This window comes from Halomonas sp. TG39a, assembly GCF_000744395.1.
Classification (GTDB): domain Bacteria; phylum Pseudomonadota; class Gammaproteobacteria; order Pseudomonadales; family Halomonadaceae; genus Vreelandella; species Vreelandella ventosae_B.
Genome location: NZ_JQLV01000001.1, coordinates 3336944 through 3452286, shown reverse-complemented (window position 1 = coordinate 3452286; position 115343 = coordinate 3336944). Strand labels below are relative to the sequence as shown.

Below are 115343 nucleotides of genomic sequence, written 5' to 3'. Positions count from 1 at the left end.
TACTGATGATTCTGCGTGTACCGGTCGCCTTAACCATGCTCATTGTAGGGGTGGTGGGATTTGCTCAAATCATCAGTTGGGACGCGGCTGTAGCACAGTTAAAAACCGTTCCGGTCGAAGTGCTTTCCAATTACAGCTTCAGCGCCGTGCCCATGTTTATTTTAATGGGCGTACTGGCTGCCCACTCGGGGATGGCGGGTAAGCTATTTGATTCCACGCGTATTATTTGCGGGGGCTGGAAGGGCGGCCTGGCGATTGCCGCGGTGGGCTCATGCGGCATTTTCTCCGCGATCTCCGGTTCATCGCTGGCGACGGCGAGCACCATGACCCGCGTGGCGTTACCAGAGATGGAGCGTTACGGCTATAACCGTGGCTTAGCCACCGGCGCGCTGGCTGCTGGCGGCACACTGGGTATTATGATTCCGCCCAGTATCGCACTGCTTATCTACGCCATTCTTACCGAACAGTCCGTTGGCGATATGTTTATGGCGGGGCTGATTCCTGGCTTGCTAGGGTTGGTAATGTACTCTCTGACCATTACGGTAGTGATGTACCTACGCCCCTCCCTGGCGGTAGCGGGCGAACCTACTGCCTGGAAAGAGAAGCTGCTCTCGTTGACCGGCTTAGTGCCGTTCTTTGGCGTTTTTCTGGTGATGATTTTAGGTATCTATTTTGGTGCCTTTACACCCACAGAGGGGGCAAGTGTCGGGGCATTCGCCACCCTGATTTACGCCCTGGTAAAAGGCATGCGTGGTGCCCAGCTATGGCACAGCGTACAGGAGACGTTGGCGCTGTCTGCGGTAGTCTTCTTTATGCTGGTAGGGGCAGAAACGCTGGGGTATTTCATCTCGGTGTCGCGCATTTCGTTCTCTATCACTGACCTGCTTTACGGCATGGATCTCACTCCTATTGTCGTGGTGCTGTGCATTCTGGCGCTCTACTTTGTGCTGGGAATGTTTATGGACTCCATCGCCATGCTGGTAATCACCGTACCGGTGGTTTATCCGATTATTCAGGCGATGGGTATCGACCCGGTATGGTTCGGTATTTTGACCGTACTGACCGTTGAGCTGGGACTGATGACCCCGCCGGTGGGGATGAACGTGTTTGTGATTAAAGCGATGGCGCCGCATGTCGGGCTGGGGGAGATTTTTAAAGGGGTAACTCCCTTTGTGGTGTCTGACTTAATACGTCTGGCGCTGTTAATTCTCTTTCCGGTGCTCTCGACTTTTTTCCTGTTATAAGTAGATAAGATGTCGACATTACCAATGCTGATTGTTGGAGCGGCTAGCGCTGCCGTCTAGGCAGCGGTTCAGGCCTTTGCCGCATGGCCACTATGGCGCGCTAAATCGCTCAAAGCTGCTGAGTTGATGGACGCGCGTCAGTACGAATGCATCAGTCTGGACAGAGGTCGTAAGTTATATTTTAAATCAATATTTTTTGGATGTTGGTTCTAGAGGGCGTTTGTCTGAACAAGAAAGGAACTGTTAAGATTGATATTGGTGATATTTTTAACATGAGGAAAATGATTTAGGTGCAATCGCCTTATTAGTAACTTTCTAAGTTTAAGTAGAAGAAGACTTGAAAAAATGATGCATTCGATTAATTTTAATATTAGCAGTAATTATGTCGCGTATTAAAATATAAGTCGTTAAGTAAAGAGAATTTTTATGGTTTTGTTAAAGTTTTTTATGTTGGTTGTAGTTGTTCTTTCTATTAGCTTTTTCTTAGAGTTTGCAAGGGTTGAGTATGGGGTGCCAGTTACTTTAATGGATTTAATTTTTTTAGTGGCCATTTTTTTGATGTGCTTTTATATTTTAAGAAGTTTTTTTCCGAAAAGTGATAAAGAAAATTATGCTGTGGGGATATCGACAAAAAAACTGCTGAAATACCTATTTTTTTTCTCGTTTATAGCTATCCCATTCGGTTTTTGGAGTGTTTGGGGGGGTATTTGGGCAGGAAAAGTGGGGCCTTTCGATTATTTTTCTGGGGGAAGTAGGGGCGCTGTTCATGGTTATACTCTCATATCTTTGGGACTTTTGTTTTTAATAATGTGGGCGTGTGTTTTTTTTAAAATAATAAGAAAATTGCTCATCAAAAAAGGAGTATAAAAAATCATCACGTTTAATGTTTATAACACTCCATTCTTTGTTAATTCACAACTATTTTCTTATGTCTTTAGGATTTTGGCTTCAGTGTTGGTTATCTCTCATCGCTGCTATGATTGCTTTTGTTGTTTCCTATATATGCAGTAAAACAGTTTCCTCCTATGACTGAGCATGTTGGCGAACCCGAAACTCCCGCGGCGGAAACGTGGTATTACGCTTAAAAAAGCGCGTGAAGTAAGCCGGTTCAGAAAACCCTAAGCTGTCGGAGATCTGGCCAATGGTCATATTGGTATAGGTGAGCTGGCGCTTGGCTTCCAGCAGCAAACGTTCATGCAGCAATTGCAGGGCGCTGCGCCCGGCGAGCTGTCGGCAGAGCAGGTTCAAGTGCGCGCTACTCACCCCGATCTGCTCGGCTAACTGCTCAATACTCGGCTGTTCGCGGTAGTGCGTCTCGATCAGCGCTTGATAGTGTTCTAAATGCTGCCGCCCTTTGTCGCTTTGGTGGGGGCCATAGCGTTTTGCCATGCTGCCTGTATAAGCATAAAGACGTGATAGCTCTACCACCAAGGCTTGGATAAGCGCTTCGAGCAGGCTGTTGCGTCCGGGGGCGGGTTGGCGGTACTCCTGGTCGATCTGAGCCACCAGCGTGGCAATTCGTTCAGCCTGATTTGCCTGGGATAGAGAGTAGAAGTCGGCTTTTTTTAGCGTACTGCTCTCACCCATTAGTGCATGTAAGTGGTCGGCCAGCGGCTTGGCCAGAGTAATAATGTGTCCTTCCACATCCGGTGAAAAGAGAAAGCCGTGAATAGCCATTGCGGGCACAACGATAGCGCTAGCGCTTTGCAGCCGGTGGCTTGTTCCCTCCAGCTCTAACTCAACGCTACCGTGAGAAATAAACAGAATATGCACGAGGTCGGCATGGCGGTGCGGCCGGATACGCCAGTCGTGCAGACGACTGCGCTCGGGGATGGACTCACAGTGGAGCAAGTCGGGCGTGGGCCAGTGCTGTGTCTCGCCATAGAGCTTAAATACCGGAACGGAGGTTGCCGACGAGGCTGTCATCACCTATATCTCCTCTACGACTAAGGTTGGGTAATAAAACGCTAAATGTCCAATAATTGATCTAGATCATGCCTTATTATGCGGCGTGTTTCATTGAAAAATACAAGTCATAAGTTTTAGATAATGACAATGATGAGGCATCCCCTATGAAGACACAGGTCGCGATTATTGGCGCAGGGCCTTCAGGCCTATTGCTGGGGCAGCTACTCCATCGCCAAGGCATTGATAATGTGATTGTTGAGCGGCGTAGCGGTGAGTATGTATTGAGTCGTATCCGCGCCGGTGTGCTTGAGCAAGGCATGGTGGATTTGCTGCGCGAAGCGGGTGTTGACCAGCGCATGGATGAAGAGGGCCTACCCCATGACGGTTTTGAGCTTGTTTTCGACAACCGTCGTGTGCGGGTCGCACTGGATGAGCTGACCGGTGGCAGCAAAGTGATGGTATACGGCCAAACCGAGGTGACGCGGGATCTGATGGAGGCCCGCGCTGCCGCTGGCGCGACAACGCTCTACGAGGCAGAAAACGTTCAGCCCCACGACCTGGATAGTGACCACCCCTATCTAACCTTTGAGCACATCGGCGAAACGGTCAGGCTGGAGTGTGACTACATCGCTGGGTGCGATGGCTATCATGGTGTCTCCCGCCAATCGATCCCTCAAGAGCGCATTAAAGAGTTTGAAAAGGTTTACCCGTTTGGCTGGTTGGGGGTGCTCTCGGACACGCCCCCGGTCTCTGATGAGTTGATTTACGCAAGCCACGAGCGTGGTTTCAGTCTGTGTAGCATGCGCTCCGCCACCCGCAGCCGTTACTACCTTCAAGTACCCTTGGATGAAAAGGTAGAAGATTGGTCGGACGAGCGTTTTTGGGAAGAGCTCAAACGCCGCCTGCCAGACGAGGTGGCCGCCAAGCTTGTCACCGGGCCTTCCATCGAGAAGAGCATCGCACCGCTGCGCAGCTATGTGGTCGAACCAATGCAGTACGGGCGGCTGTTCCTGGTCGGCGATGCGGCGCATATTGTACCGCCCACCGGTGCCAAAGGGCTTAACCTGGCCGCCAGCGATGTGAACACGCTCTATCGGCTAATGGTGAAGGTTTACCAAGAAGGCCGCACGGATTTGATCGAGCGCTATTCGCAAACGTGCCTGAAGCGTATCTGGAAGGCGGAGCGCTTCTCCTGGTGGATGACCTCCATGCTGCACAATTTCTCTGATGAGGAAGATTTCAACAGCCGCATGCAGTTGGCCGAGCTGGACTACGTAACCAGCTCAAAAGCGGGGCTGACGACCATTGCGGAAAACTATGTGGGTTTGCCCTACGAACCGTTGGAATAGCCTCTACCCTTTGTCCATTTATCCTCCTTGCCCAGGCTGACGCTTGGGCTTTTTTTATTGTTTGCCATGCCTGAGCAGGCTCTCGTGAAGTTCTGTCAGGGAGTAAGTGGGTAGATCCAAATGCAGATTGGGTATTTTTATTTGAAATTTCATGTGATATTGATAGTAGATGGTCGCTTGTGTCATACCGGTTGAGCGGAAACCGCCGCTTTATCTCTGTGTTTTACCGCAACCATGCTGTTGGACAAATAAAAATTAAACCCCTGCTCAGGTTGATAATATGAAATTCAAATCCCTCCGTACATTTGTCACGTTGCTGGCTGGCATCTCAACAATATTGGCGGTGTTTTCTTTGTCTGCCTACTTCGTAATGGCAAATACAAGGTCGCAGGAAGCCACTCAGGTGGGAGCACAGCACATACTGCTGGACGAGACTGAAGGCCGTTTACATGCCATTGCGTCCTATCAAGCCGAGAGCATACAGGTTCAATTTACTCAGGCACTTGAGATGGCCAAGGGGTTGGCAGCTGTCAATTCCATGCAGGGTGACGTGGCTTATAAAGGTGGGCCCACTCTTGATTTTAATCGCCAGGAGATAATCGGTGCCATTCGAAAGTACCTGGAAGTCAATCAGGATGTTTCTGTCGCTTATGTTGCCTGGGAGCCTAATGCCTTCGATCAGGATGACGTTTACTCGGGCAGTGGCCTGCCGGGACATAGCCCGCAGGGGCGCTTCATGCCCCTGTGGTATCGAGGAGAGAACGGAGATCTCGACATCATGGCTCAGGAAGCAGCCATCATGGAGAGCGAGGTTATTCAGCCCAATGGGGTGCGCGAGGGCGAGTATTACCTCTGCCCACGAGAAACGTTGAGGCCATGTATTACAGACCCTGACGTTTATCAGGTGGGGGAGGAGGAAGTGATGTTGACTTCTTTCGTCGCCCCGATCGTTGTCGACGGCGGGTTTCGCGGTATTGCCGGCGTTGATCTGACGGTAGATTTTATCCAGTCCATGCTTTTGGAGGAAAATAGAGAACTCTATGAGGGATCGGGAGACATGGCCTTGGTGGCGCCGAGAGGGGGGCTGGTAGCGTATACGCATGAGGGAGCCACGCTGGGGGTGCCTTTTAATGAGGCTTTTGATGCCACCTTGCAGCAGCGCATACAGCAGGCTCAAGGAGGCCAGCCTATGTATATCCATGATGCCGAGCGGGGCGTAATCGAATTGTACTGGCCGTTCACTATTGGAGGGGGCGGCGACAACACTTGGGTGCTGATGATCCGACAGCCTGAAGATGCGGTGCTTGCTGGTATGCATGGACTGCAGCGGCAAACAGAGGAACAGCTTGATAGAGACATTCTAGGCATGACGCTGATCGGGCTTTTCATTGCAGGCCTGGGGTTATTGGCAGCATGGTTGGTGGGGGAGAGTATTGCTCGTCCGTTGCGTCGGTTGGCTGAGCGCATGCATGACATCGCTGTCGGCAATGGCGACTTGACCCGCCGCCTGCCCGCCAATGGCCGCGATGAAAGTGCCAGGTTGGCGATCCAGTTCAATGCCTTTGTAGATAAAATAAACGATGTACTGCTCGATGTGCGTGACAGCAGCGACTCAGTGCGTGCCGCGGCGAGTGAAATTGCCGTGGGAAGTCAGGATCTGTCGGCCCGAACTGAGGTGGCGGCTTCCCACCTGCAGGAGACGTCGGCTTCCATGGAGCAGCTGACCCATTCCGTTGAGCATACCGCTGCAGCGTCTCGGCAGGCAGAGGAGCTCTCCCACTCTGCTTCGCAAGTCGCCTCCCAGGGCGGTAACGTGGTGTCGCAAGCTGTGCGAACCATGAATGACATTGATAGCGCGTCGCAGCGGATTGCAGAGATCGTCTCAGTGATGGATAGCATTGCCTTTCAAACCAACCTACTGGCGCTCAACGCCTCGGTTGAGGCGGCTAGCGCTGGAGAGCATGGTCGAGGCTTCGCGGTAGTCGCAGACGAAGTGCGTCAATTGGCTGGTCGCAGCGCCGCCGCTGCTCGGCAGATTAAGGAACTGATTGAGGATGCCAACGCCAAGACCCAGGCGGGTTCAGAGCTCGTGCGCGCAGCCGGTGCTACCATGAGCGAAATCGTTGCCAGTGTATCGAGGGTCTCCGATGTGCTTGGCGAAATTAGTGCGGCAACCAGCGAGCAGAGCCAGGGTATCGGTCAAGTCAATCAAGCAGTGGCTGGGCTCGACCAAATGACCCAGCAGAACGCCGCACTGGTCGAAGAGTCCGCAACGGCGGCTGATAGGCTCGAGAGTCAGTCACTGCGTCTGGCTGAGACGGTAGGTTCGTTCGTGTTGCTCGAACGGCAGCAGCGATTGGTGACGCTGGATCCTGTGCAGTAAGCCATCTCTCGCGGTGAGTTCTCATTGTGACTAATGAGGCTGTTGCATTGCTTGAATTTTCATGTGATATTGAATGTATTAGGTGATGAGAAGCACCTAACAACAACGATAAAGAGAGACAAGACCCATGACGACGAAGAAAAAAGTGTCAAGCATTCGGCGCTTGGCGGGTGCCATTGGGCTAGCAGGCATGCTGATTAGTCCGCTCGTATCTGCCAGCGATATCACCCTTAGTTATGCGTTCATTTCGCCTGCCAGCACCTTCCCAGGTGTGCAGATGGAGCGTTGGGCGGAAGAGCTCCATCGCCGCACTGATGGACGAGTGACCGTCAACACCTTCCCCGGCGGTACGCTTCTGACGGCAAACAATATGTATGACGGCGTGCTGAGCGGCGTTGCGGATATCGGACTCTCGATCACTTCCTATGAGCCGGGCCGTTTCCCGCTGCTCAATCTGGCCGGTAGCCTGACTGGGATGGACGTCAATTCGACCGTCGCAAGCCAGTCACTCTATGACTTGATTCAAGAGTTTCCCCCCGAGCAACTGGGCCTTGAGAATTTTAAGGTCATCACCGCGTTTACTTCTGAGCCCGGTTATTTACAGACCAAGCAGCCAGTTACTTCACTGGAAGAACTGGAAGGCCAGGAGATTCGTGTGCCTGGTGACAGTACCGAGGTGATGGCAGCGCTGGGCGGGGTGCCTATAGCGCTCTCCCAGGCGGATACGGGCGAGGCACTGCAGGCGGGAGTCGTTGATGGCTACGTGAGTTCCCGGGAAGTGCTGATGGATCTGGGCTATGCGCGCACCGTTAAGTCCATCACTGACTATCCATTGACCAATGCGGTGCTGGTGGCGGTTATGAATCGTCAGCGCTGGGAGTCGCTGCCCGAAGACGTTCAGCAGATTATCGATGAGTTGGGTGCTGAAATGGCCTTTTTCGCCGGTGACTATCTCGATTCTCACGTTGAGGAGTCTATGAAGTGGGCGCATGAGCAAGAGGGGGTGGAGGTCGTAGCGCTGAGCGACGAGGAAGCAGCGCGTTGGACCGAACGCCTGATGCCGCTTAATGAGGGGCGTCTGGCCCGCGCTGCCGAGCTAGGTCTTCCCGCCTACGAGTTTAATGAACGAATGCATGAGCTTTTCGAGCATTACCAACAGCCGTAATAGCTGTTGGTAATTAGGGAATTGGGTCGGGCAGGTATTCGGCATTAAAGAGAGAGCATCCATGAATAGATTCACACTCCTAATCAGTCGGCTGTTGCTTGTACTCGCTGGTATGAGTTTGCTGGCGATGATGTTCTTGGTGGTGTCCAACATCATTATGCGCCAGGTGGCGTCTTCGTTCGGTGGAACTACCGAGGTGGTAGGTTGGCTGACGGCGGTGATGGTGTCATCTTCTTTGGCCTATGCCCAGTTGTCCAAGGCGCACATTGAGTTAGATATGCTGGTAGCTCGCCTGCCTCAGAGGCTCCAGCGTCTCATTCAACTGCTGGTCGCGGTGGCGAGCCTGCTTTTCTTTACCATGGTGGCTTTCAAGCTTTGGGAGTATGGCACTTTTGCCATGCAGCGAGGCACGCTATCGCAATCCCTTCGCCTGACCATTTATCCAATTATCTATCTGGTCGCCTTCGACTTCTCCGCATTCTGCCTCGTGTTGTTGATGGATGTGCGGGATTGCTTGACGCAGGGGAGAGAGACATGAGCTTCACACTGGTGGCCATGATTGGCGTATTGGCGCTCTTTCTGCTGATTATCCTGAAGGTGCCGATCAGTTTTGCCATGTTCATTGTCGGCTTCTTTGGGATGCTGCATATCACCAGCCCCATGGCGGCCTATAACATCATCAGCTCTGGTATTTGGGAGCAGCTCTCCTCCTACTCTTTGAGTGTCATACCGCTGTTCGTCTTTATGGGCGAGCTGCTATTCCGATCTGGGATTACCGAGAAGCTGTTTGCGGCTGCCTATGCCTGGACGGGGCACCGCCGGGGCTCCATGGCCACGACAACGATATTAAGCAGTGCTGGTTTCGCCGCCGTTTGCGGCTCCAATACGGCGACAGCCGCCACGGTAGGGACTATTGCTCTACCGGAAATGAAGAAATTCGGTTATCACAAGGCGCTGAGTGCTGGCAGTGTGGCGGCTGGGGGCACCCTAGGGGTCATCATTCCACCCAGCGCGGTACTGATCGTGATCGCTTTGCAGGCCGAGCTCGCCATCCGTGATCTCTTTATCGCCAGCATCCTGCCCGGCTTGATCCTGATGACGCTGTTCGTGCTGACCATTGCCTACCTTTGCTGGCGAAACCCGGCCATGGCGCCAGCTGGCGAACGCTCCTCCTGGGGAGTGCGCCTGGCCTCTCTCAAAGGGGTGGTGGAGATATTCGTCCTCTTTATCCTGGTGCTGGGCGGCCTGTTCGCCGGTTGGTTCACCTCTACCGAGGCGGCGGCGGTTGGTTGTGTTGGGGCCATCACCCTTATCGCTCTGCGTAGAAAGCTATCATGGGAGATGCTTCGGGAATCATTAAGCAACACTCTTAGAACGTCCGCGATGATTCTGATGCTGGTGGCGGGCGCGGTGGTATTTGGCCGCTTCCTGACAGTGACACGACTGCCTTACATAGTCGGCGAGTGGGCCGCTGCGCTGCCCTTACCTGCGGTGCTGGTCATGGCTTGCGTGCTGCTTATCTATGTCATCGGCGGGGCGCTGATGGATGCCATGGGCTTTTTAATTATCTCGATCCCCATTTTCTTTCCGGTAGCGCTGGTGCTGGGCTATGACCCGATCTGGTTCGGTATCATGGTCTGCATCGTTACCAGCATGGGAGCGATCACGCCGCCGGTGGGGGTTAACGCTTTCATCGTCAAGAGCCTCGACCCTGAGCTTAGTTTTGGCGATATCTTTCTTGGCGTAGGCTACTTCATGACGCCTTACTTATTGTGTATCGCGTTGCTACTGCTAGTGCCCGACATCGTGCTATTCGTCCTTTAGTTTGAAGAAAATCTAAGTAATAAAGCACCATCAAATACTTGAAATTTCATGTGATAAGTGGATAAAAATGCCATGCCATCTCTCATCCAGCATCTCGGCTTAGGCACAGGCTCCAAGCGAGTCGTGGTTAAGGACAGCATCGATATCGCCGGCTACCCGACCCGTGCAGGTTCTGCGGCGCTGGCCGATGCGCCGGCGGCAGAGAGGCATGCCGAGATCGTCGAGCGCACGCTGGCGGCCGGTTATCGCATCGTCGGCAAAGCCAATCTGCATGAACTGGCGTTTGGCATGACCGGGCTCAATGCCTTGACGGGCACCCCTGAGAACCCGCGCTTTCCGGCGTTGATTCCCGGCGGGTCGTCCAGCGGTTCGGCAGCGGCGGTGGCAGCGGGGCTGGCGGAGATAGGCATCGGTACCGATACCGGCGGCTCGATTCGGGTGCCCGCGGCCTGCTGCGGGGTGGTCGGCTTGAAGCCTACGTTCGGTCGGCTTAGTCGGCGCGGCGTTATGCCCGCCTACAGCAGCCTGGACTGCGTAGGGCCGCTGAGTGCCAATCTCGAGGATTTGATCGACTTCATGTCAGCCGTGGATGCGGAGTTTACGGTCGTAAGCGGCGCAGCGATGCCACGCCTAGGCAGGCTAGACGTCGAGGCCGATGGCGCAATTCTCGGCACGCTGGAAGCGTATCTCGAAGGTACTGGGCTGGCCACTGAAAAGTGCGCCTTGCCAATGATGAGTGAGGCTTTTGATGCCGCCATGGCGCTGATCAACCGTGAAACCTATAGCGCTTGTGGTGCCTGGCTCGATAGCGGCCGCTTAGGGAGTGACGTGGAGCGCCGCCTGCGCGCGGCCGCCAAGATTTCCGACGCCGAGCTGCACGAGGCCGAAGCGGTGCGCCAGGCATTCACTGCCGAGGTGGATCGGCTGCTCGAGACGTGCGATGTGCTGGTGTTGCCGACGTTGCCGCACTTTCCACTGAGCCGCGCGGCAGCCGAGGAGGGACAGCAGGATCTGACCATCTCCTCCCTTGTACGACCTTTTAATCTTTCGGGACACCCGGCCTTGAGCTTGCCACTGCCTCCGAGCCGGGGCCAGCCAGTGAGCCTGCAACTCATTGGCAGGCGAGGCGACGACGCCGGTGTCTGCCGAGCCGCGCGCTATCTGGTCGAGGCTCTGCATGACAAGACCATACAAAAATAGGAGATATTTATGCACAGCCAGGTCGATAAATCCCAATGGGGCGGAGAGGAGCGCTTCGATGCGTTGCTCGATAGTATCTGTCAACGGCGTGATGAGTTCGAAGCGCAGCGACACCTCTCGGCAGATATTGTCGAGGAGTTCAAGGCGATCGGCGTCTATCGCGCCATGGTGCCAGCCAGATACGGCGGTGATGAGAAGTCTCCTGCCGAGTTCCTGAAAATGGTCGAGGCTATCTCGGCGGCCGATGGCTCCGCCGGCTGGGTGGCCAGCTTCGGCATGAACCCCGCTTATCTGGCGGCGCTGCCTGAAGCGACTATTACGCAAATCTGGAAAGACTCTCCCGATGTCGTGTTCGCGGGAGGCATCTTTCCGCCCCATCCCGCCGAGCGCGTCGATCGTGGCTTTCGCATCAATGGCCGCTGGAAATTCGCCAGCGGCTGCATGGGCGCCTCGCTGTGTGGCGTCGGTATCCAGCCGGATGAGCCTGGCGCCTTGCCGCGCATGGCGGTGTTGCCACGTGAGCAGGTTCGCATCGACCCCACCTGGGACATGGTCGGCATGGTCGCCACCGGCAGCCACGACCTGGTGGTGGAGGATGCCTATGTCGCTGAGGAGTGGACGTTTGTGCGTGGTGCCAAGGCCAACGTCGATGCGCCCTTCTTCCGCTACCCAGCACTGTCTTTCGCTGCCCAGGTGCTGGCGGTGACTACCCTGGGGCTGGCTCGGGAAGCACTGGATGTTATGCGTGCCATGGCGGGAGGGCGCAAGTCGGTCACCGGCGCGCCCAATCTGGGCGAGCGCGAGTACGCCCAGATTGCCCTGGCGAAGGCCGAGGCCAAGGTTCGCGCTGCCCGTGCTTTCTTTTATGAGTGCACCGACTCCGCCTGGAATGCTGTCGAGGCGGGAGGGGAACCGAGCCGCGATCAGACTAATCTGCTGCGCCTCTCCACCACCCATCTGACCCAGGAGTGCGCCGCGGCCATTCGCAACGTTTACCAAATCAGCGGCATGACAGGCGCCGAAAACCGACATCCCCTATCACGCATTCTGCGCGACTCTATGTTGTGCACTCAACACGCCTTTATGGGCGAAATCACCTGGAAGAACGCCGGCGCCATCTTCTTTAACCACGACCCTCTGCCGGGCTACTTGTGAACTGGCGACACCATCTAACAAACGGAGACCATCACTATGCATCGCGTACTTTTTTGCTGCGGCATTAACCAGAGCTTCATGAACGCTACCGCGGAGGAGGCCAAGCAGGTGTGGGAGGCCACCCGCGAAATGCTGCAGGGCATTGACGGCCTGCCCGGCCTCACGATCCTGGGCATCATGGATGACGACTGTATTCAGGTAGGCCCCTCCATCGCTGCTCCCTGGACTTTCTACATTATGGCGGATGTAGAGAACTACGCTTCTGTCGCCGAAGCTTGCAACTTCTTTCGCACCACACCGGTAGGGGATGGCACCTACAAGCTCTGGAAATACTGTCGTGTCGAGGCGCGAGTTGGGCGTGAGCTCGTCGTGCCCGAGTGATGAATAAGTCATCAATAATCCATTAAGAACAAGGAAGACAACAGAGATTTAGAGGTCATCATGAATATCGAAAACAAAATCGACATCACCCCTCACGAGCTCGTATTCAGGGATCATATTCAGACCCCCATGTACGAGGATCCTCAGTTATTCAAGGAGGAGATGCAGAAGATCTTTAGGAAAACCTGGGTCTGGGTCGCTCACGAAAGCGAGTTTCCCGACAAGGGCTCGTTCAAGCTCTCCCAGGTGGGCCTTGAGCCGGTGATCGTGGTACGCGACAGGAAGGGGGTGATCCACGTCATGGTGAACCGCTGCCGCCATCGCGCCGCCACCGTGTGTGAAGTGCAAAAGGGCAAAACTTCCTCGTTTCAATGCCCTTACCACGGCTGGGGCTACGGACTCGATGGCTCGCTGCGGGCGCTGCCCTACCCCGAGCAATATGGTGACGACTTCGACAAGGCGCAGCATGGCCTGCTCAAGCTGCGTACCGAGTCCTATGCAGGCATGGTTTTCGCCACCTTCAACGAAGAGGCCGAACCGCTGGTCGATTTTCTCGGCCCGGTCACTAAGTGGATCGACCTGTTTATGAAGCAGGGAGCGGGGTATCCCGTCAAGGTGTTGGGCGAACACCAGTTCAGCGTACCGATGAACTGGAAAGTCCAGCTTGAGAACACCACCGACGCTTACCACTTTCCCGTCGTCCATAAATCCTTTCTGCAGTCGTTGGATGGCGAGACCGAGGCGGCCTTCTCCTTCCTGGAACAGGGCAAAGGCTACGTCGAGGATCTCGGCAACGGACACTCGGTGATGGTCATGATTCCCGAGCTGGTGGATCTTGACGACAACCTTGAAGCACCCATCCCGGAGCGCTTTGAAGAACTTGCTCAACAGCTGCGCGGCGAAGGCTATCCCGAGGATCAAGTAAAACGGATCGTGCGGGCCGTGGGTGGCGCGGGCTTCAACCTCAACCTGTTTCCCAATGTGTCGTTCTCGCTGGCTTTCTTCCGAGTATTGACGCCGGTGAGCGTCGAGCAAACCGACATTCGTCATATTGCTATCGGTATGGAGGGTGGCCCCGAGGCAGCCAACCAGGTACGCCTACGGCTGCACGAGCACTTTCAGGGGCCGATGGGTTTCGGCTCGCCCGATGATGCCGAGGTCTGGGAGCGGATCCAGCGCGGCGTCAAAGGGGGCGCGGAGCTACCCATTCTGCTCAATCGTGGCCTTAACGACGAGCAGCCGGGTGAAGTGGGGCCACGCGGTCATGTGAGTGCTGAAACCGGGATGCGGGCGGCGTACGACATGTGGAAAAGGATGATGCAGGCATGAACGAGATGATCAAAAAGGAAAAAGAACTTCTCCTGCGCGATGCGGAAGCTTTCATCTGGGCCGAGGCAGACATGCTGGATCGCCAGGAGTACGACGCCTGGCTCGCCCTGTGGAGCGACGAAGGCTTCTATACATTACCCATTGGTGATGGCGATGACTTCGACAACGCGCTCAACCTCTGCCACGACGATGCCAAGATGCGCCGTGATCGCATCACGCGCTTTCAGCAAGGCTTTTCGATTTCATCGGCCCCCCCTGCGCAGACGGTGAGAACGGTGTCGCGCTTTGTCATTGATAAGGTCGAAGGGGATGGCGTGACTGTTCGCTGCGCCGAGCACCTGATCGAAGACAAGTTCGGGCGGCAGCGGATCTGGGCCGCGAACTTGACCTACACCCTCGTCGTCACGCCCAGCGGCTTCATGATCCGCCATAAGGTGGTACGTCTGCTCAACTCCGATGGAATGCTGAACTCGTTCAGCTATTTGTTCTGATGAATATGCCTGCACCCGACAAAATCCAAACGGCCGTGGTGACTGGCGGAGCGCGTGGCTTCGGCGCCGAAGCCGTGCGTGCCCTGCATCGAGCCGGTTTCCGAGTAGTGATCTCGGACATTGAACCCGAACCGGCCGCAGCGCTGGCCGCAGAACTCGATCTGGCGGGGGACACCGCCGTGTCCGCCACCCTCGACGTAACCAACCATGACGACTTCCAGAGCGTGCTCGGTAAGTGCATTGAGCGGTGGGGATCGGTCGAGGTACTGGTCAATAACGCCGCGCGCACTGCCGTCCAGGGCGTGCTGGATATCGACCCCGCAGATTTCAATGCCGTGTTGGCCACCAACGCCGGTGGCACCTTCGCGGGCAGTCAGGTATTCGGCCGCCACTTCAAGGCGCGTGGCTATGGCCGAATCGTCAATCTCGCTTCCCTGGCGGGGCAGAATGGTGGCACTGCAACGGGGGCCCACTATGCCGCCTCCAAGGGCGCCATCCTGACGCTGACGAAAATTTTCGCACGGGATCTGGCCCCCTTTGGGGTGACCTGCAATGCCATCGCGCCTGGGCCCATGGATACCCCCATGGTGCGTTCCGTGCTGGGCAATGACGCCGAGAAAGCCATTGCCAATATCCCGGTAGGCCACCTGGGTGACCCGTACTTCGTTGCCGATCTAGTGGCACTGCTGGCGAGCCCACGGGCAGCGTTCGTCAACGGCGCCTGCTGGGACGTCAACGGTGGAATCTACATGAGGTGATGCCGATATGACTGCCGATAATCAAACCTACCCATTAGTCATTGATCAGCGAATCGATGAGCCAGGCGGTATCGCCCGGCTGCGGCTGCGCTCGCCCGACGGAAGCCCCCTGCCGCCTTTCACTGCCGGGGCACATCTGGACGTGCATATATGTGATGGCGAGATCGACCTGTGGCGTCAGTACTCGCTCTGCTCAGACCCGGCGTGCAATGCGTTCTACGAGATCGGTGTACTGCGCGACCCCAATAGCCGAGGAGGATCAGAGACCCTACACAGAATCGCCAGGGAGGGGGGAACGCTCGAGATCGAAGGGCCGCGAAACCACTTTCCGCTCCACGAAGAGGCACCGCAGAGCCTGCTGTTCGGCGGCGGCATCGGCGTGACGCCGATGATAGCCATGGCGCGGCGCCTGCAAGCGCTGGGCAAGGAGTTCACGCTGCACTACTGCACGCGCTCACGCAGCTTAACGGCCTTCCAGAGCGAGGTGGAGGCGGCTGGTCTGTCCGACGTTGTCGTCTATCACTATGACGACGACGTCGGGACAACACTGGATCTGCATGCCGAGCTCGCCGGGGCCAGGGAGGAACCACACATTTACGTATGTGGCCCACAGGGGTTCATGGATTGGGTGATATCACATGCCCAGGCGTTTGGTATCAGCGATGACCGCATTCATCGCGAATTCTTCTCCGCGAGCGTCGATGTGTCTGGTGACGTATTCGAGGTGGTCGCCGAGAAGTCTGGCGTCAGCGTTTCCGTGAGCGCTGGGGATACCATCGCGAAAGCACTCTCAAGAGCTGGCGTAAAAGTGGAGGTGAAATGTGAGGAGGGCGTGTGCGGTACCTGTGTGGCCGACGTCCTCGAAGGCGAGATAGATCATCGCGATCACTTTCTGACCGAAGACGAAAAACAGGAAGGCGACATGATGTGCGTCTGTTGCTCCCGGGCCAAGGGTAAGCGGCTCGTTCTAGATCTCTAACGATAAGAAAAGGACAAAACAATGCCAACAGTTCACGTCTACATGATGGAGGGCCGCAGGCAGGCCCAAAAAGAGTCACTGATCCGCAAGGTCACCGATGCCGTCGTGTCGTCGGTCGATGCGCCCGAAGCGAATGTCCGGGTCATCATCAGTGAGATACCCAAGAGCGACTACGGTATCGCCGGTACGACCGGTGAGAAATTAGGGCGCTGAAAACGACCCCGTTTTGGGGATGGAGATTCGCTTATGAGCTTCGATACGAGAGATTTCCGTAGCGCGCTGGGCAAGTTCGCCACCGGCGTAACGGTGGTCACCACGCGCAGCGGTGAAGAGAACCACGGCGTCACCGCCAGCAGCTTCAATTCGGTGTCGATGGATCCGCCGCTGATCCTGTGGAGCATCGACAAGGGGGCCTACAGCCTGAGTGCTTACCGCCATGCCGAGCACTTCGTGGTCAACGTGCTCAGCAATGAGCAGGTCGATATCTCCAATTGCTTTGCACGGCGGGGGGAGGACAAGTTCGCTGGCATTGCCATTGAGGAGGGCCTTGGCGGTGTTGCCAAAGTGAAGGGGGCCGCGGCGCATTTCGAATGCCGCACGTGGAATGTCTACGAGGGCGGTGATCACCTGATCATCGTTGGCGAAGTGGTGCGCTACGCCTATCGCAACGAGGGCAGTGCCCTGGTGTTCCACAACGGGCGCTATGCCGTACCCGAGCCTCATCCCATGGTGTTGAACGTTGACGAGCAAACGGCACTGGATGGTCGCTTGGGCAAGCACTTGCTTTACCTGATGCGTCAGGCGCTAGCCGCCTATCGAAGCGATTTCTATCCGCGGCTCGGCAGCCTCGGAGTCAACGACAACGAGTGGCGAATTCTTACCCTGCTGGCGGATCGTGGCCCGTTGTCTGCGGAGGCCCTGGCCCAGCGTGTGGCTCAACCCCAGGCAGACCTTGAGGATACCCTTGCTGGGCTCCGTGAACGCGCACTGGTGGGTCTAGACGACAATGGTCGCGTTCAGCTCAGCGAGCAAGGGCAGGTATTGGCACGGCGTCTGCTGTCCATGGCTGACGACTACGAACAGCGCCTGTTTGAGAACCTGGAGCCGTCCGAAGTCGGGGCGATCAAGTCAGGGTTGGGGCGCGTGATCGAGCGTCTTGGTGCTTCGCTTTAAAAAGCTAAGTAAGTGCTGAAGATGGTCTTAAGTGCCCTACGCCTCTGTGAGCAAAAGGGCAAACCTAACGTCGGTGTTGTCCCTCCGGCAAACAAGAAAAGGAGTGAAAAATGTCAGAAGTCACAAATAGCGAACTGAAAGCGTTGGTGACACGCATCGAAACGTTGGAGGCCGAGGCCGAAATACGCCGTCTTCAGGCACGCTACATGTTTCTGTGCGACACGCCAATTCCCGAATATGGTGTGACGAGCGATGAAGAGCGTATCGATTTGATCATGGAGCTATATACGGAAGACGCCGTCTGGGAAGGCGTGGGCGAGTACTACGACAACCAGTTCGGCCGCGCCGAAGGGGCGGCGGCCATCCGGCGCCATTTCCAAGGGTTCTGGAAGAAGGATCAGGATCCCAAGCTACTGCTCAACGTCCACTACCTGACCTCGGAGCAGATCAACGTTAATGGCGACATTGCGGAGGGGCAGTGGGTGCACTGCCAGCCCTGGATCTTCTCCAATGGCAAGGCGCTGCTGCGTTCGTCGCGACTCAACAACGCCTTCCGCAAGGAGCCTGATGGTAAGTGGAAAATCACCAGAACGCGTACGGAGAATGTCTTCGTTGCTCCTCTACAGGAGGGGTGGGCAACGGATTACCCCTCGCAATCGGTATTGCTCAAACCCTGAGGGAGAAAAAGTATGCCACACGCTTTTCTCTATACGGCCAACCCTGCACGGGTTGTGTTTGGCCCGGGTAGCCAGGCCAGGATTGCCGACGAGGTGCGCCAATTGGGGCGCACCAGAGCCCTGGTATTATCGACGCCCTCCCGCCGAGAGGATGCTGAACATCTCAACGTGCAGCTTGGTGAGCTGGGTGCCGGCGTCTTCAGCGAGGCGGCCATGCACACGCCTGTGAAGGTAACCGAACAGGCCATGACGGCTTTTGATAAAGCAGGCGCCGACTGCATCGTCGCACTGGGTGGCGGCTCGACCATCGGACTGGGCAAGGCGATCGCCTATCGCAACGATGCGCCGCAGGTGGTGGTAGCGACAACGTATGCGGGTTCCGAGGTCACGCCGATTTTAGGGCAAACTGAAAACGGCCTAAAAACCACCGTCAAGGATCCCTCCATTCTTCCCGAAGTGGTGATTTACGACCCAGAACTCACCATTGGGCTACCGGTGGCAGTGAGTGTAACCAGCGCTCTTAACGCCATGGCGCATGCCGTGGAAGGCCTCTATGCCAAGGATCGTAACCCCATCAGCAGCCTTATGGCCCTTGAGGGTATTCGCAGTCTCAAGCAGGCGTTACCGGCCATCGTTGAACATCCGCACAATCTACAGGCGCGCAGTGACGCGCTCTATGGTGCTTGGCTGTGCGGCACTGTGTTGGGCAGCGTAGGCATGGCTTTACACCACAAGCTCTGCCACACCCTGGGAGGCAGCTTCGACCTGCCTCATGCCGATACCCACGCCATCCTGCTGCCGCATACCGCGGCTTACAACGCTCGATCAGCCGCGGAGGCTCTGGCCCCTGCAGCGGCGCTCTTCGGCGGTGAGCTGGGTGGTGGCCTCTACGACTTTGCGGTCTCGCTCGGCGCCCCTCTTGCCCTCAAAACTTTAGGGCTGAGCGAGTCGGCGCTGGACAGCGTTGCCGATCAGGCGGTGCTGAACCCGTACTGGAACCCACGGCCGGTGGAGCGCGACGCCATCCGCGAGCTGCTCCAGCGTGCCTGGAACGGTGACCGCCCAGACTAATCCATCATGGCCCTGGCGACAGGGCCCTCACCCAGGAATTAACCATGTCCCAGATTGATTACTTCACTGAAGAGCGCTCCGTTGAGTCGGTCAATAGGCGTATGGGGGGGGATATCGACCCCCGGCTACGTGATGTCATCGGCTCGCTGGTCAAGCACTTGCATGGTTTCGTCAAGGAGGTCGAGCTCACCCAGGCTGAATGGGAGTTGGCAATCGATTTCCTGACCAGTACGGGACAACTGTGCGATGACAAGCGGCAGGAGTTCATCTTGCTCTCCGATACTCTCGGGGTCTCCATGCTCGTGGATGCCATTCAGCATCGACGGCCGGCGGGCGCGACCAAGAATACGGTGTTTGGTCCCTTTCATGTGGATGGGGCGCCGACGCTGCCCATGGGCGCTTCCATCTCGTTAGATGGCAAAGGCGAGCCGTGCCGTTATCAGGGCCGAGTGCTTGATCTGGAGGGCCATCCCATCGAAGGCGTAAGCATTGATGTGTGGTCAGACAACAGTGACGGATTTTACGACATTCAGCAGCCCAATCAGCAGCCAGAGTGGAACAATCGCGGCGTTTTCGTTACGGCAGCCGATGGTCACTACGAATTTATTGGCATTAAGCCAGTTTCTTATCCGATCCCAGATGACGGCCCGGTAGGCAAAATGCTGGAAAGTCTCGGGCGTCATCCGTGGCGGCCAGCACATATGCACTTTTTGCTTACTCATCCTGACTATGAACGGATTGTCACCCACACCTTCGTAGCCGGTGACACTTACCTGACATCAGATGCGGTCTTCGGCGTTAAAGACTCCCTTATTGTGGATTATGTTCCGGTTAATACCGGAAAGGTGAAGTGGCAGACAAGTTTTGACTTTGTCATGGCACCGAAATAAGGGCTCCCTTGTTAGTTACGATAGTGGCTTTTTTATTGCTGGATTTTGCTTAGGCATGTTTGCTTTTCCAGCCATGAATAATGCTGACAAGTTAGTTGGTCGATATCTTTGGTTTTTTATAAGATATTGTTTTTAAAAAACTTATTGATGCCGATTTGGGATAACGGTCAAGGAGAGATGGGCATAGTATGTAGGTTGTAACTCTGTTAATTCCAATAAGCATAATGAAAAGGGCTGAAACAATGAGCGTTATTTCCTCCCCGACTGTTAGTTCGACAGAACTACGAAACGGTGCCTTAGGTGTTGGTTTTATTATTTTCTTCGTGGTATCCGCTGCCAGTCCCTTCAGTGTTCTGGCTGGTGGCTTTCCGATTGGCATGATGCTGGGAAATGGTGCGGGAACACCTGCACTAATTGGTTGCGCACTGTTGATTATTTTGATGTTTTCGGTGGGCTACACCACTATCGCCCGCTATGTGACGAACGCCGGGGGCTTCTATGCTTTCTCAGCGCGAGGGCTGGGCGGAGTGGCTGGCGGTGCAGCCGGTGGACTGGCTCTATTTGCGTATAACATCCTGCAAATAGGGTTGTACGGGATGTTTGGTGGTGTTGCGGCAGGCACCATGAGTCAAGTTTTTGGCCTGGATCACCCATGGTGGATCTACTCGCTGCTGGCGATGGGAAGTATCGCATTGCTAGGGTATCGAAAAATTGATCTTTCTGCCCGCGTGCTTTGCTTCGTTGTCACGGCAGAGTATCTGGTTATCCTAATATTGGACATTGCTATCCTGTCGAGTGGCGGGGACAGCGGCGTGAACCTCGACGCGTTCAATGCTGAGCATGTCTTCAGCGGTGCCCCGGCCATAGGCCTACTGTTCTGCTTTGCGGCTTTCATTGGTTTTGAAGCGACGACCATCTATGGGGAGGAGGCCAAAAAACCCAAGCGAGATATTCCTCTAGCAACTTATGCATCCATACTTCTAATTGGCTGCTTTTATGCCCTGTCCACATGGTCGATGGTGGTGGGTACAGGAGCGGATAAAATTGTTGCCGTGCTTCAAGGCCTCGACGACCCAACCACATTGATTTATGGCCTGTCCGATCATTATGTTGGCCCTGAGTTGACACGCGTTATTCGCGTGATGTTTCTGGTCAGTATCTATGCTGGTTTGCTCGCCTTTCATAACTCCGCCGCTCGCTATTTCTTCGCCATAGGCCGTGATGGTCTGCTGCCAAGCGTATTGGGAACGACCCACCCGGTTCATCAGAGCCCTCACATCGGATCGCTACTCCAAACGTTGATAGCGGCCAGTGCGGTGTCGATTTTTGCAGCTTTCGGTGGCGATCCCATTCTGCAGCTCTTCGCTTGGTTCTCCAGTTTGGCGACCCTTTCCTTAATCCTATTGATGGCCATTACCTCTTTGGCGGTGCTGTTCTTTTTTATCCGTCACCCCGAGTTAAAAGAGGCCATGTGGCGAACACGCCTGTTCCCGGCACTATCCTGTGTGGCCCTGCTATTCATACTCGTGATTGCGGTGATGCATTTTGACGTCCTGACGGGCTCAAGCAAGGTTCTTTCGTATGGTCTCTGCATGCTCATTCCCCTGTTTCTCATGGTCGGCGTCACTCGGGCATTACGCCTGCGTCGATCTTCGCCCGAAAGATATCAATTGCTTGGTTTTCATAAGCTTTAAGTTCACTAAAGCGTTCATCAAAACGTTCATTACAACACTAAATATGTGGATGAGAGTTAAAAGGAATCGTTATGGAAAATTACCACCTGGTTATAAATGGCGAAGATGTGGCCGGGGAAAACGACAGCTTCATGGTTGTTAACCCTGCCAGCGAGATCGCGTTTGCGCAGTGCTCGACTGCTTCAGCCGATCAGTTGGATCAAGCCGTCAAGGCTGCTCGGGAGGCTTTCACTCAATGGGGTATCAGCTCCCATGAGCAACGTTGTGAGCTTTTGCATCGTATTGCCAATGATATGGAGCGAGAGGCAGATGAGCTGGCGAGGCTGATTGTCCAGGAGCAAGGAAAACCGCTGGCGTTGGCTTACGCCGAAGTGGGAGGTGGAGTGGCCTGGACACGTTATGCTGCCAACCAGGAAATCCCGGTCAAGCTGATCGAAGAGACACCCACTCAACGCATTGAAATGCATCACAAACCCTTGGGGGTGGTGGCCTCTATCACCCCTTGGAACTGGCCCTTCATGATTGCTGTATGGCATATCATGCCCGCTTTGCGTGCCGGAAACTGTGTCATCAGTAAGCCCTCCAGTCTCACGCCCCTGAGTACGATTCGCTTGATACAGATAATTGCCCGTCATGTGCCCAAGGGGGTCGCCAATGTCGTTATTGGGGAGCATGGCTTTGGACACGCTATTACCTCTCACCCGGGTATCAACAAGATCGTCTTCACCGGCTCCACTGAAACTGGCCAGCGCGTCATGCAAGCCGCTGCCGGCAACCTTAAGCGGCTGACTCTGGAGCTCGGTGGCAACGATGCCGCTATCGTCTTGCCCGGCACGCCGGTCGAGGCAGTCGCCGAGGATATCTTTCAGGCGGCCTTCCTCAACATGGGGCAGACCTGTGCCGCGCTCAAGCGACTCTACGTGCACGAATCACAGTGTCAGGCACTCGCCGAGGCCTTGACGGTTATTGCTCAGAGACAAGTCATCGGTAACGGCCTTGAGGACGGTGTGACCTTTGGGCCGATACAGAACCTGGCGCAACTGACGTTGGTGGGCGAGCTTGTTGATGATGCTCGTGCCCAGGGTGCACGGGTGGTGTGCGGAGGCGAACGTCTAAGCCAACCAGGTTTCTTTTATCCCCCCACTATTGTCACGGGGGCCACAGATGGTCACCGTCTGGTAGACGAAGAGCAGTTCGGCCCGGTGCTGCCGTTGATCGCTTACCACGACGTAGAAGACGCATTGCGCCGAGCCAACGCCAGCACCATGGGCCTGGGTGGCTCGGTGTGGGGCCCTGATACGGCCGAGGCCCAGGCTATCGCAGCGCGCCTGGAAAGCGGCGTGGCCTGGGTCAACTGCCATGCCCAGATTCAACCTAACACCCCCTTTGGAGGCTGCAAGATGTCCGGTTTTGGCGTCGAGTTTGGCCTGGAAGGGCTGCTGGAGTTCACCACCCAGCAGTTGCTGTTCGTTCGTAAGCCCACCGCTCAGCCGTGAGGATGACCACCATGTCGACCCATACCGTGCTCAAGCACATCGAAACCCCAGAAGCAGCCCAGGGCGAAGCCATGTACGCAAAATACAAGACAACGGAAAAGAAATTCTGGCACCCAATGAGCGCCTCGGCGCCAGCCAACCGTGCTAACACCCTGATCATCGCCCGCGGTGACGGTAATTACATCACCGACATCGACGGCAACCGCCTGCTCGATGGCGTCGGCGGCCTGTGGAACGTCAATGTCGGCCACAACCGCCCCGAAGTGAAAGACGCCATTGCCGCGCAGCTCGACGAGCTGGCCTATTACCAGACCTTTGACGGCATCGCTCACCCGCGCGTGTTCGATCTGGCCGAGCGGCTGACCTCAATGTTCGCTCAGGAGAAAATGGCCCGCGTGCTGTTCAACTCCGGCGGCTCCGATGCGGTGGAAACCGCACTGAAAATGGCGCGCCAATACTGGATCGCGGCCGGTCAGCCCGGGCGTACCCGCTTCCTCTCGCTACGCAATGGCTACCATGGTGTGCACATTGGCGGCACCTCGATTGGCGGCAACGGCGTCTATCACTACAACCATGGTCAACTGCTTGCCGGTTGCCACCTGCTCGACACCCCCTGGCTGTATCGCAACCCCTGGGATTGCCGCGATCCAGAGGAGCTGGTCGAGCATTGCATTCGTCAACTCGAGGAGCAGATCGACTTCCTCGGTGCTGGCTCAATCGCTGCCTTTGTTGCCGAGCCGGTGCAGGGCGCTGGCGGCGTGATCGTGCCGCCGTCCGCGTATTGGCCGCGCCTGCGTGAAGTTTGCGACCGGCACGACATCCTGCTGATCGCCGATGAAGTGGTTACCGGCTTCGGTCGCAGCGGCTGCATGCTCGGCAGCCGTGGCTGGGGCGTGGCGCCAGACATTCTGTGTCTGGCCAAGGGGATTTCTGCTGGCTATATCCCGCTGGGTGCCACGGTATTCAATCAGCGCATCGTCGATGCCATCGAAAACGCCCCCAGCTTCGCCAACGTGATCATGCACGGCTACACCTACAGCGGCCATCCGGTTGCTTGTGCTGCAGCACTGGCAGTGTTGGACATTGTTGAGAAGGAAGACCTGCCAGGCAACGCGGCAAAGGTGGGCGCGCACCTGATCGAGGGCTTGAAGCCTCTGAGCGAGCGTTTCGACGTGGTTGGCGAAGTGCGTGGCAAGGGCCTGATGGTCGCACTTGACCTGGTCGCCGACAAACGCACCCGTCAGCCGCTGAATCCTGCCGAGGGGCATGCCACTCGTATTGCTGAGGAGGCCCGCCAGCAAGGAGTACTTGTGCGCCCGGTGGGCAGCAAGATCATCCTCTCCCCGCCGTTGACCTTGACGAACGATGAGGCCGATATGATCGTTCAGGCGCTTGAGACGGCCCTTTCGCGCCAGGGCTAGGTGCTTTAAACGAGCGCGTTCCATCTTCATAAGGATGACGCATGCTCTAATCGAACAGCTCGTGAGTTCACAACAAGCGAGCCAATAAGAAAAAGATTATCAAGGTGCAGATATGAACTCCTTTAAGACAACCTGGGTTACAAGTAGTGCTTTGGCGCTGGCAATCGCCATTGGTCAGGTAGGTCAGGCTCAAGCCTACGAACTGTTTACGAGTACTGATGGGGAAGTGAATGCCGATCTGTTAGCCGTCCATGGCTGGATGAACAGCCGCAAGAACTACGACGGCAGGGAAGATGGCTCGAATTGGCGCGAGGGTTTCATTAAGTACGGTTTCAGCGGTTATCAGGGGTTGGCAGGATCTGGCACCTTGTATGGTGGCCTCAACTGGGTCAGCTCCGCCACTTGGGGGGATGGTGATGCCGGTGGTAACAGTGACGGCACAGAGCGCAGAACGTCGCTTGAGGATGCCTATCTGGGGTGGCGCTCTGCGGATATTTTCCCCGCTCTTGGGCAGGATGGGCTGGATTTCTCGTTTGGCCGACAGGTCGTCCAACTCGGCAAGGGGTTCATCATTAATGACGATGGTTTGAATCTAGGCAGGGGACCGGCCGACGGTGCACTCAATCGAGGCGGCGCCTATTATTTGGCGGCCAGACATGCCTTTGATCGCACCGCAGTGGTGCGCATCGGAGGTGAACAGGGCCTGCACGGGACGGCTGCCTGGCTAAAGTCCGATAATCTTGCTCAAGCAGAAACTGAGCTCGCCGCTACCACCATCGACTACGCCAGTGATGCCGGTAATGTCGGCCTGACCTGGGTACATGGTCTTGATGTCAACCGCGAGTGGGCCAGCGATTTTCTTCAGCAGCGTGATGGAATGGATGTCTACAGCGTACGGGGTGGCAGTGATGCCGGTATTGAGAACGCCAACGTCGAGTTCGAATATGCCTGGCAGGACAAAGATTCTGGCACAGAAAATGCTTGGTATATCGAGGCTGGCTACACTTTCATGGAAGCCCCTTGGACCCCGAGCCTAACGTACCGCTATACACGCTACTCGAGGGACTGGGACTCGCTGTTCACGGGCTTGAACAGTCCTGCTCTGGGTACTTGGTTCCAAGGCGAAGTCGCGGCCAACTATGCGGGGCCCTATGCGCGCAATAACGATGTCCACCATCTCGCCTTGAGAGCTAGCCCTATGGAGAATCTTACTCTTGGTGCACTGTTCTTTGACTTTAGCACCTTGGGAGGGCGCAATACGTTGAACCTGGATGGCCGAGAACTGGATCTGTATGCGGAGTGGGCCGTGAACGACAACATTGTCATCACTCCCTTGCTGGGCTTTTACAAGCCAGAGAGAAGTGAGAACGATGGAGGGACCCAAGTGGATGGCAATGGGACCAATGTGTACGCGCAGCTCGTCTTGGCGGCGTTCTTTTGACTATTTGACCCATGGGGGTGGTCGGCGCTGTGAAGTGAACCATGCTGCTGAGCGATGGGCGATGCAGTATTTTCAGAGGGCCGATTATGCGATACGAAGTTCGTTCTTTTCATGACTCTCAACAGCATGCTGCTGCTATCCAGGGATGGCAGCAGGTTTATGACCAACTGGGCTCAGGGCGCCTTTCGAGTGAGCTTTTTCAGGTCTCAGGAGAGCGTTTTCAAGTTTTTCATGAAGTGCTGGATAAGCGAGTCGTCCAGCATGGAAACGCACCTAAACAACGCTTCTGCATGGCCTTTGCTACCGGAAAGTCACCCATTATCCAGAGGGGCAAAGTAGGATCTAATAGCGTTCTACTACTCCGCGACGGAGAAGAGTTCCTGCTACATGCTCCGGAACGAACGGCGTTCTTGTCGTTGAGTGTCGATCTCGAAAGATTAACCCGATTGGCGGACATTGAGCTGGGATCAGCTCGGTTTTCCCAGTTCGTCTCGCTGCCGGGCATGCATGTCCCGATGCGGCTGCTGAAAGAAATAAAAGCTCAGGTGTGTCGGAGTTTCGATGGCTCCATCAGGCAGGGGGAGCACGAAGCTCCCGCCCTTGAGAAGGACGTCGAAGATACCTTGATGTCTGTGCTGCTCGATATTTTCTTGCAGTCGCATGCCGAGGAGAAACGCAGCGAGCTTGCTGTGAGTGCCTATATCGTCAAGAAAAGCCAGGAGTTAGCCCTGGCCGATCCGGGCGGCCCGCTTAGTGTGCTTGATCTCTGTGAGGGCTTACGCGTCAGTCGTAGGACATTACAAAATAGTTTTCAGCGAGTCGTGGGGATGCGCCCGATCGAGTTTTTAAGATGTATTAGGTTGAATGCCGTACGACGAAAGTTAGCAAATTCTACCTTAATGGAAAGTACGGTGGGTGATGTCGCGTATGAAATGGGATTTCGTCATTTGAGCCATTTTTCGGCAAGTTACTACAAATTGTTTGGTGAGTACCCTTCTGAGACACAGCGACTTGAGTGAGGTAGTGAAGCATTCGTTGAGCGCTTTCGTTATAGAGAATACATGCTAGAATATTCTACTATTTTCGTAGCGCTGGGAGCGCCTCCCATTATGGTCGACAAGGATGAACTTGCCTCCTCCTTCTTCCCTCTTTCTGATGAGTATCGGGCACAAGACTTTCCCCTCTACTGGGTAGCTCGATTGAATGCTAAATACAGTGCCGATGTGGATTCTCTACTCAAGCCTCATGGGTTGAGTTCTTCCAAATGGCGGGTGCTCATGATCCTGCGTGAGCAAGGCCGCCTGAGTATGTCGGATATTGCCACTCATGCGGCGGCGAAGCTCTCCACCATCACTAAAATCGTCTATAAAATGCAAGAGATAGGATTGCTCAAAACCTCTCCTTCTCCCCAGGATGGCCGTGTCACTGAGGTGGAGTTGACTGAGAGTGGTGAAGCCAAGTTGACTGTGGTCAGAGAGCTTATGGGACGTGTGGTAGAAAAGGCTTTTACCGACTTGCATAAGGATGAAATCATTTATATTAACCGATGCCTAAGCAAGATGTTCCGCAACTTAAACTCGTTGTAATACTTCCAGATGGCAGCGGAATATTGATGATTAAAGAAGACTACCTCACGGAGAAGACACTGGCATCCGGCGACTGATCCAAGGTGCGCTATGATCGATTCTCTTTCTCTGTTCAAGAGAGCTTTAGTAACTGTATATAGTTGACGACCGCATCAGTTGAATGGCGGGGCTGACCACCATCGCGGAAAACGAGGCTTGGTTGCCCTATGCGTCGCTGGAATAGGCCCTCACTTTTCTCAACTGGCCTCCTTATCCAAGCTGATATTTGGGTTTTTTTGCTTTCCTACCAAAGCTCTCTGCGCTTTCTCGCTCGGTAGTAAAGGTGTGATCCTCGTATCCCAGCACTATACCGCAGTCCAGAAAACTGCCGGCATGTGAGCACCCCTTAACAGAATCGTACGGTGCTTTTCCTTGCGACTACTCATACGTAGCTGACACTGGTGAAAGAGCCAGTTCATCTATTAGTCGTAAGCTATACGTCGTAACTAAGGCGGATATTCCGTATTCCTTGTGGCTATTACCATACCGCCACCGCAGTGATTATGGTGCCCATTGGAGGCTCGATCATTGCGCTAGTGAAGTCACTGGGTAACGGTGATGACACGCCCAAGTGTGCTACTGGGCATTGCCTATGCCATCACCATCGGCTCCATGGCCACATTGATCGGCCAGCCGCCGATGGCGCTAATGCGCGCCTACATGGAAGACACCCACGGGCTTAGCATCGGATTTTGCCACTGGATGCTGGTGGGTGTGCCTTTCTCATTCACCATGCTGATATTGGCTTGGCTGGTTCTCAACAAGCTGGTGTTCCGCTCGGAAGTTGAGAACATCCAGGGTGGCCGGGCTATGATCGAGACAGAGCTCAAGGGGATGGGCCGACTGTCGCCTGAAGAGTCGCGTGTATTGATGGTCTTTGCCGGGGCGGTGTTCTGCTGGGTTTTCGTGCCGTTAATCGCGAGAATTCCTGTAGTGCAGAGTGCGCTGCCTTGGTTGGGTAACATCAACGATACCAGTGTGGCGATTCTGATGTTTGTGATTCCCGCCTCTAAAGGAAAAGGGGCGTTGCTGGATTGGTCGGCTACCCGAGACGTGCCCTGGGGGGGCTGATTTTGTTTGGCGGTGGCCTAACACTCTCAGCCCAGTTCACCGCCTCTGGCTTGAGTGCCTGCCCTACGAGTCGCTTGAGTAGCGCTTAAGTGTTGCAACCTTTCCTCCCTTGCCCAAGCGGATACTTGGGCTTTTTTTTCGCCTTTTCGCGATGATTTGAATTTGACGCTGGTAAATATCTGGCCTATCTTGTTCGTATTACAAATTAGTATTCGTTATGCGAACAAAAAGAGGTTTCCATGTCCCAGCCCTGCATTATTTGTGTCGCCATTACCGGCAGCCTGCCACGCAAAGAGAACAATCCTGCCGTGCCCATCACGGTTGAAGAGCAGGTGGAAAGCACTCAGGCTGCGTTTGAGGCGGGAGCTAGCATTGCCCACTGCCATGTGCGCAACGATGACCAAACGCCTTCCTCTGACCCAGAGAAGTTTGGTCGCCTAATGGAAGGGCTTAAGAAGCACTGCCCTGGCATGATTATTCAGCTCTCTACCGGTGGGCGTTCCGGCGCTGGTGAGGCACGCGGTGGCATGCTGCCGCTGAAGCCTGATATGGCTAGTCTCTCGGTGGGCTCCAATAACTTCCCCAATCGTGTTTACGAGAATCCGCCGCAGTTGGTGGAGTGGCTTGCAGAGGAAATGCTCAAGTACGATATAAAACCCGAAATCGAGGCCTTCGATTTGTCGCATATCCATCAAGCGGTGGCACTTTCCAAGCAGGGCAAGCTTAAAACTCCGCTGTATGTTCAGTTCGTCATGGGCGTTAAAAACTCCATGCCAGCGGACAAGCCCACCTTTGATTTCTATATTGAGACGCTCAAGCGGCTGGCGCCGGAAGCCCAATGGTGTGGCGCAGGTATTGGTGCCAATCAATATCTGCTTAATGAATGGTCGATTGCGGCAGGCGGCCATACCCGCACTGGGTTAGAAGATAACGTGCGCTTGGACAGTAATACGCTGGCGCCTTCTAACGCAGCGTTGGTCGAGCGTACTGTCGCACTGTGTGAAAAGTACCAGCGCCCTGTGGCGACGTGGCAGCAGGCCCGTGAGATGCTTGGGTTATAGAGTGGATTTAAGCCTTGGTGGCCAGCCCTCAACCTGAATAAATTTACTTGCCGCCTAACGTACCGTCGCCCATGCTCTTAATTGAATGAAGTGGCGCTGGGTATTGGCTAAAACGCAACGTTAGGACATTGGGAAATGGCAAAGTTCTTTCAGGAATTCCGTGAGTTTGCGGTAAAAGGCAACGTCGTCGATATGGCGGTGGGGATTATTATCGGCGGGGCGTTTACGCTGATTGTGCAGAGCCTGGTGGCGGATGTAATGAATCCGCTGATTGGCTTGCTGGTTGGCGGGGTCGACTTTTCCAATCTGTTTGTGGTGTTGCGGCCAGGAAGTGTGGCTGGCCCCTATGCAACGCTGGCGGATGCCCAGGCGGCAGGGGCGGTAACGCTAAATGTGGGGCTGTTTATCAATGCGGTGGTCAGCTTTACGATCGTTGCCTTTGTGGTCTTCTTATTGGTACGCACCATTAACCGGTTAAAACGCGAAGAGGCGGTAGCGCCTGCAAGCCCAGCAGAGCAGCCATGCCCTTACTGCTTAATGGTGGTGCCGATCAAAGCCACCCGCTGTGGTCACTGCACAGCAACACTTCCTTCGCCAGCAGTGGCTGAAGCGGCGGATGAGGCCATCACCCCGCCGCACATGCCGCCAGCCAAACCTTGAACCACTAAAAAGGGCGCCTATAAAGGCGCCCTGAAAAGTAATACCAGAAGCGCCACTAGGCGCTTTTCTTAATGGTTTTGCTATCTTTTTGCTTACTTTCGGGCTTTTTGCTGTCGCTAGCATCGCTGGGTTGGGGCAACGAAGGTAGCGACTTGGCCAGCATTTCGACGCTGTGACGGTAGTAGAGTTGGCTCTTGTTATGCTCGCCAAGGCTTGCATAGAGACGGGCAAGTTCTGCACAGACTTCGCCATTGGGGCGCTGGCGCTGGCTGGCTTCGAAGTACTCCAGCGCTTTATCCCATTTGCCGGTACGCAGTGAAAGGCGGCCACAGGCGAGCAGTAGCTCGGGGTCGTTGGGGCGCTCTTGTAACCACTTTTCGGCTTTTACCAGTTGGCGACCCGCGTCCACGTTCAGCAGGCCGTAGCGTTTTACTAAACGTGCGTCCCAATGGTTATCCAGCGAATGGTTGAGCAGTCGCTCGGCGATCGGTTCTTCGTTGGCTTGAATCAGCGCCTCGGTATAGAGCACGATCAGCTCGGTATTACCGCGAAGGTAGTCGGGCATATCGGCCCAAAGACCGCGCACTCGCTCAATGTTAGTGGGGTTTTGCGCCTCGAATACGATGAGCTCGCGGTAGGCTTTAAACTCCAGCTGTTCACGCTCTTGCTGAGTGATGAGCTTCTGCGCCGCGAGGCGTGGAATCAAGCGCCGTAAACCTTCCCAATCATTGACGCTCAAGTGCACCTGTTTGAGTAGCTTGAGCACCTGCGGGTGGTTGGAGAGCTTCTTATCCAGGCGATTAAGAATCGCCAGCGCTTCTTCCGGCTGCTGACGCTCAATCATCATTTGCGCCTGCATCAAGCCAACGGCCGTATCGGCTCCATCGGTGGTTAGCTGCGCCTGGTTCAGATGCTCCTGGGATTTGGTGTGGTGGCCCTGATAATGGGCGGCCAGCGCTGCCGATAAGTAGTTGACCAGCGGTGTGCTGGAGTCATCAGCGGCGTTAAGCAGGCTCTTTTCCGCTTTTTTCCAGCGCCCTTCGGTCAGCGCTACCAGGCCACGCACGGTGCGCTGCATGGCGCGACGGTTGCGGGCGCGGCTGTTCCAACTACGAAAGCGCCCCATGGGACGAATAATGCCGCTGAGCAAACGCAGTACAAAGTGTAGAACGATAAAGGCGGCAAACAGCAGCACCAGACCAAACCAGAACGAGGTTTGGATGGAGGAGTCGCCCACGCGGATCAACCAGTAGCCGGGCACAGACATCATCAGGTGCCCAAATAGGGCCCCGACGGCGAGGCCTGCGACAATCAGGAGAACAAGCTTTCTCATGATTCACCTCCGCTTTGGCCACGCGTCTCGTAGCGGTTCTCGATAAAGCGTGCAAGTTCCTGCTGTGAAGCGCTGATGTCCGGCAGCTCTGGTTTTACCTCTGCTTCCTTGAGCTCTTGAAGGCGCGTAATAACGCTTTGGGTCTCTTCACGAGCGGTGTCGTAGTAGTCGTTCAGCAGCTGTAGCGCTTTGTCGATACTCGCGTCGTAAAGCTCTTTCTCTTCGTTGAGCAGAGCTAACTGCGTCTGCTCCAGTACCAGGCGCAGGCTCTGGCGCAGGTAGGACTCTTGCTCTGGGGTGATCAGCGCTTCCAGGGCTTCGTCGTGATGACGAACCACCACCAGGTCTTTGAGCTCTTCACCGAAGCGTGCCAGCTGGCGTTGGAAAGTGCCGGTGGGCGGCTCTTCGATGCTAGAAGTGACCGCCTGCGCTTCGATTTCTTGGGAAAGACGTAGGCTGGAAATGCGCTCCTGTTGGGCATTGAGTGCTAAGTAGAGGCCGGTGCGGTCAATCTGGGGTACGGCGTCAAGGGCGGCTAGCTCGTTGGCAATCGCTTCGCGTACAGGGGTCAACGCAGGATTATCAGCATCAACCAGACGGGCGTCGGCAGTACGCAGCAGTGCCGACGCGCCGTCTACGTCGCCTTCAAGCTGTAGGCGCTGATTGGCCAGACGCAGCAGGTAAGCCGCTTCAGCATGCAGCCACTCGCGTTCGTCGGTGTCCTGCTCTTGAGAGAGCTGATCCAGCACTTGCCCCAGGGTCTCATCGACATCGCTGCGGTAGCTATCAAATTCGTCGCGCAGTTCGCCCATGGTGTTTTGCAGGGCCTCATCGCGCTCGGCTTCGCCGCTATCCAGGCGTGACTCAAGGTCGCTGACCGCCTGTTGCGAGGCGCTACCTTCAGCCTGTTGCGCCAGTTCGTCGAGGCGCTGCTGCTGACTATCCAGGCGTTGCCAACCTTGCCAAGCGACGAACGCCAAGGCAACCGCCAGGATAATCACCAGGGCAATTGCGAGGCCGCCACTTTTGCCGCCACCACCGGTACTCTTGCCGTTGCCGCTATCTTTGTGACCGGTGGGCGGCGGTGTGCCAGCCGATGACTTGTCGCTGGACGGCTTGGACGAGGTGGCGTTTGAAGTGGATGAGCTTGAGGCTGACCCGCTTGAGGAAGAAGGGCTTGAAGAGGCGGCAGCGCTCGGTGAGCCTGCACTAGTTGCACTCTCTTTAGGTTTAGACGTGCTGGAGCTGCTAGACGGCGTATCTGCCGATTGAGCCGTAGGAGGACTGCTGGCAGCGGTTGAACTTGCAGCAGAAGAGCCCTTTCCACGCCGGCGCGACCGACTATTTTTAGCACCGCTTTGAGCGGGTGCTGTTGAGCTCGGCGTGCTGGGCTCAGTCGCGTCGGTCGTGGAAGCTGCTTTGTCGGTCGTTTTAGAGACGCCTTGGGAGGCATCGGCGGACGTCGGTTGTACGTCATCCTGATCGTTTACTTGTTTGCTCATCTGTCGCTAGCCCTTAGTAAGTTCCTTGATCGACATCGGCACCCTGTGGGTCGCAGGTCTCCAACGCCGCTATCAACGCAGCTGGCGTTGCTCCGGACGCCACCTTGAGGTCACAAAAACCTAGTATGCCAGCCAGTGTAGCCAAACGGCGACTGGAAACGATTAGCGGTTGGTTCAAGGCCGCCTGATTACACCATTTTGCCAGATGTTCCAGCAGTTCGCTGCTGGTGACGATCAACGCCCGATAATTAGCTGAAGAAAGGCGCGCTTGCAGGGCGGGTGTAAGTGGGTGAAACATGCGTCGATAGACGGCAACACGGGTCACCGTTGCCCCCCGCTCGGCAAGCGTATCTGCAAGCAGTGGGCGGCCACCTTCCCCCGCCACCAGTAGAATGCGCTGGTGCTTTAACTGCTGTAGCGAGGCAAGCGCAAGCAGCGCTTCACTGGTATCTTCGCCTGCGCTGGGCGAAGGGACATGCACGCGTACCCCCAACTGATCATAAAGCGTCGCCGCGGTGGCACTGCCAACGCTGTAGTAATCAATGCCAATGGGCAGTTGCGGCCAGAAGCGATCCAGCGCCTCGCTTAAACAAGTGGCGGCAAAGGGGCTGATGACGATTATCTTGTGGTACTGATCAATATCCAGCCAGATTTGCCGCATCGCGGGATCCTCTGGCAAGGCTTCAAGTTGCATCACGTTCAGCGATTCAACGCTCTCGCCCCGTTCGCGTAGCGCAGCGGCGAGCGCCTCTCCGCGCTCGCCGGGGCGACAGATCAGTACCGGTTGGCTCATATGGCGCGGCCGTAAACCTCAGCCAGAATATCGCCAGCGCCCTGGTCGAGCAGTTCTTCAGCAATGCGAATTCCCAGCGCTTCGGGCTCATGCATCGAGCCGCTGCCTTCAGCACGCAGCACTTCAGTGCCTTCAGGGTTGCCAACCAAGCCGCGTAGCCACAGGGTTTCATTGGCGGTGTCCAGCACCGCGTGGCCTGCAATGGGCACTTGGCAGCCGCCTTCTAAACGGGTATTCATGGCCCGTTCGGCGCGTACTCGGGTTGCGGTGTCTGCGTCGTCAAGCGGGGCTAGCAAGGCAATCAGCTCGGGATCATGCAGGCGGCACTCAATGCCTAGAGCACCTTGGCCGCAGGCGGGCAAGCACACTTCCGGCGGCAGTGCCTGGGCAATCCGCTCATCCAAGCCTAAACGCTTAAGGCCTGAGGTCGCCAGGATGATGGCGTCGAATTCGCCTGCATCTAATTTGCCTAGCCGGGTTTGTACGTTGCCGCGCAGATTAAGAATCTGTAGGTCGGGGCGGGCTTCACGCATCTGCAGCCCGCGGCGTAGGCTGGCGGTGCCAATACGCGCCCCTTCGGGAAGCTCATCAATGCTAGAGTAGTGGTTAGACACAAACGCATCGGTGGGGTCAGCGCCCTCTAAAATGACCGAAAGGCCCAACCCTTCAGGGAAGTGCATCGGCACATCCTTCATCGAGTGAACGGCAATATCGGCGCGACCATCCAGCATGGCGTCTTCCAGCTCTTTTACGAACAGGCCTTTGCCGCCAATTTTCGACAGCGGCGTATCGAGAATTTTGTCGCCCTTGGTAGACAGCGCCACAAGCTCGACCTCAAGGCCGTCGTGGGCCGCCATTAAGCGGTCGCGAACGTACTCAGCCTGCCACATGGCCAATTGGCTTTTACGCGTGGCAATGCGCAGTTTGGTGATTGATAGCACGTTATTCTCCCTATACCGCAGACACGGCGAGTCAAGCTATGATAAGTGTCATCATAAAGCACCGAACGCCACAGTAAAAATAACGGAACTAATTATGCTCACGTAACGTGTTTTATTCGTTCCCTAGGAAATCTTATGTCTTTAGTGTTACCCCACGGCCAGCTTGACCAGTTTTTCCTGCTCTCACGGGACCTGTTCTGCTGTATCGACTTTGAAGGCACGCTACTGCAAGTCAATCCAGCCTTCGAGACGCTGCTGGGGTACTCGCCCGAAAAATTAATTGGTCGCGCCTGTGGCGTCGTTGTGGATCCCCTTGATCATCCCGTCATCGAGGGGGCGTTACAGCGACTGAATCAAGGCCAAAAGATCGCTCCCTTCGAGGTGCGCGCCGTTTCAGTAACCGGCAAACAGCACTGGCTAGAAGTGACTGCTTCATTTGGCGAGGGGGTGATTTACGTAATCGCCCGGGTGATTACGCGCCGTAAGGCAGCCGATGAGCAGTTGCTGCGCAACCAACGGCTATTCAAAATTGCCGGTGAAACTGCGCTGATTGGTGGTTGGTATGTCGACATGGCGGATGGCAAGCCCATTTGGTCGGATGAACTCAGCCATATCCACGGTATGCCAGCTGGGTTTCAACCCAGCGTTGACGAGGCGTTCGCTTTCTATGCGCCTGAGTCGCAGGAACGCCTGCTGGCGGCATTCAATGCCTGCTGTGAACACGGCGTAAGTTTTGATAGTGAGTATGAGGTGATTACCCGCCAAGGTAAGCATCTTTGGGTGCGGGCGATTGGCAAAGCGGTACGCGATGACGAGGGCCGCATCATTCAGGTGCAGGGAGCGTCGCAGGATATTACCGAACAAAAGCAGCTGCGCGAAAACCTCACTCAGCTTGCGCACCGGCTTACCATGACCCTTGATAGCATTACCGACAGTTTTTTTACCCTGGATAACGATTGGCGTTTTAGCTACGTTAATCGCGAGGCTGAGCGTATTTTGAGGCGCCGCGAGGGTGAATTGCTAGGCCAGCATATTTGGCAGAGCTTTCCTGATGCCGTGGGTAGCCGCTTTGAAAAAGAGTATCAGCGCGCCGCGAGCGAACAGATAGCGGTACATTTTGAAGCATTCAATCCCCGGCTCAATAGTTGGCTTGAAGTGCACGTCTACCCTTCGCCCGAAGGGCTAGCGGTCTATTTCCGCGATATTAACGAGCGCAAAGCGACCGAGCATCAGCTAAAACTGCTGGAGCGTAGCGTTGAGTCAAGCACCAATGGCGTCATCATTGTCGATGCGCAGCGTGCTGATTGGCCTATTGTGTATGTCAATGCCGCTTTTGAGCGAATTACCGGCTATTCGCGTAGCCAGGCACTGGGGCGCAACTGTCGTTTTCTGCAGGGTGAAGAGACAGATCCCGCGACTATCAAGCAGCTAAAAGTGGGGGTTGTCGAACAGCGCGAAGTGCACGTGGTTATCCGCAACTATCGGCGTGATGGCACGGTTTTTTGGAACGACCTGTATATTTCACCTGTTCTCGATGAGAGCGGCCACGTGACCCACTTTATTGGCGTCCAGAACGATATCTCTGAACAGCGCGAATATCAGGCCCAGCTCGCCCATAACGCCCACCATGACGCCCTTACGGGATTGCCCAATCGCCTGCTGCTAGGTCAACGTTTAGAGCAAGGGTGCGTGGTGGCGCGCCGCTACCAGCGCTACATAGCCGTGCTGTTTATTGATTTGGACGATTTCAAACCGATCAACGATACGCTTGGCCATGAGGTGGGTGATTTTATTCTGGTCGAGGTTGCCAAGCGGCTGGAAAATGAACTGCGCCCCTGGGATACCGTTGCGCGATTTGGCAGCGACGAATTCGTCGTGCTACTGCCGGACCTGGCCCACCAAGATGATGTGATACAGGTGGTCGAGCGGGTTCTCCAGGGGCTTTCGCCACCTTACTGGTATCGTGGCAGCGAACTGCGCATCACCGCCAGTATCGGCATTGCCATCAACGATGGCAGCATGAAAAACCCTCGCCAGCTTATCCAGCAGGCCGATTTGGCGATGTACAAGGCCAAACGGAGGGGGCGGAATACCTACCATTGGTATACCGAAGACTTGAATCGCAAGGTTAGCGAACGGGTCAGCTTACGCAGCGCTCTACAGCAAGCCATTGAGCAGCAGCAGTTCGCGCTTCATTACCAGCCGCAAATCCACGCGCCAAGTGGGCGCGTGGTGGGGGTCGAAGCGCTGATCCGCTGGCAGCATCCTGAGCGTGGTAATATCCCGCCGTGTGATTTTATTAGCCTTGCCGAGGATACTGGCCAGATCATTCCCATCAGCGAGTGGGTGTTGGCCACCGCCTGTCGCGATGCTCAGCAGCTCAATGGACTGGGATTGGGTGAAATCACCATGGCGGTCAATATCTCGCCTATGCAGTTTCAACGCCCTGGTTTTTTAGCCTCAATTGAGCAGGTGCTGACTAGCAGTGGCCTAACGTCCTCGCTGTTAGAGCTGGAACTGACCGAGAGTGTTCTGATGGACAGCGCCGAGCAAGCGATCCAGGCGTTAAAGAGTTTGCGAGCGCTGGGAGTTCTGATTGCACTAGACGACTTTGGCACCGGCTTTTCTAGTTTGAGCTACTTAAAGCGCCTGCCGATTAATCGCATCAAGATTGACCGCTCCTTTGTGCGCGACGTAATCTCCGACCGCCGCGACGCTGCCATTATCGACGGCGTGGTCGCCATGGCAGGCAAAATGGGGCTGGAGGTGCTGGTCGAGGGCGTAGAAGAAGCCGAGCAGTTTAACTACCTTCAGCAGCGCGGCTGTGACTATTTCCAGGGCTACTACTTTGCCCGCCCCATGCCCCTCGACGCCCTGCGTGAATTTTTGCACAAACCGCCTGCCGTCATAACGTCGTGCTCTTAGCCCGCGCATAAATAAAAACGGCGTGCCGCTGACCGGGGCGACTCTGGTACACTTTCTGCTAACGACTCCATTGTTTTGTCAGCAGGATATATCTTCGATGAGCCAAGCCACGAATCAGTCTTGGGGCGGTCGCTTTAGCGAGCCCACCGATGCCTTTGTTGCACGCTTCACCGCGTCTGTTAATTTCGACCAGCGCCTGGCCCCCCAGGACATCCGGGGCTCCATCGCCCACGCCACTATGCTGGCCAGAGTGGGCGTGCTGACCGATGACGAACGTGATGCGATTATTAACGGTCTGAACGAGATTCAGGGCGAAATCGAGCGCGGCGAATTTAACTGGTCGGTGCCGCTGGAAGATGTGCACATGAACATCGAAGCGCGGCTGACCGAAAAGATCGGCATTACCGGTAAAAAACTCCACACCGGGCGTTCGCGTAACGATCAGGTAGCCACCGATATCCGTCTGTTTATGCGCGATGAAATCGACGTTATCGAAGTGGAATTGAAGCGCCTGCGTGAAGGCATGATCGAACTGGCTGACCGTGAAGCCGAGACGATTATGCCCGGTTTTACCCACCTGCAAACTGCCCAGCCGGTCACCTTTGGCCACCATATTCTAGCTTGGCAAGAGATGTTGGCTCGCGACCACGAGCGCCTGTTGGACTGCCGCAAGCGCGTCAACGTCATGCCGCTGGGCGCCGCCGCCCTGGCCGGCACTACCTATCCCATCGACCGCCACGTGACCGCAGAACTGTTAGGCTTTGACCGCCCCACGGAGAACTCCCTGGACGCGGTCTCCGATCGTGACTTCGCCATCGAATTCACCAGCTTTGCCAGCATCCTGTTGATGCACCTGTCGCGTATGAGCGAAGAGCTGGTGCTGTGGACCAGCGCCCAGTTCAACTTTATCGATCTGCCCGACCGCTTCTGCACCGGCTCATCCATCATGCCGCAGAAGAAAAACCCCGACGTACCGGAACTGGTGCGCGGCAAAACCGGTCGTGTTTATGGCCACCTGATGTCGTTGTTAACGCTGATGAAGTCGCAGCCGTTGGCCTACAACAAAGACAATCAGGAAGATAAAGAGCCGCTGTTCGATGCAGTGGATACCGTGCGCGACTGCCTAAAAGCCTTCGCCGATATGGTGCCCGCTATTGAGCCCAAAAAAGCCAGCATGTATGAAGCGGCGCGGCGTGGTTTCTCCACCGCGACGGACTTGGCCGACTACCTGGTGCGCAAAGGCGTGGCTTTCCGCGATGCCCACGAAATCGTCGGGCAGTCGGTGGCCTATGGCCTTAAAACCGAAAAAGACCTGTCCGAGATGAGCCTGGATGAGCTCAAACAGTTCTCCGATACCATTGAGCAGGATGTGTTCGAGGTGTTAACCCTGGAAGGCTCGGTCGCTGCCCGTAATCACATTGGTGGTACCGCGCCGAATCAGGTGCGGGCAGCCGCCCAGCGAGCGCGCGAGGCGCTGAGTGCGCTCAAGGCGGGCGCATGAAAACGCTGGCAATCATGGCCCTTTCGGCGCTGCTGTTAACTGCGGTTGTTGGCTGTGGGCAAAAAGGGCCGCTTTATCTGCCGGAAGATGCGCCCGCTGACGAGCAATCTGCCCAGGCGTCTGAATAGATAGCTGCAGGCCCAGGAGAAGGGGAGAGCACCATGGATTATTTTAACTACCGGGATGGCGTGCTATACGCCGAAGACGTGCCGCTGTCACGGATTGCCGACGAGTACGGCACGCCCTGCTACGTCTACTCAAAAGCCACCTTTGAGCGCCACTTTCGCGCCTATACTGAAGCGCTGGGTGGCCACCCGCACCTGATTTGTTACGCGGTGAAGGCCAACTCCAATCTGGCCGTGCTGGGCCTGTTGGCCACGCTTGGCGCCGGGTTCGATATTGTCTCCATCGGCGAGCTTGAGCGGGTGCTTAAAGCGGGCGGCGATCCGGCCAAGGTAGTGTTTTCCGGGGTTGCCAAGCAGCCCCATGAAATGGCCCGCGCGCTGGACGTGGGTATTAAGTGCTTTAACGTTGAGTCGCGCCCCGAGCTTGAGCGTTTGAATCGCGTTGCCGGTGAGCTGGGCAAAATGGCCCCGGTCTCGTTGCGGGTCAATCCGGATGTGGACGCGGGCACCCACCCGTATATCTCCACCGGCTTGAAGGACAACAAGTTCGGCATCCCGGTGGATGAAGCGCTGGCGGTTTACGAACTGGCCGCAAGCCTGCCAAATGTGCAGGTGAAAGGGCTTGATTGCCACATTGGTTCGCAGCTCACCGAAACGGCACCGTTTTTGGATGCGTTAGACCGCTTGTTGATGCTTATGGAGCGGCTGCGTGAGCGCGGTATCGAAATCGAGCACCTCGATTTAGGTGGCGGTTTGGGCGTGCCTTACCGCGATGAAAAGCCGCCACAGCCGTTTGATTACGCTAGCCAGCTGCTGGCGCGGCTTTCCCGCTGGGAGGGTGGCGAAGCGCTTACGCTGCTGTTTGAACCGGGCCGTTCGATCGCTGCCAATGCGGGCGTCATGCTTACTCGGGTAGAGTTTCTCAAGCCCGGCGAGACCAAGAACTTTGCCATTGTCGATGCGGCCATGAACGACTTGATTCGCCCTGCGCTGTACCAAGCCTGGCAGGCGATTGTGCCGGTGGATACTCGCCAAGTTCGGGATAGCGCCTTCTACGATGTGGTCGGTCCGGTTTGTGAAACCGGCGACTTTCTGGGTAAAGAGCGCGAACTGGCGATTGCCGAAGGCGATCTTCTGGCGGTGCGCTCGGCAGGTGCCTACGGTTTTGTTATGGCGTCAAACTACAACAGCCGCCCGCGTGCCGCCGAGTTAATGGTCGATGGCGACAGCTGCCACGTGGTGCGCGCGCGGGAAACCGTTGCTAGCCTATGGGCGGGTGAAGCGCTGCTGCCCGAAGGAGGGAGCTGATGCTGTTACACTTCACCAAAATGCATGGCCTGGGCAACGACTTTGTCATGGTGGACCTGGTTACTCAGCGCGCCCGGCTGGACGAAGCACAAATCCGCGCGCTGGCTGACCGGCGTTTCGGTATTGGCTTTGATCAGCTGTTGGTTGTCGAACCGCCTCGCGATCCCGAGATGGATTTTCGCTACCGCATTTACAATGCCGACGGCAGTGAAGTGGAAAACTGCGGCAACGGCGCGCGCTGTTTTGCCCGCTTCGTGCGTGATCAGCGGCTAACCCATAAGCATGAAATTCATGTGGAAACCGCCGGTGGCCCTTTGGTACTCACCGTTCAGCACGATGGTATGGTGCGGGTGGATATGGGCCGCCCGCGGTTTAGCCCTGTGGTGCTGCCGTTCGATGCGCCTGGGGATCAACCTCTGCATCAGCTAGCCGTGGGCGACGAAACGCTGCAGATCGGTGTGGTCTCCATGGGCAACCCTCATGCGGTGATTCAGGTCGACAATGTGGATGATGCCCCGGTCGAACGCCTCGGGCCATTAGTAGAGGCGCACCCGCGCTTTCCCAAGCGTGTTAACGTGGGCTTTATGCAGGTACTCTCGCCCAGTGAAATTCGCTTGCGCGTGTATGAACGTGGTAGCGGCGAAACGCTGGCTTGCGGTACCGGTGCCTGCGCCGCGGTGGCCAGCGGCATTCGCCAAGGACTGCTGAAAAGCCCGGTAAAAGTCCATTTGCCTGGTGGCGAGCTCAGCATTGAATGGCCTGACCCTGAAGGGGCGCTAACGATGGTGGGACCGGCTACGCGCGTTTTTGATGGCCGCGTAGCACTCAATTAATTCGAGGAGAACGGCGATGTCTCAAGCCCCCGAACCCCGCAAAACGCTCGATCCTGATCAAGTGGCGTTCTGGCTGGCGCGTCATCCCGATTTTTTCGTCGGCCGCGAAGGACTGCTCCAGCAACTGCAGGTGCCCCACCCGCATATCGACGGGGCGGTGTCATTGCTCGAGCGCTTGGTGCTAGACCTGCGCAAGCGCGCTGAAACCGCTGAAGGCCGCCTGGAGCACCTGCTGGAGACCGCCCGCCATAACGAGTCCCAGTACCGCCGGCTGCGCGAAACGCTAATCGCGCTGGTGGAAGCGCAAGACCGCGATGCGCTGGCGCAAGCATTGGCCACCCAGTTGAGCGAACGCTTTGAAACCCCTGCCATGGCGCTGTGGTGTCCGGCCACGTTAAGCGATAGTGAGCCGACGCCGCCCCAGCCGCCCCGGCATGTGCTGGATCAGTACGCCAGCACACGGCTGTCGGCGCTGTTAGATGGCCGCACCAGCCGCTGCGTGAAACTTAGCGTCAGCGACTGGAAGTGCCTGCTACCCCATGTCAAAGCGCCCCGCAAAGCGGGCTCCTGCGCTATTTCGCGCCTCTCGGCGGGCGACCCCTTAGGCTATTTGCTGCTAGCCAGCCCCAGCCCTGACGCTTACCGGGCCAGTATGGATACGCTATTTACCGAGTACTTGGGTGATATCGTCGCGCGCTTGCTGGTGCGCCTGGGCGATCATGGCTGAACCCTTCTTGGCGGAATCGGCCTTAGCCCAGCGCGTTGAGGCATTTTTGAGCGCCTTGGCGAGCCACGCAAGCCCGGCCACCGTTGAGGCTTACCGGCATGATTTGGCGGCGCTCTGTGCCTTTACCCAGCGCCGCGAGGTGACGGATCCGGCGGCGTTAGATACCGCGCTCCTGCGGGCGTTTTTGGGCTCGGAGCGCAGCCGTGGCTTGGCGCCTAGAAGCTTGGCCAGGCGTCGGGCGGCCCTCTCACGCTTTGCCGATTACTTGGTCAAGCAGGGTGTGCTGGTGGATAACCCGGTGGGTTTACTGCGCACCCCCAAGCAGCCCAGCCACCTGCCGCGCCCGGTGGATGTCGACGCCCTGGCGCGCTTTCTTGATACTCCCCATGACGGTTCACCCCTGGGCGTGCGGGATCAGGCGATTCTTGAACTGTTTTACTCCAGCGGCTTGCGCTTGGCGGAGCTGGCGGCGCTTGATTTGGGCGATTTACAAAACAGCCGGGTAAGGGTGATCGGCAAAGGCGGCAAGCCGCGTCAGGTGCCGGTAGGGCGCCGTGCCCAGCAAGCGCTGGCCGAGTGGCTGGGGTGTCGCTCCGCGCTCGCACCCATTAATGAGCAGGCGCTATTTGTAGGGCAGCGTGGTACGCGCTTGGGCCATCGCGCCATCCAAAAGCGCTTAGCCCAGCTGTCGCTTGCCCGGGGCCTGCCTGAACATTTGCATCCCCACCGTTTACGCCACTCCTTTGCCAGCCACCTGTTGGAATCAAGCCAGGATCTGCGCGCCGTGCAGGAGTTGCTGGGGCACGCCAATCTGTCGACCACGCAAATCTACACCCGGCTTGACTGGCAGCATCTGGCCACCAGCTACGATGCCGCGCACCCCCGGGCCAAGCGAAGCCCCGACGACCGTACGAAAAGCCCCAGGAGCACACCATGACGATGCTGAAGGCGATTACCTTTGATTTGGATGACACGCTTTGGGATAACCACGGGGTGATGGCGCGTACCGAAGAGGGGCACTATCGCTGGCTGTTAGAAGCCCTTGAAGCATGGCGAGCGGCACGCCAGGAGCCTACCTTTGGGTTGTCCTACGAGGGCGGCGGGCTAGATTACCTTCAGCGTCGCCAACAGTTAGCCAAACAAGTGCCAGAACGGCGCGGTGACTTCACCTGGCTGCGTTTGCGTGCCCTGGAGGCGCAGCTAGAAGCCGAAGGCCTGCCCCGCAGTGCAGCGATGATGTGGGCGGCAGCGGCGATGAATGAGTTTCACCGTCTGCGCGTGCAGGTAACCCCCCACCCGGAAGCGGCCGGTTTGCTGGCTGCCTTGGCGGAGCGCTATCAGTTGGCGGCGATCACCAACGGCAATATTCATCTTCAACGTCAGCCGCTGGCCAGCTACTTTCCAGTGGCCATTGCCGCGGGGGAGTTGCTGGCGCCCAAGCCGGACCCCACGCCGTTTCTCACCGCGCTCTCGCGCTTAAACGTGGCCCCTGAATGCGCCATGCACGTGGGTGACTCTTGGCAGGAGGACGTGTTGCCCGCCCAGCAGTTGGGCATGCACGCGGTATGGGTTTCCGCGACGGAGGATCATGCGCTACCACAGCGGGTGCACCGCATCGCGCATATTAAAGAGCTGCCCAGGGTGCTAGAGAAGTTAGAACTGCTTTATTCAGGCGGTGTATACAGCCACTGATTGAGCTTCTGTGACAGCGTATCGACACCGTCGCGCTTGAGTGAAGAGAACAGCTGAACGGAGACCAGATCTTCCCACTCCTTTAACCGCGAGCGTACTGTTTGCAACGCCGCGCTGGCAGGCCCTTTTTTCAGCTTGTCGGCTTTGGTGAGCAAAATATGCACCGGCATTCCGCGCTGGTCGGCATAGTCGAGCATCATTTGGTCGAACTCGGTGAGCGGGTGGCGCACGTCCATTAGCAGTACTAAGCCGCGCAGACTAAAACGATTGCGCAGGTACTCGGCAAGGTGCTTTTGCCACTCTAGTTTGACCGCCTCAGGTACCTTGGCGTAGCCGTAGCCCGGCAGGTCGACCAAACGCCGCGCCTCGTCGTTCATAACGCTGAAAAAGTTGATCAGTTGGGTGCGCCCTGGCGTGCGCGAGGTGCGCGCTAACGCATTTTGTTGCGTTAAGGCGTTGATAGCACTTGATTTGCCCGCGTTCGAGCGACCGGCAAAGGCTACTTCTGCGCCGGTATCATCCGGGCACAGGGCCAGGGTAGGGGCGCTGATAAGAAAACTTGCCGTCGGGTAGTTCAGCCGAGGGACTGGGCTATCATGGGGGGTAGTCATGGAGTTGATCCTGAAAAACGAACATAAAAAACGGCCTACTCTGCGCACTATCACCTCTTTATCGCCTCACCATCAGGTAAAGTAGAGCGCATGATAGCGACTCATGATAGAGAATTGAGAGCAGTACCGCGACGAATTACCCCTAAAGCAGTCCAGCACTTGCATTCCCGCCGCTGGGGTGATTCGTTATAATGCAAGCGGTTTATATCTGCGACCTGGGGCGCTAGTGTACCATTGAGATACGTTGTTGGTATTGGCGGAGCTAACCCTGGTAACTTGTGAAACCTGGGAAGCGCCCAGGGTGCGTACCAGTCAAACATAAAACGGCATAGTGGAATAGCAATGAGAAAGTTACTGGCAAGCCTAGCAATTACCATGGGCGCCGTTGGCACCGCCCACGCTCAAACGGACTACCAAGCCGATGCAGACGCATCCGCTGGCCAGGAAATGGCCCAAACCTGCGCCGCCTGCCATGGGCAGCAGGGCATTAGTCCATCGGGCGCTTTTCCTAACCTAGCGGGCCAGCAGATGTCCTATCTGGCGAAACAGATTATGGATATCCGCGACGGCAACCGGGTGGTTGCTCAAATGGCTGGCCAGGTGGATGACTATTCTGACCAAGACGCCTGGGATGTGGCGGCCCACTTTGCCCGCCAGGACGCCAACCTGGGGCAAACCAGCGACGAAGACGCTGAATTACTGGCTCGCGGTGAAGAGCTGTACCGCGCTGGCGATATGTCTAAAGGCATCCCCGCCTGTGCTGCCTGCCACACGCCAACGGGCGTTGGTATCGGTAGCGCCGTATACCCGGGCCTTTCTGGTCAGCACGCCGAGTACACGGTTTCAACGCTGCAGGATTTCGCGGCAGGCGAGCGTAATAACAGCCCCAACAACATTATGGGCGACATCGCTTCAAAAATGAGCGACAACGATATGGAAGCAGTGGCTAACTATGTGTTGGGTTTAAACTAAGTGTTGGGCTTGAACTAACATTTTAACCCCTAGCGTTTAAAACCACACATAGACAGCCTAAATACTTCCTTATGCCGTTTGCGGGTTCTCACTAGGCAACGTTCTTGGCAACGTTTGCTAGCTGAGGGAACCCGCTAATGTATCCACGGTCTCACTTTTCGCTTACCCATGGAGAAGCTTTTACAATGTCTAAAACGCGAGCGATGTTTAAAACGGTAATGGTCGCACTGGCCGGTTTGGGGCTTTCTGCGGCAGTGAGTGCCCAGGAAGTGGTGGAAGGTCAGCACTATGAGGTGCTTGAATCGCCAGTAGAAACACAGGTTGACGACGGGCAAATTGAAGTCACAGAAATATTTTGGTTTGGCTGCCCGCACTGCTACCGCCTGCAAACGCCGATTAACGAGTGGTACGAGACCCTGGACGATGACGTTAGTGTCGTCAAAATGCCTGCCACCATGGGCGGGGATTGGAATACCCACGCTACAGCATTCTATGCAGCTGAGTCGCTGGGCATCGAAGAGGAGTTACACGCTGACTTCTTTAACGCCATCCATCAGGAAAATCAGTCGCTCACAGAGCCCGATGAGATTGCAGCTTTCTTTGCCAACTACGGCGTCAGCGAAGAAGAAGCTAAGCAAGCGCTGACTGACTTTAGTGTGCGCAGCGAAGTGAATGATGCCAATAACCGTATGCGCAAAATGAAGTTAATGGGTGTGCCTGCCCTGGTGATTGATGGTCGTTTTCTGGTGACGCCGAGCTCAGCGGGTAGCCTTGAAAACATGCCGAAAATCGCTGAAGCGTTGGTTGAGCAGGTGCGTGAAGAGCGCGCAGAATAATCGTGTTACGCGAAGCCAGAGAGCGTGATGAGGCAGCGTTAAGCGGCACTTGCACGAGGTTGTTGGAAGATGGGCATCTGCGTTTGCTAACCTTTAATTTGCAGGTTGGCATCCAGACCTCGGCGTACCATCACTACCTCACTCGTAGCTGGCAGCACCTACTGCCTCACCCACGTCGCCAGAAGCGGCTGGATGTAATGGGTGAAGTGCTAAGCCAGTTTGACGTGGTGGGGCTGCAAGAGGTCGATGGTGGCAGTTTTCGCTCAAGCCGCGTCAACCAAGTGGAGTATCTCGCTGCCAAAGCGGGATTTCCCCACCACGTTCAGCAGCTCAACCGCAATCTGGGGCGTATTGCTCAACACAGTAACGGTTTGCTCTCGCGTTTGGTGCCTAGCCAAGTAGAAGAGCACCGTCTGCCAGGTGCCATGCCAGGCCGCGGCGCGATTCACGCACGCTTTGGTGAAGGGCCGGATGCGCTGCATATATTTGTTGCCCATTTAGCGCTTAGTCATCGTGGTCGGGTGCGTCAGCTCAACTATTTAAGCGAGATTATTCAGCCGCTGCGCCATGTGGTGGTCATGGGGGATCTCAACTGCACCCCTGACCAGTTGCATGCCCATGAGCGTTTCAGTGCGTCGCTACCGCTGCATCCGGTTAAACCCCTACTCAGCTACCCCTCCTGGCAGCCGCGCCATGCACTGGATCATATCCTGTTGTCGCAATCATTGGAGGTCGCCGAAGTGCGGGTGTTAGACCACCTGTTTTCGGATCACCTGCCCATCGCCGTTGATCTACCCCTCCCAGAAGCCTGTTTGGCGGCTATTCGTTCAAGCGTTTAAGAATTAGCTTGTCTTGCCGTGAGAGGGCGCTGCATTGTCCGCGTATATGCGCTATTGTCTGGGGCGCTGATTCCCCCTTAGCCGTTTTACGCGAGACACTTCCATGTCGGATACAACACAACTACCCGCCTTTATAGGTGCGCTGGACCGCGCTTCAGAGTGGTTCGGGCGTACCCTTGCGTGGCTGATCATCATTATGATGTTGATTCAGTTCGCGATTGTACTGCTTCGTTATGCCTTCAGTGTGAACAGCATTTTTATGCAAGAGCTCGTGATGTATATGCACGCCAGCGTGTTTATGCTGGCGGCCGCCTATACCTTTCGCCACGACGGCCATGTGCGGGTGGATATCTTCTACCGAGGCATGACCCCGCGCCGCCAAGCGTTAATCAATGTGGTGGGTATTATCACGCTATTGATTCCAGTGATGCTCTTTATCATTGCTTCCAGCCTGGGCTACGTTGTCAACTCCTGGCGTATTCTGGAAACCTCCCCTGATTACGGCGGTATTCCGGCCGTCTATGCACTGAAAACCTTAATACCGCTGTTTGCCGTGCTGATGATCGTGCAAGGCGTGATTGAGCTTGTGCGCAATGGCTACGTGATGGCCGGGCGGATAGTGCCTTCTGCTGCCGGTGGCAATCATCTTGAGGAGCGTGTTTGATGCTGGAATTTATGCCGATTATTTTATTTGCCGTTATCTGTATTGTGTTGATGTTCGGCTTTCCCGTGGCGCTCTCGCTGGCGGGCACGGCGCTGCTGTTTGCTGGAATGGGGCTGGGTCTGGAAGCCATCGGTATCGACGCCAACTTTGATAGTGGCTATCTCGCCGCCTTGCCCAATCGGCTCTACGGCATAATGACCAACCAAACGCTGTTGGCGGTACCGCTGTTTGTGTTGATGGGCGTGTTGCTGGAAAAATCCAAAGTGGCTGAGACGCTGCTGGACGCCATGGCCCTGCTGTTTGGCGCTATGCGCGGTGGGTTGGGTATTTCGGTGACGCTGGTGGGTATGTTGATGGCGGCCTCAACCGGTATTGTGGGGGCCACCGTGGTCACCATGGGGCTGATGTCGCTGCCGACGATGCTCAAGCGTGGCTATAGCACATCGTTGGCCACCGGCACCATTTGCGCTACCGGCACCCTAGGCCAAATCATTCCCCCTTCCATTGCCCTGGTACTGCTGGGTGACGTGCTGTCATCGGCGTATCAGCAAGCGCAGCTGGATATGGGCATTTTTAGCCCTAAAACGGTTTCCGTGGGCGACCTGTTTATGGGCGCGCTAGTGCCTGGCTTGCTGCTGGTAGTGATGTATATGATTTACGTCGCCTTGGTGGCGTGGTTGCGCCCGCATATGGCGCCTGCTGCCGACCGTGAAGAGTTAATGGCCGAGCTTGGCCATACCTCAGGGATTGGCATGCTGCTGCTCAAAGGGCTCGTGCCCCCTGTGGTGTTGATTGTAGCGGTATTAGGCTCAATCTTAAGCGGTTTTGCCACGCCCACAGAGGCCTCTGCGGTAGGTGCCTTCGGTGCTCTGGTGTTGGCGCTGGCTTATCGTCAGCTCGACATGAAGACGCTGAAAGACGTGCTGCGCTCGACCACGCACGTGACCACCATGGTGTTTTTGATCCTGATTGGCGCGGCGCTGTTTTCGCTGGTGTTTCGTGCTTATGGCGGCGAACATATGGTCACCGAACTGTTCGAGGGTATGCCCGGCGGCGTGGTTGGCGCGACGCTCATTGTCATGCTGGTGATTTTCCTGCTCGGCTTTATTCTCGACTTTATCGAAATCACCTTTGTGGTGGTGCCGATTGTCGGCCCGATTCTGCTCGCCATGGGGCTCGACCCGATTTGGCTGGGCATTATGATCGCGATCAACCTACAAACCTCGTTCTTAACGCCACCGTTTGGCTTCGCGCTGTTCTACTTGCGCGGTGTGGCGCCGCCTTCTGTGTCCACGTCGGCGATTTACCGTGGGGTTATTCCGTTTATCCTGATGCAGCTGGGTATGTTGCTCATGCTGACGTTTTTCCCACAGTTGGCCACATGGCTGCCCGCGCAGTTTGGCTAATAAAGGGTTAGTTGAAAAACATCGCTGCTATCAACGTTAAGAAGTGGCAACCTAACTAAAAAGCAGTCAAGAGCCATTCATGGCCTGCAGCAAACCGCCTAGTGTTCTACGCTAGGCGGAGTATTCCCTACTCAATAATAGTAATAATAGAAAGTAAGAGGATTATGGTATGAAAGCCAAGACACTCCCCGTTGCCATCGCTATGGTGACCGCTCTCTCCGCCAGTTTGCTGGTGGTATCAAGCTTTGATAACCACGCCCAGGCTCAAGAGGAGGAGTTCCGTTGGAAAATGGTGACCTCCTGGCCGAAGAATTTCCCAGGGGTTGGCCAAGGCCCCGAGCGCCTGTCGCAGTTGGTCGATGAAATGTCAGATGGCCGCCTCACCATTGAGGTCTTTGGGGCTGGCCAATTGGTACCAGGGTTTGAGGTATTTGACGCCGTTTCCGATGGCACCGCTGAACTCGGCCACTCTGCCTCCTACTACTGGAAGGGCAAAGCCCCCGCTGCACAGTTCTTCGCCGCCGTGCCGTTTGGGATGAATGCTCAAGAGATGAATGCCTGGCTAAGCTATGGCGGCGGTATGGAGCTGTGGAACGAGCTTTACGATGACTTCGGCGTTGACGTAATGGTCGCCGGTGCCTCAGGCGTGCAGATGGGCGGTTGGTACAACAAAGAGATCAACTCCGTTGACGATCTGAACGGCCTGAAAATGCGCATGCCGGGCCTGGGCGGCGAAGTAATGAGCCGCATGGGTGTCGCCATTGTGAATATGCCCGGCGGTGAGATCTTTACCTCGCTGCAATCGGGCGCGATTGACGCAACCGAGTGGATTGGCCCCTATAATGACCTAGCATTCGGCCTGCATCAAGCCGCTGATTATTACTACTATCCTGGCTGGCACGAACCGACGGTCATGTTCGAGGCGATCGTTAACGAAGAAGCCTTCGCAGAGCTGCCCGCGGATCTGCAGGCGATCCTGCGTACTGCTATTAGCGACATTAACCAGAGCGTACTGGATGAGTACACCGCACGTAACAACGATGCGTTGGAAACTCTGGTCAACGAGCACGATGTTGAGCTACGCCGCATCCCCGACGACGTACTGGCCCAGGCCCGTGAGCACTCCCAGGATGTAGTCGCCGAGTTGGCGGAATCGAGCGAATTAGCCACGCGTATCTATGACTCCTATCAAGCGTTCCAGGAAAAAGTCGAGGATTACCACGCCATCTCCGAGCAGGCGTACTACAACGCCCGCAACCCGGAAGGTGACACTGCTCAATAGTTTGTCATGCTTGACGCACACGAACGCAATGGCCGCCTGCGGGCGGCTTTTGTGTGTCTGGTGTGTACGTTTTCAGCAGCATAAGGCGCTCAGCTTGGGTATCCTAGGCACACAGTAGCGTTTGTTGCCGATTTTGCCGTGAAGGAGCCCCATGTCTACCCATCCCCGTCTTCGCAATGTGCTTACCATCGCAGGTTCCGACCCTTCTGGCGGTGCTGGTCTGCAGGGCGATTTGAAAACCTTCTCAGCCCTTGGCGTTTTTGGCACCAACGTGATTACCGCGGTGATTGCCCAAAACACCTGCGGGGTGGCCTCGGTGTATCCTGTCGCTCCCCAGGCTATTCGCGAGCAGCTGGAACACCTGCTGGATGATGTAGCGATAGAGGCGGTCAAAATTGGCATGGTGGCCAGCCGCGAGGTTGCTGAGGTGATCGCCGACGTGCTGCGCCAGCGCAGGCCACGCTGGATTGTGCTCGACCCTGTGATGGTCGCTAAGAGCGGCGATATTCTGGTTGACGATGACGGCATTCGCGCCGTACGCGATATTCTCGTGCCGCTGGCCGATGTGATTACCCCTAATCTGCCGGAAGCCGCGGTGCTGCTCGACATGCCGTCGCCCACCAGTTTAGACGCCATGGAGGCGATGCTGCCGGGCTTAACGCAGTTGGGCGCTCCCTATGTGGTGTTGAAAGGCGGCCATTTGCGTGGGGCGACCTGCCCGGATTTGCTGGCAACCCCCAATGGCCATGAGTGGTTGCCCGCCTCGCGTATCGATACCGACAATTTGCACGGTACCGGCTGTGCGCTCTCTTCGGCGATTGCCGCCTGCCTAGCGAAGCTACCCGTAAATGCCGACACGGATGCCCCGGTAGCCGCCATCAGCGATGCCAAGCAGTGGCTGCATGCAGCGCTGGAGGCGAGCGTGCGCTTAAACGTGGGTAAAGGGCGCGGCCCGGTGCACCATTTTCACGCCTGGTGGTGATTGGGTGTAGTGCTTTAATCGATTTTGGTCATCGGTCGCTTGCGAGAAAGCGCATTGCACACCATGCTAAGGAGTGTTTGCTTAACGGCTTGTAAGGCTGGGCTGCTCAGCCGAGGAGCGTTTCGCCATGCCTCGTACGATCTTGTTTGCCACCGATCTTTCTGCTGACAATCGCGCTGCGTTTGCCCGGGCGTTACGCTTGGCCTACGCCCGAGGTGTTCAGCTGGACATACTGCACGTGTTGGATGCTTACCTGCCGCGGCGTGTTCTGCGTGATGTCGAAAGCGCGGTGGTAGAAGACATCACCACCATGTTGACGGATCTACGCGAAGACTACGCCCTAGAGGCGCCTAAAACGCTGATTCAGACCGTGACAGGCTCACCTCACGTTGAAATTGTCCGCGAAGCCCACGAGCGCAACGCCGAGCTGATTGTGCTGGGCATGCATCGCAAGCGTGGGCAAAAAGACCTGCTGGCGGGTACCACCGTCATGCGTGTGCTACGCAGTGCGCCTTGCCCGGTGGTGGTCTCTTCTCACCAGCCCACTCAGCCCTGGCAGCACATCCTGGTACCTATCGATTTTTCGCTGACGGCGCGACACACCCTGAAAGAGGCGCTGATTCGCTTTCCCGAAGCCACGCTCACCCTACTACACGCCTGGACACTGCCCGGCGAACGCGAATTGGGATCGCAGGCCTATTACGCCCACTGGCGGGAGCATGAGGTGCTGCGGCTGCGCGAGCAGTTGAATAACGAAATTGATAGCCTGATGGGAGAGCTTGAAGGCGTTCCCGATGTTGAATTAGTGCTAGAGCAAGGCGCGCCCTGCGACGTACTGCAGGCGTATCTGAAGCGCCACTCGCCTGATCTGGTGATGATCGGCAGCCGTGGACAACCCCATCACACCAGCCAGCTAACCGAGATGCTGCTATGTGAACCTCACTGCGATCTGATGCTCTGTCGAGCCTGGTAAGCGAGTGCTATTAGAAAAAGTGCTGTGCTGATAATAATAAATATTGTACGGAACCTTTATTTGGCGTATCGGTATGTATAGATATCTGCCATAAGGAGGTTCTATGTACACATGCTTATTGGGTGCTAGGCGCACCGTCCAGTTGTCATTGCTGTTAGCTGGCCTATTGCTCATGCCTTGGGTGATGGCCAGCAGCGTGACCGAAAAAGGCGAAGCATTTGAGCGCACAGTCGAGGAGCACGGCCAACGCTATCGCCTTATTGGGAGCGGCGTGTTTCGTTACATGATCTGGACGGCCTACGCCGGCGCCTATTATCAGCTTGAGGGAGAAACCCAGCCGCAACCGTTGGGCGACGTACCACGGCGCCTGGAGCTCGCTTATTTTCATGCCATCGACGCCCCCGACTTCGCTGAAGCCACCACAGAAACGCTGCAAAAGAGTCTTACCGCCTACGAGTTTTCCCAGTTGGAAGCAGACATTAACGCCTTTAATCAAAGCTATCAGGATGTCGAGCCGCAGGATCGCTATGTGCTGAGTTGGGACGGTGACACACTGCGCCTGGCACTCAACGGCGACACGCTATTTGAGGGTGGTAACGCAGATCTGGCCAGCGCCATGTTCGGCATTTGGCTAGGCGAGCGGCCGCTGGGTGAAGATTTTCGCGATGCGCTATTAGGGGGAAGTTAACTCAGGAAAAATTAACAGACGGTGGTTACAATGACCGTTTGTTAGTTCGGGAGAGGCTGAGTGAAGGCACTAATTCAGCGTGTGAGGCGCGCTAGCGTAGAGGTGGAAGGCGAGGTGATTGGCAGTATTGATCACGGGCTGCTGGCGCTGGTGGGCGTGGAGAAGCATGATAACGCCGCTGGTGTAGAAAAGCTGCTGCATAAACTGCTCCACTACCGGGTCTTCAGCGACGCCGAGGGCAAAATGAATCGCAACCTTCAGCAGGTGAACGGCGGTTTGCTGCTCGTTTCCCAGTTCACCCTGGCGGCAGATACCCACAAAGGGCTGCGCCCCAGTTTCTCCAGCGCTGCGCCACCAGCCAAAGGCGAAGAGCTGTTTGACTTGCTGGTTAGCCAAGCGAAAACTGCCTGGCCGCATGTTGCTACCGGAGAATTTGGCGCCGATATGCAGGTAGCGCTAATCAACGATGGCCCGGTAACGTTCTTGCTGGAAAGCTAGCCCTGTTTTCGAGAATGAGCTTTCGAGGACTAGCTTTCTACACCTTCACTGGCGAGCAGTTCTGCTTCCATTGCCTCTAGTGACTCTTCGGCGCTCAGCCACTGCCGTTCCGACTCATCTAAACGCGCTTTAATTTCCGCTTGTTGGCTAAGCGTCTTGGTCAGTTCGGCTTTGCGGGCGCTGTCGGTGTAGAGCTCTGGGTCTGCCAACACTTGCTCTACCTTATCGAGTTCCTGCTGGGCCTTTTCCATGGCTTTTTCGGCTTGATCACGCTGTTTTTTCAGCGGGCGCAGCTTTTCGCGCAGCTCGGCGGCTGCTTTGCGTGACGCTTTGCGTGCTTCACGGCTGTCGCCGCTGGGTTGCTGGTTCTGGCGCTCGGCTTTTTCGCCACGGGAATCCCGGCGACTCTCTTCCAAGCGCGCTTTGAGCCAAACCCGGTAGTCTTCCAAATCGCCATCGAAGGGCTCGACGCGGTTATCCGCCACTTTCCAGAACTCGTCGACTGTGGCGCGCAGCAGGTGACGGTCGTGGGAGACCAGAATAACCGTACCCTCGAAACTGGCCAGCGCTTGGGTCAGCGCTTCGCGCATCTCTAAGTCCAGGTGGTTGGTGGGCTCATCGAGCAGCAGCAGGTTGGGTTTCTGCCAAGCGACGAGCGCCAGCGCCAGCCGCGCTTTCTCTCCCCCGGAGTAGTTGGCAACTTTGCCGAAGGCGTCGTCGCCCTTAAAGCCAAAGCCGCCCAGGAAGTTGCGGATATCTTGGTCGCTGGCGGTGGGCGAAAGGCGTTGCACGTGCACAAAAGGCGTCGAGGTGACATCCAGCCCTTCAAGCTGATGCTGAGCGAAGTAACCAATCGCCAAGTGCTCACCGGGTACGCGCTTGCCATTAAGCAGCGCCAGTTCCCCGGTGAGCGACTTAATCAGCGTCGATTTACCCGCCCCGTTGGGGCCTAACAGGCCAATGCGACTGCCGGGTAGTAACGTAACGTTGACCTTATCCAACTGCACATTGTCATCACCCCCATTTTCGCCCGGATAGCCTAGCTGCGCCTGATCCAGCACCAGCAGTGGGTGCGAGGTTTTGTCGGCGGCGGGTAGCGTAAAGTGAAAAGGGGAGTCCACGTGGGCGACGGCGATATCTTCCATCCGTTCAAGCATTTTGACCCGGCTTTGCGCCTGCTTCGCCTTGGTTGCCTGGGCACGGAAGCGGGCGATAAAACGCTCGATCTCTTCCCGGCGCGCTTGCTGTTTGGCGGCTTCCGCTTGCTGCAGGGCCAGCTTTTCAGCGCGGGTGCGCTCAAACTGGGAGTAATTACCGCGGTAAAGCTCCAGGGTTTGGTGATGCATATGCACGATGTGGTCGCACACCGCATCCAGGAAGTCGCGGTCGTGGGAAATCAGCAGCAGGGTGCCCGGGTAGCGGGTCAGCCACTGCTCCAGCCACAGTAAGGCGTCCAGATCCAGGTGGTTGGTGGGCTCATCCAACAGCAGTAGATCAGAAGGCATAAACAGCGTGCGGGCCAGATTAACCCGCATCCGCCAGCCGCCGGAAAACGCCGAGAGTGGTCGAGTAAGGTCAGACTGAACGAAGCCCAGCCCCACCAGTAGCTGCGCCGCACGTGATTCTGCGCGGTAGCCATCCAGGGTTTCAATTAAACCGTGCAGTTCGGCTTCTCGGTGGGCTTCACCGGCTTCCCTGGCAACCAACAAGTCGGCTTCAGCCTTGCGTAGCGCCAAGTCGCCATCGAGTACATACTCAATAATCGGGCGGTCGAGGGCGTCAACTTCCTGGGCCATATGCGCAATGCGCTGGCCGCCGCTCATCTCGACATCCCCCTGGTCGGGGGCAAGCTCGCCGAGCAAGAGTTTGAATAGGCTCGATTTACCGGCGCCGTTTGCCCCGATAATCCCGGCCTTTACCCCGTTATTAAGGGTAACGTCCGCGTTGTCGAGTAGCGTTTGCGTGCCGCGTTGCAGGGCGACTTGGCGCAGTGCGATCATGCCTTCTCCCGAAGAAAGTGGGTCATTTGATGCGAAACTCTATTGCGCTTGATTCTACCCGATTGCAGCGCCTACAGCAGACACCGTTATGGGATTTTGCCCTGGCGCTCTATACCAAGCCCGGCGTTGAGGCCGCCTGCCTAACGCTGCAAGACGATGCCGGGCTTGACGTTTGCGAGGTGCTGCTGCATTGCTGGCTCTATTCGTGCGGTTTAGAAGCCATGCCTGCTGCACTCGAACGTGAGCGAGAGCAGCGCCGCTTGTGGCAGTGCCAAGTGACGGAGGTTTTGCGTGGATTACGCCGCGATTTAAAAGCTATGGCGGCGACAAGTGAGTCCGTAACAGCGCTGCGCGAAACCATCAAACAGGCAGAGTTGATGGCTGAGCGTGAGAACCTTCAACGTTGGCAAACGTGGGTTTGTGAGGCGCCAAGCGATGAAAAACGTGTGAGAAATATTGCCGAAATGCCGCCAGATGCGGCGAATTGGCTACGAAAACAGCTGCTCTATAGCCAAAGTGATCATGCCTCCGGCGGCAGTATAAAGACCCAAAATGCATGGCTTTATTCGCTACAAACGCTTACTTACCAGCTTGACCCTCACCAAGGAGCGCGCTAGCCTGAATTTAAGCTGTTTTTGAAATACCTAGCGTTATTCGCCTGCTAGCATGCAGTATGAACACCATCACTGCCTGTTAGTGGATATCGGAATATGGGTTAGTTAACCCCGGTTGGCGAACAACAGCGTCGTGTTGAGAAGCGCGAGGCTACCCTACTTTTAAAGCATTGAATTTTAACCGTAGGGTTTTAAAAACTAGGTTGTTGCGCATTCGTACAGCGCGCTTACCACTGCAAGGGGAACACCGCATGAAGGCAAGCAAATCCGTTTCTACTCGTTCTGTAACCTCTAAATTAATGACAACGGCCAGTGTGGGTGCACTGCTGTTCGGTCTCAGCGCCGCTGCTCAAGCAGACAACTGGCGCTACGCTCACGAAGAGTATGAAGGCGACGTTCAAGACGTCTTCGCCTATGCTTTCAAAGAGTATATTGAAGACAACTCAGACCACACCGTACAAGTTTACCGCTTTGGTGAGCTGGGTGAGTCTGACGACATTATGGAGCAGACTCAGAACGGCATTCTGCAGTTCGTTAACCAGTCGCCTGGCTTCACTGGTGCGCTGATCCCTGAAGCGCAAATCTTCTTCATTCCCTACCTACTGCCTACCGACGAAGAAACCGTACTGACCTTCTTTGACGAAAGTAAGGCGATCAACGAAATGTTTCCTGAGCTTTACGCCGAGCAAGGCCTAGAGCTATTGAAGATGTATCCAGAAGGCGAAATGGTCGTGACCACCGACGAGCCGATCAGCTCGCCGGAAGATATGGATAATAAGAAAATCCGTACCATGACCAACCCGCTGTTGTCGGAAACTTATGAAGCCTTTGGTGCGACGCCGACGCCGCTGCCTTGGGGCGAAGTTTACGGTGGCCTGCAGACCGGCATCATTGACGGGCAAGAGAATCCGATTTTCTGGATCGAGTCCGGCGGTCTGTATGAGGTGTCTCCGCACCTGACGTTTACCGGCCACGGCTGGTTCACCACCGCGATGATGGCCAACCAGGACTTCTACGAAGGCCTGTCTGAAGAAGATCAAACGTTGGTGAATGAAGCCTCACAAGCGGCTTACGACCATACCATCGAGCATATCCAAGGCTTGGCCGAAGAGTCGTTAGAGAAGATTCAGGAAGCATCTGATGAAGTGACCGTGACACGTCTCGACGAAGAGCAAATTCAAGCCTTCCGTGACCGCGCCCCGCAAGTCGAAGAAGCCTTCCTGGAAATGACCGGTGAAGGTGGTGAAGAGCTACTTGAGCAGTTTAAAGCTGACCTTGAAGCCGTAACCAACGAGTAATCACCCTCCAAGCCACACTGGCGCACGAGTGATTATCAAGGGGCAGCAAAGGCTGCCCCTTTTTATTTTGTGTTGGTAAGGCGTAGGCCCTTCGGGGCTGTTTTAACGTCGTTACTGTTGGGTTACGTACATCTAGCGTTGAATCACCGGCAGCTGCATGCCGTTACGCTAGATTTCACTCCTCGCCAGTGGTACGAAGTAGATGTGGGCTAGACAGGTGTGCATTAGATAGGCCTGGAATAACGCTGTGTTTATTGTGCCAACGGCACTTAACGGGTGCCGTTAGAGCCGTTCAAAAGGAGTCCGGCCATGACCGATGATGAGATGGAAAAGAGTTACCGCTCCGGTTTGCCGGGGGTACTGGGCGTGATCGACACTGCAATTAGCAAAATAGAAGCCGTGATTCTCGCGATGGGTGTTTTGCTAATGGCGCTGAATACGGTCACCAATGTGGTAGCTCGTTTTGTATTTGGCAACAGCATTATGTTTTCCGGTGAGTTAAACCGCATTTTGATTATTATGATCACCTTTGCGGGGGTTGGCTATGCCGCCCGCCATGGCCGCCATATACGCATGTCGGCTATTTATGATGCGTTGCCGGTAGGCGGGCGCAAAGTGCTGATGATCTGCATTGCGCTGTTTACCTCGCTGGTGATGTTTTTCCTCCTCTACTATTCAGTTGTTTATATCCTTGATCTGCAGAGCAAAGGCCGCGTGTTGCCCTCCTTGGGCTTACCGGTGTGGATCATCTACCTATGGGTGCCGATGGGCTTTTTCATCACCGGTATTCAATACTTGCTAACCGCCGTTAAAAACTTAACGTCCCGCGATGTCTATCTCTCGACGGGCGTGGTGGATGGTTATAAAGATACGGAAACTGAAGTTTAACGCGGGGCACTGCACCCTAGGGGAACAGCTATGACGACAATAATGGTCACCACCATGATTGCCCTGCTGCTGCTGGGCTTTCCAATGATGATTCCGCTGATTACCGCTGCGGTAATCGGCTTCTATATGATGTTTAACGGCTTCGGCCAGATGGATACGCTGATCCAGCAGATGATGGCGGGCATACGGCCAGCTTCGCTCATTGCCGTACCCATGTTTATTCTTGCTGCTGATATTATGACGCGTGGTCAGTCCGCTAACCGCTTGATCGATATGGTTATGGCGTTTATCGGTCATATTAAAGGCGGCTTAGCGGTAAGCACGGCAGCTTCGTGCACACTATTTGGTGCTGTATCCGGTTCTACCCAGGCGACCGTGGTGGCCGTTGGTTCGCCGCTGCGGCCCAAGATGCTTAAAGCGGGCTACTCGGACTCTTTCACGCTGGCGTTGATCATCAATGCCAGCGATATTGCGTTCTTGATCCCCCCCAGTATCGGCATGATTATTTACGGGGTGATCTCGGGTACTTCCATCGGTGAGCTATTTATTGCCGGGATTGGGCCAGGGTTAATGATCCTGCTTATGTTCTCGACTTACTGCATTATCTACGCCATCGTTAAAGATGTACCTACTGAAGCAAAATCGAGCTGGAAAGAGCGCGCAGTAGCGGTTCAGCAGGCGCTTTGGCCGCTTGGTTTTCCGGTGATTATTGTCGGTGGTATTTACGGCGGTATCTTCAGTCCGACTGAAGCAGCAGCGGCTTGTGTGCTGTATGCCATTTTGCTTGAGTTCGTGGTTTTCCGCTCACTTAAGATGAATGACATTTATGCCATCGCCAAATCTACCGGTTTAATTACCGCCGTGGTGTTTATCCTGGTGGCGGTGGGTAATGGCTTCTCGTGGATCATTTCGTTTGCACAAATACCACAAATGATTCTGGAGGCGGTGGGGGTTAATGAAGCAGGTCCCACGGGCGTGCTGATTGCTATCTGTATCGCCTTCTTCGTTGCCTGTATGTTTGTCGATCCGATTGTGGTCATTCTGGTATTGACGCCTATCTTTACCCCTGCCATTGAGGCCACTGGGCTCGACCCGGTACTGGTGGGTATTTTGATCACCTTGCAGGTGGCGATAGGCTCGGCAACCCCGCCCTTCGGGTGCGATATTTTCACGGCGATTGCGATTTTCAAGCGCCCCTATTGGGATGTGATCAAAGGCACTCCGCCGTTTATTTTCATGCTGATTTTAGCCGCCGCTCTGCTGATCATGTTCCCGCAAATTGCGCTGTTCCTGCGCGATGTTGCCTTCCGCTAAACAGCCACAAGGAGTACGCGAATGTTTAATCGCATTTTAGTCCCGGTGGATGGTTCTAAAGGCGCCTTAAGGGCGCTGGAAAAAGCGGTGGGCTTGCATATGCTGACCGGCGCTGAGCTTTATCTGCTGTGCGTGTTTAAACACCACAGTTTGCTGGAAGCCTCACTCTCGATGGTGCGGCCCAACCAGCTGGATATCCCGGATGATGCGCTAAAAGAGTACGCCACCGAGATCGCCGTGCATGCCAAATCCCACGCTATTGAGCTGGGCGCGGACAGCGCGCTCGTACGCGCTTTTGTAAAAGGCGGCCGACCATCGCGTATCATCGTCCGCTTCGCCCGTAAGCGAGAGTGCGACCTTATTGTGATTGGTGCTCAGGGTACCAATGGTGAGAAGAACCCGTTGCTGGGAAGCGTTTCTCAGCGTGTGGCGGGAGCCGCCCACTGCCCCACGCTGGTCGTCTAAATCCGCTAAACCTCTCGCTCATGTTGTGGTCTTACTAACACCCACCGTCCCGAAGATGCAGCTCGGGGCGGTGGGTGTTAGTCTTTGCATAACACTATTGGCGCTCGACGCCGCTATATACAAGATAAAAGGATCTTTCATGAAACGACTGCTCTCTACCACGGCTCTGACAGGTTTGCTTTTGGTCGCCCCGTTTGCCGCAGCAGCGCCAGAAACCGATGAACAGCGCTTGGCTTATAGCTTGGGTGTCACCCTGGGTGAAAGTATGCAGGCAGACATCGAAGACCTAGACCTGGATGCGTTCACAGATGGCATGCGCGATGTGTTTGAAGGCAATGACTTAGCGCTCAGTGAAGAAGAGATGACCGAGGCGTTGATGGCGTTCCAAGAGCAGTCAATGCAAGCGCGTGAAGCCGAAGCTGAAGAGATGGCACAAATGAGTCTCGAAGAGGGCGAAGCCTTCCTGGCTGAAAACGCTGAGCGCGATGAAGTGACCGTGACCGACTCTGGCCTTCAGTATGAAGTGCTTGAATCTGGCGATGGTGCCACGCCTGGCCCTGAAGATACCGTCGAAGTGAACTATGAAGGCATGCTGCTGGACGGCACCGTTTTCGATAGCTCTTTTGAGCGCGGTGAATCCGTCAGCTTCCAGACCAATCAGGTGATCGAAGGCTGGCAGGAAGCGCTGCAGATGATGAGCGTTGGCGATAGCTGGATGCTCTATATCCCCGCGGATATTGCTTACGGCGAGAATGGCCAAGGGCCGATTGGGCCTAACGAAGTACTGACCTTCCGCGTTGAACTGTTAGGCGTCGAATAAGCGATGCGCTCAGCCCCCCACTTCACTGTGCACCCCATCGCTTACGCGCTGCTTTGCGTTGGTGTATGTGTCCCGCTGATGGCTCAAGCGGAGACGACCGACGAGCCTGAGGATTTACCTGCCTTAAGTGCTGCCAGTGAGCAGGCCAGCGTGGTGGGGGTATCGTCGGGCGGTTATATGGCGACCCAGCTTGCGGTGGCCTGGCCCGAGCGGTTTAGTGGCTTGGGCGTTCTAGCGGCGGGGCCTTGGAGCTGTGCGCAGGGTTCGCTGAGTTTGGCGCTTAATCAGTGCATGATGACCCGCCGGGGGGAACCTTCATTAGATGAGCTGGAGGCTCGTTACCAGCGCTATAGGGAGCTTGAACAGATAGGTAGTAAACAAGCGCTTAGCCAGCTCAGGGCCTATTTGTGGCACGGCGAAGAGGATGAAGTAGTGAAGCCACTGCTCGGCGACCTGCTTGCAGAGCAGTGGCAGCAGTGGCTAGCCTCGCCTGATCAACTGCGCGTTGCGCGCAGTGAAAATGCAGGGCATGGCTGGCCGGTACGGTTACCCAGTGAAGCTGCCCCAGGCCCTCAGGAGTGGGGCGATTGTCGTCAGGGTGGCGGTAGTTTCCTATTATCCTGCGACGACGATATTGCCGGAGAAATGCTGGATTGGCTCTACCCCGAACGCGATGTCTCGGCCGCTGGCGAGCCTGGTAGTGAGCAAGAGGGTGAGCAAGATGGCGAACTAATCGCATTTGATCAGTCAGAGTTTGCGGTAAAAGGCCTAGCCGATACGGGCTATGTGTTTATACCCAAAGGTTGCGAAGCGGGCGAGTGCCCGGTCACGTTGGCACTGCACGGTTGCCAAATGACCGCAGAGGCCATTGGCGATACGTTTATACGCTACACCGGGTTAAATGCCTGGGCGTCGGCGCATCAGCAAATCGTGCTCTATCCTCAGGCAGAAAGCAGTATGGCGAACCCGCAGGGCTGCTGGGACTGGTGGGGGTTTGCTGAAAGTACCTGGCAGTTAAGCCCGCAGCACGATACCCGTAGCGGCACTCAAATTAGCGCGTTAATGGCCATGTTGGATCGTTTACAATCCGCACCTGAATCCGATTAAGAAGCGCCGATTAACTGCCTAGTTCGCTCTCTAATGCGGAAACTAAACCATGCGGGGTCGGTGAGTAGAGCACTCGCTGAAGAATATCGCCCTCGTGATTAACCAAAAAGAGCGAGGCGCTGTGATCAATGGTGTAGTCCATTGCTGAATCTGGCGCTTCGACTTTTCGCCATATCACCCCATAGCGTGAGGCGACATCCTCAAGCTGTTCCTGGCTGCCCACCGCGCCGATAAACGCCTCGCCGAAAAAGCCCATGTACTCCTGCATGCGCGCGATGGTGTCGCGTTCGGGATCAACGGTGATCATCACCGGCACCACACGTTCGCGCTGCTCCTCAGAGAGTTGGGCCAGGGCTTGGCGCTTTACCGATTGGGTCATCGGGCAAATATCGGGGCAATACGTATAGCCGAACGAAACAATCGCAACTTGATCGTCGTCCAGTTGGGTCAACGAAAAATCACCCTGGGTAGAGGGCAGTTCGATTGGGCCGCCTACAGGCTCCCCCTCTTTGGGGGCGAAAGCATACTGATAGAGGCCAATCCCGCTGGCCACCAGCAAAAGCGCCACCAACCCCGCGCCTAGCCATAACGGTTTTCTTGCCATGTGAGTTAACTCCGAATCACGTCAAAATCGAACCAGCTGCCTACCTTGCCTTCTGCGGTTTCCAGTATGACACGTGCCCGCCAGGGCATAACGCTTTGCGTACAAATTCCCACTTGGCCTTGACCTTGAAAGTGGCCGGGCGCACCGGCGCTAAGGGCAAAACGGTGTAGCCCCAAATCCATATCTCGACCAATAAAATCTACCTCGACCTGCGTGGCCGTTACACCCTCGACTTCTACTTCCAGTGGTAATATCTCCAGTGCATCAATCCGTCCAATGGACGCAATGTGAAGCGTGATACGGCCTATATCGCCCAGGGTGGCGGAGCAGGGCGCGGCATGCAAGTCGCAGTTTGAAGTGGGTGGAAACCATGTCACATCACTGTCGCGGTGCAGCCAATGGGCAAAGGCATACCACGCGCAGGCCGCCAGCGCCAAGCCAGTGACCAGTATCAGTACCCTTAAGACGGGGAAGCCCGCCGGGTGTGCAGGTTTTGATATCATCTTCATGGCAGAATAATCGCTACGCGAGCCGTGAGGCGGGAAGTTTGATCATGGTAACAGTAATCGCGCCGATATCGCTGTGCTGGGATGTCGCAGGCAAAAGGGACATAAATGGAGAGTATCACTGGCGCTTTAGGCCCACTATTTCTGTTGATCTTACTGGGCGCCGTGCTGGGCTATTGGCGTTGGCCTAGCGACACTTTTTGGCCGCAGATGGAGCGGCTGATCTACTTTGTGCTGTTTCCCGCCATGCTGGTGGGCACCTTGGCGACTGCCGATGTGAGCCAAGTTCCGGTCGGCCGCCTTGCAATGGTGTTACTCGGCGCGATGGTGCTGTTTGGCCTGCTGCTCTGGCGTTTACGCGGCTGGCTAAAGCTAACACCTGCGGCGTTTACGTCGGTATTTCAAGGCGCGGTACGTTTTAATACCTATGTAGGCGTTGCTGGCGCCGCCGCGCTACACGGCAGCCTAGGAGCGACCACCGCAGCCGTCGCCGTGGCACTAATGGTGCCAGTGGTTAACGTGATGTGTGTGGCCAGCTTTGTCGCGGCTGGCACTCTAGGCGGTGCTAGCGTAGGTAAAAGTGCCATGGCGTTGATTAAAAATCCGCTGATTCTGGCCTGCTTGGCGGGTATTGGCCTGAACCTGTCGGGCGTTGGTTTGCCTGGCTGGAGTCAAGATACGGTTGAGCTACTGGGGCGTGCGGCGCTGCCATTGGGTTTGGTGGCCGTCGGGGTGGCGCTGCGTCCTGCGGCGCTGCTGCGTATTGATCGCGGAGTGCTGGCCACCAATGGCGTTAAACTGCTGCTCATGCCCGCGCTGGTATTGGCATTAACCTGGATACTACAGCTGGATCCGGTAAGCCGCGACGTAGCGCTACTGTTTGCAGCACTCCCTACGGCTACCTCTGCGTATATCTTAGCCCGTCAGTTGGGGGGCGATGCCGAGCTCATGGCCGCGATCATTACCGGCCAAACCCTGTTGGCCATGCTTACCCTGCCGTTTTGGCTGCAGTTGGTTAGCTGACGGCGAGGCTGGAATGCTAAATAAAAAATATTCGTATTTGTGTTGACGAGGTAAATGAGAACTATTACAGTGTAATTGTCAGCGTTTGATGAGACGCTGGCAACCACGACAGCTGCTTGGATAACATTCATCGCCAGTTTTCTGTCATGGTTTCTCCCTCTCATTGCTAGTCACGGTCTTTTTGCCGCTCCTCTGGAGCGGCTTTCTTTTTTTATGCGTGCCAATTTTTTATTTATCTCCTGTGTAGGCGATTGTGATCTTTGCCTTCGACAAGCGGTAATAAAAAATATTCGTATTTGTATTGACGGGGTAAATGAGAACTATTACAATGTGGTTGTCAGCGTTTAATGAGACGCTGGCAACCACGACAGAAACCGCCAGTTTCCTGTCATGGTTTCTCCCTCTCATTGCTAGTCACGGTCTTTTTTGCCGCTCCATTGGAGCGGCTTTCTTTTTTTAGCCCCTGCTACCCTCTCGCTTCCTATACTGCCTTTCGACTCCCGCTCCTCGCTTTCCGTCTCTTGTTTTAAAAACATGAATTTAAAAACGATGATTGCTGGCACGATGAGCCGGCTGACATAGCGTTATTGCTGTGGTGCGTTTTGGCGTCTACGTTTTATAAGTAGCCCCTAAAAGCGTTACTTGACATGGATACTAACGGAGGAGTTTGCCATGAACGATACACAAGACTTATTCCCTACTCGCTTGGAACGAAAGTTGGGAATGTTTGAACGCATCGATCCAGTGGTATACGGCGATGAGTCACAGCTTGCGAATGGCCCCTTAAGCAAATCAGAAATTGATGAGTACGAAAGAAAAGGATTTCTGTCGTTTGAAGGATTTTTTGACGCTGATGACATGCAGGTTTTTCTTAAAGAACTGCGCGAGTATGAAGACGATGCTGATCTGAAACTTTCAGAAGGCACTATTCTTGAACCTGGGCGTGAAGAGATTCGTACTATTTTCGGCATCCACGATGTTTCAAAACGCTTTCAGCGCTTGACCCAGGATCCCAAGCTATTGGCGATTGTTAAGCAACTGCTGGGCAGCGATGTATATATTCATCAGTCACGGATTAACTATAAACCAGGTTTTAAAGGCAAAGGGTTTGAGTGGCACTCCGACTTTGAAACATGGCATAGCGAAGACGGCATGCCACGTATGCGTGGGTTAAGTTGCTCCATCGTACTCACTGACAACGGTGAATTTAACGGCCCATTAATGTTGATCCCTGGCTCGCATCATTATTTTGTTCCGTGTGTCGGACGAACGCCGGAAAATAACTATAAAGAGTCGCTGAAAAGCCAAGAGGTGGGCGTGCCCCCAGCCAGTAGCCTTCGCGAGATAATGCTAGAAAACGATATCGAAGCTCCCAAGGGGCCTGCCGGTTCGCTGGTGATCTTTGAATGCAATACCATGCACGGCTCGAACATAAATATGTCTTGCTGGCCGAGAAGTAATCTGTTCTTTGTTTACAACAGTGTTGAAAACACGCTGCACGACCCTTACTGCGGTAACCGGCCCAGGCCGGAATTTCTAGCTAATCGTTCGGATTGGGAGCCGCTAAAACCGCTCAACGAGTAAAGCCCATGCGCATCGCCGTGTTTAGTGCTAAACCCTACGACCGCACTTTTCTTACACGCGCCAACTCGGGGCAACGCCACCACTTAAGCTTTTTTGAGGCGCGTTTAACTGAAGACACGGCGACCTTAGCCAACGGTTTTGACGCGATTTGCGCCTTCGTGAATGACTGCCTTGATGCCGCCGTGTTAGAGCAACTGCATAACGGTGGCACAAGATTAGTGGCGCTGCGTTCGGCGGGCTTCAACCATGTTGATTTGGCTGCCGCCGAACGGTTAGGCATCACAGTGGTACGGGTGCCTGCCTACTCCCCCCACGCAGTGGCAGAACACGCGGTCGCCCTAGTGCTGAGCCTTAATCGCATGACTTATCGCGCTTACAACCGTGTGCGGGAGGGTAATTTTGCCCTGGATGGCCTGCTGGGGTTCGACCTGCACGGTAAAACGGTAGGCATTATTGGAACTGGGCATATTGGGCTGATTTTTGCCGATATTATGCACGGCTTTGGTTGCCGGGTAGTGGCCAGCGACCCGTTTCCCAGCCCGGATGCTAAATCCTTTGTTGAGTACGTGCCGCTAGCAACGCTGTTTGCCAGCGCCGACATTATCTCGCTGCACTGCCCGTTGACGCCTGAGACTCACCATTTGATTGATGCCGATGCCATCGCGCAAATGAAGGAAGGCGTCATGCTGATCAATACCGGCCGCGGAAGGGTGGTCGATACCCAAGCCGTCATAGCAGGCCTGAAAAGCGGCAAAATCGGCCGCTTAGGGCTGGATGTCTATGAAGAGGAAGAGCAGCTGTTCTTCGAAGACCTCTCTCAAGGCGTGATTAACGATGACCAGTTTATGCGCCTGACGACCTTCCATAATGTACTGATCACCGGACACCAAGCCTTCTTCACCGCCGAAGCGCTAACCAATATCGCCGAGACGACGTTGGCTAATATTGACGCTTTTGAAAGTGGGATGGGAGAGATTTATCGGGTCGTTTTAGCGAAATAACACTGCTCTAAATCTACTCAGCGACGGATTGATGAAGACCGTCGCGAGCATTGTGATGAGAGTGCTATAGCTAACTAGCACCAATTGGCAGAACGGTTCAGCCTTCCCGCTGATAAATCAAATCCCAAACCCCATGGCCGAGTTTCTCGCCGCGGGCTTCAAACTTGGTCAATGGGCGGAACGCCGGGCGCGGCACATACGGGGCGGTTTCCGCGCTGGCGGTATTGGCATAGCCGGGGGCCGCTTCCATTACCTCGGCCATCCACTCTGCGTAGGCTTCCCAGTCGGTGGCCATATGGAAGGTGCCGCCAGGCATCAGGCGAGTGCGGATCAACTCAACAAAGGCAGGCTGTACGATGCGCCGTTTGTGGTGCTTCTTCTTCGGCCAGGGGTCGGGGAAGAATAGCTGTAGCGTGGTTAGCGAGCCTTCGGGCAGGCACTGCTCAAGCACTGCCAGGGCGTCCTCGCGGTAAACGCGCAGGTTAGTCAGGCCGCGCTTATCAACTTCATCGAGCAGTTTGCCAACGCCAGGAGCGTGGACTTCGATGCCGATAAAGTCGGTGTCTGGGTGAGTCTCGGCCTGTTCTATCAGCGAGTTGCCCATGCCAAAACCGATTTCCACTACCCGCGGTGCCTGACGGCCAAACAGCGCGTCCAAATCTTGGCGGCCGTCTGCGATGGTCAGGCCAAAACGCGGCCAAATATCTTCTAAGCCACGGTTTTGCGCCTGGGTCATACGGCCCGCGCGGATCACATAGCTTTTAATGCCGCGGCGATGCAGCGGTGCATCCGTACCTTCCGGCCCTGTGGTGGCGTTGCTTTCGGGCGCGGCGTGACGTTCGGGTACGCTATCGTTGGGTTCAGTCATGGGGTCTCGAATCAATTAACCGTTAATACGGCCAGCGAAAGGTGAAGAAGGATCGGCGGATTGGCGGCGCGGCATACGGCCGGCTAGAAACGCATCGCGGCCGGCTTCCACGGCCAGCTTCATGGCGTTGGCCATGCGCAGCGGCTCGCGGGCGTGGGCAATGGCTGTATTGAGCAGTACACCGTCACAGCCTAGCTCCATCGCCATGGCAGCGTCTGACGCCGTACCAATGCCCGCATCCACTAGTACCGGTACCTTGCTCTGTTCAACAATCAAGCGCACGTTGTGTGGGTTTTGAATGCCGTGGCCAGAACCGATCAGCGAGCCCAGCGGCATGATGGCGCAGCAGCCCATGGCTTCCAGCTCGCGTGCCACAATGGGATCGTCGCTGGTGTACACCATGACGTCAAAACCGTCAGCCAGCAGCGTTTCCGCAGCTTTGAGCGTCTCAACCACATTGGGGTAGAGCGTGTGGTCGTCGCCGAGGACTTCCAGCTTGACCAGGTTGTGGCCGTCGAGCAGCTCGCGGGCCAAACGGCAGGTGCGCACGGCATCTTTAGCGGTGTAGCACCCGGCGGTATTGGGCAGCAGGGTGTAGCGCTCGGGGGAGATGGCGTCTAATAGGTTGGGCGCGTCGGCGTCCTGACCTAAATTAGTGCGGCGTACGGCAAACGTGACGATTTCAGCGCCGCTTTGGGCAATGGCGGCGCCGGTTTCGGTAAAGTCTTTGTACTTGCCTGTGCCAACCAGCAGGCGCGAGTGAAAATCGCGCCCAGCAATGGTTAACGGTGTATCAGTTAGTTGGGTCATAGTATTTCCTTTAGCCGCCGCCAATCGCGTGGACAACCTCTACGTGGTCGCCATCGACCAAGCGGGTGTCGGCGTGTTGGCTGCGGGGGACGATCTCTTCGTTAATTTCGACGGCGATACGACGACCACTAAGGCCCAGCTGTTCAACTAAGTCAGCGGCGGTGAGGCCGGTGGACAGCGTATGGGGTTCACCGTTTAGACGTATCTGGATAGACATAAATAGGCGCGTCTCATTCGTCGTGGCAGTTCGTGCTCTCAGGTATTCTCTATTGTAGCGGTTTCGCGCCGCGCAAGGTAAGCCGTAGCAGCAATCAGCGTGATGGGTATCAACCATAATCGGAGCAGGAGAGCAGCGTGCAGCGGACAGATAAAGTGTGGTGGTGCGTAGCGGCGCTGTCTGGCGCCATAATGGTGATGCTGGGTGCCTACGCGGCCCACGGCTTAGCCGCGCACACGACTGAGGCGATGGTAAGTGCCGTGGAAACCGGCGTGCGTTACCAAGCGTGGCACACGCTAGCCATGATGATCGTACTGGTGTGGCGTCAAGTAAATCCGCTAGCGGGTCAGCGTTGGGTGTTGGCGCTGTGGACGCTGGGGGTTGTGGGCTTTTCCGGCTCGCTCTACTTAATGGCCTTGGCGGGGCTAAGTCTGGGTATTGTGACGCCGATTGGCGGCGTGTTGCTTATGGCCGGGTGGCTGGCGCTAGCTGTCGTAGTACTCATAGCCAAGGAATAAGCACCATCCCCTAGGCCGAAAATACGCGTGGCTGTGCCGCGGTTCTCCCATTTTACGAGCATCTCTATGTTTCATTTTGTCGTTGCAATACCCTGCCTAATTGTCATTTTCCGCTATTTAATACCCCTTAAGTGGCCGCTCTGGTTTAAGTTCCTGCTCAGCGCTGTGCTGCTGTTTGTTGCTCAGCACCATTTGTTGACGTTACTGGCATTTGGCTCGATGTTTTCTCCCGAGGTGCCAAGAGTCATCGTGCTGGCCGTTAATTGGATTTTCGGCACGATGCTGTTTCTAGCGGTACTCCAGATAGCCGTTGATCTGATAGTGCTTATGTTGATGGTGTTTAAGCGGCGGCGTATCGCCATCCCTCCTGTGCTGCGTTACAGCATGGGAGCATTGGCGTTAGGCGTGGCTGCTTTCGCTGTCAGCCAAGCAGCGCGGGTTCCTGCGGTTAAGGATATCGAGGTGGCCATTCAAGGGCTTCCAGCGGAGTTTGATGGGTATGAGATTGTGCAGTTAACCGATCTGCACATCAGCCGGCTGTTTGAAGCTCCTTGGGTTGAAGCGGTGGTAGCGCAGGCCAATGCGCTTGAGCCAAATTTAATTGTCATCACCGGCGACCTGATCGATGGCGACCTTGATGTGCGTCGCACAGATGTGGCGCCGCTTCAAGCGCTCTCAGCGCCAGACGGTGTCTACACCATTCCGGGTAATCATGAGTACTATTTTGGTTACCCGCAGTGGATAGAGCATTACCAGACGCTCGGCATGCAGGTATTGGCGAATCAACACGTGGCAATTGAAAACGAGGGGGCGAATTTAGTTCTGGCGGGGGTTACAGACTTTACAGCAGGCAGGCACGCTTTTCCTGCGCCAAATGTAGAGGAGGCGATAGCAGGGGCGCCGGATGACGCACCGATTATTATGTTGGATCATCAGCCCCGAAACGCAGCTGTTGCGGCCGCCGCCGGGGTGGATCTTCAGCTTTCCGGGCATACCCACGGGGGGATGATCGTGGGCTTTGATCGGCTCGTTGCCCGTGCCAATAATGGGTTTGTGTCTGGTTTTTATGATGTCCAGGAAATGGCGCTTTACGTGAATAACGGCACAGGATTATGGCCAGGGTTTGCGCTACGCCTCGGCAAACCATCAGAGTTAACCCGCATTACGCTTCGTCAGGGGTAGCGTTGGGTGCCGCCTCGGCGAGGCTTGCCCCCAGCCCAAGATGCGCCTGATGAAGCCGAATCAGGGGCGTGTTGTCTGCAAGGCCTAGCAACGTCGCATCATCCTCTTCACGTATCGCCACGCGCAGTAACGGAAAGGCTTGCTCCGCATTCGCGACAGAGGCGGCCAACAGCGAGCGTCCGTCGACTAAGGGGGCGCAGCGCTTGTCACTTTCGCCAAAGCGGCGTGAGTAGCCAGCGGCCATCACCAAGGCGACGACATTACTAGAGCTCATGGAGTGCTTTTCCGTGCTGCACCCGTACGATATCCGCCATGATCGAGAGGGCAATTTCCGCTGGGGTCTTGCTTCCTAATGCTAGACCAATCGGCATATGCAGTCGGTCGACTTGCTCTTCGGTCAGCCCCCCTGAGCGAATCAGCCGCTCTACCCGTTCCGCTGAGGTGCGTCTTGATCCCATCACGCCTATATAAAACGCGGGCGTGCGCACCGCTTCCATCATGGCTAAGTCATCAATACGCGGGTCATGGCTGAGCGCAACAATGGCGGTGGCGCCGTGGCAGCCGTTGGCAGTTAGATATAGGGAAGGAAGTTGCGTCTTGACCGTAACCCCCGCAACGCCAAACGCTTGGCAGGCGGCCTCGTCGGGGTCGCAGACAATCACCTCAAACCCTAACGTGGCGGCAAACGAGGCGCAGGCGCTGGAAACGGGCGAAATGCCGGCGATGATTAGCCGCCGCGCGGGCGCAAGCCGCATGCTTACCCGATCTGGTGTGCCCTCTTCACGGGGCCAGATCACGCGAGGCCCCAGCGTGGCATCGTCGGTAAAGTAGCGGGTGCCCGTCTGAATATCGACATGGCGCATCAGCTGGTGATGGCCTTCAAGCGTCGCCTTCAGCGTGCCAAGGTGCTCCCGTATCTCCTGCGTGGCGGGTAGGCGCTCAACCAGCACCTCAAGAATGCCGCCGCAGGGCAGCGTGATATGCCCGGCCTGCGTATTGTCTGCATCGCCGTAGCGTATAACGACCATTGGGTTTTCAAACTGCCCCTCTGCTAGGCGCTTGATGAAATCATCCTCCACACAGCCGCCAGAAAGCGACCCCAGGTGGCTGCCGTCCCTGATTACCGCCATCCAGGCGCCGGGGGCGCGGGGCGATGAGCCAAACGTGGCGAGCACGGTGCACAGCCAGACCGTTTCGCCCTCCCGGGACCAGGTAAGCGCTTGATCGATAACCTGCAAGTCCAAATGCTGCATTTCAAACGATTCCAGTAGTGAGCAAGCGGCATCCATTGCCTCGCTTGCATGGATAGACGTGTCATAGCGTAGCGCACCTGAGGTATGTAGAGGCTTTGTTTTACAGGGGTTGGTCAGAGATTTGGGCTGCCTGGGGTAATCGTGACTATGCTAAAGGTCTTATGGCACTAAATAAGCGATAGCAACGCGCAAGGAAGGCATATAGCAATGAACTCCTCTAATAATGTCGAAAGACACCCCAAGACCGAGAACCCTGATAGCAGCACCTTTACACTGACCGTCAATGGTGAACACCATCCGTTAACGCTGGATAACCGCACAACGCTTTTGGATGCCCTGCGTGAGCACCTGCAACTTACAGGCTCCAAGAAAGGCTGTGACCACGGTCAATGTGGTGCCTGCACGGTGCTGGTGAACGGCGAACGCATCAACGCCTGCTTGTCTCTTGCGGTGATGCATGAAGGCGATGATATTGCGACTATCGAAGGGGTGGCTGAGGTCGACCATCTTGATCCCATGCAGCAAGCCTTTGTCGATCATGACGCTTTCCAGTGCGGCTACTGCACGCCGGGGCAAATCTGCTCGGCCAAGGCAGTGCTTGACGAGATCCAGGCGGGGCTGCCAAGCCACGTTACCAACGATCTGAATGCGCCTATTGAGATAAGCGATGCGGAAATTCGCGAGCGGATGTCGGGCAACCTTTGCCGCTGCGGCGCCTACGCCAACATTCTCAAGGCCATTAACCAGGTGGCGGAGGCGCGCTCATGAAAGCTTTTTCTTATGAACGCGTCAGCGACCCGGCCCAGGCGGCAGCGCGTGCGGCGGAAGTGCCGGGCGCCAAGTTTATTGCGGGCGGTACTAACCTGCTGGATCTGATGAAGCATGAGATCGAAACCCCCGGGCACCTGATCGACGTATCGGGCACGGGTCTTGACGATATTACCCCGACGGATGAGGGCGGCCTGCGCATTGGTGCGCTGGTCAGCAACACCGCGCTCTCGGCGGATGCCCGGATCCGCAAGGATTACGCGGTGTTGAGTCGGGCGCTTGTCTCGGGTGCTTCGGGCCAGCTGCGCAATAAAGCCACGACCGGCGGCAATCTTTTACAGCGCACGCGCTGCCCCTATTTTTATGACACTGGTATGCCCTGCAACAAACGTTCGCCTGGGGCTGGCTGTGCAGCACTGGGTGATGGCGCAACGTCGCGTCAACTGGGCGTCATCGGCACGTCAGACGCGTGCATTGCCACGCACCCTTCGGATATGGCCGTTGCCCTGCGCGTGCTGGATGCCGAAGTGGAAACCGTGACGTCATCGGGTGAAACGCGCCGCCTGACGCTGGATGAGTTTTACCAGTTGCCCGGAGATACCCCGGAGATAGAGAACGCGCTGCAAGCAGGTGAAATGATCACCGCCGTGCGGCTACCGCCCCCTGTTAAAGGTCGCCATGCCTACTACAAGGTGCGCGACCGGGCTTCTTACGCCTTTGCGCTGGTATCCGTTGCGCTGATTCAAGCCCCCGATGGCACCGGGCGTGTGGCACTGGGGGGCGTGGCGCCCAAGCCTTGGCGCCGTGCTGAAGCCGATGCGCTGTTACCCCAGGGCGCATCCGCCGTCATGGCCCGCTTACTGGACGGGGCTCGTCCAACGCATGAGAACGCCTACAAGCTTACCCTCGCAGAGCGAACGCTCGCCGCGCTGCTGGCTCAGGAGTGACCCATGGATTTTAATCAATCAACGGAAGATAACCTGTTCGACCGTGCCCGTATTATCGGCAAGCCGCATGTACGAATCGACGGGCTCCTTAAGGTAACCGGCAGCGCGCCCTACGCTTACGAGCGGCATGCCGTCGTGGCCAACCAGCTGGTGGGTTATCCCGTGGGCGCAACAACTGCCCGGGGAAAAATCACCCATATGGACGCCTCGGCCGCCCGCGCCGCTCCCGGCGTAGCCGCCGTTATCACCACTCTGGAGTTTGAGCCGCTGGCGCGTGCCGACAGCAATGTGGCCCACCTGTTCGGGGGGGCCACCGTTGAGCACTACCACCAAGCGATTGCTGTAGTGGTCGCCGACACCTTGGAGCAGGCGCGTGGTGCGGCGTCATTGATCGACGTGCGCTACGAAGAGGCGCCGGGGGTGTTCGATCTTGAAGATGCCTGGACGCGTCTGCAAAACACTGGTGAGCCGATCGCCAACGTAGGCGATGTGGATGGTGCGTTTGACGCCGCACCGGTGACGCTGGATGAAACCTACCGCACTGCTTCGCAAAGCCACGCCATGATGGAGCCTCACTCTTCCATTGTTGACTGGTCAGACGGCGGGCAGATGACGGTATGGACCTCGAACCAGATGATCGAATGGACGCGCCAGGCGCTCGCTACCACCTTTGATATCGACGCCGACAGAATCCGCCTGGAAAGCCCTTACGTGGGCGGTGGCTTTGGCGGCAAGCTGTGGCTACGCGCCGATGCGGTGCTGGCGGCGCTTGGCTCGCGCGCGACCGGCCAGCCGGTCAAGGTGGCTCTGCCGCGGCCAATGATCTTCAACAACGCCACGCACCGCTCCGGCACCATTCAGCGCCTGCGCATCGCGGCCGGGTCAGATGGCAAGATTACCGCCTTCGACCATGCCGCCGTTTCCCATACGCTGCCCGGCGGCAGCGGTGAAGATGCGGTCAATCAGACTCGTTGCTTCTACGCGGGCGAAAATCGTCGCATGGCCCACCATCCTATCGATATGGGCCTTCCTGAATCGGCGGATATGCGTGCCCCTGGCGAAGCCTCGGGGCTCGCGGTGCTGGAGATCGCCATGGACGAGATGGCGGAGAAGCTCGGCATGGACCCGGTGGAGTTCAGAGTTCTCAACGACACCCAGGTCAATCCCGAAGAGCCATCAAAGCCCTTCAGCGAACGCCACTTTGTGGAGTGCCTGCGAAAGGGCGCCGACACCTTCGGCTGGGCTGAACGTAATCATAAACCGGGCGGCCAGCGCGAAGGCCAGTGGTTGATTGGCCACGGTATGGCCGGTGCCTACCGCGGTGCGCCCACCCTGACCTCGGGCGCGCGGGTGCGCTTGCAGAATGGGCGACTGATTGTAGAAACCGATATGACCGATATCGGCACCGGTTCCTACACCATCCTGACCCAGACAGCCGCAGAAACCATGGGCATGGAGATGCAGGACGTAGAGGTACGCCTTGGCAATAGCGCCTACCCGACCTCCTCCGGCTCAGGCGGGCAGTTTGGAGCAGCGAGCTCTACCGCTGGCGTTTACGCCGCCTGTGTAGCGCTTCAGGCGAAGATCGCCAAGCACCTGAACGTTGACGAGGCGCGCTTTGAAAATGGCCGCGTTGCCGCCGGGCAGATAGATCTGGCGCTGGCCGACGTGGCCGATGGCGAAGAGATTATGGCTGAAGATTCGATCAACTTTGGCGACTTTAAGGACAAGCTGGAGATTGGCACCTTCGCGGCACACTTTGTTGAGGTGGCCGTGCATGCCTATACCGGGGAAACCCGCGTGCGGCGTATGCTGGCCGTGTGCGATGCAGGGCGCATCCTCAACCCCATCACGGCGCGCAGCCAGGTGATTGGCGGTATGACCATGGGCGTGGGGGCTGCCTTGACCGAGGGCATGAGCGTGGATACCGAGCGCGGTTTCTTCGTTAACCACGACTTGGCAGGCTACGAAGTGGCGGTGCATGCGGATATCCCCGAGCAGGAGGTCATCTTTTTAGACACCACCGATGCTGCTTCATCGCCGCTAAAAGCAAAAGGTGTTGGGGAACTGGGCATCTGTGGCGTAGCCGCCGCGATTGCCAACGCGATCTACAATGCTACTGGTGTTCGGGTGCGCGAATACCCGATGACATTGGATCGAATAATTGCCCAGTTACCTGCCGCGTAAAACCTCAGGGATGTGGCTGCTAGTCTGAACTCTATGCCGAGGGTCGGAAGCATTTGGATCCTCGGCACGATCCTAAGACCTTTTTATGCCACGCGTTGCTCTGCCATTTTGCTATTTATGACAACAACATCCGTAGCGGCATCCACAGCCCCATGGCGATCATTACCAGGTTTTCGGTTAGCGACACAAAACCCAACGGCACATTGCTGTTACCGCCGACGCAGGCGCATTTAAGCTCACGCTTGTCGATATACACGGCTTTAAACACGGAGACCGCCCCCACCGTACCGACAAACAGCGCCAGCGGCGCGGCCAGCCACATCAACGCCCCGGCCAGCATTAAAATACCTGCAAGCGTCTCGGCGTAGGGGTAAAAATAGCTATAGGGGACGTAGCGTTGAGCTAACAGGTCGTAATTCAAAAACATACTGCTAAAACTTTCGACATCTTGCAGTTTCTGCAATCCCAGCAGCACCATGGCCGTAGCAACGGCATACTCCGGCATGCGTGCAGTGAACAGTGTGCCCTGGGACGCCCAACTAATCGCCAAACCGATCAGTAGCGCAGTAGCAAAAATGGCAATTACCGGCCGATAAGTGGTTTCTTTTGCATTGGGAACACTCATTCCCAGATGCTCACGCAGCTCTTCGTAGCCGCCGATGCGTTGGTCACCGATGAACACCTGAGGCGTAGTGTCGACATTTTCCTGTTGCTTGAACGCGTCGATCTCATCGCGGGACGTTAAGGTGTGGTCGTCGACCTTAAAGCCCTTGCGTTTGAGTAGATCAACCGTCTTCAGGCCAAACGGGCACAGATGCTCGGCGGTTTTCATCCGGTAAACCCGCGCGCTTTGCTGTGTTGATGATGCCATGGCAACCTCCCTTTTTTGCCTTATCAAGGCTAACAGCGTAGTACCTGGGGTCGCCTATAGGTCAAGTGTTGGTATATTTTCCATAGCCGAATAAATCAGGTAGTGGCCTTCGCAACGAGCGATTAGGCTAAAAGATATAAAACAACCAAAGTCCCCACGCCTGCCATACCTATCGCGTCCAGCGTATCTAAAACCTCGCGCTCTTCAGGATGAAGGAGGTGACACATAGCGGTTCTTGCACTGCTTAACCTTAATAGTTGAGAGGTACTGCTGATCCCCATGCTGAAAGTAGCGATAATGATTTCGATGGTCTCTAACCCAAATAGCACAAGGAAAATGGTTAACAAGGTAGTTAAAAATAGGCATAGCCGAAAAGAAAACCATTGCCAGTCAATGAGACTCTTATTACCAAGCGGCATCCAACTATCAGAAGCGATCTTTTTTGTTGATAAGAGCGATATGCACATTCCGATGCACCCGAATCGTGATGAGGTTGAACCTATCTTGTCACCGAATACTTAACGAACAGTTATGTGCTTTCATTCATTAGCTGGCGTACGTATGGGTTGTATTAGGGGAAGGTGTTAGGCACTGTTTTGGTTGGCCTGCTGCCGAGTTCGCATGAACGGGTGTCGTTGAGGCTCGACCCTCAAGATTAGCTTGTATGGCTTCTACTATGGTGCTGATCTCTGGACGCCACAGGATCGTGTCATAGGGTTCTCGTGGTACGAAGGCGAGTGATTTTTTCTGACGTACCAGGGAAATGGTGGCGACATCGAGTGCTGCTGCTAAGTGCATCGGCCCTGAGTCGGGTGTCACGAGTAAACTCGCACGCTCTAAAACCGCAGCAAAGTGACGGATAGGAAGCGGTGGGCATAAGCTGCCATACTGCGATGACATCAAGCGCTGCTCAATCGGTGCTAGAAGCCTAAACTCCTCCGGCCCAAGGAAAACGACATAACGTATTTTGCAGGCTTCCATGGCATCGATGAGCATTAGCCAAAATGCCAACGGCCAACGTTTGTTTTGATGCCCGCCTACGAAGATCGCAATAAAGTCTGTATCTGATGAGTGGTCGCTATGCAGACTGAATAGCTGTCGTATCTTCGTGATGGCTTGATAGCGTTCCTGCTCCGTTAGCTGGAGCAGTGGCCGATTACGGCAAGTAACGCCAAGCGGGCGTGTCAAATTGACGATGGCATCATAGGCGTGTGATGACTTACCTTCAGCCTCAATGCTGTACCACCGCTGGTGACCTTTGCGCGACCCCATGCTGTACCGCGCCCCTATTAACCGGGTCACTATAAAGCCGCTCGTTGATCCTCCGCTCACTTGTACCGCCAGGTCATAGCGTTGTGCTCGTAAGCGGCGTAATAGTGTCACACACTGCCAGGGACGGAGAATGGCGGCTCTCGACAGTAAATGGAAATGATCAACAGGACGTTGCTGCAATAGTGGCCATGTTTTATCAGTTGCTAAATAGTCTATGCGCGCGGAAGGAAAGCGTTTACGAAAAGCATCGATGACCGGGGTGCTGATTAGTGCGTTGCCCAGACGAAAATTGGGGCGAATAATTAAAATTTTCTCTATGCCCACAAGGCTATCGATGGTTTCTGGTGCCGGTGCTTTGAGGATATAGCGTATGCCCCCCAGTAAATATCGCTTCATTCTTTTTTCTAAAAAACGGGCCATTATTTTTAAATAATAGTTTGTTCTAATAAGTGTTAGTAAGTGCATACTATGGCGCTCTGTTCAATTAATAGACAATGTTCTGCCCATGGCAGCGACAAGGCAGATTCAAAATGACCGCCATTGAAGGCGCTGCTTTGGCTTTGCCCATGGCGAAAGAGGCAGCTTGAGCCTAAATAACTTAAAGAAGAGTTAAGCTGCGTAAGAGGTTTGCAAAAAAGGTGGCTGGCTTACTGGTTGAGTTCAGATGCGTATGCTTTTTGGGGAATAAGTTGCCGTATTTAAGAAAAGCTTAAGTTTTGGTAGCGAAGATAGCGGTTTGTAGTTTGAGGGAGCAGCATGCGCGCACTGCTGATAGAAGATGATCCCCTGCTTGGGGATGGCATTAAAACGGCACTGGAACGCGAGGGGTACACGGTCGATTGGTTTATGCTTGGCCGCGAGGCAATCCGCGCTATCGGAAGCGAGACCTTCAGTGTGATTATTTTGGATCTTGGTCTGCCTGATATGGACGGCATGCGGGTACTGCAGTTACTCCGTCAGCAATCCACTCTACCTATTCTGATTTTGACGGCCCGCGATGCGATGGAAGACCGTATTGGTGGTTTAGATGCGGGGGCGGATGACTATGTACTCAAGCCATTTAATTTGCAGGAGTTACTTGCCCGTTTGCGTGTCGTAATGCGACGCGCTGAGGGACGCGCCTCGCAGATATTGACGCTGGGGGCACTGAGTATTGATGAGGCTCGTCATGTGGTGAGTTGGCGAGGCAAAGACGTAAAGTTGGGCCGACGGGAGTATGCCTTGTTGTTAGAGCTAGCTAGGCATCCCGACAGAGTGCTATCTCGTCCACGTTTAGAAAGTTTGCTTTACGGCTGGGGCGATGAGATAGAGTCCAATGCGGTGGAAGTTCACATTCATCATCTGCGTAAAAAACTTGAAAAACATGTGATCATTAATGTGCGCGGAATTGGCTACCGGCTGGATAGCCAAGCACGATGATATCGATACGGCGTTATCTACTTCGTACCCTGGCCATTACCATGGTTGTCGCCGGGGGAGTCGCGGTTACCGCGGCCTACTTAATTACGGATCACGAGCTAGAAGAAATTCTCGATACACAGCTTAGTCTGCATAGCCGGATTGTGGCTGGCCAACTCGATCCCAACGCGACCATTGACGACTATGCTCGACTGGCTTCGCGTATGGGCCTTCCAGAACATCCGGCTCAGCTATATCGCGACGGTAGCACAGTGCCCGACAGCAGCTTTGAATCAGGTATCAAGCTTTACCACGAGGAAGAGCTTAAATTAGTACTGGGTTTTTGGAATGCCGATGGCTCACCCAGGCTTCTAGGGGGCAAATGGAATGATGCCGGGCCTTTCCCCGCGCCTTTAGAAGAGGGGTTTCGCTGGGAAAGCTACGATGGTCATCGTTGGCGAGTGTTCAGCATGTTCGATGTTGCCAGCGATACCTGGATCAGCATGGGGCTGCGAGGTTCGTTTCATGATGAAGTGGTGGAGCGCATCACCTGGAACAATTTATTGCCGATGCTCTTTTTGCTGCCACTCCTCCTTTGGCTGATGAGTCGTATTATTCGGCGAGGTATTGCGCCCATTCAAGCGCTTTCCAACCAGGTACAAGGCCGCTCCGCCCACGACCTGCGTAAAATTGATGACCCGGTTCCTCAAGAGCTTAATGAATTACGCCAATCGCTAAACGACTTTATCGCCCGGTTGAAAGCAACGTTAGAGCGCGAGAGGCGCTTTACAGCAGATGCGGCCCATGAGTTACGCACGCCCTTAGCAGCGCTAAGAATTCACCTAGATAACGCGCAGGCGGGGGGAGAGCAATCACTACAAAAGGCTTATGTCGGGGTGGAACGGCTTCAGCGTGTGGTAGAACAGCTGCTTATTTTAGCGCGTTTGGATCAAGTGGCCACAACCTCACCAGCGACAATCGATCTTTACCCGATTATTGCTGAATTGGTAGCCGAGCTGTGGCCCCTCGCTGAAGAGCGAGATCAGCACCTGAGGCTAACAGGGTTAACCCGGCTGGAGGTTCGCGCCGACGAAGTCGAAGTGGGGATTCTCTTTCGTAACCTACTGGATAACGCCTTGCGCTATACCCCGGAAGGCGGTCATGTAGAGGTAGAGTTGGCACTTTGGGAGGGAGCGCCTCAACTTATTGTGAGAGACACTGGCCCTGGACTGCCTGAGACACTACTGGATAAAGTCACTGAACGCTTTAGGCGCGCGTCTGGTCAGGGCACTACTGGCAGCGGATTGGGTTTGTCGATTGTTTCGGAGTTGGCTCAGCGCCAGGATGCACGCCTTACACTTAGTAACCGCATGCCCAATGGGCTAGCGGTAAGCGTTACGTGGGAACAAAACCAGCAACAAGCTCACTGATTAGCTTGCTTGGCTTGTCTTCGGATCAAGACCTCGAATCTAACAGCACTTCCACCGTTAGATGCACCAGAGAACCGCACTGTTGTTGAATGCTCTGCCGGTAAATGTCAGGCGATTCTGGGGTGCCCGGCAACAGTGCGGCAATCGCTGCATTGAGGTTGGGCCAATCGATCCAATGTGTAAGCTCGCCCCTGCGCAGACTGCGAAGGGGCAGTCGCACTTATCTTCGTTAAAACATCAGCTTCACACCAGCAACGACCCCCGCGTCTTCCGTGTTATCGCCGCTAGCGCGGGAGAGATCCGCCGTGTCGCCATACTCTTTCTCCCAATAAGCACCGACGTAGGGGGCGAAGCGGCGGGTGACTTCATAGCCTAGCCGCAGGCCAGCACGAACCGAGTTAAGCCCTTCACCGACGCCAAATTCTTCCACTTCACTGGCGGCCACGGCGATTTCGGTGCGCGGCTGTAGGTAGAGCCGCTGTGTGAGTCGCAGATCGTATTCGCCCTCAAAACTGGCAGCCACGTCGCCATCTTCACTCACTTGCATGGCAACGTCGGTTTCAATGCCGTAGGGCATCACACCTTGCAGGCCGACCACCCCATAGGTGCGTTCGGCGTGGTCATCGGAGAACACACCGCCTTGATAACCGATACCCCCTTGTAACTCCCAAAAATCTGCCACTAGGCGGCTATAGAGTAGTTCCAGGGACTCGAACTCAGCATCTTCACCGTCGCCCTGGACGTTTTCGCCCTCTGACTTCAGGTAAACGCGGTTGATATCACCGCCGTACCAGCCTTGAAAGTCCCATACCACAGCGTCTTGGCCTTTGTCGGGCACGGTGTATTCAAGCCGGTCGAACAGCCCCATGCCCATGTTGTGTTCCATCGTGGGCGCTGGCCAGTTGTCTGGAGCCGCATAGCCATCGTCGGCCTGAGCGGTAGTAGCGGCGGCCACGCCGAGGGCCACGCTGGCGAGGGTTAAGTAGTGCTTGGTTTTCATACTGCCTCCTTAAGAAACCTGAACAACGCGGAACATGCCGGCATCCATGTGATAGAGAAGGTGGCAGTGGAACGCCCAACTGCCCTCGGCGTCTGCGGTGATCAGCGCAGACACGCGCTCGCCGGGCTTCACATTCAGGGTGTGTTTGCGCGGAATCAATTCACCCTGGCCGTTTTCCAGCTCCATCCACATGCCGTGGAGATGAATGGGGTGCTCCATCATGGTGTCGTTGACGAGGATGAGGCGCAGCCGCTCATCTTTCACAAAGTGAATAGGGCCGGTCACTTCGCTAAACTTCTTACCGTCGAACGACCACATGTAGCGTTCCATGTTGCCGGTCAGGTGCAGTTCAAGCTCACGGCCTGGTTCGCGGCGGTCAGGCCATGGCGTGAAGGCTTTAAGATCGCGGTAGACGAGTACTCGACGTTCGTTGGGGTCGATGCCTATGCCTGCCTGGTCGTAGCGAGAACCGGGCTGGGCTTCACCGGCAACGAGCAAGCCATTTTCGCCGATTTTCGCCTGCTCGCCCGACATGCCGCCCATATTAGAGTGATCCATACCCGCCATGTTGGAGTGATCCATGCCTTGCATATTCGACATGCCAGAATGATCCATCCCCGCCATATTGGAGTGATCCATACCTTCCATATTTGACATGCCTGAGTGGTCCATCCCTGCCATATTGGAGTGATCCATACCGCCCATACCGTGGGCAGCCATGGCTTCCATGCCGCGGTCGGCAATTTGACGGCGTTCAGGAATGTCGGCCTGCATGCCTTCACGCGGTGCCAGGGTAGCGCGGGCGTAGCCGCTGCGATCCATGGACTCGGCGAAGATGGTGTATGCCCGGTCGTCTTCAGGTGAAACAAGCACATCGTAGGTTTCCGCCACGCCAATGCGGAATTCATCAACGGGAACGGGTTGCACCGGCTGGCCATCAGCGGCTACCACGGTCATCTTCAGGCCGGGTATACGGACATCGAAGAATGACATGGCTGAGCCATTAATCACGCGTAGCCGTATCCGCTCTCCTGCCTTGAACAGCGCGTTCCAGTTTTCCTGGGGGGAGTGGCCGTTGAGCAGGTAGGTATAAGTGCTGCCAGTGACATCGGCGATATCCCGGGAGCTCATACGCATTTGGGCCCACATGCCGCGCATTTCGGCGGTTTGTGCGAAACCTTTTTCGCGAACATCGGCGAAGAAGTCAGCAATCGTGCGCTCTTGGAGGTTGTAGTAGCCTTCCATGGTTTTCAGATTACGGAACACCGACATGGGGTCTTCAAAGGTCCAGTCGGTGAGCAGTAGCACGTGCTCTCGGTCGTAGCGGAATGGCTCGCGTTCGGCGGCGTCAATAATTAACGGCCCCGCATGGCCAAGCTGTTCCTGCATACCTGAGTGGCTGTGGTACCAGTAGGTACCGTTCTGACGAACAGGAAAGCGATAGGTAAAGGTTTCACCAGGGGCGATACCTGCAAAGCTAACCCCAGGCACGCCATCCATTTCCGGCGGTAGGATGAGGCCATGCCAGTGGATAGAGGTGGGCTCATCCAGCAGGTTAGTGACGCGAAGCACTGCGTCCTGCCCCTCTTGCAAGCGAATCATCGGGCCTGGGCTGGTGCCATTGATGGTGATGGGGGTCGCATCTTGACCATCAATAGGGTGTGACTCGCGGCGAATGGCTAGCGATACCTCGGGGCCTTCTTCGACGCCCTGCGCATAGACATTGGTGCGGCCCCAGGGGGTTGCCCAGGCGGGGGTTAGTCCCATTGCGGCAGCGGAACCTAAGCCTAAGGCAGCGCCGCCTTTTAGGATCTGTCGGCGAGAGAGCGGGTGAGAAATGATGCTTGAGCGTGCCATGTGGAACTCCCATCAATGATGAATGGCACCATCTTGATGGAAGAAGCTGAAACAAAGCTGAATAGTGATTAATTAGCCATTTCACCCGCCAGTGGCAGGATAATCGTAACGCGCAAGCCTCCCAGTGGGCTGCGTTCAAAATGCGAGTGTCCTGAGTAGCGGGCAATTAGCTGCGCAAGAATCGAAAGGCCTAAGCCATAGCCGGGACGGCGTTCATCCAGCCGTGTGCCACGCTCACCCAAACGCGAAAGATCCTCTTCTGCAACGCCGAGTCCGTCATCATCAATGGTGAGCGTGAGTGTGGTAGCGGAGACGGCAATATCGCAATGAACGCGCCTACTCGCCCATTTGCCAGCGTTATCGAGCACGATGCCTACTATTTCAGAAAAGTCGTGAGCCTCAATAGGCACTTGGTCTTTCTCGTGTGCCGAGTGGGTGAGGTTGAACATACGCTCAGGGTAAAGGCTGCGGAACATCTCGATGAGTCGTGAACTATCTCGCGTGACGTTGGCCATTCGACCCGCGTTAGGGCCTGCAATACGCGAACGACGCAGCTCCGCATCTAACTGGGCGTTAATAGCCTCAATACGGCTGAGCAGTTTCTGTCGTCGGTTTTCATCAATAGGCCGGTTGCCGCGCAGTACTTGGGTAACCGCTGCCAACGGAGTTTTTAAGGCATGGGAAAGGTTGGCGAATGACTCTCGAGAGCGCTGTAGACGCAGGTCGATGTCATCCATGAAGCGGTTAAGCTGTGCGACCAGGGCGTCCAGCTCGGCTGGCGCGGTTAGCGAAAGGCGCTCGCGCTCCCCCGCTTGCAGTTCGGCCAATTGCCCACGCAGTTGCCATAAAGGCGTCAGGCTACGGTTAACGGCCAGCATGTTGAGCGTGATTAGCATTACTAAAAGCCCTGCGGCAATGCCGCCTACCCACCAGTGCAGTGTAGCCAGGCCTGCTTCAACCTGGGAAAAATCCTCCCCCACCAGTAATACGCCGTTAGAACCCTGCCACTCAAAATGGCGGCGGTAGACCAGCAAGTGCTGATCGCCCTGTTTAACATCTAAAAGAGCATCGCCGTTTTCTTCCAGCAGCGGCGCCAACTGTTGCTGCCATTGGGGATTAGAGGCGCTCACCGAGCCGTTAAGGCGCAGCACGTATAAATGGTGAAAGACTTGATAGCCACGGCTAACCGAGTCAAGCGCGGCAGGCATGGCGGCTTCACCTTGCTCAAGCTGGGTGACGGCATGGTCGGCTTCGCGCTGGAGACGCTCACTCAAGAAATCCCGAGCAAGGTTCTGCAGCAATATTCCATGTAGTAGCCAGGTCGTCATCACCACGAATAGCGCCACGCCACCTAGCCAGGCGAGTAGTCGAAAACGTAAGCTGCGCCGATCAATGTGAAGCAAAGTAATACCCCTGACCGCGGCGAGTTTGGATAATTGATTTGCCTAGATAACGGCGCAGACGAGCGACATAGACTTCGACCAGGTTGGGCGCGGCAGCATCCTGCTCCAAGGCATACAGCTGCTCTAGTAGCTGCTCTTTAGAATGAATGCGATCCGGATGCAGCATTAAATAGCGCAGTAGTCGAAACTCAGTCGCCGTGAGCGAGCGCCACGCTTCCCCTTCTTTGAAAACCCGTTGGCCTCCCCCATCCAACGATACGCCGTTAAGCGTGACCACCTGCGATAACTGACCAGACTGCCTACGCAGTAGGGCCTTCAAGCGGGCCATGAGCTCGGCTTCATGGAAGGGTTTGGTCAGATAATCATCGGCTCCTGTTTCAAGACCAATGACTTTATCTTCCCAGGTGTCGCGGGCCGTCAGAATCAAAATAGGGGTGGCGCGTTTTTGCTTGCGCCACTGGGCGAGCAGATCCAGCCCCGAGCCATCGGGCAAGCCGATATCCAAGATAGCCAGCTCGTAATGCTCGGTTGCCATAAGCGACTTGGCCGCTTTCAATGAAGCGGCCAAATCAACCAGGTAACCGTTGTCTTTAAGACTCTCTGCCAAGCTTTCTGCTAGCAGGTCATCATCTTCGAGTAGCAACAGTTTCATGGGTAAACATCAGGTTAGAAAGAAAAATTGCCGTACATGCCGGATTCGTAATGGCCGGGGATGTTACAGGCATACTCTAGCTGGTTAGCATTATCAGGAACACTCCATAGTAGAGTCCCTGTCTCACCAGGCGCAATGGTGACGCCTGCCATGCTCATGTTGGCCATATCGTGGCTTTCACCGTGTGCCATATTAGACATATCGTGGTCACCATTGGCCATATCTAGCATCATTTGACGATGCTCTTCCTGGGCTTCTTTACTGCCAATCACAAATTCATGCTCTAAATTACCGGTGTTGGTGATTTCAAATCTAACCACCTCCCCAGCAGCCAGCTCTAGCTCTTCAGGGTCGAACCACATATCGCCAGCCTCAAGGCTGATCGTGCGGTCGACGTCAGCCTCGGTTAGGTTATTGCCACCACCGCCGTGGCCGGGTGCAGCCAGCGCCGCGCCCGTGATCAGACTTAATGAAAGGGCAAACAAAGACGTTGTTAAAAGAGTGTAGCGCATGGTCATTTACCTCAGAGGTTATTGTCACCCGTTCTTTATACGGTGTTAACCTGAAACGAGCCTGAACCCAGCGGTCAAAACATGATCTGTAGCAACCTTACTGTTGTCCGCAAGGTTGCAAGGCTTGACCTGAGGGTAGCCCCAGAGTTGTAAGCTTAAAGCGTTATTGCTAGCTGACTTGGTAGGAGGCTTACCATGATGAACGCAGATTGTTTTGCTTTTATGAGTTCGATGGGTTGGTTGGCTTGGTTAATGCCGCTAACTTTTTTACTGTTGATAGGGCTGGTTATTGCCTCGCTGGGCAAGTATTTGTTTAGCCACACACCTCAAGGAGACCGCTCATGAAGCGTTTTACCGCTACGGTTTTATCTAGTGCTTTACTCCTAGGAGCCGCCTCGGCTCAGGCTGCGTTGCCGGATGAAGCCACGCTGTACAAGAATCCGCAGTGCGGCTGCTGTGACGAGTACGCCCGCCACCTTGAAGAGCAGGGTGTGGATGTAACGATCGTTGATGACGTTGAGCTAAGTGAGATCAAACAGCAGGCAGGCGTCCCCTATGGTTTAGGGTCGTGCCATACCATCGAAATAGGCGACTACTGGATTGAAGGCCATGTGCCGATGGAAGCGGTTACCAAGCTGTTTGAAGAGCAGCCTGACATAGATGGCATTGGCCTGGCGGGGATGCCCATCGGTACGCCGGGTATGCCGGGGCCTCAGAGTGAGCCCTATAACGTTTACGCCTTTAGCGACCAGCAAGATGAGCCGTTTATGACGTTGGCACCGTAAGTGGCGTTCGCTTCAAGTCTTATCCGGCAGCGCATAGCTGGCGGTGACGTGCACCACGGGGCGCGTTTCATCGCTGGCTGAGAATAGCTGTACTTCGCCCACCGCTAAGCGGCGGCCGAGTTTGATCAGCTTGGCGTGGGCGATAATGTCGTGATCGCCGGAGGCTGCGCGGAGGAAGTGGCAGTTTAAATCGCTGGTCACCGCCATCGGCTCTGGGCCAATTTGCGCTAAAATAGCCACGTACATAGCCACATCCGCAAAGCCCATCATGGTGGGCCCGGAAACCCGCGGGCCGGGTCGCAGGTGCTCGTTGCCTATCTTCAAGCGCAGGGTGGCCGTCATTTCACCCACGCTCTCTATCTTACCCATCCGCTGTGGAAACACTTCGTCTAAAAAGTGTTCGATTTGCTCGGCAGTCATGACGGTCATTGTTTTTTTCCTTTCATAAAAAAGCCCCGAGGCATAAGCCTCGAGGCTGATTACACCGTAAAACGATCTTACTTCGCTTTATGCACCTGGCGCCACTCGTGCAGTAGCGGCTCGGTGTAGCCGGAAGGCTGGACGCGGCCTTTGAAGATCAGGTCGGAGGCGGCTTTGAAAGCGGTGGAGCCTTCAAAATCGGCGCTCATGGCGGTGTAGGTGGGGTCGCCTGCGTTCTGCTCATCCACTACCTTGGCCATGCGCTTGAGGGTCTCTTCCACCCGCGGTGCATCGACAATGCCGTGGAGCAGCCAGTTAGCAATGTGCTGGCTGGAGATACGCAGCGTGGCGCGGTCTTCCATCAAGCCCACATTGTGGATATCCGGCACTTTCGAACAGCCCACGCCGTGCTCTACCCAGCGTACTACGTAGCCGAGAATACCCTGGCAGTTGTTATCCAGCTCCTGCTGCTTCTCTTCATCGGACCAGTTGGCGTTTTCCGCCACCGGCACGGTGAGTAGGTCATCCAGGTAGTCAGGTTCACCTAAACCTTCCAGCTCGCGCTGAACGTCGGTGACGTTGACCTGATGGTAGTGCAGTGCGTGCAGCGCCGCCGCCGTAGGAGAGGGCACCCAAGCAGTGTTGGCACCCGCTTTCGGGTGGCCAATTTTCTGCTCCAGCATATTGTGCATCAGGTCAGGCATGGCCCACATGCCTTTACCGATCTGAGCGCGTCCACGTAGGCCGCAAGCAAGACCCACTTGCACGTTGCTCTTCTCGTAGGCCTGAATCCACGCGGCGCCTTTCATATCGCCCTTGCGTACCATGGGCCCGGCTTCCATGGCGGTATGCATTTCGTCGCCGGTACGGTCGAGGAAGCCGGTATTGATAAACGCCACCCGTGAAGCGGCCTCGGCAATACACGCCTTGAGGTTAACCGTGGTGCGGCGCTCTTCGTCCATGATGCCCATTTTCAGGGTATCGCGGCTCATGCCTAGAATATCTTCGACGCGTCCAAACAGTTCGTTGGCGAAGGCGACTTCTTTAGGGCCGTGCATCTTCGGCTTGACGATATACACAGAGCCGGTGCGCGAATTGCGCGGCTGGTCAGCGTCTTTCTTGAGGTCGTGCAGCGCGAGCAGCGAGGTGACCACCGCATCCAGGATACCTTCCGGTAACTCGTTGCCTTTCTCATCCAAAATCGCTGGTGTGGTCATTAAGTGACCCACATTACGCACGAACATCAGCGAACGGCCGGGTAGCGTGACGCTGCTGCCATCGGTGGTTTGCCAGGTGCGGTCGGCGTTAAGTTTACGAGTAAACGTCTTGCCGCCTTTTTCGATTTTCTCTTCCAGATCGCCCTTCATTAGACCCAGCCAGTTGCTGTAAACACCGACCTTGTCTTCTGAGTCCACGGCGGCAACGGAGTCTTCGCAATCCATGATCGCGGTTAGAGCTGCTTCTACCACGACATCTTTAACGCCTGCCGGGTCGGTTTTGCCGATGGAGTCGCTGGGGTCAATCTGAATTTCCAGGTGCAGACCGTTGTTACCCAGCAGAATCGCGTCGGGTTTGGCCGCTTCGCCGCTAAAACCAATCAACTTGCCGGAATCCTTAAGGCCGGTTTCACGACCGCCTTCCAGCGTCACTACCAAGTGCTCGTCACGAATGGCGTAGTTCACCGCATCACGGTGCGAACCAGTCGCCAGCGGTGCCGCGCGGTCAAGCACGCCCCGGGCGTAGGCAATCACTTTGGCGCCGCGCTTCGGGTTGAAACTGGTGCCTTTTTCGGCGCCGTCGTCTTCGGAAATGGCATCGGTACCGTACAGGGCGTCGTAAAGGCTGCCCCAGCGGGCGTTCGCCGCATTCAGCGCATAGCGTGCGTTGCTAACCGGTACGACCAACTGCGGGCCTGCCTGAACGGCGACTTCCCGGTCAACGTTGGCGGTGGTCGCTTTGACGTTAGCCGGCGCTTCTGCCAAGTAGCCAACCTCTTTTAAGAAGCGGCGGTATCCCGGCATATCGGTCACCGGGCCGGGGTTTTCCCGGTGCCATACGTCGAGTTTCTCTTGCAGCGTGTCGCGCTCTTCAAGTAATTGACGGTTTTTCGGGGTCAAATCATGAAACAGGGCATCCACACCGGCCCAAAAGGCATTTTCATCAACGCCTGTTCCCGGTAGCGCCTGCTCATTGATAAAACGATCTAAATCGGCTGCCACCTGTAAACGGTGGCGCGTGATACGCTCGCTCATGGGGTTTCTCCTGTGAGGATGCCCGTGGGCACTCTGTTCTTTAGAACATGGTTGGCCACGGGCAGATTAAAATGCATTTATGGAAAATAATTCCACACCTGCTCGGGCATGTAAACAGCGTAGACCCTAATGCGCTAAAATGCTCGACCAAATGACTAGGCATTAGGTGTTGGGAGCGCGACCCATCTGCCGCGCCTAGGCCAACGGACAATGGCGTTATGGAGAAACAACGATGCGTGATTTCCAACATCTGGAAGGCTTGTTTCGCCACGCCTCGGGCGATACCGCCCTTAGCCGCTTGTTGCCAGGGGAAATATTGGCAGACGCCATGCAAGGCTATTTCCACCACTATGGCTTAGAAGCACTGCTGTTAGATACCAGTGAAGTGCACGCAGGCTTTATCGATACGGGACGCTTTGCGCTGTGGTGCCAGGTGTGGAGCCCCTCGCAGCCAGTGGGTACTGCCTTTGTGGTGCACGGCTATTTTGATCATATGGGGTTATATCGCCATTTGCTTGAACGCCTGCTGGCTAAGGGCTGGCGGGTGGTGCTGTGGGATCTTCCCGGTCACGGCCTTTCCAGCGGGGCGCGGGCGGAAATAGAAGACTTCGATGATTATCAACACTGTCTGGCCCATCTGCAGACGACCCTAAAGAGCCAAGGCATGGCGCCTGAGCCGTGGTTAGGCGTGGGCCAGAGTACCGGTGGGGCGATTCTGGCCACCGATGCGCTCACTCGCCGTGAGGCTTCCGGCTGGTCAGGTTTGGTGCTGCTGGCGCCCCTGGTGCGGCCTTGGGGATGGAGCCAAACAAGCTGGTTGCACTTGATTGCCAGCCCGTTCTTAAAAGAGTTGCCGCGCAAATATCGACCTAACTCCACCGACGAGCAGTTCACCGAGTTTCTACGCGAAGGTGACCCGCTGCAGCCCGAGCGATTAAGCGTTGCCTGGGTAAGTGCGATGCGCCGCTGGATGCCCCGGCTGCTGGCGCAGGAGCCCAACCCACTGCCTACCCTGATACTCCAGGGCGAGCAGGATTTGACCGTCGATTGGGAGTGGAATTTAGCGATTCTGGCGAAGAAGTTTCCCAATGCCGAAATTCATCGCCACCCGGAAGCTCGCCACCACTTGGTGAATGAGGCAGACCCCATCCGTGAAGTGCTGTTTGAAGCGCTGGATGCGTTTGTAGACAGCTTTTGTAAGTAGTTTTTGTAAGTAGTTTTTGTAATTCGTTTTTGTGAGGGATTGTTGCCAAAAGGGGGTATAAAACACATTGGTGAGATGAATTCCTAGACGTCACGAGCACTGAATAAATTCCGCTATGGATTTATTCAGTGCTTTCACCTTCCGATGTGCACGTTTCCCCGTATATTACTGAGCGTTCAAGAATGCCTCCACATCGAGCAGTATCAGCTCATTATCATCGGCGCGCCCCTGCTGGCGGCCAATAGAAAACGGGTAGTTATTGTCGTTGGCGACCACGATGGTGCGCTCATCGACACGATCCACGTTCTCAATGGTCACAAAGGGAAAGTTAAAGGTGCCGTTGATCGTGCCCCGCGGTGCAAGGCCCTCTGGATCCTGGATGTCCATCAAGTCGATATAGGCGATTTTCTCAAGCACACCCTGCTCGTCCGTACGTTCGAGATCGACGAGATAGATGCGTTTGAATTCGGCAGGATTGTCTGCCCACTCTTCTCGCGGGTCGCCCTGGCGGCTATCACGCTCGATGATTAAGCCGCGAGTTCCGCCAATGAGGTTGAAATCGCCGATGGCGTGATCCGCTGATTCCAAGGGGTAGTAGCGGGTTGTGTCGCCCCATTCGCCGGTTTTAGTGTTGAGCTCGAACATTCTTAATACGGGGGTGCCATCAATCGTTTCCGGGGCGTTGGCGTTGCTATCCCAGATGGGCTTTTCCAGTAAGGGGTAGAGGGTTGTTTGGTCTTCGGAGAGCGCCATGCCCTCATAACCACCGGAGCGAAACACTCTCACATCATCAGCGAGAGGCGCGCCAGGGTTCGGGGTGAGGGCAAAGGCATTGTCGGGGGAGCGCATCAGCGTCCCACCAGGATTGGTGGCCAGCACTTGCAGCACTTCGCCCTGATTATCGACCTGGATAATCCACGGGCCAAACTCATCGCCAATCCAGTAGCTATCGCCCACCGGCTGTATCGATTCAATATCGAAATCAGCCCCGGTTAAAAAACGACCAGGAGTGGCTTCATTCATAATCGGGAAGGGCACCTTGCGGTTTGGATCCGAGAGTTGAACGGTTTCCTCAATGATGACACGCCCAGTGTCCCAGTCGGTCTTTATGATGTTAAACATCAGAATGACGTCGGAGGAGTTCGCCTTGGAGCCAAAGCCGTTATCGGTCAACACCAGGAAACGGTCATCGCCAAGCGAGCGAATACCAGAAAAACCCTGCAGAGGCTGGCTGGGGAAGGGTAGCGCTAAGCCGGTGGCTTGCATATTCGTATATAACTGCTCAACACGGCCCTCTTGGCCAGTAAAACGGCCGGAGACGTTGTAATGCTCAGCGGCGCCGGAAGGAGCCGCCACAAAGGTGCTGCCGGGTAGCTGGGCATGGCCGGACAATGTGGCGGGAAAGCTCTGCTGGGCGTGTGCCGCACTGGTAAACGCAAAGGCGAGTAGAGCAGTCGCTAGTAACGGCTTTGTCATCACTATTTCACCATTTAGGAAGAAAAATTAGAGCAGGTGCAGCTTTTGCTAATTTTCATCCGTAATAGTGATAGTTGAATGACAAAGAGCAGACGTTTTAATGGCAGCAGGGTTTCACGTCGAGTCTGGCCCTGAGTCGTAAAATACGTCTTGCTCAACAGGCGTAAATATTAATAAATAGTGTGGCTTTCAAATACATTATTCAAAGAGGAAATGACAATGGGATCATCGGTCAAAAAGGTACTGGTCTTTGCAGGCAGTGCCCGAGAAGCGTCACTGAACAAGCAGCTAGCCAAGCTGGCCGCCAAGCGTATTGAGGCGCTTGGCGGGGAAGCAACCTTTATCGATTTAAAAGATTACCCCTGCCCACTGTTTGATGAGGATATCGAAGCCCAGGGCGTGCCGGAGAATGTGCTGAAGCTGCGTGAGATTCTGGCGGATCACCAAGCGGTGATGATCGCTTCGCCGGAGTACAACGGCTTTATCACGCCGCTGCTGAAAAACACGCTGGACTGGCTATCACGTCCCTATCAGGATACGCCGGGGCTCAAGTTATTTGCCGGTAAGTGGGCAGCGCTGGTATCGGCTTCCCCTGGTGGGCTAGGCGGCATCCGTGCGCTGCCCCTTGGTCAGCAACTGTTAGCCAATCTGGGGCTGATCGTGCTGCCACAGCCATTGTCGCTGGCGAAAGCGGGCAGCGCCTTCAATGATAGTGGCGCGTTACACGATGAAACCACGGGGCAGAAGCTGGATGCGCTGTGTCAGCGCCTAGTGAACTCATTGGCCTCCACCCACTAACCGTCCAGTGGCTTTCGGGGGCTTACGCCCCCTTTAGCATCCGATCCAGCTGTCGGTAGCCAATTGCTTCAATCAGGTGCGGTTGGGTGGGCTTGGGTTCGCCCTGAAGGTCGGCAAGGGTAAGGGCTACGCGCAGTACGCGATGATAGGCGCGGGCGGAGAGCTTGAGCTTTTCCAGCACGCCCGCCAGCCAAGCGCGCTCTTCATCGTTAAGCGCGCAGGCGGCTTCCAGGGCTTTGCCGCTTAGCTGGCTATTCAGCGCGCCACGGGCCATTTGGCGTTCTCGGGCGGCCATCACCCGCTCGCGCACTGCTTCTGACGACTCGCCTTGGGTTTGTGCGGTGAGCTGCTCTGGCGGCAGCGCGGGCACTTCCACTTGTAGATCGATACGGTCTAGCAATGGCCCGGAAAGCCGTGCTTGATAACGCTGGATTTGGCTGGCGGTACACTGACAGCGCTGGCGTGGGTCGCCCAAGTGGCCGCAGGGGCAGGGATTCATTGCGGCTACCAATTGAAACTGAGCTGGGTATCGGCGTTCATGGCTGGCGCGAGCTAAATGAATTTCTCCAGTTTCTAGCGGTTGCCGAAGTACCTCTAGCACGTGGCGGGAAAACTCCGGCAGTTCGTCCAAGAACAGTACGCCGTGGTGAGCAAGGGATATCTCGCCGGGTTTGGGTTTTGAACCGCCACCGACTAAGGCCGCAGCGCTGGCGCTGTGATGGGGTTGCCTAAACGGCCTTTTACCCCAGTCCGCTTCCAGCGGTAATCCGCAAACCGAGCGCACGGCGGCGACTTCCAAAGCATCCTCCTCAGAAAGCGGCGGCAGAATGCCCGGCAGGCGGCTGGCCAGCATGGTTTTGCCGGTGCCCGGCGGGCCGGCAAATAACAGGTTGTGTTATTGAAGACCCACAAGCTATGCTGACGCTTCTAAACGGATACAGACAGTGAGAGCCAGAGACATGGAGAACCAGCAGCAAAGGCCAAAGGCGTACAGCTACCTTCGTTTCTCTACCCCTGAGCAGAGGCAGGGAGACAGCACTAGGAGGCAAGCACAGCTAGCACGAGATTACGCCGAGAACCATGGACTGGAGCTGGACGAACACAGCTTTGACGACTTCGGGCTGTCTGCGTACCAAGGCCGGAACCAAGAGACAGGCAAGCTACGCCTATTCCTCCGTGCTGTGGAAGATGGGAATATAGCATCGGGCTCTTATCTGCTGGTTGAGTCGCTGGACAGGATTTCCCGGCAGTCTGCTAGGAAGGCATCAAACTTGCTGGGTGAAATCTGCGACATGGGCATAACGGTAGTCACCCTGTTCGATGGCAAGGCTTATGATGCCGACAGCCTAGACAGTGACCCGGTGGCCTTCATTATGGCTATCCTGATCTTTCAGCGCGCTCATGAGGAGTCGGCAACCAAGGCTTACCGCCTTCGCTCGGTCTGGCAAGAGAAGCGAAAGAAGATAGCATCTGGAGAGCCTGTCCGGCTGACATCTCGCGGCCCTCAATGGCTTCGGCCTGCTGGCGATGGAGTCTCCTTCGAGATCATTCCAGAAAGGGGGGAGGTAGTCCGACGTATCTTCAAGGCAGCTTTGGAAGGAGTAGGTAAGAAGGCCATTGCTGAAAGGCTGAACTCCGAAGGCGTACCTGTATTTGGTCGCGGTAAGTACTGGCACTCTAGTTATGTTGCCAAGATACTAAGTAACCCTGCTACTTATGGCACCCTTACACCTTTTACCAGTAGACCAGAGAGAAAGTCTGACAGAGAAGCCTGTGATCCTATAGAGGGTTATTATCCTCCTGTCATCGACAAAGAGACCTTCGCGAACTTCCAGTCTTTACTGAGCAGCAAGTCACCAAGGAGAGGAAGGCACTCCGATAGTCAGGTGCAGAACATATTAGGAGGACTGGCTACCTGTCCTCTATGTGACAGCACTATGGCTAGGGTATCCAAGAATAAGGCGAAGGGCTGGGTCTACCTTGCATGTCAGAGAGCAAGGCAGGGGGCAGGCTGTAAGTACAATTCTGTTCGCTATGACAGTGTTGAGCCAGTGATCCACAGTAAGATAAATAGACTCATAGATGCCTGCCCTTCTGGCGATGATTCATTAGATGAAAAGATCACTGAAGCCAAGCAACAACTTGAGTCCAATGAACAGAGTGTTGAAAGAATAATGCTTACAATAGAGCAAGGCATGCTCACTGAGGACACACCTTTCGTAAAGAAACAGCTTTACAAGCACAAGAGCGAAGAGGACAAAGCAAAGGCTAGGCTTACCGAGCTGTACCAGCAACGGAACATGCTAAGCACTGAGTTAGCTAGGCATCGTGCAGAGAGTCTAAGAACTGCTGTGCTTGAGCATCCAGAAGACAAGACACTGATTAACACAAAGATGCGCGAATGCTTCTCCAAGGTGGTTGTAGATTTCGAGTCTGCTAAGCTGGTATTCCACTGGAAGCAAGGAGGCTGGACTTCCTTAAGGTACAAGGCTAGTAAATGACAGCAAGGCTGGGCTGGCTAGGACAGATACCAAGGGATGCAAGCCAGCTAGCAAGACCGACTAGTCATACCCCCCTTTGCTTTCATCGAGCCTAGGGCAACGGGGAAGAGAGCACCTTCAGGAAGCGAAGATACCTACACAGGATTTCTTACAGGATTTTGCATCTGGTATCTTTAACTGCAAGTCCTTGCGTCCCTGCTGGCGCAACTGCTAGGCCTGCACAGCCTCTCTGCTGGACGATCTACCCTTTATGCGCCCATCTATACTGCTATGTTCTGTACAGGCTGAGGAGGGTGCACAGGGCATATAGTGCTTGTAGCCTACTTCCTGTATTCCTTTTGAGTTGTTGATAGGCATTATCATCTAAGCGCCAGCATACCTAGCCTGTGCTTGAAATCCACAGGGCATAGCCCCTGCAAGTGCTGTACTTTTCAAGGAGAGCCGCCTTCCTGAGCTACCGGATAGGGTTACTGAGTCCTGATAGGGCTATTCCACATGTCGATAATAATTCTCATCTAGGCAAAAGGAAGCCCCACCAATTAAGGCAGGGCTGAGAGATTCTGTGCCAGTCGGTACAAGCGCTTGCAGGCTTTTATAGGTCGGTACACACTGGCAGGCCTACTAGGCCGGGGTAATGTCACTTGTACTGTCACCGCCAGCTAATACCCATGTATCCGTACTTGCTGAGCCAGTAGCGATGTACAGGGCGTAGTCGTCACCAACGACACCAGCACCGTCTTGCTTGCCAGACAGGTAAGCCTGATTGACCGGATGGCTTGAATCACTGAGGTCTACTATAGCTATCTTGGTGTACGGGAAGGCAGTAGCAGTAGTATCGAATGACTTGTTCTTAGTTAGATCACCAGTTAATGGCATGGTTATTCCTCCTTGGTTGATGCAAAGCTATTCAAAGCTGTTAAGGCTGACACGACCTGACAACCAGAAGGAAAGGGCTACCTTCGACATATAGCCCATTTCTTACCTTTGGTTATACCAAAGTGGCAAGACTAGAACTTCCTTGGACGTTACAGGACATCCCTTTTCTAAGGAGAGAAAAGGTAAAGGTTCCTATAATTCTATAATGAGTTGCATCAGGATGGATTTTATGGTAATTGCAAAAGCACCCCCTGTGACGTCCTAGTATTCCTGTGACGTCCTAGTAATCCTAGGACACCCTATGTTGTCTACCGGAGGTAGGAAGTAGGGCTGGCATCGCTCCAATGATCTAGGGACAAGCCCCTGAGTCATCATCGCTTCTATAGTCCGGGTTAACCCTGCATCGCCCAGAGCGCCTGCACAGGCTCCCTAAGGGACTGCACTGCCATAAGTGCTACCCGTGCTGCATCAAGGCTTGCAATGCTCTGAGAGGCGCACAGAGCTTTATGAGAAGGGTGAGGGCTACTAGGACTATACCCTGCCCTCGATAGCTTATGCTCTTAGCTGGCCTCCTTCACTGCCTGACAGGCTCGTTTGACCGATGCCGGGGAGATACCGAAGTGCAGGGCTGTAGCCTTGATGCTGGCGCTGTTCTCCTGACGCCACAGAGCTACATCGCTGTCATTGATGATCTTCTCTCTTCCTAGAGCCTTGCCCTCTGCCTTGGCTCTTTTGATGCCCTGCATCTGACGTTCCTTGATGTTGGAACGCTCTAGCTCTGCCATAGCAGACAGCATAGTTAGCATGGCCTTGCCCATCGGTGTACTCATGTCGAAGCCTTCACGGAGAGACAGGACAGCCACTCCCTTAGAACCAAGAGCCTCGACAGTCTCCAGAACGTCAATGGTGTTACGGCCTAGTCGGTCGATGGCGTACACGATGACGGTATCCCCCTCTCTGACATAGCCCAGTAGCTCACTGAGGCCTTTCCTACCCTTGGCCTTGATGGCCCCTGAGGTGGCTTCATCGCAGAACCAACGGTCTACCTTATGACGTTCCTCGATACAGGCACGCTGGGTACCAGTTGACTGGTCTTCTGTGCTGACCCTGACATAAGCAATGCAAGCCATGATTTCTTTCTCCTAGGTGGCTCAATAAGCATGGCTCATAATATGAGGGGTGGCTCAAAGCAAGTCAACAGTAATGATCCACTCTGAGCGCCAGCCACTTGCATAGCTCACAGGGTACACCTTGCGAGCTGCCCAACACTCTAGAACTGAAAGCTATATGCATCCTTTTTATCTATCAGCTTCAATAGGAATATCCAATGCCATCATCACGACCGAACTCATCCATAAGCCTACAATCGTTCCAGTTATGACTCCCACTGCCCACAAGCTTATCATCATAAAAGTCAGCTGTAGTTTCTTCTAGAGTTGGTGCACCTCCCTCTTCCGCAACAATTTTCCAAGACCCGTGAGTAAAGAAATCACCAACAAATCTAAGCAGACCGCTTTCTTTAGTAGCATCTACATCTATATCAATGTTGAGAACTTCTAAGTCTTCGTTTCTCATAGCAGAAACACTTATGACACTATCCCCACCTTGAGACTCATCCATCAGAGATAGTCTACTTTCATCGTCGTGCCAATGGTGAGGCTCATCAGTAGTAGCCGAGTAACGGAGGTGACTTAACTCATAACCATCCCACTTCAAATAAATAAATTCATTCCACTCGCTTTCAATACTACCCAAAGATCTTTTAAATGGGCCCTCAGAGCACCTAATAGAAAAATAGGGATATTCCACCACCTTCCAAGAGTCGTCTTCATTTGCAACTACACTGCTCGCCACCAGGAAAAGCTGAAAAAGACAAACAGCCATTAATAAATGTAGAAATCTATGCACCTCAAACCCTCCTCACTCACTTTCCTTAAATTTCTTAATTTTAGCTTTCTCTTCCAATGCCTTTCTTTGCATATATAAGGTAAAAATATTGTCTCTTTTATACTTAGCCTTATCTTCTTTACTCCTCACTTTTGAAGAAGCTAAAGCAGCGATACTCAAGACTGGAAGAAGGAGAAGCAAGGCCATAAACACTTGGTTTTCTATACTCCTACCAAACCCACGATCAACTAATTCAATTAAGACAAACCCTAGGAGTGCGAAGTTTGCAATAAAAGCCATCCCTCTAATAATTACCATTTCTGGCTTCCCTTTCCGTATATTTTTGCATGTTCGTTGTGAGCGCCTTCAGTATGGCACCGACTGTACTAGCATACCAATAGACCACGTATCTCTTTGATTCTTATATAGGTCTCTAAATCCATGACGTTAACAGGTTATGGCCACCGGCCGCTGCGACTTCCAGCGCCCGGCGGGCCTGCTGCTGGCCGCGCACATCGGCGAGGTCTTCCACTGGGGCGGTGGTTTTCACCGAGGCGCTGAGCTTGTGTGGGGGTATCTTCTCTTGGTCGAGTAAGTGAGCCACTACCTGCCAGAGAGTATCGGCAGGCAGCACCGGCAAATCGCCTGCCAGGGCGGCCTCATCTGCGCAGTCGCGGGGAATGATCAGTGCTTTTTTCGCCCGCCGGGTGGCTAGAGCAAAAGGCAGTATGCCCGGCACCGCGCGCAGCTTGCCATCCAGGGCCAGCTCACCAGCACACTCCATGCCCTCTAGCGCTTCCACGGGAATTTGCCCGGAGGCGGCGAGGATGCCCAGGGCAATGGGCAGATCAAAACGGCCACCCTCTTTAGGCAGGTCAGCGGGGGCGAGGTTTAAGGTAATTCGGCGGGTATTGGGAAAATCAAAGCCCGCATTCACTAGCGCACTGCGCACCCGTTCGCGGCTCTCTTTTACTGCCGTTTCCGGCAAGCCCACTAGCGTTAGGCCCGGCAAACCGTTGGCCAGATGCACCTCAACATGCACCGCCGGTGCATCTAAACCTACGCCTGCACGCGTGGATACGATGGCTAGCGTCATTGCACTCCCTCGCTGTTGTTTGCTAAGAGCTCTAACCCCAATGTAAGCGAACTCTACTTTACCTTAAGTGCCTAACCTATCGTAATTAAGAACGCTTTGGTAGCTTCACGCTCTTCTACTCATTGCCTTCGATGGGTAACCGCTGGCGCTGCCTCTAGCGCCATCGTCAGCTCACGGGCAAAGCGCTGGGCGGAGGGAAGTGCGCCGAAGCTCCACACCGGCGGCAGGCGAACTCCCCTGTCGTGCCTGACGCTGGGGAGCTGCTGCCATAGGCCGCTTTTTGCCAACTGCTCTTCGACCCCAGCGGGCAGTGGGTCGATGATCACCAGCGTTGCTTCTGGGTAGCGTGCCAGCGCTTCAATCCCTACCAGCGCAAATCCCCAGGCATTCGTGGATTGATCCCAGGCATTGGGGAGGTCGAGCTGCTCCAGCACGGCGTTATATAAGCTGTTCTCCCCAAACACGCGCACGTGGCGGGCATCCATAAACTGCACCATCAGCAGCGGTGAGATTTCGGATTGTGAGAGGGGCCGGGATTCACGCAGTGTGGTCATCAAGGCTTGGGTGTCTTCAATAAGCTGCTCGGCCTGGGACTGGTGCTCGGTTAGCTCACCCAGCTCACGGGTCAGGGTTTGCATCTCCTGCCAGGTATCGGCGCCAGGGGAGTAGAGCGAGAACAAAGTGACCGGCGCAATTTTCTCCAAGCGTGGCGTTAAACCCGCGAACATGGGCGAAATCAGCGTCTGCTCTGGTGGCACCTGGGCTAGCAGCTCCAGGTTGGGCTGGGTGCGCAGCCCCATATCGCTAACATTATCAGGAATGCGCGGTTCGCCTACCCAGGCACGGTAGTCACTCTGCTGGGCGACGCTGCTTACAGGCGCGTCAATAGCCAGCAAGGTTTCGGCGATCGTCCAGTCGACCGTGGCCCACTGGGCCTGGGCGTTAGAAATGCTCAGCAGGCAGGCGGCAAACAGCCCGCAGCGCGCGAGCAAACAGAACAGGGAGGTGTGGCGCATGGTGGTGAGAGGCCATCCGGAAAAATAAGAGATACATTTAAACGATAATATTTATTGTTTGCAAACGGGCATTTAAGTAAAAAATGCCCAGGCGTAGTGGCCTGGGCAGGTGAGATCACGATTACTTAACGATGCTTAGCATAAGGACTTGTAAAGAGCCTTAGAATCGGCGCTTAGAAACGGTAGTGAACGCTGGCGGTTACGCCGCGCTCGGCACCGAAGTAGCAGTACTCCAGGGAGTTGCAGGAGGCCACGTACTCTTTGTCCAACAGGTTGTTCACGTTTAAGCGTGTTTCGACGCCTTCAACGCCGAGTTGGGTTAGGTCGTAGCCAATGGTGGCATCCACCAGGGTATAGTCGGGCACGGTTTCGGTGTTGGCCCGGTCTGCGGCGATATCTGCGTAGTGGCGTACGCCCACACCCATATCTACGCCGTTTAGCCAGCCCTTGTTGGCCTGGTAGTGGCCCCATAGCTGCACTTGATGGCGAGGGGCGTAAATCGCGTTGTTGCCCTGGTTACCATCATCGCTTTTGGCGTAGGTGATGTCGGTGAAGCTATAGCCTGCCTGAAGCGAGAGGGTATCCGTTAGCTGGGTTTGCGCTTCCAGCTCCAGCCCTTGGGATTCGATCTCCCCCACGGCGCGGTAAGGATCGGTGGGCTGCTCTTTGGTCGCCACATTCTCCTGGCTGATATGGAAAAGTGCCGCGCTGTACTGGCTGGCGCTGCCGTGAGGCTGAACCTTCAAGCCCGCTTCCCACTGTTCACCTTCCATTGGGGATAGCAAATCGCCGCTTTCATCCACGAAGCTGGTGGGGGTGAAGGCGGTGGAGTAGCTCAGGTAGGGAGCAACGCCGTTATCAAACAGGTAGACCACCCCGGCGCGGCCACTGAACTGGGTATCGCTGAGGGAGCTGATGTCACCGCTATCGCGGTTGGCGTTGTCGATATTGACCCAGTCGTAACGGCCGCCCAGGGTGAAGCGCCAGTTATCCATGGCTATCTGGTCCTGCAGGTAGACACCGGTCTGGTCGATCTCATGGCGTTCGCGCACGGGGGCGTAAAACTCGATGGGGTCGCTGCCATAAACCGGGTCAAACGCATTGAGCGGCTGGAAATACCCCGTGGGCCACGACACGTCGTTTTTCCGCTGCTGGTAATCTGCCCCGAACAGTAGGGTGTGATCCATAAAGCCACTGCTGATGTTCGCTTCCAGCTGGTTGTCGAGGGTCCAGGCCTCCAGCGATTCATTGCTGCCGGAGTAGTAGCGGGTGAGTTCGTCAGAGTCCGGTGATACCCAGCCATAGCCGTAGACCTGATTGAGCACTACGTCTGAATTGAGATAGCGCATCAATTGACGGCCGGTCACCTGGTCGTTGAAGCGGTGTTCCAGGCTGTAGCCGAACATGCGCTGGGTGCGCTCGTAGGTGTCGTAATCCTCTTCACCATCAAAGAAGTTGTTGCTGATCTTGCGGCCATTATGGGCGACCACGGCCCCCTCATAGGGTACGCCGGAGTGGTAACCGCCTTCGGGTTCATCCTGTAGGTAGGCTTCTAAGGTGAGGCTGGTGTCATCGGTGATATCCCAGGTGAGCCGGGGCGCAATGGCATAGCGTTCCTCTTCTGCCGGGCCAAACTGGGTATCCGCGGCGCTGGCAATACCGGTCAGGCGAAAGGCCACCCGTTGCTCTTCGCCAATAGGCCCGGTGAGGTCAAAAGCGGCGCTGCGTTGGTTGTTATTACCCACTCGAAAGCGCAGTTCCCCGCCCTGTTCAAATTCCGGACGCTTACTGTTTAAGGCGACCACACCGCCAGGGGAGGCGCGCCCATAGAGCACCGAGGCGGGCCCGCGGACGACTTCTATGCTGTCCAAAAACCACGGATCGATGCGCATACTGCTATGGGAGTTGGCATCGCCCATGACTTTCAGGCCATCCAGGAAGGTATTGCTCAAGCTACCGTCAGAAAAACCGCGCAGTACCAGGTAGTCGAAGCGATTGGAGGCGCCTACCTGATTGCTGTAAACACCGGGCGTGTAGTCGGTGGCGCGCTGCACGGTACTTACGCCGCGGTTATCCATCTGTTCGCGGGTAATGGTGGATACGCTCTGGGGGATTTCGATCGTCGGCGTTTCTACCTTGGTGGCAGCCTGCTGGGCGGTGACGGTGACCGTTTCCAGTTCGGTACTTTCCTGAGCGTACAGCGGGGAAACGGCCAGTGAGGCGATAATGGCGGCTCTGATTGGAGAGCGTAAAAAGTGTGGCGAGCGTAGCAAGCGATGATGGGGGATGAGCATGGGGAGCACCTGCAATAAGAATCAATTAACCAAAGTGTTAATGAGAATTATTGCGCTTATTCGCCTGTGAAAGGTATGTGCAATGATAAAAGGCGTATGCGCGCTGCCAAAAAGCGTCAATCAAAGGAACTTACCGCTGCTACAGCAGCGACCTTAGTGGCGGTTGTGCACCTCATGGGGCGCGATACCAAAGGCGCGCTTAAAAGCGGTGGCAAAGTTGGTGGCGTGGCGATAACCGCAGGCGTGAGCGGTTTGCTGCACGCTGTAACCTTTGCGCAAGTACGCCTGCGCTTGGGCCAGACGGCAACGGCGTAGATAGTCGAATATTGAGCAGCCGTAACAGCGCTGAAACTTGCTGCGTAGGCTACTAGGGCTCATGGCGGCGTTGCTGGCCAACTGCTCCAGCCGATACGCCTGGTTGGGGTACTCTTCGAGCTGCTGGCGCAAGCGTTCCAGGCATTGTTGGTCGCGATGGGAGAGACCCGATGGGAAGCTGACTGCTTGCTCTTCGTCGTTGGGCGAAAGGCAAGCGGCAGGCAGCCCATGTGCTAACAACTGTAGCGCTAGACCCTGCCATAACAGGCGCTGCCGCTCTGCAGGCCAGTTCGAAGCCAGTGCCGTCTCCAGGCTATGGTGAAGGAGCTGCGGTACTTTCCAGATATGCAGCATGGGGGCTGCTGGAGGCGCAACGTTGATGGGCAAGGAAGAGAGAGGCCCGGTGGAAGCGAGTATCGATATATTCAGGATGCGCAAACGCTGTGGTGCGGGCTGGAAGACCTCAAGCCCGGTCTGCTCGTTGAAATGCGCGCTGAAGGCGTCGCCAGCCTGCAACTGAAACGACTGGTGACCGAGTCCCACTTGGATACGGCCCTCAAGGATGACACTGAGAAACCACGCAGCGGAACGCCGGGAGGTGGAGGCGTAGGCGTGCAGGACGTCAAGGTCCGAGTGGGTCACCCGCAGCGAGGGGTTTATCTCGACATCCATCACCCGACCGCGGGCCACGCACGGCGCTGGCTGGGCGCGGTCGGGCGCTTCGGGAAAGCGGTAGTCAATCCCGAAGCGCTGACCAAGCGCCAGCAGGTCATGGGTGGTGAGTGGCGCGCCATAGGACGTTATCGAGTCTGGTGCTGCCATTCCCACTTCCATTACCATTATCTCGCCCTTGCTCGGTTATCAGCGGTTAGTGAACCAGTGCTCAGTAAGCCATCGACCAGTTCAGGGTGTAAGTACGCCCGCGGCCCTGGTAGTCGTAGAGGTATTCTGGGCCGTAGTAGGGTGAATAAAACATCGCGGCTCGCTGGCCCCAAACGGTGGAGTACTGATCATCCAGCAGGTTCTGCACGCCCAGGCTTAGGGTGCCGAAGTCTGTGTCTTGACTGAGCGATAAATCGAGGGTGGTATTGCCATCGATCTCGCGGTCGGCATCGTCTTTCAGGTCGAAGTTATGGTTGGCCTGCAAGCGCGCCGAGCGAACATAATCTGTCCAGCCGATAAAGGCGGTGGCAGAAGAGAGCGATGCATAGCGGGCGTCACGCTTCTCCCAGTCACCCTGATCGTTTTCTTGCTCAGAACGCACCAAGTGCAGCGTGCCCCCGGCCTCCAGGCCATTATCGAAGTAACGGGTCACGGCGGTTTCCAGGCCGAAGTCGCGTTTCTTTTCGTCCACTACGCTAACGCTTAGATCCTCGGCGTTCTCAACTGCTTTGTCCGACCAAGCGTAGTAAAGCGCCGTTTGGGCCGTCCAATTGCCCCCTTGGTAGCGCCAGCCGAGCTCTACCTGGTCCGTCTCGATGGCAGACAGGGGGTTATTGTCGACACTCACCTCAGGGCTCTTGCCGTAGTACTTGGCGGGATCTGGCAGTTCGAAGCCCTGACTAAACTGCAGCCAGTTCTGGTGACCGTTGCGGTGATCATAGAGGGCGCTGGCATTGAAGAGGGTTGCTTCGTAGTCATTTTCGCCGCCAGGGATCCCCTGGAACTCATCCACTTGGACATCCATGTGCTGCTGACGTACACCGGCAGAGAGTTTGAGTCCCTGAGTGGCTTGCCAGTCGCTCTGCACAAAGCCTGACAGCCCGTCCACCTGATAACCGGGGTAGCGAGGCTCAACTCCCGATGCCTGCTGAACCAGGCCGCCGGAGGCGTCCGAGATGTCGGTATCGAACAGCATCTGGCTGGCATCGAAGGTTTCTCGATCCATATCGAGGCCGTAGGTTAGCGAAACGTCGTCACCCAGGCGCGACTCGAAGAGCGCTTTAATGCCACTTAAATCGGTGTTTTGTTGCGATGCGCGAAATTGCAGGCCGTCGTCGACAGGGTAGGGAAAGGCCTGGAAGCTGGATTCCTCCTCGCGGTGAAACGCCTGTAAGTAGAAATTTTGCCCCCATAGGTTGGCGTGATGATAGTTGACGTTGACCAACTTGCGGTCGGTTTCTGGGTCGCGTTCTGAACGGTAACCGTCGCGAATCTCGGCATTGTTCAAGTTGGGAGTCGCCGCGTCGAGGTTGGGAAAGTAAACGCCGCGATCACCCTCGTAGCCGGAACGATACAGCTGGGCGCCCAGCTCCAGGCTCTGTTCATCGCTCAATTGGAAGGAGAGGTTGCCCAGTACATCAATGCTGCGATTATCCTGCAGGTCGGTTTGGGCGATATCGGGGAAGATCTCTTGGCCGCTGCCGTCATACTGGCGGCCATTATCCCCAATGGCAGTGCCCAGGTAGCCTTGAACCCGCTCGTTGCCGCCGCTGATCGATTGCGACAGGCGCCGATCCATATCATCGCTGTTGTTGAAGCCGGTGGTGATGCCGGCTTCGGTGCGCCAGTTAAGGCCTTCTTCGCCCTTGCGGGTAATGATATTGATCAACCCCCCGGTAGCGCCGCCGCCATAAAGACTGCTGGCGCCGGAGAGGACTTCCACCCGCTCAATGTTAAAGGGGTCGATGGCGTCGAATTGGCGTGAAAGCCCGCGGGAACTGTTCAGCGACACACCGTCGATAAGCACCTGCACACCACGACCGCGCATATTTTGCCCATAATTGGTGCGCCCTTGCGGTGCCAGATCTAGCCCCGGAACCAGACGCCCCAATGCCGTCTTGAGGTCTGCACCATTGCGGGTCTGTTGTTGCAGCATCTCTTTGTCAATTACCCATACCGCACCGGGGATTTGGCTGATCTGGGTGGGCGTACGAGACCCCACGACCACCATGGTGTCGCCTGCGCCCGCCCCAGAGGAGGCGTTTTGGGCGAAAATGCTGTTGGAGAAACCCAGTAACAGGCCGGTGCCAATAAGCGCAGCAGTTGAAGACGGTGACTTGGGAAAAGGCGATGTTGAAAAGGGCAGCGCGTACATGGTGAACAATCCGCGAACAGTGAGGAGTTAGGAGGCGGAGAGTATCACCAGGAAACACAAAGTCAACGATAGTGATTCGTGTTTATGCGGAGGTCAATGTTTGCTGATAATTGCAGCAATAGGCCATTGCCCTATTGCTGCTTATGAAGCCAAAACGTTAAGCAGGCTTATTCTTTTTGCTCTGTACCTGTATCTGGTTCGGGAGTAGACACCGGCGGCACTTCTGCTTCTACCGGTGTGGCAGTGGAGGTCGTTGACGCTTCAACGGCGGCTTCAAGGTTGGCGACCTGGCGCTCTAATGCCTCTACCCGAGACCGAGTGCGCTGCAGTACGTCCATTAAAATGTCGAAATCTTCCCGTGAGACAAGCTCCAGGCGATCAAATGCGCCGCGCACGACTTGCTGCACGCCCTTTTGAATATCTTCCGGTGCCTGGGAGGCGTTTTGTAAACGGTCGCCAATCTGCTGGGCCAGTCGGCTAATGCGGTCTTGAGGCGCCATCGCTGCTCTCTCCTTAATAACTCGCTAAATGAACATCTATAAAAATTGCTTACCGGTAAGGATACGCAACAGTTGGCGAATTCGCATGCGCCGCGTGCATTTCCTGTTAAGCGCGTGGTTTGCATCGAAATAGAGCAGGCGACTTTTGCTTACGCTCTTTTTTGGTGCAATAGCCGTGCTGAGAGAATGAGTTTGCCCAGATTTAGCGCTGTAGTGCGCTTCAATTGTTGGCTAATAAGCTGACTTATAAGAAAAAAAAGTCAGCTGGCACAGTATGCGCATTATCGGTTCAGGTGCTTATTCTGGCGGCTGTGCCGCTACCAATCTAGCAGGACTTATCCAGCAGGGGAGATCCGGGATGAAACTCATCACCGCTATCATCAAGCCATTTAAGCTCGACGACGTCCGTGAGGCATTAGCCGACAACGGCGTTCAGGGCATTACGGTCACTGAAGTTAAAGGTTTTGGCCGTCAGAAAGGGCATACCGAGTTGTATCGTGGCGCGGAATACGTCGTCGACTTTCTACCCAAGGTAAAAGTGGAAGTGGCCGTGGACGATGCTCGCCTAGAGAGCGTGCTAGATGCTATTTGCAGTGCGGCTAATAGCGGCAAGATCGGTGACGGCAAGGTGTTTGTGACACCGCTTGAAGACGTTATTCGGATTCGGACAGGCGAACGCGGTGCAGACGCCGTTTAAAGCTGTTTTTTCGGATCATTTCTATAGTTCAACGGGGAACTTACAATGAATGAGTTGACTGATCTGAGCTACGCGCTCGATACGTTCTACTTTCTAATATGTGGTGTGCTCGTCATGTGGATGGCCGCTGGCTTCTCCATGCTAGAAGCGGGCTTAGTACGCTCCAAGAACACCGCTGAAATCCTCACTAAAAACATCGCGCTGTTTGCGATTGCCTGCACCATGTATCTATTGGTGGGCTACTACATCATGTACTCCAGCAGCGCGGGCGGCTTCCTACCCAACCTGGGTTTCCTGATTGGCGCTGAAAACAGCGTGGATGCGGTGACCGCAGGTGGCGACGACGCACCTTACTACTCCATGCGTTCCGACTTCTTCTTCCAGGTAGTTTTCGTTGCGACCGCTATGTCGATTGTGTCGGGCGCGGTTGCCGAGCGTATGAAACTTTGGGCGTTTCTGGCCTTTGCTGTGGTCATGACCGCGGTTATCTACCCGGTGTCTGGCTACTGGACCTGGGGCGGCGGTTGGTTGTCTGAAGTGGGCTACTCTGACTACGCGGGTTCAGGCATTGTGCACCTTGCCGGTGCGGCTGCAGCGCTAGCAGGTGTGATTGTGCTGGGCCCACGTAAAGGTAAATACGGTAAAGATGGCTCAATCCACGCTATTCCAGGCGCCAACATGCCGTTGGCAACGCTGGGTACTTTCATCCTGTGGATGGGGTGGTTCGGTTTCAACGGCGGTTCTGAGCTCAAGCTGGCGGCGGTTGATTCTGCTAACAATGTGGCGCAAGTGTTTGTGAATACCAACGCTGCGGCGGCAGGTGGTGTGATTGCCGCACTGATTCTGGCCAAACTGTGGTTCCGTAAAGCCGACCTGACCATGGCGTTGAACGGTGCACTTGCTGGTCTTGTAGCGATTACGGCTGATCCGCTCTCTCCGACCGCACTGGGTGCCACTATTATTGGCGCGGTTGGCGGCATCATCGTAGTGGCTGCCATCGTGACGCTGGATAAAGTGAAACTGGATGACCCGGTCGGTGCGATCTCAGTACACGGTGTTGTGGGTATCTGGGGTGTGCTGGCGGTGCCATTGACCAACGACGGTGCATCATTTGGTGCTCAGATCATCGGTATCGTAGGTATCTTCGCTTGGGTTTTCCTGGCAAGCCTGGTGGTATGGCTGATCTTGAAAGCCATCATGGGCATCCGGGTTAGCGAAGAAGAAGAGTACGAAGGCGTGGATATCGCCGAGTGCGGTCTTGAAGCCTATCCCGAATTCGGCATTAAGAAATAAACAGCGGTATGAAGAAATAACTTAATGCTGATCAAGTGAGCTGGCGTGCTCCTTACGGCCTCCCCTTAGTGGGAGGCTTTTTTATTCTCTGCCAATAGCGGTGTATGCTGGTAGTTAGCGGTCATCGGTTGCGACACGCGCAGCCATGCAACCCGACCCCATCATGGCCACCCAGTTAGAGGATATGGTAATGAAATTGATCACAGCTATTATCAAGCCGTTTAAGCTCGACGATGTGCGCGAGTCGCTCTCTGATATCGGTGTACAGGGTATTACGGTGACGGAAGTGAAGGGCTTTGGGCGCCAGAAAGGGCATACCGAGCTGTATCGCGGTGCTGAGTATGTGGTGGACTTCCTGCCTAAAGTGAAGCTGGAAGTTGCTGTGGACGACGATATGGCCGAGCAGGTGATTGATGCCATCACCCAGGTAGCTAACACCGGTAAAATCGGCGACGGCAAAATCTTTGTGATGCCGCTAGAGCAGGTGATCCGTATCCGTACCGGCGAAACGGGCAAAGATGCGGTTTAGGTTTGTGAATTGTGAATTGTAAGGCGTAAGTCGCACAAAGCCCCTGTGGATCATCTCCAGCAGGGGCTTTGTATTAGTGATACATCACTATAGCGGCTAAAATTTTTCCACTCACCACTCACCACTCACCACTCACCACTCACCACTCACCACTCACTTCTCGACAAACGCACGCTCGATGACGTAGTCGCCTGGCTCGCCCATGCGCGGCGAGATGTTCAGGCCCAGCTCGTCGAGCAGTGCGCTGGTATCGTCCAGCATGGCGGGGCTGCCGCAGATCATCGCACGGTCTTGGCGCGGGTCGATGGGCGGCAGGCCAGTGTCTTCAAACAGCTTGCCCGTACGAATATGGTCGGTCAGGCGCCCCATGGTATGGAACTCTTCCCGGGTAACGGTCGGGTAGTAGACCAGCTTTTCAGCGATGTCTTCACCCAGGTACTCATGGGCTGGCAGCTCTTTGGTGATAAAGTCGGCGTAGGCTAATTCAGAGACTTCGCGCACACCGTGAACCAGCACGATTTTCTCAAAGCGCTCGTAGACTTCCGGGTCTTGGATCAAGCTCATAAACGGTGCCAGGCCGGTGCCGGTTGAAAGCATGTAAAGGTTACGACCCGGCAGTAGATCATCGCATACCAGCGTGCCAGTGGGCTTGCGGCTAACCATAATCTGGTCGCCCACTTTCAGGTGCTGAAGGCGCGAAGTGAGCGGGCCATCGGGCACTTTAATGCTGAAGAACTCCAGGTGGTCTTCGTAGTTGGGACTGGCAATAGAGTAAGCGCGCATCAGCGGTTTGCCATTCACTTCCAAACCAATCATCACAAACTGGCCGGTTTTGAAGCGCAGGCTACGCTCGCGGGTAGTGCGGAAGCTAAACAGGGTCTCGTTCCAGTGATGAACGCTAAGCACTTCTTCCAGAGCAAACTTACTCATGCCATTGTCTCCATTAGCCGATGCTGGCGCTGATCGCATCGGTCATATTCTTAAAAAGAATAAAAATGATTAAATCTGTTGCCAGCAAGTCTAAGCAAAGGGTGGTATATCTGTTAAGCGAATTATATTGATAACGGTTATCTGAAAAATAGATATAGATCAAATAAAGGTCAGACGCTATGCACTATACTCTGCGGCAGTTGGAAGTCTTTGTGGCGGTCGCCCAGCACGAGAGCGTCTCCCATGCGGCGCGGGCGTTGGCCATGTCGCAATCAGCGACCAGCACGGCGCTTGCGGAGCTTGAGCGGCAGTTCGACTGCCAACTGCTGGACCGCATCGGCAAGCGCTTAAAACTCAACGCCTTGGGTTTTCAGCTGTTGCCCAAAGCGGTCGCGTTGCTTGACCGTGGTGAAGAGATCGAAGAGCTTCTACGTGGGCAGAAAGGGGTGGGGTCGCTGGATGTCGGCGCCACGCTGACCATCGGTAACTATTTGGCCACACTGCTTATCAGCGACTTTATGCAGCGCCACCCCGGTAGCCGGGTGCGCTTGGCAGTGCGCAATACGCGCCATATTATCGAAGGCGTGCGCCAGCACTCGCTGGATCTGGGGTTGATTGAAGGGCAGTGCGACGATGACATGATCATCAGCCAGCCCTGGGTGGAAGATGAGCTGTGCGTGTTTTGCTCGCCACGCCATCCGCTGGCGGGCCGTGAGCATCTTGAGTTAGAACAGTTGCTGCGTGAGGATTGGATTATGCGCGAAGAGGGCTCTGGCACGCGCATGACCCTGGAGCACGCCGCCCGCCACCGCCGAAGCCGGTTTAACACCCTGCTGGAACTAGAGCATACGGAAGGTATTAAGCGTGCTGTGGAGTCAGGGCTTGGGATTGGCTGTGTCTCGCGTTTGGCGCTGCGTGATGCCTTCCGGCGCGGCAGCTTGGTGCCGCTGCCCACGCCGGAGTTGGATCTAAAGCGTCAGTTCACGTTTATCTGGCACCGGCATAAATACCTCACCACTGGCGTGCGCGAGTTCCTGCGGCTGTGCCGTGAAATGACCGCAGGAGCCAAGCGCAGCGACGATATTGCGCTGCCGCCAATTCCTTAAGCGGTTAAAATGATGGTAACGCCTTGGCCGATTTTGAGGTTAGAGGCGCGGGCGGATGTTGAGACAGCTTGAAGCTGCTAATCGTGCCTGCCAGGTGGTCGGCCTGCTCTTTTAGCTGCTCGGCAGCGGTTGTGGACTCTTCGACCATGGCCGCGTTTTCCTGGGTCATGCGATCCAGTTCTGCGACGGCAATATTGACCTGATTAATGCCATCACTCTGCTCGCTGGTGGCCGCATTGATTTCTTCCAGCACGTCGGTCACACGGGTAATGTGCGCCACGATATCCTGCATAGTGTTTCCGGCATTACGCACCAAGTTGGTGCCGTTATTCACTTTGCTTTGTGAGTCTTCAATCAGTTTTTGAATATCGTTGGCGGCATCACTGCTACGCCCAGCCAGCTTGCGTACCTCATCGGCCACCACGGCAAAACCACGGCCATGCTCGCCAGCCCGAGCGGCTTCCACTGAGGCGTTAAGCGCCAGCAGGTTGGTCTGAAACGAAATACTGTTCATCAAGGTGACAATCTCACCGATCTTATCCGAAGCGTGGGTAATGTCTTCCATGGTGGTCACCACATTTGCGACAACCTTCCCACCTTCGTTGGCTACCTCTGAGGCGGTTTGGGAGAGCTTGTTGGCTTCTTTTGCGGAGGCCGCCGTGTGTTGAACCGTGCTGGTGATTTCCTCGATCGATGCAGAGGTCTGCTGCAGGCTAGCGGCAGCGTTATCGGTACGACGAGACAAATCCTGACCACCCATGGCGATCTCGTTGGCCGCGTGGTGAACCGACTCGCTGCTGGTGCGTACATCGATTAATACGGCCTCCATTTTACCTACGAAACGGTTGAAGGCCTTGGCAATTTGAGTGACTTCATCATTACCCTCTTCGGGCAAGCGTCGGGTTAAATCGCCCTCTCCCGAGGCGATATCATCCATCGCATTACGAACTCCCAGCAAGCGGCGTAGCAGCAGAGAAAGCAGCAAACCGAAGACCACTGCCGTGATTGCGGCCACAATCAGTAGCGTGACTATCGATGTAGTGGCGATGGCGCGCAGGCCCGCTGTTGCCTCGTGTTCGTCCAGTGCCACAATCAACTGCCAGCCACTGCTACCACCCACGTTATTGCCCATTAGCAACGTATCGCTGTTTTGCAGTGAAAGTGATTGGGGTTCATCGGCTTGGGCGATTTCGCTAAGTCGGGTGTTGGTCAGTTCATCGCTCAAACGTGTGGAAGGTTCGAGCGTCATGTCAGCGTCAGGATGCGCGATCAGGGTGCCGTCTTCTGTGGTTAAAAAACCAAAACTGGAAGGCGTAGGGGCAATGCCGGTAACAATTTCGATCACATCCTCGATGGTAATATCCGCACCAATGACTGCGGCCAGCTGCCCATTACGGTAGAAAGGGCGTGCAAAGGTAACGATTAAGCCCCCCGTTTGGGCATCCGTGTAAGGTGCCGTAATAATGGTCTCTTGCGCTTCGGCTGCGCCTTGGTACCAGGGCCGCTGACGCGGGTCGTAATCGCTGGGGGGCTGCCATCCATCGGAAAAAATAGCGTCTGGTGTGGAAGGGTAAGCAATGTAGGCTGTCATAAAGCTGCCTGAGCCAGCCAGTTGGCGTAGTGCGGCAAGTGGGTCATCGCTATTGGCTGCATCATCCATGCTGGAAAGCATGGTATAGCGTGCGTTAAACCACTCGTTGATAGCTTGCGTATTACCGTTAACCACGGCGCTAAGATTGCGCGTTATTTGCTGGCTATTATGGTGTTTTACGGTGGTGTAACTGGCAATGCCGTTAATCACTAGGGCGAGGGTAATCGCCACTAGAGCGGCTAATAGTATGCGTGCTCGGAGGGAAGATAACATGGTCGCTCTCGACGTCGAAGTGCATGTCGGTACTCAGGGGGAAGTACCGTTTATAATAGCTTCTAAATTATCGGCGAGAGCGACCATTACTTTAGGATAATTAATAGGTTATAAGGTTAAAACGACTAGCGTAAATCGCTCACGGCAGTTTGAATATCTGCCAGCGAGGCTTTACTTAGGTCTTTCGAAAGGGAGTGAATGACTAGTTTTTGCGTGGGGCCATCGAGTTTGTCACGTAGCAGGCCCAAAAATTTGGGTGGCGCTACCATGATTAGCTTCTCCATGCTGTTACCTACTCGCGCGCTATAAAGACGCTGAGCGACTTCTTTCGCGAACAGCTCGTTTTCATGTTTAGTGGCAGTTCCCTCTTCGCCTGCCGAGCGTGCCGTGCTGGACATCGACTCGTGCACATCGCCTCGGCCGTCGGTGATCAAGTCACCTTCATGCAGTCGCCCTTCTGCGTGAACCAGACTCTCCTGCTCCGCCAGCGTTAAGGCATCACGAGTAAAGATACGTGCGCGAGCGGCGTCGGCTACCACGATATAGGTTGTCATCGCTGTGCATACTCCATGTCGTTGATGGTTCATTAACCATGGCAAGCGTTTGGCGTTAGGTCAAACACTTGCCACGGTTTAAGCCACGGGGTTAAAGCACCTTACTGCGCAGCAGGCTGGTAATGGCTTCGCCGATCAATACCAACACAATGATAGCGATCAAAATGGTCGCCACGGTTGGCCAGGCGAAGGTATCAATCGCACCCTGTAGGATGACCCCAATACCCCCGGCGCCCACTAAACCAAGCACGGTCGATTCGCGGATATTGATATCCCAGCGTAGGATGACAATGGCAAAAAAGGCCGGCATCACTTGCGGCACAATCGCGTAGGCGACCACCTTGGCCTTGGAGGCCCCGGTGGCTTCCATCGCTTCCACTGGGTTACGGTCAATCTCTTCAATCGCCTCTCCCATCAGCTTGCCGATAAAGCCAATCGAGCGAAATACGATGGCGAGGATACCCGCTAGTACCCCAGGGCCGAAAATCGCCACGAACAGTAGCGCCCAAATAATCGTGTTGACTGAACGGCTGGAGACCAGAATGAAGCGCCCCAACCATAGGCAAGCACGGTTAGGCGTGGTGTTCTGAGCCGCAATATAGGCTACCGGTAGCGCCAAAAATATCGTCAGAAAGGTGGCTAGAGTGGCGATATGCACGGTCTCAATCAGTGCGGCGATAATACCGTTAAGCCCCGCTGCACTGGGTGGCCACATGCGAGCCCCAAGCCCGGAGATCTGATTCGGTGCATCCCATACCCAGGGCCAGAAGATATCAATGTCGCGCACCGCCCATACCACCACGATCAATGTGACTAAAAGTACGGCATAACGGATCAGGCGCTGTGTGCGGTCGTAGCGTTGCCAGACCCGGTCGGCGAGTTGCTGTGCGTGATCTACCATATTTTTTTCCTTACCCAACCGCTGATACCTTCGCTGAGCAAAATGACCGCGATGATAATAAGTAGAATCGCAAAGGCGAAGTCGTAGTCGTAGCGGCCAAAGGCGTTCATCAGCGTGCCGCCAATGCCGCCCGCCCCAACAATCCCGACCACTGCGGAAGCGCGCAGGTTGCTGTCCAGTTGGTACATGGAAAGCCCGACCTGGCGAGGCAATATCTGTGGAAATACAGCGTAATACAGAATTGCCACATAACCCGCGCCAGCGGCTTTCATCGCTTCCACTTGCCCCCAGTTAATCTCTTCGATTTCTTCGGCAAGCAGTTTGCCGACGAAGCCGATTGAGTAGAGCGTTAGGGTAAGAATACCCGCTAAGGGGCCAAAGCCCACGGCGGCCACAAACAGAATCGCCACAATCACCGGGTGGAAACTGCGCGATATGATAATCACCGCCCGGCCAATAATATAAATTGGCATGGGAGCAATATTACGCGCAGCCATCACAGCAAATGGAATCGACAGAAAGACCCCCAGTAGCGTCGCCAAAATGGCGATTTGGAAGCTCTCTTTAAAGCCTGTTAACAGTAGCTCGTAGCGCTCCAGATTGGGCGGGAAGCCGCCGCTAAAAATACGTGCGGCGCGGGGCAAACCTTCAGAGATACGCGCCCAGTTGAACGGCAGTGATCCGAACGCCCAGACCAAATAGGCCCCTGCGACGATAATCAGCCCGTAGCGCAGTAGCGGGTTGGCAATAAACGGCGGCTTTTTCC

112 protein-coding genes and 2 pseudogenes (2 of these 114 running past the window's edge) are annotated in these 115343 nt (G+C 55.6%); 74 read left to right on the top strand and 40 right to left on the bottom strand.

Annotation, left to right across the window (positions count from 1 at the left end; genetic code table 11):
• Positions 1-1244, top strand: the 3' portion of a protein-coding gene (locus U738_RS15475) for a TRAP transporter large permease (RefSeq protein ID WP_035582129.1). 46 nt of this gene lie to the left of the window's left edge; the window shows 1244 of its 1290 coding nt (coding positions 47-1290); its start codon lies off the left edge, out of view; it ends in the stop codon at positions 1242-1244.
• Positions 1245-1670: 426 nt separating this feature from the next.
• Positions 1671-2111, top strand: coding sequence for a hypothetical protein (locus U738_RS15470; RefSeq protein WP_035582128.1), 441 nt, complete (start codon positions 1671-1673; stop codon positions 2109-2111).
• Positions 2112-2267: 156 nt separating this feature from the next.
• On the opposite strand, the gene U738_RS15465 is transcribed toward U738_RS15470, so the two are convergent.
• Positions 2268-3170, bottom strand: coding sequence for a helix-turn-helix domain-containing protein (locus U738_RS15465; RefSeq protein ID WP_035582127.1), 903 nt, complete (start codon positions 3168-3170; stop codon positions 2268-2270).
• Between the two features lie 146 nt (positions 3171-3316).
• Between U738_RS15465 and pobA the strand changes: the two genes are divergently transcribed.
• From pobA to mscL, 26 genes are all read left to right on the top strand, one after another.
• Entirely contained in the window at positions 3317-4501 is a 1185-nt protein-coding gene (pobA, locus tag U738_RS15460) for a 4-hydroxybenzoate 3-monooxygenase (RefSeq protein ID WP_035582118.1), read from the top strand.
• 403 nt (positions 4502-4904) lie between these two features.
• Positions 4905-6884 carry a methyl-accepting chemotaxis protein gene (locus tag U738_RS15455; protein ID WP_327050258.1) on the top strand — a complete coding sequence of 660 codons (1980 nt, stop codon included), beginning with the start codon at positions 4905-4907 and terminating at the stop codon, positions 6882-6884.
• Between the two features lie 127 nt (positions 6885-7011).
• Positions 7012-8049: a TRAP transporter substrate-binding protein gene (locus U738_RS15450; protein ID WP_035582112.1), complete on the top strand. Its 1038-nt coding sequence runs from the start codon at positions 7012-7014 to the stop codon at positions 8047-8049.
• 61 nt (positions 8050-8110) lie between these two features.
• Entirely contained in the window at positions 8111-8587 is a 477-nt protein-coding gene (locus tag U738_RS15445; RefSeq protein ID WP_035582110.1) for a TRAP transporter small permease, read from the top strand.
• On the top strand, positions 8584-9873 hold the full coding sequence (locus U738_RS15440; protein ID WP_035582108.1) for a TRAP transporter large permease: 1290 nt from the start codon (positions 8584-8586) through the stop codon (positions 9871-9873). The genes U738_RS15445 and U738_RS15440 overlap by 4 nt, the downstream gene beginning before the upstream one ends.
• A gap of 57 nt (positions 9874-9930) precedes the next feature.
• A complete protein-coding gene (locus tag U738_RS15435) occupies positions 9931-11073 on the top strand; it encodes an amidase (protein ID WP_231896780.1) in 1143 nt (380 codons plus the stop codon).
• A 9-nt stretch (positions 11074-11082) separates the two neighbouring features.
• Positions 11083-12228: an acyl-CoA dehydrogenase family protein gene (locus tag U738_RS15430; RefSeq protein WP_035582104.1), complete on the top strand. Its 1146-nt coding sequence runs from the start codon at positions 11083-11085 to the stop codon at positions 12226-12228.
• A gap of 36 nt (positions 12229-12264) precedes the next feature.
• Complete coding sequence (locus tag U738_RS15425; RefSeq protein ID WP_035582102.1) at positions 12265-12609, top strand: hypothetical protein; 345 nt, start codon at positions 12265-12267, stop codon at positions 12607-12609.
• A gap of 162 nt (positions 12610-12771) precedes the next feature.
• Positions 12772-13938: an aromatic ring-hydroxylating oxygenase subunit alpha gene (locus U738_RS15420; RefSeq protein WP_231896781.1), complete on the top strand. Its 1167-nt coding sequence runs from the start codon at positions 12772-12774 to the stop codon at positions 13936-13938.
• A complete protein-coding gene (locus tag U738_RS15415; RefSeq protein WP_051912791.1) occupies positions 13935-14429 on the top strand; it encodes an aromatic-ring-hydroxylating dioxygenase subunit beta in 495 nt (164 codons plus the stop codon). The genes U738_RS15420 and U738_RS15415 overlap by 4 nt, the downstream gene beginning before the upstream one ends.
• Positions 14429-15187 carry an SDR family NAD(P)-dependent oxidoreductase gene (locus U738_RS15410; protein WP_051912790.1) on the top strand — a complete coding sequence of 253 codons (759 nt, stop codon included), beginning with the start codon at positions 14429-14431 and terminating at the stop codon, positions 15185-15187. Before U738_RS15415 ends, U738_RS15410 begins: the two co-directional genes overlap by 1 nt.
• A gap of 7 nt (positions 15188-15194) precedes the next feature.
• On the top strand, positions 15195-16166 hold the full coding sequence (locus tag U738_RS15405) for a PDR/VanB family oxidoreductase (protein ID WP_035582098.1): 972 nt from the start codon (positions 15195-15197) through the stop codon (positions 16164-16166).
• 21 nt (positions 16167-16187) lie between these two features.
• Positions 16188-16379, top strand: a complete 192-nt coding sequence (locus tag U738_RS15400; protein ID WP_035582097.1) for a 2-hydroxymuconate tautomerase — start codon at positions 16188-16190, stop codon at positions 16377-16379.
• 33 nt (positions 16380-16412) lie between these two features.
• Positions 16413-17339, top strand: a complete 927-nt coding sequence (locus tag U738_RS15395; RefSeq protein WP_035582096.1) for a flavin reductase — start codon at positions 16413-16415, stop codon at positions 17337-17339.
• Between the two features lie 110 nt (positions 17340-17449).
• Positions 17450-18016: a nuclear transport factor 2 family protein gene (locus U738_RS15390; protein WP_035582095.1), complete on the top strand. Its 567-nt coding sequence runs from the start codon at positions 17450-17452 to the stop codon at positions 18014-18016.
• Positions 18017-18028: 12 nt separating this feature from the next.
• On the top strand, positions 18029-19087 hold the full coding sequence (locus tag U738_RS15385) for a maleylacetate reductase (protein ID WP_035582094.1): 1059 nt from the start codon (positions 18029-18031) through the stop codon (positions 19085-19087).
• Between the two features lie 44 nt (positions 19088-19131).
• The gene (locus tag U738_RS15380; RefSeq protein ID WP_035582093.1) at positions 19132-19977 is read left to right on the top strand and encodes a dioxygenase family protein; all 846 of its coding nucleotides are present in this window, start codon (positions 19132-19134) and stop codon (positions 19975-19977) included.
• A gap of 242 nt (positions 19978-20219) precedes the next feature.
• Positions 20220-21671 carry an APC family permease gene (locus U738_RS15375; protein ID WP_035582085.1) on the top strand — a complete coding sequence of 484 codons (1452 nt, stop codon included), beginning with the start codon at positions 20220-20222 and terminating at the stop codon, positions 21669-21671.
• 71 nt (positions 21672-21742) lie between these two features.
• The gene (locus tag U738_RS15370) at positions 21743-23167 is read left to right on the top strand and encodes an aldehyde dehydrogenase family protein (RefSeq protein ID WP_035582083.1); all 1425 of its coding nucleotides are present in this window, start codon (positions 21743-21745) and stop codon (positions 23165-23167) included.
• Positions 23168-23178: 11 nt separating this feature from the next.
• Positions 23179-24588, top strand: a complete 1410-nt coding sequence (locus U738_RS15365) for an aminotransferase class III-fold pyridoxal phosphate-dependent enzyme (protein WP_200882493.1) — start codon at positions 23179-23181, stop codon at positions 24586-24588.
• 112 nt (positions 24589-24700) lie between these two features.
• Entirely contained in the window at positions 24701-26029 is a 1329-nt protein-coding gene (locus U738_RS15360) for a hypothetical protein (protein ID WP_035582080.1), read from the top strand.
• Positions 26030-26070: 41 nt separating this feature from the next.
• The gene (locus U738_RS15355; RefSeq protein ID WP_231896782.1) at positions 26071-27048 is read left to right on the top strand and encodes a helix-turn-helix domain-containing protein; all 978 of its coding nucleotides are present in this window, start codon (positions 26071-26073) and stop codon (positions 27046-27048) included.
• Positions 27049-27090: 42 nt separating this feature from the next.
• Positions 27091-27615 carry a MarR family winged helix-turn-helix transcriptional regulator gene (locus tag U738_RS15350; protein ID WP_235208655.1) on the top strand — a complete coding sequence of 175 codons (525 nt, stop codon included), beginning with the start codon at positions 27091-27093 and terminating at the stop codon, positions 27613-27615.
• A 597-nt stretch (positions 27616-28212) separates the two neighbouring features.
• Complete coding sequence (locus U738_RS15345; protein WP_050712827.1) at positions 28213-28725, top strand: SLC13 family permease; 513 nt, start codon at positions 28213-28215, stop codon at positions 28723-28725.
• A 239-nt stretch (positions 28726-28964) separates the two neighbouring features.
• Positions 28965-29786, top strand: coding sequence for a 3-keto-5-aminohexanoate cleavage protein (locus U738_RS15340; protein WP_035582074.1), 822 nt, complete (start codon positions 28965-28967; stop codon positions 29784-29786).
• Positions 29787-29921: 135 nt separating this feature from the next.
• Positions 29922-30446: a large-conductance mechanosensitive channel protein MscL gene (gene mscL, locus U738_RS15335; protein WP_035582071.1), complete on the top strand. Its 525-nt coding sequence runs from the start codon at positions 29922-29924 to the stop codon at positions 30444-30446.
• 55 nt (positions 30447-30501) lie between these two features.
• Here the strand turns inward: mscL and U738_RS15330 are convergent, their stop codons facing one another.
• Positions 30502-31779, bottom strand: coding sequence for a heme biosynthesis HemY N-terminal domain-containing protein (locus tag U738_RS15330; RefSeq protein WP_035582068.1), 1278 nt, complete (start codon positions 31777-31779; stop codon positions 30502-30504).
• Positions 31776-32759, bottom strand: coding sequence for a uroporphyrinogen-III C-methyltransferase (locus tag U738_RS15325; RefSeq protein ID WP_231896783.1), 984 nt, complete (start codon positions 32757-32759; stop codon positions 31776-31778). Before U738_RS15325 ends, U738_RS15330 begins: the two co-directional genes overlap by 4 nt.
• On the opposite strand from U738_RS15325, the gene U738_RS23615 reads away from it, so the two are divergent.
• Positions 32739-32879 carry a hypothetical protein gene (locus U738_RS23615; protein ID WP_231896784.1) on the top strand — a complete coding sequence of 47 codons (141 nt, stop codon included), beginning with the start codon at positions 32739-32741 and terminating at the stop codon, positions 32877-32879. The genes U738_RS15325 and U738_RS23615 overlap by 21 nt on opposite strands.
• Positions 32866-33051 (top strand): hypothetical protein, encoded by a 186-nt coding sequence (locus U738_RS23610; protein WP_161786296.1) that lies wholly within the window; start codon positions 32866-32868, stop codon positions 33049-33051. Before U738_RS23615 ends, U738_RS23610 begins: the two co-directional genes overlap by 14 nt.
• 243 nt (positions 33052-33294) lie before the next feature.
• Here the strand turns inward: U738_RS23610 and U738_RS15320 are convergent, their stop codons facing one another.
• Both U738_RS15320 and hemC read right to left on the bottom strand, forming a co-directional pair.
• Positions 33295-34074, bottom strand: a complete 780-nt coding sequence (locus U738_RS15320; protein ID WP_035582062.1) for a uroporphyrinogen-III synthase — start codon at positions 34072-34074, stop codon at positions 33295-33297.
• Entirely contained in the window at positions 34071-35015 is a 945-nt protein-coding gene (gene hemC, locus U738_RS15315; RefSeq protein WP_035582060.1) for a hydroxymethylbilane synthase, read from the bottom strand. The genes U738_RS15320 and hemC overlap by 4 nt, the downstream gene beginning before the upstream one ends.
• Before the next feature lie 135 nt (positions 35016-35150).
• Between hemC and U738_RS15310 the strand changes: the two genes are divergently transcribed.
• The 8 genes from U738_RS15310 (at position 35151) to U738_RS15280 (ending at position 44126) form a co-directional block, all read left to right on the top strand.
• Positions 35151-37940, top strand: coding sequence for a bifunctional diguanylate cyclase/phosphodiesterase (locus tag U738_RS15310; RefSeq protein ID WP_035582058.1), 2790 nt, complete (start codon positions 35151-35153; stop codon positions 37938-37940).
• 97 nt (positions 37941-38037) lie between these two features.
• Positions 38038-39441 (top strand): argininosuccinate lyase, encoded by a 1404-nt coding sequence (gene argH / locus U738_RS15305; protein ID WP_035582057.1) that lies wholly within the window; start codon positions 38038-38040, stop codon positions 39439-39441.
• A complete protein-coding gene (gene lptM / locus U738_RS23605) occupies positions 39438-39569 on the top strand; it encodes an LPS translocon maturation chaperone LptM (RefSeq protein ID WP_022521220.1) in 132 nt (43 codons plus the stop codon). The genes argH and lptM overlap by 4 nt, the downstream gene beginning before the upstream one ends.
• A 33-nt stretch (positions 39570-39602) precedes the next feature.
• Positions 39603-40874, top strand: coding sequence for a diaminopimelate decarboxylase (gene lysA, locus U738_RS15300; protein ID WP_035582056.1), 1272 nt, complete (start codon positions 39603-39605; stop codon positions 40872-40874).
• Positions 40874-41707, top strand: a complete 834-nt coding sequence (gene dapF, locus U738_RS15295; protein WP_035582054.1) for a diaminopimelate epimerase — start codon at positions 40874-40876, stop codon at positions 41705-41707. Before lysA ends, dapF begins: the two co-directional genes overlap by 1 nt.
• A 16-nt stretch (positions 41708-41723) precedes the next feature.
• A complete protein-coding gene (locus U738_RS15290) occupies positions 41724-42434 on the top strand; it encodes a DUF484 family protein (RefSeq protein WP_035582051.1) in 711 nt (236 codons plus the stop codon).
• Positions 42427-43371 carry a tyrosine recombinase XerC gene (locus U738_RS15285; protein WP_035582048.1) on the top strand — a complete coding sequence of 315 codons (945 nt, stop codon included), beginning with the start codon at positions 42427-42429 and terminating at the stop codon, positions 43369-43371. Before U738_RS15290 ends, U738_RS15285 begins: the two co-directional genes overlap by 8 nt.
• The gene (locus U738_RS15280; RefSeq protein ID WP_035582046.1) at positions 43368-44126 is read left to right on the top strand and encodes an HAD family hydrolase; all 759 of its coding nucleotides are present in this window, start codon (positions 43368-43370) and stop codon (positions 44124-44126) included. The genes U738_RS15285 and U738_RS15280 overlap by 4 nt, the downstream gene beginning before the upstream one ends.
• Here the strand turns inward: U738_RS15280 and yihA are convergent.
• Entirely contained in the window at positions 44099-44737 is a 639-nt protein-coding gene (gene yihA / locus U738_RS15275) for a ribosome biogenesis GTP-binding protein YihA/YsxC (protein ID WP_035582043.1), read from the bottom strand. The two genes, U738_RS15280 and yihA, sit on opposite strands and share 28 nt — an antisense overlap.
• Before the next feature lie 342 nt (positions 44738-45079).
• Here yihA and U738_RS15270 point away from each other — a divergent pair, with 342 nt between their 5' ends.
• From U738_RS15270 to dtd, 10 genes are all read left to right on the top strand, one after another.
• Positions 45080-45709, top strand: coding sequence for a c-type cytochrome (locus U738_RS15270; protein ID WP_035582041.1), 630 nt, complete (start codon positions 45080-45082; stop codon positions 45707-45709).
• Between the two features lie 203 nt (positions 45710-45912).
• Positions 45913-46545 carry a thiol:disulfide interchange protein DsbA/DsbL gene (locus tag U738_RS15265; RefSeq protein WP_035583663.1) on the top strand — a complete coding sequence of 211 codons (633 nt, stop codon included), beginning with the start codon at positions 45913-45915 and terminating at the stop codon, positions 46543-46545.
• A gap of 2 nt (positions 46546-46547) precedes the next feature.
• Positions 46548-47384: an endonuclease/exonuclease/phosphatase family protein gene (locus tag U738_RS15260; protein ID WP_035582039.1), complete on the top strand. Its 837-nt coding sequence runs from the start codon at positions 46548-46550 to the stop codon at positions 47382-47384.
• A 103-nt stretch (positions 47385-47487) separates the two neighbouring features.
• Entirely contained in the window at positions 47488-48048 is a 561-nt protein-coding gene (locus U738_RS15255) for a TRAP transporter small permease subunit (protein ID WP_035582037.1), read from the top strand.
• A complete protein-coding gene (locus tag U738_RS15250) occupies positions 48048-49454 on the top strand; it encodes a TRAP transporter large permease (protein ID WP_035582035.1) in 1407 nt (468 codons plus the stop codon). Before U738_RS15255 ends, U738_RS15250 begins: the two co-directional genes overlap by 1 nt.
• Positions 49455-49623: 169 nt before the next feature.
• The gene (locus U738_RS15245) at positions 49624-50736 is read left to right on the top strand and encodes a TRAP transporter substrate-binding protein (RefSeq protein WP_035582033.1); all 1113 of its coding nucleotides are present in this window, start codon (positions 49624-49626) and stop codon (positions 50734-50736) included.
• Positions 50737-50887: 151 nt separating this feature from the next.
• Positions 50888-51718, top strand: a complete 831-nt coding sequence (thiD, locus tag U738_RS15240; protein ID WP_035582031.1) for a bifunctional hydroxymethylpyrimidine kinase/phosphomethylpyrimidine kinase — start codon at positions 50888-50890, stop codon at positions 51716-51718.
• A 127-nt stretch (positions 51719-51845) separates the two neighbouring features.
• Entirely contained in the window at positions 51846-52691 is an 846-nt protein-coding gene (locus U738_RS15235; protein ID WP_035582029.1) for a universal stress protein, read from the top strand.
• Positions 52692-52794: 103 nt separating this feature from the next.
• Positions 52795-53379 carry a chalcone isomerase family protein gene (locus tag U738_RS15230; RefSeq protein ID WP_035582027.1) on the top strand — a complete coding sequence of 195 codons (585 nt, stop codon included), beginning with the start codon at positions 52795-52797 and terminating at the stop codon, positions 53377-53379.
• A 60-nt stretch (positions 53380-53439) separates the two neighbouring features.
• Positions 53440-53877 (top strand): D-aminoacyl-tRNA deacylase, encoded by a 438-nt coding sequence (gene dtd, locus U738_RS15225; protein ID WP_035582024.1) that lies wholly within the window; start codon positions 53440-53442, stop codon positions 53875-53877.
• A gap of 29 nt (positions 53878-53906) precedes the next feature.
• Here dtd and U738_RS15220 read toward each other — a convergent pair whose 3' ends face one another.
• Positions 53907-55877 carry an ATP-binding cassette domain-containing protein gene (locus tag U738_RS15220; protein ID WP_035582020.1) on the bottom strand — a complete coding sequence of 657 codons (1971 nt, stop codon included), beginning with the start codon at positions 55875-55877 and terminating at the stop codon, positions 53907-53909.
• Positions 55878-55906: 29 nt separating this feature from the next.
• On the opposite strand from U738_RS15220, the gene U738_RS15215 reads away from it, so the two are divergent.
• From U738_RS15215 to U738_RS15185, 7 genes are all read left to right on the top strand, one after another.
• Positions 55907-56494 (top strand): TIGR02444 family protein, encoded by a 588-nt coding sequence (locus tag U738_RS15215; protein WP_035582018.1) that lies wholly within the window; start codon positions 55907-55909, stop codon positions 56492-56494.
• Between the two features lie 248 nt (positions 56495-56742).
• Positions 56743-57789, top strand: a complete 1047-nt coding sequence (locus tag U738_RS15210) for a TRAP transporter substrate-binding protein (RefSeq protein WP_035582016.1) — start codon at positions 56743-56745, stop codon at positions 57787-57789.
• A gap of 309 nt (positions 57790-58098) precedes the next feature.
• Complete coding sequence (locus U738_RS15205) at positions 58099-58677, top strand: TRAP transporter small permease (RefSeq protein WP_035582014.1); 579 nt, start codon at positions 58099-58101, stop codon at positions 58675-58677.
• A 30-nt stretch (positions 58678-58707) separates the two neighbouring features.
• Positions 58708-59991 (top strand): TRAP transporter large permease, encoded by a 1284-nt coding sequence (locus U738_RS15200; protein ID WP_035582012.1) that lies wholly within the window; start codon positions 58708-58710, stop codon positions 59989-59991.
• A 21-nt stretch (positions 59992-60012) separates the two neighbouring features.
• Positions 60013-60456 (top strand): universal stress protein, encoded by a 444-nt coding sequence (locus tag U738_RS15195; RefSeq protein ID WP_035582010.1) that lies wholly within the window; start codon positions 60013-60015, stop codon positions 60454-60456.
• Positions 60457-60595: 139 nt separating this feature from the next.
• Complete coding sequence (locus U738_RS15190; protein ID WP_035582008.1) at positions 60596-61276, top strand: FKBP-type peptidyl-prolyl cis-trans isomerase; 681 nt, start codon at positions 60596-60598, stop codon at positions 61274-61276.
• 3 nt (positions 61277-61279) lie between these two features.
• Positions 61280-62383, top strand: coding sequence for an alpha/beta hydrolase-fold protein (locus U738_RS15185; RefSeq protein WP_035582004.1), 1104 nt, complete (start codon positions 61280-61282; stop codon positions 62381-62383).
• A gap of 10 nt (positions 62384-62393) precedes the next feature.
• On the opposite strand, the gene U738_RS15180 is transcribed toward U738_RS15185, so the two are convergent.
• Together U738_RS15180 and U738_RS15175 are read right to left on the bottom strand one after the other, a co-directional pair.
• Positions 62394-62987, bottom strand: a complete 594-nt coding sequence (locus U738_RS15180) for an SCO family protein (protein ID WP_035582001.1) — start codon at positions 62985-62987, stop codon at positions 62394-62396.
• Positions 62988-62992: 5 nt separating this feature from the next.
• On the bottom strand, positions 62993-63496 hold the full coding sequence (locus U738_RS15175) for a hypothetical protein (protein WP_035581998.1): 504 nt from the start codon (positions 63494-63496) through the stop codon (positions 62993-62995).
• A 105-nt stretch (positions 63497-63601) separates the two neighbouring features.
• Between U738_RS15175 and U738_RS15170 the strand changes: the two genes are divergently transcribed.
• The 3 genes from U738_RS15170 (at position 63602) to U738_RS15155 (ending at position 67101) form a co-directional block, all read left to right on the top strand.
• Positions 63602-64516, top strand: a complete 915-nt coding sequence (locus U738_RS15170; RefSeq protein WP_035581995.1) for an AEC family transporter — start codon at positions 63602-63604, stop codon at positions 64514-64516.
• A gap of 672 nt (positions 64517-65188) precedes the next feature.
• The gene (gene thpD / locus U738_RS15160; RefSeq protein ID WP_035581989.1) at positions 65189-66100 is read left to right on the top strand and encodes an ectoine hydroxylase; all 912 of its coding nucleotides are present in this window, start codon (positions 65189-65191) and stop codon (positions 66098-66100) included.
• A 5-nt stretch (positions 66101-66105) separates the two neighbouring features.
• The gene (locus U738_RS15155) at positions 66106-67101 is read left to right on the top strand and encodes a 2-hydroxyacid dehydrogenase (protein ID WP_035581986.1); all 996 of its coding nucleotides are present in this window, start codon (positions 66106-66108) and stop codon (positions 67099-67101) included.
• A gap of 97 nt (positions 67102-67198) precedes the next feature.
• Here the strand turns inward: U738_RS15155 and trmB are convergent, their stop codons facing one another.
• Genes trmB through thiS form a run of 3 tightly spaced genes read right to left on the bottom strand, consistent with a single transcriptional unit; the run spans position 67199 to position 68996 of the window.
• Positions 67199-67969 carry a tRNA (guanosine(46)-N7)-methyltransferase TrmB gene (gene trmB, locus U738_RS15150; protein ID WP_035581985.1) on the bottom strand — a complete coding sequence of 257 codons (771 nt, stop codon included), beginning with the start codon at positions 67967-67969 and terminating at the stop codon, positions 67199-67201.
• A 15-nt stretch (positions 67970-67984) separates the two neighbouring features.
• A complete protein-coding gene (locus tag U738_RS15145; RefSeq protein WP_035581983.1) occupies positions 67985-68779 on the bottom strand; it encodes a thiazole synthase in 795 nt (264 codons plus the stop codon).
• Positions 68780-68789: 10 nt separating this feature from the next.
• Positions 68790-68996, bottom strand: coding sequence for a sulfur carrier protein ThiS (thiS, locus tag U738_RS15140; RefSeq protein ID WP_022521266.1), 207 nt, complete (start codon positions 68994-68996; stop codon positions 68790-68792).
• A gap of 137 nt (positions 68997-69133) precedes the next feature.
• On the opposite strand from thiS, the gene U738_RS15135 reads away from it, so the two are divergent.
• On the top strand, positions 69134-69514 hold the full coding sequence (locus U738_RS15135) for a DUF423 domain-containing protein (protein ID WP_035581980.1): 381 nt from the start codon (positions 69134-69136) through the stop codon (positions 69512-69514).
• Positions 69515-69580: 66 nt separating this feature from the next.
• Positions 69581-70696, top strand: coding sequence for a metallophosphoesterase (locus U738_RS15130; protein ID WP_035581978.1), 1116 nt, complete (start codon positions 69581-69583; stop codon positions 70694-70696).
• On the opposite strand, the gene U738_RS15125 is transcribed toward U738_RS15130, so the two are convergent.
• Both U738_RS15125 and U738_RS15120 read right to left on the bottom strand, forming a co-directional pair.
• Positions 70677-70970: an NTP transferase domain-containing protein gene (locus U738_RS15125; protein WP_231896785.1), complete on the bottom strand. Its 294-nt coding sequence runs from the start codon at positions 70968-70970 to the stop codon at positions 70677-70679. The two genes, U738_RS15130 and U738_RS15125, sit on opposite strands and share 20 nt — an antisense overlap.
• A complete protein-coding gene (locus tag U738_RS15120) occupies positions 70960-71985 on the bottom strand; it encodes an XdhC family protein (RefSeq protein ID WP_235208654.1) in 1026 nt (341 codons plus the stop codon). Before U738_RS15120 ends, U738_RS15125 begins: the two co-directional genes overlap by 11 nt.
• A gap of 171 nt (positions 71986-72156) precedes the next feature.
• Between U738_RS15120 and U738_RS15115 the strand changes: the two genes are divergently transcribed.
• Genes U738_RS15115 through paoC form a run of 3 tightly spaced genes read left to right on the top strand, consistent with a single transcriptional unit; the run spans position 72157 to position 75851 of the window.
• Positions 72157-72717, top strand: a complete 561-nt coding sequence (locus tag U738_RS15115) for a 2Fe-2S iron-sulfur cluster-binding protein (RefSeq protein ID WP_035581976.1) — start codon at positions 72157-72159, stop codon at positions 72715-72717.
• Positions 72714-73664, top strand: coding sequence for an FAD binding domain-containing protein (locus tag U738_RS15110; protein WP_035581974.1), 951 nt, complete (start codon positions 72714-72716; stop codon positions 73662-73664). Before U738_RS15115 ends, U738_RS15110 begins: the two co-directional genes overlap by 4 nt.
• 3 nt (positions 73665-73667) lie before the next feature.
• Complete coding sequence (paoC, locus tag U738_RS15105) at positions 73668-75851, top strand: aldehyde oxidoreductase molybdenum-binding subunit PaoC (protein WP_035581971.1); 2184 nt, start codon at positions 73668-73670, stop codon at positions 75849-75851.
• A 115-nt stretch (positions 75852-75966) separates the two neighbouring features.
• Here paoC and U738_RS15100 read toward each other — a convergent pair whose 3' ends face one another.
• Positions 75967-76722: a glutaredoxin gene (locus U738_RS15100; protein WP_035581968.1), complete on the bottom strand. Its 756-nt coding sequence runs from the start codon at positions 76720-76722 to the stop codon at positions 75967-75969.
• A 546-nt stretch (positions 76723-77268) separates the two neighbouring features.
• On the bottom strand, positions 77269-78459 hold the full coding sequence (locus tag U738_RS15090; protein WP_035581963.1) for a glycosyltransferase family 9 protein: 1191 nt from the start codon (positions 78457-78459) through the stop codon (positions 77269-77271).
• A gap of 291 nt (positions 78460-78750) precedes the next feature.
• On the opposite strand from U738_RS15090, the gene U738_RS15085 reads away from it, so the two are divergent.
• The gene (locus tag U738_RS15085; RefSeq protein ID WP_035581962.1) at positions 78751-79413 is read left to right on the top strand and encodes a response regulator; all 663 of its coding nucleotides are present in this window, start codon (positions 78751-78753) and stop codon (positions 79411-79413) included.
• Positions 79410-80822: an ATP-binding protein gene (locus U738_RS15080; protein ID WP_035581959.1), complete on the top strand. Its 1413-nt coding sequence runs from the start codon at positions 79410-79412 to the stop codon at positions 80820-80822. Before U738_RS15085 ends, U738_RS15080 begins: the two co-directional genes overlap by 4 nt.
• Positions 80823-81051: 229 nt before the next feature.
• On the opposite strand, the gene U738_RS15075 is transcribed toward U738_RS15080, so the two are convergent.
• The 5 genes from U738_RS15075 to U738_RS15055 all read right to left on the bottom strand — a co-directional run bounded on the left by U738_RS15075 (position 81052) and on the right by U738_RS15055 (position 86246).
• Positions 81052-81822, bottom strand: a complete 771-nt coding sequence (locus U738_RS15075) for a copper resistance protein B (protein WP_035581957.1) — start codon at positions 81820-81822, stop codon at positions 81052-81054.
• Between the two features lie 9 nt (positions 81823-81831).
• Positions 81832-83679, bottom strand: a complete 1848-nt coding sequence (locus tag U738_RS15070) for a copper resistance system multicopper oxidase (RefSeq protein ID WP_035581954.1) — start codon at positions 83677-83679, stop codon at positions 81832-81834.
• Between the two features lie 68 nt (positions 83680-83747).
• Positions 83748-85082, bottom strand: coding sequence for an ATP-binding protein (locus U738_RS15065; RefSeq protein WP_035581952.1), 1335 nt, complete (start codon positions 85080-85082; stop codon positions 83748-83750).
• On the bottom strand, positions 85069-85734 hold the full coding sequence (locus U738_RS15060) for a response regulator transcription factor (protein ID WP_035581950.1): 666 nt from the start codon (positions 85732-85734) through the stop codon (positions 85069-85071). Before U738_RS15060 ends, U738_RS15065 begins: the two co-directional genes overlap by 14 nt.
• 14 nt (positions 85735-85748) lie before the next feature.
• A complete protein-coding gene (locus U738_RS15055; protein WP_035583658.1) occupies positions 85749-86246 on the bottom strand; it encodes a cupredoxin domain-containing protein in 498 nt (165 codons plus the stop codon).
• 195 nt (positions 86247-86441) lie between these two features.
• Between U738_RS15055 and U738_RS23350 the strand changes: the two genes are divergently transcribed.
• Together U738_RS23350 and U738_RS15050 are read left to right on the top strand one after the other, a co-directional pair.
• The gene (locus tag U738_RS23350) at positions 86442-86591 is read left to right on the top strand and encodes a hypothetical protein (RefSeq protein WP_157693147.1); all 150 of its coding nucleotides are present in this window, start codon (positions 86442-86444) and stop codon (positions 86589-86591) included.
• Positions 86588-87031: a DUF411 domain-containing protein gene (locus U738_RS15050; RefSeq protein WP_035581948.1), complete on the top strand. Its 444-nt coding sequence runs from the start codon at positions 86588-86590 to the stop codon at positions 87029-87031. Before U738_RS23350 ends, U738_RS15050 begins: the two co-directional genes overlap by 4 nt.
• A gap of 12 nt (positions 87032-87043) precedes the next feature.
• Here U738_RS15050 and U738_RS15045 read toward each other — a convergent pair whose 3' ends face one another.
• Both U738_RS15045 and U738_RS15040 read right to left on the bottom strand, forming a co-directional pair.
• The gene (locus U738_RS15045) at positions 87044-87460 is read right to left on the bottom strand and encodes a PaaI family thioesterase (protein ID WP_035581946.1); all 417 of its coding nucleotides are present in this window, start codon (positions 87458-87460) and stop codon (positions 87044-87046) included.
• A 68-nt stretch (positions 87461-87528) separates the two neighbouring features.
• Complete coding sequence (locus tag U738_RS15040; RefSeq protein WP_035581944.1) at positions 87529-89703, bottom strand: malate synthase G; 2175 nt, start codon at positions 89701-89703, stop codon at positions 87529-87531.
• 232 nt (positions 89704-89935) lie between these two features.
• Here U738_RS15040 and U738_RS15035 point away from each other — a divergent pair, with 232 nt between their 5' ends.
• Positions 89936-90907: an alpha/beta hydrolase gene (locus U738_RS15035; protein WP_035581942.1), complete on the top strand. Its 972-nt coding sequence runs from the start codon at positions 89936-89938 to the stop codon at positions 90905-90907.
• 165 nt (positions 90908-91072) lie between these two features.
• Here U738_RS15035 and U738_RS15030 read toward each other — a convergent pair whose 3' ends face one another.
• On the bottom strand, positions 91073-92383 hold the full coding sequence (locus U738_RS15030) for an esterase-like activity of phytase family protein (RefSeq protein ID WP_035581940.1): 1311 nt from the start codon (positions 92381-92383) through the stop codon (positions 91073-91075).
• Between the two features lie 219 nt (positions 92384-92602).
• On the opposite strand from U738_RS15030, the gene U738_RS15025 reads away from it, so the two are divergent.
• A complete protein-coding gene (locus tag U738_RS15025; RefSeq protein ID WP_035581937.1) occupies positions 92603-93181 on the top strand; it encodes an NADPH-dependent FMN reductase in 579 nt (192 codons plus the stop codon).
• A gap of 22 nt (positions 93182-93203) precedes the next feature.
• On the opposite strand, the pseudogene U738_RS15020 reads toward U738_RS15025, so the two are convergent.
• Positions 93204-94076, bottom strand: a pseudogene (locus tag U738_RS15020) (YifB family Mg chelatase-like AAA ATPase); the annotation flags it as partial.
• Positions 94077-94140: 64 nt separating this feature from the next.
• Between U738_RS15020 and U738_RS15015 the strand changes: the two are divergent.
• Positions 94141-95682 (top strand): recombinase family protein, encoded by a 1542-nt coding sequence (locus U738_RS15015; protein ID WP_051912788.1) that lies wholly within the window; start codon positions 94141-94143, stop codon positions 95680-95682.
• A 621-nt stretch (positions 95683-96303) separates the two neighbouring features.
• Here U738_RS15015 and U738_RS15010 read toward each other — a convergent pair.
• The 10 genes and pseudogenes from U738_RS15010 to U738_RS14965 all read right to left on the bottom strand — a co-directional run bounded on the left by U738_RS15010 (position 96304) and on the right by U738_RS14965 (position 106703).
• The gene (locus U738_RS15010) at positions 96304-96558 is read right to left on the bottom strand and encodes a hypothetical protein (protein WP_035581936.1); all 255 of its coding nucleotides are present in this window, start codon (positions 96556-96558) and stop codon (positions 96304-96306) included.
• 560 nt (positions 96559-97118) lie between these two features.
• Positions 97119-97688 (bottom strand): recombinase family protein, encoded by a 570-nt coding sequence (locus U738_RS15005; protein ID WP_035581933.1) that lies wholly within the window; start codon positions 97686-97688, stop codon positions 97119-97121.
• A gap of 181 nt (positions 97689-97869) precedes the next feature.
• Positions 97870-98466: a hypothetical protein gene (locus tag U738_RS15000; RefSeq protein ID WP_152561143.1), complete on the bottom strand. Its 597-nt coding sequence runs from the start codon at positions 98464-98466 to the stop codon at positions 97870-97872.
• A gap of 12 nt (positions 98467-98478) precedes the next feature.
• Positions 98479-98763, bottom strand: coding sequence for a hypothetical protein (locus tag U738_RS14995; protein ID WP_035581929.1), 285 nt, complete (start codon positions 98761-98763; stop codon positions 98479-98481).
• A gap of 130 nt (positions 98764-98893) precedes the next feature.
• A pseudogene (locus U738_RS14990) lies at positions 98894-99541 on the bottom strand (magnesium chelatase domain-containing protein); the annotation flags it as partial.
• 119 nt (positions 99542-99660) lie between these two features.
• Positions 99661-100557, bottom strand: coding sequence for an ABC transporter substrate-binding protein (locus tag U738_RS14985; RefSeq protein ID WP_035581926.1), 897 nt, complete (start codon positions 100555-100557; stop codon positions 99661-99663).
• 173 nt (positions 100558-100730) lie between these two features.
• Complete coding sequence (locus tag U738_RS14980) at positions 100731-102851, bottom strand: TonB-dependent siderophore receptor (RefSeq protein ID WP_035581923.1); 2121 nt, start codon at positions 102849-102851, stop codon at positions 100731-100733.
• Positions 102852-103004: 153 nt separating this feature from the next.
• Positions 103005-103988, bottom strand: coding sequence for a helix-turn-helix transcriptional regulator (locus U738_RS14975; protein ID WP_035581921.1), 984 nt, complete (start codon positions 103986-103988; stop codon positions 103005-103007).
• Positions 103989-104049: 61 nt separating this feature from the next.
• Positions 104050-106203, bottom strand: a complete 2154-nt coding sequence (locus U738_RS14970) for a TonB-dependent receptor (RefSeq protein ID WP_081899114.1) — start codon at positions 106201-106203, stop codon at positions 104050-104052.
• 167 nt (positions 106204-106370) lie between these two features.
• Positions 106371-106703: an accessory factor UbiK family protein gene (locus U738_RS14965; RefSeq protein WP_035581918.1), complete on the bottom strand. Its 333-nt coding sequence runs from the start codon at positions 106701-106703 to the stop codon at positions 106371-106373.
• 358 nt (positions 106704-107061) lie between these two features.
• On the opposite strand from U738_RS14965, the gene U738_RS14960 reads away from it, so the two are divergent.
• The 3 genes from U738_RS14960 to glnK all read left to right on the top strand — a co-directional run bounded on the left by U738_RS14960 (position 107062) and on the right by glnK (position 109222).
• The gene (locus U738_RS14960; protein WP_007112359.1) at positions 107062-107400 is read left to right on the top strand and encodes a P-II family nitrogen regulator; all 339 of its coding nucleotides are present in this window, start codon (positions 107062-107064) and stop codon (positions 107398-107400) included.
• A 45-nt stretch (positions 107401-107445) separates the two neighbouring features.
• Positions 107446-108693 carry an ammonium transporter gene (locus tag U738_RS14955; RefSeq protein WP_035581916.1) on the top strand — a complete coding sequence of 416 codons (1248 nt, stop codon included), beginning with the start codon at positions 107446-107448 and terminating at the stop codon, positions 108691-108693.
• 190 nt (positions 108694-108883) lie between these two features.
• The gene (gene glnK / locus U738_RS14950) at positions 108884-109222 is read left to right on the top strand and encodes a P-II family nitrogen regulator (RefSeq protein WP_007112362.1); all 339 of its coding nucleotides are present in this window, start codon (positions 108884-108886) and stop codon (positions 109220-109222) included.
• 153 nt (positions 109223-109375) lie between these two features.
• Here glnK and U738_RS14945 read toward each other — a convergent pair whose 3' ends face one another.
• Positions 109376-110152 carry a ferredoxin--NADP reductase gene (locus U738_RS14945; RefSeq protein ID WP_035581911.1) on the bottom strand — a complete coding sequence of 259 codons (777 nt, stop codon included), beginning with the start codon at positions 110150-110152 and terminating at the stop codon, positions 109376-109378.
• A 179-nt stretch (positions 110153-110331) separates the two neighbouring features.
• Here U738_RS14945 and U738_RS14940 point away from each other — a divergent pair, with 179 nt between their 5' ends.
• Positions 110332-111258 (top strand): LysR family transcriptional regulator, encoded by a 927-nt coding sequence (locus tag U738_RS14940; protein ID WP_009286188.1) that lies wholly within the window; start codon positions 110332-110334, stop codon positions 111256-111258.
• Between the two features lie 4 nt (positions 111259-111262).
• On the opposite strand, the gene U738_RS14935 is transcribed toward U738_RS14940, so the two are convergent.
• The 4 genes from U738_RS14935 to phnE (U738_RS14920) all read right to left on the bottom strand — a co-directional run.
• The gene (locus U738_RS14935; RefSeq protein WP_035581909.1) at positions 111263-113122 is read right to left on the bottom strand and encodes a methyl-accepting chemotaxis protein; all 1860 of its coding nucleotides are present in this window, start codon (positions 113120-113122) and stop codon (positions 111263-111265) included.
• Positions 113123-113247: 125 nt separating this feature from the next.
• Positions 113248-113676 carry a host attachment protein gene (locus U738_RS14930; protein WP_035581907.1) on the bottom strand — a complete coding sequence of 143 codons (429 nt, stop codon included), beginning with the start codon at positions 113674-113676 and terminating at the stop codon, positions 113248-113250.
• 91 nt (positions 113677-113767) lie between these two features.
• Positions 113768-114577 (bottom strand): phosphonate ABC transporter, permease protein PhnE, encoded by an 810-nt coding sequence (gene phnE, locus U738_RS14925; protein WP_035581904.1) that lies wholly within the window; start codon positions 114575-114577, stop codon positions 113768-113770.
• Positions 114571-115343, bottom strand: partial view of a phosphonate ABC transporter, permease protein PhnE gene (gene phnE / locus U738_RS14920; RefSeq protein ID WP_035581902.1) — the 3' portion only. 40 nt of this gene lie beyond the right edge of the window; 773 of the gene's 813 nt are visible here — the last part of the coding sequence; its start codon lies off the right edge, out of view; it ends in the stop codon at positions 114571-114573. The genes phnE (U738_RS14925) and phnE (U738_RS14920) overlap by 7 nt, the downstream gene beginning before the upstream one ends.

Bases quoted from the DNA above. Each gene is read 5' to 3' on its own strand.
- U738_RS15060 (WP_035581950.1), bottom strand. From the start codon at position 85,734: ATGAAACTGTTGCTACTCGAAGATGATGACCTGCTAGCAGAAAGCTTG.
- U738_RS15075 (WP_035581957.1), bottom strand. From the start codon at position 81,822: ATGAAAACCAAGCACTACTTAACCCTCGCCAGCGTGGCCCTCGGCGTG.
- U738_RS15035 (WP_035581942.1), top strand. From the start codon at position 89,936: ATGCGTGATTTCCAACATCTGGAAGGCTTGTTTCGCCACGCCTCGGGC.
- U738_RS14995 (WP_035581929.1), bottom strand. From the start codon at position 98,763: ATGGTAATTATTAGAGGGATGGCTTTTATTGCAAACTTCGCACTCCTA.
- U738_RS15245 (WP_035582033.1), top strand. From the start codon at position 49,624: ATGAAAGCCAAGACACTCCCCGTTGCCATCGCTATGGTGACCGCTCTC.
- U738_RS15255 (WP_035582037.1), top strand. From the start codon at position 47,488: ATGTCGGATACAACACAACTACCCGCCTTTATAGGTGCGCTGGACCGC.
- U738_RS15405 (WP_035582098.1), top strand. From the start codon at position 15,195: ATGACTGCCGATAATCAAACCTACCCATTAGTCATTGATCAGCGAATC.
- U738_RS15130 (WP_035581978.1), top strand. From the start codon at position 69,581: ATGTTTCATTTTGTCGTTGCAATACCCTGCCTAATTGTCATTTTCCGC.
- U738_RS15250 (WP_035582035.1), top strand. From the start codon at position 48,048: ATGCTGGAATTTATGCCGATTATTTTATTTGCCGTTATCTGTATTGTG.
- lptM (WP_022521220.1), top strand. From the start codon at position 39,438: ATGAAAACGCTGGCAATCATGGCCCTTTCGGCGCTGCTGTTAACTGCG.
- U738_RS15340 (WP_035582074.1), top strand. From the start codon at position 28,965: ATGTCCCAGCCCTGCATTATTTGTGTCGCCATTACCGGCAGCCTGCCA.
- mscL (WP_035582071.1), top strand. From the start codon at position 29,922: ATGGCAAAGTTCTTTCAGGAATTCCGTGAGTTTGCGGTAAAAGGCAAC.
- U738_RS15220 (WP_035582020.1), bottom strand. From the start codon at position 55,877: ATGATCGCACTGCGCCAAGTCGCCCTGCAACGCGGCACGCAAACGCTA.
- U738_RS15430 (WP_035582104.1), top strand. From the start codon at position 11,083: ATGCACAGCCAGGTCGATAAATCCCAATGGGGCGGAGAGGAGCGCTTC.
- U738_RS14975 (WP_035581921.1), bottom strand. From the start codon at position 103,988: ATGGCAGCACCAGACTCGATAACGTCCTATGGCGCGCCACTCACCACC.
- U738_RS15155 (WP_035581986.1), top strand. From the start codon at position 66,106: ATGCGCATCGCCGTGTTTAGTGCTAAACCCTACGACCGCACTTTTCTT.
- U738_RS15330 (WP_035582068.1), bottom strand. From the start codon at position 31,779: ATGAGAAAGCTTGTTCTCCTGATTGTCGCAGGCCTCGCCGTCGGGGCC.
- U738_RS15385 (WP_035582094.1), top strand. From the start codon at position 18,029: ATGCCACACGCTTTTCTCTATACGGCCAACCCTGCACGGGTTGTGTTT.
- U738_RS15375 (WP_035582085.1), top strand. From the start codon at position 20,220: ATGAGCGTTATTTCCTCCCCGACTGTTAGTTCGACAGAACTACGAAAC.
- U738_RS15190 (WP_035582008.1), top strand. From the start codon at position 60,596: ATGAAACGACTGCTCTCTACCACGGCTCTGACAGGTTTGCTTTTGGTC.
- U738_RS15235 (WP_035582029.1), top strand. From the start codon at position 51,846: ATGCCTCGTACGATCTTGTTTGCCACCGATCTTTCTGCTGACAATCGC.
- U738_RS15415 (WP_051912791.1), top strand. From the start codon at position 13,935: ATGAACGAGATGATCAAAAAGGAAAAAGAACTTCTCCTGCGCGATGCG.
- U738_RS15120 (WP_235208654.1), bottom strand. From the start codon at position 71,985: ATGGATGCCGCTTGCTCACTACTGGAATCGTTTGAAATGCAGCATTTG.
- U738_RS15425 (WP_035582102.1), top strand. From the start codon at position 12,265: ATGCATCGCGTACTTTTTTGCTGCGGCATTAACCAGAGCTTCATGAAC.
- U738_RS14940 (WP_009286188.1), top strand. From the start codon at position 110,332: ATGCACTATACTCTGCGGCAGTTGGAAGTCTTTGTGGCGGTCGCCCAG.
- U738_RS15445 (WP_035582110.1), top strand. From the start codon at position 8,111: ATGAATAGATTCACACTCCTAATCAGTCGGCTGTTGCTTGTACTCGCT.
- glnK (WP_007112362.1), top strand. From the start codon at position 108,884: ATGAAATTGATCACAGCTATTATCAAGCCGTTTAAGCTCGACGATGTG.
- U738_RS15365 (WP_200882493.1), top strand. From the start codon at position 23,179: ATGTCGACCCATACCGTGCTCAAGCACATCGAAACCCCAGAAGCAGCC.
- U738_RS15410 (WP_051912790.1), top strand. From the start codon at position 14,429: ATGAATATGCCTGCACCCGACAAAATCCAAACGGCCGTGGTGACTGGC.
- U738_RS15370 (WP_035582083.1), top strand. From the start codon at position 21,743: ATGGAAAATTACCACCTGGTTATAAATGGCGAAGATGTGGCCGGGGAA.
- U738_RS15230 (WP_035582027.1), top strand. From the start codon at position 52,795: ATGTACACATGCTTATTGGGTGCTAGGCGCACCGTCCAGTTGTCATTG.
- U738_RS15215 (WP_035582018.1), top strand. From the start codon at position 55,907: ATGCGAAACTCTATTGCGCTTGATTCTACCCGATTGCAGCGCCTACAG.
- U738_RS15465 (WP_035582127.1), bottom strand. From the start codon at position 3,170: ATGACAGCCTCGTCGGCAACCTCCGTTCCGGTATTTAAGCTCTATGGC.
- thpD (WP_035581989.1), top strand. From the start codon at position 65,189: ATGAACGATACACAAGACTTATTCCCTACTCGCTTGGAACGAAAGTTG.
- U738_RS15200 (WP_035582012.1), top strand. From the start codon at position 58,708: ATGACGACAATAATGGTCACCACCATGATTGCCCTGCTGCTGCTGGGC.
- U738_RS15355 (WP_231896782.1), top strand. From the start codon at position 26,071: ATGCTGCTGAGCGATGGGCGATGCAGTATTTTCAGAGGGCCGATTATG.
- U738_RS14980 (WP_035581923.1), bottom strand. From the start codon at position 102,851: ATGCTCATCCCCCATCATCGCTTGCTACGCTCGCCACACTTTTTACGC.
- thiS (WP_022521266.1), bottom strand. From the start codon at position 68,996: ATGTCTATCCAGATACGTCTAAACGGTGAACCCCATACGCTGTCCACC.
- U738_RS14935 (WP_035581909.1), bottom strand. From the start codon at position 113,122: ATGTTATCTTCCCTCCGAGCACGCATACTATTAGCCGCTCTAGTGGCG.
- U738_RS15420 (WP_231896781.1), top strand. From the start codon at position 12,772: ATGCAGAAGATCTTTAGGAAAACCTGGGTCTGGGTCGCTCACGAAAGC.
- U738_RS15090 (WP_035581963.1), bottom strand. From the start codon at position 78,459: ATGCACTTACTAACACTTATTAGAACAAACTATTATTTAAAAATAATG.
- U738_RS15125 (WP_231896785.1), bottom strand. From the start codon at position 70,970: ATGAGCTCTAGTAATGTCGTCGCCTTGGTGATGGCCGCTGGCTACTCA.
- argH (WP_035582057.1), top strand. From the start codon at position 38,038: ATGAGCCAAGCCACGAATCAGTCTTGGGGCGGTCGCTTTAGCGAGCCC.
- U738_RS15110 (WP_035581974.1), top strand. From the start codon at position 72,714: ATGAAAGCTTTTTCTTATGAACGCGTCAGCGACCCGGCCCAGGCGGCA.
- U738_RS15265 (WP_035583663.1), top strand. From the start codon at position 45,913: ATGTTTAAAACGGTAATGGTCGCACTGGCCGGTTTGGGGCTTTCTGCG.
- trmB (WP_035581985.1), bottom strand. From the start codon at position 67,969: ATGACTGAACCCAACGATAGCGTACCCGAACGTCACGCCGCGCCCGAA.
- U738_RS15450 (WP_035582112.1), top strand. From the start codon at position 7,012: ATGACGACGAAGAAAAAAGTGTCAAGCATTCGGCGCTTGGCGGGTGCC.
- U738_RS15115 (WP_035581976.1), top strand. From the start codon at position 72,157: ATGAACTCCTCTAATAATGTCGAAAGACACCCCAAGACCGAGAACCCT.
- U738_RS15185 (WP_035582004.1), top strand. From the start codon at position 61,280: ATGCGCTCAGCCCCCCACTTCACTGTGCACCCCATCGCTTACGCGCTG.
- U738_RS14970 (WP_081899114.1), bottom strand. From the start codon at position 106,203: ATGTACGCGCTGCCCTTTTCAACATCGCCTTTTCCCAAGTCACCGTCT.
- U738_RS15360 (WP_035582080.1), top strand. From the start codon at position 24,701: ATGAACTCCTTTAAGACAACCTGGGTTACAAGTAGTGCTTTGGCGCTG.
- U738_RS15285 (WP_035582048.1), top strand. From the start codon at position 42,427: ATGGCTGAACCCTTCTTGGCGGAATCGGCCTTAGCCCAGCGCGTTGAG.
- U738_RS14945 (WP_035581911.1), bottom strand. From the start codon at position 110,152: ATGAGTAAGTTTGCTCTGGAAGAAGTGCTTAGCGTTCATCACTGGAAC.
- U738_RS15380 (WP_035582093.1), top strand. From the start codon at position 19,132: ATGTCCCAGATTGATTACTTCACTGAAGAGCGCTCCGTTGAGTCGGTC.
- U738_RS15470 (WP_035582128.1), top strand. From the start codon at position 1,671: ATGGTTTTGTTAAAGTTTTTTATGTTGGTTGTAGTTGTTCTTTCTATT.
- U738_RS15025 (WP_035581937.1), top strand. From the start codon at position 92,603: ATGGGATCATCGGTCAAAAAGGTACTGGTCTTTGCAGGCAGTGCCCGA.
- U738_RS23350 (WP_157693147.1), top strand. From the start codon at position 86,442: ATGATGAACGCAGATTGTTTTGCTTTTATGAGTTCGATGGGTTGGTTG.
- U738_RS15170 (WP_035581995.1), top strand. From the start codon at position 63,602: ATGGAGAGTATCACTGGCGCTTTAGGCCCACTATTTCTGTTGATCTTA.
- lysA (WP_035582056.1), top strand. From the start codon at position 39,603: ATGGATTATTTTAACTACCGGGATGGCGTGCTATACGCCGAAGACGTG.
- U738_RS15205 (WP_035582014.1), top strand. From the start codon at position 58,099: ATGACCGATGATGAGATGGAAAAGAGTTACCGCTCCGGTTTGCCGGGG.
- U738_RS15280 (WP_035582046.1), top strand. From the start codon at position 43,368: ATGACGATGCTGAAGGCGATTACCTTTGATTTGGATGACACGCTTTGG.
- U738_RS15080 (WP_035581959.1), top strand. From the start codon at position 79,410: ATGATATCGATACGGCGTTATCTACTTCGTACCCTGGCCATTACCATG.
- U738_RS15440 (WP_035582108.1), top strand. From the start codon at position 8,584: ATGAGCTTCACACTGGTGGCCATGATTGGCGTATTGGCGCTCTTTCTG.
- U738_RS15390 (WP_035582095.1), top strand. From the start codon at position 17,450: ATGTCAGAAGTCACAAATAGCGAACTGAAAGCGTTGGTGACACGCATC.
- U738_RS14985 (WP_035581926.1), bottom strand. From the start codon at position 100,557: ATGCGCCACACCTCCCTGTTCTGTTTGCTCGCGCGCTGCGGGCTGTTT.
- U738_RS15030 (WP_035581940.1), bottom strand. From the start codon at position 92,383: ATGACAAAGCCGTTACTAGCGACTGCTCTACTCGCCTTTGCGTTTACC.
- phnE (WP_035581904.1), bottom strand. From the start codon at position 114,577: ATGGTAGATCACGCACAGCAACTCGCCGACCGGGTCTGGCAACGCTAC.
- U738_RS15050 (WP_035581948.1), top strand. From the start codon at position 86,588: ATGAAGCGTTTTACCGCTACGGTTTTATCTAGTGCTTTACTCCTAGGA.
- U738_RS15180 (WP_035582001.1), bottom strand. From the start codon at position 62,987: ATGGCAAGAAAACCGTTATGGCTAGGCGCGGGGTTGGTGGCGCTTTTG.
- U738_RS15290 (WP_035582051.1), top strand. From the start codon at position 41,724: ATGTCTCAAGCCCCCGAACCCCGCAAAACGCTCGATCCTGATCAAGTG.
- U738_RS15350 (WP_235208655.1), top strand. From the start codon at position 27,091: ATGCTAGAATATTCTACTATTTTCGTAGCGCTGGGAGCGCCTCCCATT.
- U738_RS15070 (WP_035581954.1), bottom strand. From the start codon at position 83,679: ATGGCACGCTCAAGCATCATTTCTCACCCGCTCTCTCGCCGACAGATC.
- U738_RS14960 (WP_007112359.1), top strand. From the start codon at position 107,062: ATGAAACTCATCACCGCTATCATCAAGCCATTTAAGCTCGACGACGTC.
- U738_RS14930 (WP_035581907.1), bottom strand. From the start codon at position 113,676: ATGACAACCTATATCGTGGTAGCCGACGCCGCTCGCGCACGTATCTTT.
- U738_RS15195 (WP_035582010.1), top strand. From the start codon at position 60,013: ATGTTTAATCGCATTTTAGTCCCGGTGGATGGTTCTAAAGGCGCCTTA.
- U738_RS15210 (WP_035582016.1), top strand. From the start codon at position 56,743: ATGAAGGCAAGCAAATCCGTTTCTACTCGTTCTGTAACCTCTAAATTA.
- paoC (WP_035581971.1), top strand. From the start codon at position 73,668: ATGGATTTTAATCAATCAACGGAAGATAACCTGTTCGACCGTGCCCGT.
- U738_RS14955 (WP_035581916.1), top strand. From the start codon at position 107,446: ATGAATGAGTTGACTGATCTGAGCTACGCGCTCGATACGTTCTACTTT.
- U738_RS15175 (WP_035581998.1), bottom strand. From the start codon at position 63,496: ATGAAGATGATATCAAAACCTGCACACCCGGCGGGCTTCCCCGTCTTA.
- U738_RS15010 (WP_035581936.1), bottom strand. From the start codon at position 96,558: ATGCCATTAACTGGTGATCTAACTAAGAACAAGTCATTCGATACTACT.
- U738_RS15320 (WP_035582062.1), bottom strand. From the start codon at position 34,074: ATGAGCCAACCGGTACTGATCTGTCGCCCCGGCGAGCGCGGAGAGGCG.
- U738_RS15015 (WP_051912788.1), top strand. From the start codon at position 94,141: ATGGAGAACCAGCAGCAAAGGCCAAAGGCGTACAGCTACCTTCGTTTC.
- U738_RS14965 (WP_035581918.1), bottom strand. From the start codon at position 106,703: ATGGCGCCTCAAGACCGCATTAGCCGACTGGCCCAGCAGATTGGCGAC.
- U738_RS15100 (WP_035581968.1), bottom strand. From the start codon at position 76,722: ATGGCATCATCAACACAGCAAAGCGCGCGGGTTTACCGGATGAAAACC.
- U738_RS15345 (WP_050712827.1), top strand. From the start codon at position 28,213: ATGACACGCCCAAGTGTGCTACTGGGCATTGCCTATGCCATCACCATC.
- U738_RS15005 (WP_035581933.1), bottom strand. From the start codon at position 97,688: ATGGCTTGCATTGCTTATGTCAGGGTCAGCACAGAAGACCAGTCAACT.
- U738_RS15400 (WP_035582097.1), top strand. From the start codon at position 16,188: ATGCCAACAGTTCACGTCTACATGATGGAGGGCCGCAGGCAGGCCCAA.
- U738_RS15040 (WP_035581944.1), bottom strand. From the start codon at position 89,703: ATGAGCGAGCGTATCACGCGCCACCGTTTACAGGTGGCAGCCGATTTA.
- yihA (WP_035582043.1), bottom strand. From the start codon at position 44,737: ATGACTACCCCCCATGATAGCCCAGTCCCTCGGCTGAACTACCCGACG.
- U738_RS15395 (WP_035582096.1), top strand. From the start codon at position 16,413: ATGAGCTTCGATACGAGAGATTTCCGTAGCGCGCTGGGCAAGTTCGCC.
- thiD (WP_035582031.1), top strand. From the start codon at position 50,888: ATGTCTACCCATCCCCGTCTTCGCAATGTGCTTACCATCGCAGGTTCC.
- U738_RS15055 (WP_035583658.1), bottom strand. From the start codon at position 86,246: ATGCGCTACACTCTTTTAACAACGTCTTTGTTTGCCCTTTCATTAAGT.
- U738_RS15085 (WP_035581962.1), top strand. From the start codon at position 78,751: ATGCGCGCACTGCTGATAGAAGATGATCCCCTGCTTGGGGATGGCATT.
- U738_RS15145 (WP_035581983.1), bottom strand. From the start codon at position 68,779: ATGACCCAACTAACTGATACACCGTTAACCATTGCTGGGCGCGATTTT.
- U738_RS15310 (WP_035582058.1), top strand. From the start codon at position 35,151: ATGTCTTTAGTGTTACCCCACGGCCAGCTTGACCAGTTTTTCCTGCTC.
- U738_RS15270 (WP_035582041.1), top strand. From the start codon at position 45,080: ATGAGAAAGTTACTGGCAAGCCTAGCAATTACCATGGGCGCCGTTGGC.
- dapF (WP_035582054.1), top strand. From the start codon at position 40,874: ATGCTGTTACACTTCACCAAAATGCATGGCCTGGGCAACGACTTTGTC.
- pobA (WP_035582118.1), top strand. From the start codon at position 3,317: ATGAAGACACAGGTCGCGATTATTGGCGCAGGGCCTTCAGGCCTATTG.
- U738_RS15045 (WP_035581946.1), bottom strand. From the start codon at position 87,460: ATGACCGTCATGACTGCCGAGCAAATCGAACACTTTTTAGACGAAGTG.